Source organism: Albimonas donghaensis (assembly GCF_900106695.1).
Taxonomy (GTDB): Bacteria; Pseudomonadota; Alphaproteobacteria; order Rhodobacterales; family Rhodobacteraceae; genus Albimonas; species Albimonas donghaensis.
The window spans coordinates 222,791-334,880 of record NZ_FNMZ01000003.1 but is presented as its reverse complement, the minus strand read 5'-3'; the positions used below and the strand labels follow the sequence as shown (position 1 = coordinate 334,880).

Below are 112,090 nucleotides of genomic sequence, written 5' to 3'. Positions count from 1 at the left end.
GCGGGCTGCTATGCGGGAGACGCCAGCGCAGGAGCCCGCCCATGCATCCCAATCCCGCCTATCGCAAGGCCGATGACGCCGCCAACCTCGCCTTCGCCGGAGAGCGGGGCTTCGGGGTTCTGACCGTCGCCGGCGCGGTCGATCCGCAGGGCTTTCCGCTGATCTCCCACATCCCCTTCACGCTGGCGGAGGACGGGACCCGGGCGGAGCTGCACCTGGTGCGCTCCAACCCGCTGGCCCGTGCGCTGACCGGGGGGGCGCTGACCGGGGGGACGCTGCCCGCGGCGCTCGCGGTGTCGGGGCCGGACGGCTATGTTTCGCCGGACTGGTACGGGGACCCGCAGCAGGTTCCGACCTGGAACTACGTGGCCGTCCATCTGCGCGGGGCGCTGCGGCTGGAGCCGCCGGAGCGCCTGCGCCCGTATCTCGACCGTCTGTCGGCGCGGTTCGAGGGCGCCATCCCCGGCAAGACCCCGTGGAAGATCGACAAGATGGACGCCGAGGCGCTGGGCAAGATGATGCGCATGATCGTGCCGGTGAGCCTGGAGATCGCGCAGGTCGACGGGACCTGGAAGCTGAACCAGAACAAGCCCGAGGCCGCCCGGCTGGGCGCGGCGGCGGCGGTGGAGACCGGCTCGGGCGCCGAACTGGCGGCGCTGGCCGCGCTGATGCGGAACCCGCCGGCCTGACGCCGCCGCCGCCGCCGCCAGGCGCGGCGTGGGGGCCGGGGCCGGGGGCCGCTCCGCCGCCCCCGCGGCCGTCACGGAAATGACGCCGTCTTCTCACGCCGATGTCACCGGGGTGCGGATGATGGGCTCTCGATACTGGAAATCGGGAGACAGCTTCCATGCCCGCGCCGCTCATCACCGAATTCGTTCCCGACGCCCTGCCGGGGATAGTCCTGGGGCTGACCCTGGCCGCGGCCGCGGCGCTGGCCGGGCTGCTCGGGCGGGCGTTCCTTGACCGGGACTTCGCCTTCTGGCCGGCGCCGGACCGGAAATCCTGGCAGCACCGCGCCGCCTTCGGGCTGTTCCGGGTGTTCTGCGGGGGGACCGTGGTCTTCGCGCTGCTCGACTGGGGGACGATGGGCTGGGATCACTGGTCGCGCATCGCCATCGGCGCGCCGCTGATGATCGGCGCCTTCGCGGTGACGTTGCGCGGCTACGCGTTCCTCGGGCTCGACAACACCTATTGCGCCGCCGACGGGCTGGTGACGGGCGGGATCTACGCCTGCTCCCGCAATCCGCAATATGTGAGCTCGGTGCTGGCGACGGTGGGGCTGGCGGTGTTCGCGGGGTCGTGGATCACGCTGGGGCTCGCGGGGGCGCTGTTCGGGCTCTACCTGCTGTTCGCGCTGAACGAGGAACGCTGGCTGCACGCCTCCTACGGAGAGCGCTTCGCCCGGTATTTCCAGGAGGTTCCGCGGTTCCTCGACGCCCGCAGCCTGCGCCGGGCGCGGGAGGCGCTGGCGGATTGAGGCAGGCTGGAAACCGGCCCTGAAGCCAGATCCCGCCAGACGAAAAACCCCCGCAGGACGGACCTGCGGGGGTTTTTCATGGCGGGTGTCGAGCGTTCCGGAGACCCGTGGGGGTGGACCTGCGAACGGGAAAGCGGCGCCGATCAGGCGGCGGCCTTCGAATCCTCGTCCTCGTCGCGCTCGCCGCGCAGGGCCACGGAAGTCCGGATGCCCTTTTCCACGAAGGCCATCAGGCCCTTGACCGAACGCTCGTTCGGCTCGATGCCGGCGCAGGAGAGAACCTCCCGCCCGTCCTTGGATCGGGCCCAGCGCGCGATATTCTCGGCGCCCGTCCCGGATTTCCGCTGCTCCATCACCGCATCGTCCAGGGCGGCGAGCACGACGGCTGCGAACAGCTTCCGCGCGCGGGCGCCCTGGTCGTTGGTGTAAGAGCTCATGTCGGCTGCGTCGAACATCGCGCCGCGTCCTCCTGGTGAGTCTTAAGGAAAGTTGAGGCGTATGTAGTCTGTCGCAAATCCTTCAAGCTAGGACCTGAAACGCATGGCAGCCATGATCGGAGCGCATAGCGTCTGTGCCGACGCGCACATTTCGCGGGCGGAGGGCGCCGCGAATGGCGGCAAACTCGGTCCGGCGAGGCTCCGGAACCGGCATCGACAGGCGATCCGGTCGCGGCGCGTCGCGCTTGAAGGCGCGGCCGGCAGGACGCATCCTGCCCCGGCGCGCGGAAGCTGATACAGGGGTCCGGCGCGCGCCGCAAGTCGCCCCGCATGACGTTGAGGATGCAAGGACATGGACCCTGACGCGCGCCCCACGCCCCAGGCCGGCGCCGACGCGGCCCGAGGGTCCTCCGGCGCCTTGGCCGACGCCGCCGCCGCGGCGGTTCCAGGAGAGAAACGTTTGAAAAACCGGGGATCGGAAGACCTGCGCCCGGCGCCGGGTCGGGCCGCGCGCTGGGCGTGGATGATGTTCGACTGGGCGGCCCAGCCCTATCACACGCTGGTGATCACTTTCGTGTTCGGTCCCTATTTCGTGTCGGCCGTCGCCACGGATCCGGTGCGGGGGCAGCAGATGTGGGGGCTCGCGGTCGGGCTGGGGGGCATGGCGATCGCGATTCTCGCCCCGCTGATGGGCGCGATGGCCGACGCGACCGGACCGCGAAAGCCCTGGGTGGCGCTCTACTCGCTGATGTATGTGCTCGGCGCGTGGCTCCTGTGGTTCGCGGCGCCGGGGATGGCGGAGCCGGGATGGGTGCTCGCCGCCTTCGTGATCGGGCTGATCGGGGTCGAGTTCGCGACCGTGTTCACCAACGCCATGCTGCCCGACCTGGCCCCGCCGCAGGAGGTCGGGCGGCTGTCGGGCTATGGCTGGGCGCTGGGCTATGTGGGGGGCGTGGTTTCGCTCGCCATCATGCTGACGCTGCTGGCGGAGAACGACGCCGGCGTGACCCTGCTGGGAACCGCGCCGGCGTTCGGGCTGGACGCGGAGGCGCGGGAGGGCACGCGCATGGTCGGGCCGGTGACCGCGCTGTGGTATGCGATCTTCGCGGCGCCGCTGTTCCTGTTCGTGCCCGACGCGGCCCGCAAGGGTCCGTGGCGGGGCGCGGCGGGCCGGGGGCTGCGGGAGCTTCGGGCCTCGGTCGTCGGGCTGCGGGACCGGCCGAGCCTGGCGTGGTTCCTCGGCGCCTCGATGATCTATCGCGATGCGCTGAACGGGTTCTACGCCTTCGGCGGGGTCTATGCGGCGGGCGCGCTGGGCTGGTCGGTGGTGCAGATCGGGATATTCGGGATTCTGGCGGCGGCGGTGGGCGCGGTCGGCGCGTGGCTGGGGGGGCGGGCCGACGCCGCCTTCGGGCCGCGGCCGGTGGTGCGCGCGACGCTGTGGGTGCTGCTGGGGGCGACGCTGGTCGGCGTCTCGGTCAGCCGGGAGGCGGTGCTGTTCGTCGTGCCGGTGGGCGCGGGCTCCGGGCTGCCGGACCTGATCTTCTACATCTCCGGCGCGCTGGTGGGGGCGGCGGGGGGCGCCATGCAGGCGGCCTCGCGCACGCTGCTGGTGCGCCAGGCGGACCCGGCGCGGATGACGGCGGCCTTCGGGCTCTACGCCCTGGCGGGCAAGGCGACGTCCTTCGCGGCGCCGCTGCTGGTGGCGGCGGTGACGGCGCTTTCGGCCTCGCAGCAGGCCGGCGTCGTGCCGGTGGCGCTGATGTTCGCGGCCGGGATCTGGGCGCTGGGCCGGGTGAGCGATGCAACGGGACGGGAGGCGCAGGCATGAAGCTCGTGGCGATGACGGCGGCGGTGGTCCTGACCGTCGCGTGCGGAGCGGCGGAGGCGGCGCCGCTGGCGAAGACCCTGTTCGGCGCGAAGCAGGCGGGGTCGGCCCAGATGCCGGCGCCGATGGGAAGCTACGCCAAGGGCTGTCTCGCGGGCGGCGTCCAGATGCCGGCGAGCGGGCCGGGCTGGCACTTCGTGCGCCTGTCGCGCAACCGCAACTGGGGCCACCCGGAGGCCTTCGCCTTCCTCACGCGGCTGGCGGCGGCGGGACAGGCGGCGGGGGGCTCGACCCTGCTGGTCGGCGATATCAGCCAGCCGCGGGGCGGGCCGATGACCACGGGCCATGCCTCGCACCAGATCGGGCTGGATCTGGACATCTGGTTCCGGCAGGGGCCGGGTTCGGCCATGTCGCACGCCGCGCGCGAAAGCGCCGGGGCGGTGTCGATGGTGGCCGCCGACAAGCGGAGCGTGACGGCGGCGTTCGGCCCGATCCAGCGCGCCCTGCTGCGGGCGGCGGCGGAGGACGGCGCGGTGGCGCGGATCTTCGTCAACGCCGCGATCAAGGCCGAGCTGTGCCGGAGCGAGCCCGCGCCGCGGCCCTGGCTGCGCAAGCTGCGGCCCTGGTGGGGGCATGACGCGCATTTCCATGTGCGGCTGGCCTGCCCGGCGGGGGCGGAGCTGTGCAGGGACCAGGCGCCCCCGCCCGCCGGGGATGGCTGCGACGGGTCGATGGACTGGTGGTTCTCGGACGAGGCGCTGAATCCGCCGCCGCCCAAGACGCCCCCGGTGCGCTCCCGCGATGTGATGACCCTGGCCGATCTGCCCGAGCAATGCCGCGGCGTGCTGGATGCCGACTGAGGCGCGGCGGGCCGCGGGGCTGGCGGCGGGCCTGATCCTCACGCTCGCCGCCGGGAGCTGCGGGCCGGCGACGGGGGAGGAGGGCGCGCGGTTCGAGGCGCCCGGCCGCGCCGTGGCGGTCGAGATGCCGGCGGAGGCGCGGTTGCGGCTGGTCGGGGCGGTGGATCTCGGGCTTCCGGCGCGGGGCTTCGGGGGGCTTTCGGGGCTGGAGGTCTCGGCGGATGGCGCGCGGCTGGTGGCGATCTCGGATCGCGGCGGCTGGCTGGCGGCGGGGATCGCGCGGGGCGGCGGGCCGGACCGGGCGCCGACCGGGCTGAGCGGGGCGCGTTTCGGGCCGATGCTGGCGGCCTCGGCGGACGGGCCTCCCGCCCCGCCGGCCCCGGCCCGGCGCGACGCCGAGGGGTTGGCGATCCCCGATCCCGCCCTGGCGCCGCCCTGGTTCGTGAGCTTCGAGCAGACGCATCGCATGGACCGTTTCGCGGGGCCGGATGCGGCGGCCGAGCCGTTCGTCCGGCTCGACACGCCTACCGCGCATCACGTGGCGCTGACGGGCAATGACGGGTTCGAGGCGCTGGCCGTCGCCGGGGACGGCCGCTTGCTGGCGGCGCGCGAGATCTGGGAGGACCGACCGGAGGACGCGCGCTGGATCGCGCGCGACGGCTCCGAGACGCCCGCCGACCTGCCCCGCGACAGCCGCGCGCCGGCGGTGGGCGCGGACTTCGCGCCGGACGGGACGTTATGGCTGCTGCGTCGGCGATTCGAGTTGTTGGGGGGCTTTTCCTTCGCCATATGGCGCCACGTTCCGCAGGGTGACGGTTTCGGTCCCGGAGAGCGGATGCTGGACCTGCCCTTCGGCGACGCGGCGGACAACGCGGAGGGGCTCGCGGTCTGGGTCACGCCGGCGGGGCGCACGCGCATCATTCTGATCTCGGACGATAATTTCGTGCCGCTTCAGCGCAGCATTCTCTACGAATTCGAACTTCCCGACTGAATCCCGCGTGAATTCCCTTGGGAAGGGCGAGCCTGACGGTTATGTTCGCCTTGGCGACAATGTTTGCGAATGCCTCGCGTTGGCGTCCCGTTCCGGGACACTGGCTCCGGACCTGACGCCGGGTTTCACGCGGGGCGGGCATGCCGGAAACGGCGTTGCGCAGGGATGGCGTCGGGAGGCTTGTGTCCCGCCAGGCTCTCGTCGCCTGGGGGGAGGAGAACGGCGCCACCTTCTTCTCCCCTCTCAACACCGTTCCGGCGACAGGGGGCTCTCAACACGGGCCCCGCGACCCGGATCCCCCGACCCGGATCCCGCCACACGCCGCTCGGACCGCGCCGTTCGGCTCAGCTCTCGGCTTCGGGGGCGGTGAGGGTCAGCACGCTCGGCTCCGCCTCCAGATCCGCCACGCCGAGCGCGATTTTCGGCCGGGCCATGCGGTTGCGGGTGACCCAGACCAGGTTCTCCTCGGCCCGGGTGATCGCGACATAGGCGAGGCGTTTCCACAAAGGCAGCCCGGCCTCGGTCCGCCCGGCGCGCCAGGCGGCGAAGAGGTCCGGGGCGAAGACCTGAACCGACGGCCACTGGCTGCCCTGCGCCTTGTGGATCGTCGCCGCGGCCCCGTGCAGGAAGGCCGCGCCCATGGTGGCGGCGGTGGGGATGAAGGGCTCTTCCTCGCCGGGGCGCTCGATCTGGATGATGGCGGCGACGTTGACCTTGGGGTCCTCGGCGCCGACCACATGCACCCGCGCGAAGCCCGGTTTCCGCCCGGCCCCGAGATAGACGCATTGCGCGCCCTTCACGAGCCCGCGGGCCTCCAGGTCGATGCGCTTGCGGCGGTGCTTGAGCGGAAGCTCGACGCCGTCGCAGATCAGCGGCTCGCCGGGGATCAGCTCGAATTCCGGGGCGTCATGGACCGTGCGGAAGGCGGAGATCAGCCGGATCCGCGTGGCGTTGCGCCAGACCAGCATGGGCGAGCGGGCCATGAGGTCGGGGTCGGCGCGCTCGGCCAGGATCACGCGGGGGTCCTGGGCGGCGGCGGCTTCGACGCGACGCTCGAACTGGTCGAAATCGAGCTCGGGGTCCGACAGCGAATGCGCGAGGTCGAGAATCGGGTTGTCCGCGGCCTGGCGGTGGATGCGCGACAGGGTGATGACCCGCGGGGCGGGGAGCTTGTCGAAGATCATCGCGCCGGACTGGCCGACGGGGGCGAGCTGGGCGGGGTCGCCGAACAGCACGATCAGACGGAACAGGGCCTTGAGATCCTCGAACTGCTTGTCGTCCAGCATCGAGGATTCGTCGACCAGCGCGATGTCGAGATTGTCGTCCCGCCGGGTCCAGCCCTTGATGAAATCCGAGCCGCGCAGCCCCATCGCGGCCAGCGCGCCGGGGATCGAGCCGTGGGACTTGTAGGCGGCCTCGGCGCGGTCGAGCAGGGCGTCGTCGATCTCCTCCAGCTTGGGGCGATCGGCCTCGCCGGCGAGCCACTGGGCGATTCGCTCGTATTCGGGGCTGTAGACCGGGGAGTAGACGATTCGGTGGATGGTGGTCGCCGGCACGCCGAGATTGCGCAGCACGGACGCCGCCTTGTTGGTGGGGGCGAGCACCGCGAAGGTGCGGCGGCCGCGCTTCTTGCGGCCCTCCCAATCCGAGGAGACGGGCTCGACCCCGGCCTCGGTCAGCTCCTTGACCAGGGCGGCGAGCAGGCGGGTCTTGCCGGACCCGGCGCGGCCGAGCACGGCCAGCGCCGCGGCGGGGCGGTCGTCGTCCTCGTCCAGCGGCTCGATCTTCTCCTGCTCGACGTCCACGCCAAGCGCTGTGAGGCTTTCGAGCACGAGGGCGCGCGCGGCCTCCTGGTCCTCGGAGAAGGACCGGGGCGAGATCGTGGGGGTGAGACCGGGCTCGCCCATGGCGTCCTCCGCTGACCGTCGCGGTCCCCGGGCGGGGGCGCAGAGCTACGGTCTAGACCGGATGGCGGGCGGAGGGAATCCGGGAGCGGGCGCGTGGGCCGGGATATGCGCGCGGGGACATGCGGTTCGGGATATGCGGGGCGGGGGCGGGATATCGGGGGGAAGGGGGCGTCGAGCCCCCTCCCCCCCGCGCATCGCGGGCGCGATGCGGGGCCGTCCCCCCCGGGCGCGGCGTTCGGGGCCCGCGTGGCGCGGGCCGCGGGCGGGTTCAGGCGGCGCGGGCGGCGCGGGCCTGCATCGGGACGACGTTGGAGGGGGCGAAGCCCGCCGCCTGCGTCGCATCCCCGGCCGCATCCTGCGCCGCCGCTTCGGCCGCGAGGCCGGCGCGCAGCTTGCCCTCGATCCGGGCGCGGTCGATGTCGCCCCGGGCCTGCGCCAGCGCGCGGCGGCCGGCGAGCGGGGCGGGGACGGGCTCGAGCTCCAGCCCCTCCGGCGCCTTGGCGAGAATGGCGGCGCGGGCGTCCTGAGACACCTCCCACAGGCCGAGGCAGAGCTTGTCGCGGCCCTTCCCGTCCTCCGCCACGATCTCCGGCGCCCAGCCGGTGGAGCGGTAGATGCGGCGCATGGGGGCGTCGAACACCGCCGCGTAATGGGTCAGGCCGAACCGCAGCGCCACTTCGCAGCCCGCCAGCATCAGCGCGGTGGAGATGCGGGCCCCGGCGGCGGCCCCGCCGGCGATCCGGGGCGAGACGCAGAAGCGCGTGCTCTCCCAGATCAGGGGCGAAGTGATCTCGCCGCCCATCAGGTGCGAGAAATGGTCGTTGAGCATGGTGCGCCCGGTGGTCGGCATCAGCCGGCCCGAGCCGCCATGGGTGCCGTCGGGCAGCACGTAGACGCAGTAAAGGGCGTCGGGGCCGTCATACTGGTCGCGTTCCCAGCCGTTGGGATCGACGCGCACATCCCAGTTCAGGCGGGTGCGGAACTGGCCGGCGCGGTCGCGGAACATGGTCTCGGCCAGAAGCGGAGACGTAGTGAGGTCGTTGCCGTAAATGAAACGGATCATTGCAGCGCTCCTTTTGGGGGTGCGCCGAGTATTGCCGCCAAAGTTAAAAAAATTGGTAAACGAGACTCGAAGAAGTCGCGTGTTTCAGTCGGTTTCGACTAAATCTTGATCGACCCGCCCTTCACTGCGATGGCCACCGCGTGGAAGGCGTTGAGCCCGCCGAGCTTGTGACGGGCGCTGTCGAGATACACCCGCAGGGTGCTTTCGGAGATCTTCAGCTTCTCGGCGATCTGGGCGCGGGAACGGCCGGCGGCCATCAGCGCCAGCGCGTCGCGTTCGCGGGGGGAGAGGCTGGGCGGGGCCAGCGGCTCGGCGGCGCCGTTGATCTCCAGCGCGTGGCGATGGACGTGATGGGCGATGAGCAGCAGGTCCTGCGCGCTCTCCGCCAGCAGGGCGCACCAGTCCCCCTCCGGGCACTGCTTGGAGACGGTGAACATGGCGAACTGGCCGCCGGGGCCGTGGATCGGGATGGTGTAGCCGTGATTGCCGACCCGGAATTCGCGGGCCTCGGACAGGAGGCGGCGCACCGGGCGGCCGGTCCAGTCGAGGTCGTTCCAGTTGATCGGCGCGAAGCCCCCGACGGCGGAGAGCACCACCGGGTCGCAGTCGCGGTAGCGGACGTCCTCGTAGCGCTGGTGCCAGGCGTGGTCATAGGTCATCGCGCCGAATTCGCAGCCGGCCTTCGGCCCCCCGAGGGACAGGGCGTAGTAAATGCAGTTGTCCATGTCGTAGAGCGCGCGCACCCGATCGAGAAACAGGCGCAGCGTGCCCGCATCTGTGATCGAGGGCACCGCCTCAACTATGGATTGCAGACGCTCATGCATGCCCCGCTCCCCGCGTCAGCGCGGCGACCGGGAGCTGCGATGGTCCGAGGCGCGCGGCCCGCGGAGGCTCTCCCCAGAGCCGCCCGCGGAAGTCGCGCGTCGTTCATGTCCCGATGGCGCGGCCCTCACGGCCGCCTGACGCTTATCCGTTCAGAGTAGCGGAGGTTAACGGCCATACAACCTGAAATTGATCCCTGCGCCCGGAAACAGCTCCGACCCCCGTCCCGGAGCGGGGCGGGGGCGCGGATCGGCGCACAAGTATTCGTCCCGTCGCGCAAGAATTCGCGACAGGGGACCGGTCGCCCGCCTGGCGTCAGACGGGGCGTGAAATTTTTTCCTCTCCGGGACGGGAAAACACCGCGACGGGGGCGAAAGGCCCGGTCGTGAGACCGAATCCCCGGCGCGAGTCGGCTTCCCGAGCCGAATCAGCAGCGCGCAACTCCGCCGCCGCGACCACGATCGCGTCGTCCAGCTGCTCGGCGAGCCGCATGTGGTAGTTCCGAATCGCGTACTGCCGCAGGTCCGCCAGCACGTCGATGATCCAGTCCTGAGCCATGATCGCCTCCTTCAGTCATGCGTTTCCGCGGGTCGCCGGCCTGACGTTCGGGCGTCGGGCCGATCCGTTGAACACATGCTGCCGAAGTCGGCGGTCGCGCGACATTCGCCACATATTCCTCCCCAGAAATGGCGAGGCGAAGAGGGCAAGTCGTTGAAACGCTTGGATGGGCGATGGGGCTGTCTGGCGGTCCTCCCTGGGCCGTTCCGATTCGCGCGGCCGTTTCGGACGACGTCCCGGACCCGCCTCGGGGGCGGAGGGGGAGGGCGTCCCGCGCGGCTGCGCAGCTCCTGGGGCAGGGGCGCGCGGCCCGCCTGGGGGCCGCCTGCGGCGATCGGAGGGCCGCGCGCCCCGGCGGGCGCTGCGGGGGGCTGGGCGTCGGGCAGGGCGCCCCGCGCGACGCGGGCGCCTGACGGACGCCGCCCTCGGTCCTCCTCCGGCATGCGGGGGCGCCGCATGCGGGCCGCGCCCCGTTCGGGGGGCGCCTCGGATCCCGGCGCGCTTCGCGGCCCGGGGGGGGCGCGGCGGTCGCGGGGGGACCCTGCCCCGACCTCGGTCGGGACCCTGCATCGCCGGTCAGGGCGATGAATATGTTGCGTTAAACTGAACGACGCGCCGGTGGGCGGAGAGGTCCGGCGTCCCGGCCGGCGCCCCCGCAGGGGCGGCCTGGCCGAAGCCCGCATGCGCGGCCCGAAGGGCGCGAATGACACGTGCGGATGGGGAGGCGGGGTCCGCGCCTGATCCCGAGCGGGGGCTCGAGACCAGGCGGACTGTCTCCCGGAAGGCGGAGGGGGTCGGCCCCTCTAAGTCGCCCGTCAGGCGCCGACGACGAACTCCAGGCGGGCGGCCGCCTCGGCGATGTCCTGATGCTCTTCGACCTTGCGGGCCATGTTTTCGCGCACTTCCTCCGTGCAGGGCCACAGGCCGGCGCAGATGGCGCGGCGATCCTCGCCGGAGCGGCCCATCACGTCGGGCGTGAAGTCCAGGCCCTTGTAGACCCGCAGCATCGGCGCATCGAACACGCCCACATAGAACTCCAGGCCGAAGCGCAGCCCGGCGTCGATGCCGGCCAGCAGCAGGGAGGAGGTGATCTTCATCGCCTCGCGCCGCGACGTCGCCGTGGGGGCGATGCACAGGCGGGTGATCTCCCAGATCGTCGGCGACTGGATGACGACGCCGTCGGTCAGGTGCGAGAAGTGCTCGCCGATCATGGTGCGGCCGGTGGTCGGCATCAGCCGGCCCGAACCGCCATGCGTGCCGTCGGCGTTTTCATAGATGATGTAGAGCGGCGCGAGCGTGTCGTACTGATCTCGCTCCCAACCGTTTTCATCGACAGAGACGTCCCACTTCATTCGGTCGCGGAATTGGGCGGTCCGGTCCTTAAACATGCCGTCAACAAGCGAGGGGTACTTGTGCAGTTCGTGAGCGTAGACGTAGCGGATCATGGTTTTTAGCCTCCTGGGGAAAGACAGTAACCATGAGTTCTCACGGTGCAGATGAATGCACCGTGAACGCGAGCGCTCAGTTCTTGCTGGATTCAAATATTGATGATGCCTGTTCGCACTGCGATCGCGACAGCATGAGGCATGTTCAGACCGCCGAGCTTGTTCCTCGCCGAATCTAAATAAACCCTGAGGGTGTTTTCAGATATTTTTAGTTGATCGGCGATCTGAGTTCGGCTCTTGCCCGACGAGATCATCGCGAGGGCGTCTCGTTCCCTCGGAGACAAGGCGACGTATTCCTGCTCGTTCTTCACATCGAAGATCTCAAGGACCTTCTGATGAATGAAGTTGGCGACCAGCAACCAGTCGCTTGCGGTCTCGGCGATATACCGTTCCCAGACGCGATCCGTGCATGTCTTGTTTATGGTGAGGACGGCGAACTGTCCGTTCGGGCCCCTCACGGGGACCGTGTAGCCCTGGTTTCCCACGCCGGCGTCCACTGCTTCGAGGATCAGCTTCCGGCGCTTCTTGGCGCTCCAGTCGAGTCGCTTCCAGTCCAACGGCGTGAAGCTCTGAACCGCTCCGACGACCGTGGGGTCCGCCTCCTTGTAGTTCTCCTCCAGGTAGCGCTGCGACCAGTCAGCCCGATAGGTGATCTCGGCGAACTGATAGTCCCCGAACGTCGCGCCTCCCCCGAAAGAGATCACGACGTACACGACATGGTCGACGTCATAGACGTCCCGCACAAGATCGGCGAAAAGTCGGATATCCTCAACTTTCCGGAACTCGGGAAGGCCTTCGATGATGGATTTTATGCGTTCGGTCATCGTGGGAGGCGCTGCATGTCTGTTCAGGACCCCCGAAACACGGGGTTCAGCAGAGCATAGCCTCCCGTTGCGCCGGAGACCATGTCCGCCGTCGCCGAATGCCGAATTTGACGCCACGGGAGCGAATCACCCTGGCGGAAGGAAGAACAGCCGGAACGCCACCACTTGACCCGAGACTGACGCAGCACGCAGGAGCAACCTGCTGTCTCGGTGGGAACGCAACGCAGGTCGCGTCCCGGCTGAGTATCGTCCGAAAACTTCGCGCCGGCTGGCGACGATACCGTCTGGGGAAAACGGTCGCCGCCGGAGCTGGATGGAAACCCTGGGGGCAGCGGTGGGTAGCCGTCTGCGCCCTATACGCTGGCCTGGGGTGCCTGCGCCCATCTCAATCAGGGAGGGGTGGCCCTGATCGCTCCTTGCCGGTCACGGTTCGCTTGTCGGACCTGGCTCGCTTGTCTTTGTTTCGGTTCGAACCCTTTCGCGTTTTCGCCATGTCCCAAGATTAGACGTTTCCACGCTCCGCGATATTCCCCGAAAATTGTGAGGGCCCATTCTGCAAGTCATTGAAATATATAGAATGGGCTTTCCCGAAAGATTAACGCCCGGCGAGTCGGGAGATTCGCCGGGCGTTCAGAATGTGTTTTGAATCGAGACTGTCGACGCAGCGTCATCAAGGTCTTGGAACGCAACCGGGCCCGCAGAGCCTGCCGATGACGACAGGTTGCGGGCCCGGAGCGCGTTCAGGCCTGAGATCAGCCCGGAGGGATCACCCCGAGGGGATCAGCCCCGGGAGGCCTCCAGCGCGTCCTCGAAGGTGCGCAGGCCGGTGGTCTTGGCCGAAACCAGGACCGCCATGTTCCCCGGCTTGTGCTCGTTACGCAGCATCTTCATGTGCGCCTCGGGGATATCGCCCCAGGAGAACACCTCGGACATGCAGGGGTCGAGCCGCCGCTCCACCATCAGCTTGTTGGCCGCGGAGGCCTGCTTGAGGTTGGCGAAGTGCGAGCCCTGCACGCGCTTCTGGTGCATCCACAGGTAACGGGCGTCCATGGTGAGGTTGTAGCCGGTGGTGCCGGCGCAGATCACCACCATGCCGCCGCGCTTCACCACGAAGACCGAGGAGGCGATGGTCGACTCGCCCGGATGCTCGAACACCATGTCGACGTTGTTGCCCTTGCCGGTGATGTCCCAGATGGCCGCGCCGAACTTGCGGACTTCCTTGAACCAGGCGGCGTATTCCGGGCTGTTGACGATCGGCATCTGGCCCCAGCAGTTGAAGTCCTTGCGGTTCAGAACGCCCTTGGCGCCCAGATCCAGCACGAACTGCCGCTTGCTCTCATCCGAGATCACCCCGATGGCGTTGGCGCCCGCGGTGTTGATCAGCTGGATGGCGTAGGAGCCCAGACCGCCCGAGGCGCCCCAGACCAGCACGTTGTCGCCGGGCTTGAGGATGTGCGGGCGGTGGCCGAACAGCATCCGGTAGGCGGTGGCGAGGGTCAGCGTGTAGCAGGCGGATTCCTCCCAGCTCAGGTGCTGGGGCCGATGCATGAGCTGCTGCGACTGCACGCGGGTGAACTGGGCGAAGGACCCGTCCGGCGTCTCGTAGCCCCAGATGCGCTGGGTCGGCGAGAACATGGGATCGCCGCCGTTGCACTCCTCGTCGTCGCCGTCGTCCTGGTTGCAGTGGATCACGACCTGGTCGCCGACCTTCCAGCGCTTCACCTTGTCGCCCACCGCCCAGACGATGCCCGAGGCGTCGGAACCCGCGACGTGGAAATCCGCCTTGTGGACGTCGAAGGGCGAGATCGGCGTGCCGAGCGAGGCCCAGACGCCGTTGTAGTTCACGCCCGCGGCCATCACGAAGACCAGCACCTCGTTCGAATCGAGGGTCGGGGTCGGGACGACCTCCTCCAGCATGCCGGTGGTGGGCTCGCCGTGCCGTTCGCGCCGGATCGCCCAGGCGTACATGCTCTTCGGCACATGGCCGAGCGGCGGGATCTCACCGACTTCATAGAGGTCTTTCACCGGCGCGTCGTAGGCGACGATGGTTTCGGGGGCGTCGAGCGGGGCCATGGCGGTCTCCTTCTGCCGAACGAGCGGGGCGCAAATGAGCGCGCAACATTATTGCGGATTTCGGCCGGCCGGATGCATGACATTGCTCGCCGGTCGGCGCAAGCCCTTTGTGCACCGCGGCATTGTCGCTCAGATTTCCGAGGCTGGCGATGGTTTTCGGTGGGTAAGCCGTGGTTGGCCGCGGTCATTCGTTCACTTTTGCAACATAAACGACGACATTGCAGTGCAGCAGAGCCGCCTCGCAATTAACTGAGGATCAAATGCCCTCTTGCGCAATATCATGTCGCATGACATTTGCGCCGCAGCGCAGCACAATGTTGCGAATCCCGCCGCGCGAAGGAGGCCCGAGATGAGCACCGAGACCCCTGTCTCCAAGGATCGCCCCTGGATCTTCCGCACCTATGCGGGGCACTCCACGGCGGCGGCGTCCAACGCCCTCTACCGTTCGAACCTGTCCAAGGGGCAGACGGGCCTGTCCGTGGCCTTCGATCTGCCGACCCAGACCGGCTATGACAGCGACGACGTGCTGGCGCGCGGCGAGGTCGGGAAAGTGGGCGTGCCCGTGTCCCATATCGGGGACATGCGGGCGCTGTTCGCGGACATTCCGCTTGAGCAGATGAACACCTCGATGACCATCAACGCGACGGCGGCCTGGCTGCTGGCGCTCTATATCGCCGTGGCGGAGGAGCAAGGGGCGGATACCGCCAAGCTCCAGGGCACGGTGCAGAACGACATCATCAAGGAATATCTGAGCCGCGGGACCTACGTGTTCCCGCCGGCGCCCAGCCTGCGGCTGATCGGCGACATCGCCGCCTACACCTACAAGGAGGTTCCCAAGTGGAACCCCATGAACGTGTGCAGCTATCACCTGCAGGAAGCCGGCGCGACGCCGGCGCAGGAGCTGGCCTATGCGCTGGCCACCGGCATCGCGGTGCTGGACACGGTGAAGGCGCAGGGCGCGGTTTCCGACGAGGATTTCCCCAAGGTCGTGGGCCGGATCAGCTTCTTCGTGAACGCCGGCATCCGCTTCGTCACCGAGATCTGCAAGATGCGCGCCTTCGGCGAGCTGTGGGACGAGATCTGCAGGGATCGCTACGGGGTGGAGGAGGAGAAGTATCGCCGCTTCCGCTACGGCGTGCAGGTGAACTCGCTGGGCCTGACCGAGCAGCAGCCGGAGAACAACCCCTACCGCATCCTGCTCGAGATGCTGGCCGTCACCATGTCCAAGAACGCCCGCGCCCGCGCGGTGCAGCTTCCGGCGTGGAACGAGGCGCTGGGTCTGCCCCGGCCCTTCGACCAGCAGTGGTCGCTGCGCATGCAGCAGATCCTGGCCTATGAGACCGACCTGCTGGAATACGGCGACCTGTTCGACGGCAACCCGGCGGTGCAGGCCAAGGTGGACGCGCTGAAGGGCCAGGCGCGGGATGAGCTCGCGCGCATCGACGAGATGGGCGGCGCGGTGCAGGCCATCGACTACATGAAGGCGCAGCTTGTGGAGTCCAACTCCTCCCGCCTGCGCGCCATCGAGTCCGGGGACACGGTGGTGGTCGGCGTCAACAAGTGGACGGAAACCGAGCCCTCGCCCCTGACCGCCGGCGACGGCGGCATCCTCGTGGTGGACAAGGATGTGGAGGCCGGCCAGGTCGCAGCCCTGAACACGTGGCGCGAGAGCCGCGACGCGGCGGCGGTGGAGGCCGCGCTGGCCGCGTTGAAGGAGGCCGCCCGGTCGGGCGCCAACATCATGCCCCCCTCCATCGCCTGCGCGAAGGCGGGGGTGACGACGGGCGAATGGGGCGCGGCCATGCGCGAGGTGTTCGGGGAATACCGGGCGCCCACCGGCGTGGCCAAGTCCGCGCCGGACAACCTGACCGGGCTCGAGGACGTGCGCGCCTCGGTGGAGGCGGTGTCGAGCCGCATGGGCCGCCGCCTGAAATTCCTGGTCGGCAAGCCGGGGCTCGACGGCCATTCCAACGGCGCCGAGCAGATCGCCGTGCGCGCCCGCGATTGCGGGATGGAAGTGGTCTATGAGGGCATCCGCCTGACCCCGGCCCAGATCGTCAACGCGGCGATGGAGGAATCGGTCCATGTGGTGGGGCTGTCGATCCTGTCGGGCTCGCATCTGCCGCTGGTGAAAGAGGTGGTGGACCGGATGAAGTCGGCGGGGCTGGACGACGTGCCGCTGGTCGTCGGCGGGATCATCCCCGAGAGCGACGCGGCCGAGCTGCGCGCCTACGGGGTGTCGCGGGTCTACACGCCCAAGGACTTCGAGCTGAACAAGATCATGTCCGACATCGTGGAGATCGTCTCCGAGGAGAGCGCCGAGGCCGCCTGAGCCCGGGCCCGGCCTCTCGCCCCGGCGCGACGGCGGCCCGCCGTCGCGCCGTCCCGCCGGGGCGGCTCGCGGGTCTCCGCATGTTCCGCCATCCGCGCTCAGGCCCGGCGGCGAAGGGGTTTCCTCTTCCGATCCGCCTCGGCGCCGCGCCCGCGCCGACCTCATGCCTCGGCGCGAGCCGGCGCCTGCCGAAGCGGCAGGTCAACCTCGGATTCCTCAAGAACGGCCCGGCCTTGTTCGGCGCGCGGGGGTCCGCGGCGTCGCTGCGGCGGAGTCCTTTCAACGATATCGCGAACAGCGAGCCCCGGCGCGCCTGAAAAGGGGCGCGGGTTCACTAGAGATTCGCCGTGGACGTGTTTCCGGCGGCGCGCCCTATGCTTTCGATAGAATTCACAATCTATTAATCTAAACAATATGAACTCGATTCAGGGTCTCTTATGACATTTTAAAAATGAACTCTAATTTTATGGACTAAAGCTTGGCGGCGACTAACAATTCGGCTGGGGAATCGCCTGAATTACGCCAAGGAACTCGTCATGAACTGGAAGACCTGCGTCGCCATGCTGGCCGCCGCCGGCTGCGTCATGCTCTCGCAACCGGCCTCGGCCACGCTGGTTTCGGTGACCTCCTGCACCCAAGCCTGCACCATCACGGACACGCCGCCGAACCCGGTGGTGCCCAACCCCAATGACGGCCTGACCCTGTGGAACGAGCGTCAGAACGTGACGCTCTCCGAGGCGCTGGCGGTCGATCGGGTCTTCGATCCGTCCGCAAGCTTCGTGTCCGGCTCGGACGGGGATTTCATGTTGGCGGCGGGGACCGTGGTCAGCTCTCACTACGTGCAGTTCGATCCGGAGGGCGGGGCCTTCAGAATCAATGCGACGATCACCGCGGACAGCCAGATCTTCGCCTTCATCACCGAGGATCAGAAGCTGTTCGATTCCGATGCGGTGCTGGGACTTCCGGGACTGGACTACAATGACTTCTTCATGCGGGGACTGGAGGTGTCCGACAACACCGATTTCAATGGGGCTTCGGTGGACATCTTCTGGAACGCGGCGAATCCGGGCGACTGGGCCCGGCTGATCACCGCCCATTCGCCCACGGCCGCGTCGGTTCCGGCGCCCGCCGCCCTGCCCCTGCTGGCCGCGGGGCTCGCCGCCATGGGCCTGACGGCGCGAGCGCGGGCGCGCCGGGGCCGGGCTCAGGCCGGGGTCTGATCGGGCTTCGCATCCCGCGAGAACAGGATGTAGAGCGCCAGCGCGGCGCCGAGCGTGCAGATGTACCACAGGAAGACCCGGTGATAGGCCGTCGCCGGGTTTCCCGCCTCCAGCGCCGGGGCCGCGAGGCCGGCGGTGACGAACTGGCCGAAGCTGGTGCCGATCATGCCGAAGACGTTGATCAGCGTGACCCCGCGCCCGATCAGCCGCGCCGGCACGAAGCTGCGGAAATGCGCCATCAGCACCGCGTAGGTGGCCCCGAACAGCCCCAGCGCCACGATCAGCGCCACCGCCGCGTCGGGGCCGGGTCCGGCGAAGGCCAGCCCCGCCACGCAGAGGCAACCCAGACCGTTCAGCCCGGCCACCATCCATTTGCGCGTGCCCAGCACCTGGTCCATCGGTCCGTAGATGAAATTGCCGAAGGTCATCGCCACGGCCATCCACAGCATCGCGGTCCCGATCGCCACAGGGGAAAGCCCCTGCACCTCGGCGAGATAGGCCCCGCCCCACAGCCCGCGCATGCCGCCCGAGACCGAGTAGTTCATGAAGGCCAGCGGCAGGATCGCCAGCAGGACGGGCATTTTCAGCAATTCCCAGAACCCGCCGAAGCCGAGCGCGCGAAGGCCGTGGCCGGCGGGCGCCTCCAGCGTCGGGGGATCGCGGACCAGGGCGGCGAGCAGCAGCCCGAGCGCCACCGCGACCACCGCCAGCGCGGTCATCACCGGGCGCCAGCCGACGGCCTCCACCGCCCAGGTCAGCGGCGCGGCGCCGAGGATGTTGCCGAAGCCGCCGATGCCCATCATGACCCCGGTCAGGGTGGCGAAGCGGCGCGGCTCGAACCGGCGGGCGAAGAGGAACATGCCCGACATCAGGATCGGCGCGCAGCCCGCCCCGATCAGCGCCATGGCCGCGTAGAGCATCCAGGCCGACTGCGCCGAGGCGAAGACCAGCGCCCCGCCCCCCGCGCCCACGGCCAGCGCCACCGAGACCACCCGGCGCGGCCCGATCCGGTCCAGCGCCAGCCCGGTGGGGATCTGGCAGATCGCGAAGAGCAGATACCAGGCGCCCACGGCGGAGGACAGCTCGGAGGCCGTGACGCCCAGATCCTCGACCAGGTAGGGCGACATCACCGCGAGGAAATTGCGGTAGAACAGGCTGAGAACGTAGGAGATCATCAGGGCCGGGATGTCCATGGACCCGGGGCCTCCTCGGGGGCTTTTCGACGACGGTCAGGCGGGGCGGGCTATCCGCTCACGGCTTCGCGTCTTGCGAGAACAGGTAGATCGCCAGCGCCCCGGCGAGCGCGACGGCGTAGAGCAGGAACAGGTGTCCGTAGGCCGCGACGGCGCCCGAGGCGTGGCGGCCGGCCTCGATGACCTCTCCGGTCAGGCCCTGGAACAGGCCGACGCCGAGCATGACGAAGAAGTTCATCAGGGTGACGGCGCGGCCCACCAGCCGCAGCGGGGCGAGCGCGCGGGCATGGGCCATGACCACGGTATAGGTCGCGGCCAGCGCGCCGATGGCCATGATCAGCAGGACCGAGACCTGGAAGGACACGTCGGGCAGGACCCCGATCAGGGCGCAGGCCCCGACCGCCAGCGTGTTGCCGACCAGGATCACCCATTTGCGGGTGCCGAAGATCCGGTCCAGCGGCCCGTAGATGAAGGCGCCGATCGACATGGCGATGGCCATCCACAGGGTGGCGCGGCCCACCGCGGCGGCGTCGGCGCCGAAGACCTCGACCAGGTAGGGCCCGGCCCAGAGCCCGCGGATCCCCGCCGCCGGCGCGTAGTTGATCATCGCCAGCGGGATGATCGGCCAGTAGACCCGCATCTTCATCAGTTCGAGATATTCGAGGAAGCCGCGGTCGGCGCGCTCTCCGGCCTGCGTCTCGACCCGGGGCGGGTCCTGCACCAGGACCAGCGCCGCCGCCGAGATCGCGGCGGAGATCAGGGCGAAGGCCACCATCGACTCGCGCCAGCCCATCGCCTCGACCAGCATGGCGAAAGGGGCGGTGCCGGCGATGTTGCCCAGCGTGCCGAGCCCGACGGTGATCGAGCTGAGGGTGGCGAAGCGGGCCATCGAGAAGTTGCGCGCGAAGATGTAGAACATCGACATCAGCGCCGGGGCGCAGCCCGCGCCCATCAGCGCCATGGCGATGGTCACGCCCACCGGACCGTCGGCGATGGCGAAGACCGCCGCGCCGCCGGCGCCGCCGACCCCGAACAGCACGCCCCCCGTCAGCCGCGGCCCGATCCGGTCGAGCCCGACGCCCACCGGCAGCTGCATCACCGCGAAGACCAGGAACCAGGCGCCCGAGGCCATCCCCAGATCCGCGGCGTTCAGGCCGAGGTCGTCCGTCATGTAGGGCGCCAGCACCGCGAGGCAGGAGCGGTAGAACTGGCTGAACACGTAGGACAGCCCCAGCGCGATGATGCCGGGCATGCAGGTCGCCTTTCGCAAAAAAAGCGCGGCCGGAAAATCGGCCGCGTTGTGACGGTTTCGGAACCTTATCTTTTGCCCGATGCGGCGTCCACGGGCGGCAGGTCGCAGGCCGTGACCCGCCGGGCGGGCGGAGCGGCTATTCCGCGGCGGGGCGGCCGATGACGGGGCGCTTCTCGGCGATCTCCTCGAAGCCCTTCACGGCGGCGTCGTATTTGGGATCGAGCGTGCCCATCACCCGGTCCCAGAAGGAGAAGAAGTTGGCGTAGTTGTAGCGGAACCGGGAATGGTGCTGGTCGTGGAAGGTCACGCAGACCATCGGCCAGGGCGCGCGGGCCGAGGGATTGGCGTAGAACTCGAACCCGGAATGCCCGATGGTGCCGTTGAAATGGTCGTAAAGCCGGTGCGCCACCAGGACAAGGCCCGGTATCGGCAGGATCAGCGGCGCCCAGAGATAATAGCACTGCATGACGAAGGCATCGACGAAGTCGTCGTTATAGGTGCTCCACACCGTGGGGGCGACCGACTTGTGATGCTCGGCATGGAAGCGATACATCAGCTTCGTGTGCATGAAGCGGTGCATCCAGTAGAACCATGCGTCGAACGCCACGATCGACACGACCGCCATCAGCGGGATCGACCACCAGGACAGCTCCAGCGGCGCCCAGAGCGTCCAGCCCTTGTGCTGGGCGAAGAGCCCGCCGGCCAGGCAGCCGCCGGTCACGAGCAGCGACAGGACGGACTGCTTCTGTTCCTTCGCGCGCCGCTTCTCGCCGCGGCGGTTGGGCTGGATGCGCCGCTCGGGCCAACGGTTCTGGAAGGCGATCAGCGCCCAGCCGGTGAGGAAATAGAGCGCGACGTTGACGCCGTAGACCGCGGCGAACCACGGCAGGAACTCGATCAGCAGGTCCAGGGCCTGGGAGAGCATGGGTCGGTCCTCGCATTCGATCAGGGCGCGCGCAGGGGTCGGCTGGCCGGATCCGGGCGGGCAGGCATCCGAGCGGGCTGGGGCGCGACCGCATGGTGACCGCAGGCTGCGACAGGATCAACCCGGCCGGTCGCCGCGCCCGACCCGCCCGCCGGCCTCCCCCGGCATCCATTGACGGGCCGAGGCGCGCGGGCGTAGCGAAGGGGATCCCCTCTCGCCGGAGACCGACCATGAACGCGCCGCTCACCAATATGCAGACACGGGACGTGGAGGCGCTGCTCCACCCCTATACCAACGCGGCCCAGCATCGTCAGGTCGGCGCCCACATCATCGCCGAGGGCAAGGGCATCCACGTCTACGACGAGCGGGGCCGCGAGTTCATCGAGGGCATGTCCGGCCTGTGGTGCGCCGGCCTCGGCTTCGGCGACGAGGAGCTGGCCGACGCGGCCGCCGCCCAGCTGCGCAAGCTGCCCTATTATCACCTCTTCGCCGGCCGCTCCCACGAGCCGGCCATCGAACTGGCCGAGATGATCAAGGACCTCGCCCCCGGCATGGCGCGGGTGATCTTCCAGTCCTCGGGCTCGGAGGCCAATGACAGCCAGGTCAAGCTCGCCTGGTTCTACAACAACGCCCGCGGCCGGCCGGAGAAGAAGAAGATCATCTCCCGGCGCAAGGGCTATCACGGGGTGACGGTGGCGGCGGCCTCGATGACCGGGCTGCCCTACAACCACCTCGACTGGGACCTGCCCATCGACCGCTTTCTGCACGCCGGCACGCCGCATCACTGGCGCGAGGCCGAGGCGGGCGAGAGCGAGGCCGACTTCTCCGCCCGCCTGGCGCATGAGCTGGAGGAGATGATCGAGCGCGAGGGCCCCGAGACCGTCGCCGCCTTCATCGCCGAGCCGATCATGGGCGCCGGCGGGGTGATCGTCCCGCCCGAGGGCTATTTCGAGGCGATCCGCCCGGTGCTGGACAAGCACGACGTGCTGATGATCGCCGACGAGGTCATCACCGGCTTCGCCCGCACCGGGGAATGGTTCGGCTCGGACCGGTTCAACGTGCGGCCGACGTCGATGTCGATGGCCAAGCAGCTTACCGGGGGCTACGCGCCGCTGTCGGCGGTGGCCATCAATCAGGACATGGCCGAGGTGATCGAGGCCCATACCGGCGAAATCGGCACGCTGGGCCACGGTTTCACCTATGGCGGCCACCCGGTCGGCTGCGCCACCGGCGTGGCGGCGCTGCGCATCTACAAGGAGCGCCGGATTCTCGACCATGTCCGGTCGGTGGAAGGGGTGTTCCAGGCGAAGCTGCGGTCCTATCTCGACCATCCGCTGGTCGGCGAGGCGCGGGGCGTCGGGCTGATCGGGGCGCTGGAACTGGCCCCGGACGCTTCGGGTCAGACGGCGTTCGAGCCGGGGGGGAAGGTCGGCGCGAAGCTCTCGGCCGAACTGGCGGAGCGGGGCGTGATCCTGCGCAATGTCGGGGACAGCCTGGCCTTCTGCCCGCCGATGATCATCACCGAAGCCGAGATCGAGGCGCTGTTCGCCCCGCTGGAGGACGCGCTGAACGTCACCGAATCCTGGGCGAAGGCCGAGGACCTGCTCTGAGCGCGAAACGGCGCGCGCGAAGGCTCGCCGATGATTTCGAGGGGAGGATCGATCCGTTTTCGCCGAGGCGATCGGCGGATCGGCCGAGGAGGGGAAGGGGGTGGCCGTCGGCGGCTACAGAGGCCACCCCCGGTCACTTACCCAAAGAACGCTACGCGAGTCATAGTCGCCACCTGATACGCCTACTCCGAAACCCACCCGGTTTCGGTTACCTTATAAATGAACCCCGAGGTGGGCTGGAAGTCAACTGAATGATTAATAACAGGTTAACAGAAACTCTGATCTTCAAGGCCCTGCGTCCGGCGGAATGCGCCGAGCTGGTGCAAGCTGTTGAATTCAAAGGATCTGAAGTGGACCTCAAGGACGGGTTCATTCATTTCTCCACCTATGAACAGCTTCCTGAAACCCTGGCCAGACACTTCAGGAATGAGGCGCCGCTCTGGCTCGCGGCGGTCGATTCTTCGACGCTCGGAGAATCGTTGCGCTGGGAAATATCCCGGGGCGGCGACTCGTTTCCGCATCTTCACGGAGCCCTCAGACCCGAGCGGATCGCGTGGATGATCCCGCTGGAGCTCGGGCCTGACGGTCGCCACCTGATCCCGGAGCCGGCATGAGCGCGCCGCGCCCCGCCGCCGGGCTCTCCGACGCGGCCGAGCGGGCCGGGCTGGCGCTGATGCGCCGCGCCGATCCGGAAACGGCCCATGGCCTCGCCCTGCGCGCGCTGAACCTGCGCCACGCCGCCGGCCTGTCGCCGGAGCGCGGGCCGGTGACCGGGCCGGGACTGGCGCGGCGGGTGTTCGGGCTGGAGTTTCCCAACCCGGTGGGCATCGCCCCGGGCTTCGACAAGAACGCCGTGGCGATGGAGGCGGCGCTGGCCGCGGGCCCCGGTTTCATGGAGATCGGCGGCGTCACCCCGCGCCCGCAGGCGGGCAATCCGCGCCCGCGCCTGTTCCGGCTGACCGAGGATCGGGGCGTCATCAACCGCTTCGGCTTCAACAATGACGGGATGGAGGCGATCGCACGCCGATTCGCCGCCTGGCGCGACAGCGGCGCGCCGAACGCCGCCGGGATCGTCGGCGTGAACATCGGGGCCAACAAGGACAGCGAGGACCGGGCGGCGGACTATGCCGCGGTGCTGACCCGCTTCGCCGGTCTGGCGAGCTTCTTCACGATCAACGTCTCGTCCCCCAACACCGAGCGGCTGCGCGATCTTCAGGGCCGCGCCGCGCTGGACGCGCTGCTGGCCGGGGCGCTGGAGGCGCGGGACCGCGCCGCGCCGGGCGTGCCGGTGCTGGTGAAGATCGCGCCGGACCTCGATGCGCAGGGGCTGGCGGACGTGGCCGAAGTGGCCATGGCGCGCAAGCTGGACGGGATCGTGGCGACCAACACCACGCTCGCCCGCGACGGGCTGCGCAGCGCGCAGGCGGGGGAAGCGGGGGGCCTGTCGGGGCAGCCGCTCTTCGCCCGCTCGACCGAAGTGCTGGCGGAGCTGTCACGGCTCACGGGCGGGAGCCTTCCGCTGGTGGGGGTGGGCGGCGTCGCCTCGGTCGACCAGGCGCGGGCCAAGCTGGAGGCCGGGGCCAGTCTCGTGCAGCTCTACAGCGGACTGGTCTATGGGGGCGTCGGGCTCGCCGCCCGCATCGCGCGCGGGCTGTCGACCGGTTGACGGTTGGGCCGCGTGACGGTTGGGCGGGTGTCGGGCGGGAAGTCTCCGGGGCCGGGCATCGTCTCCGCCTCGGGGACGATGCCCGGCCCCGGCCCATTTTCCGGTGCGGTTTCAACCCTATTTCAACCGAATCTCGTCCCGCCCCGCCGAAAGGCCCGCGGCAGGGCGACGCTGCCTGCGCGCGGGGGCGGCGACGTGCGCCGGAAATGCCTTGGGTTGCAGCGACTTGCGACACAATCGCAGACAGCTCTCGCAATATTGCGCGCCCCATGCCCCTGTGTTAGCAACCTCGCGGTTCACGAGGGGTGCGAGCGGCGACATGCCAAAGGTCGCCCCGTGCCGGGTTTTCGCATGTCCGGCCAATCGGAAGGGGTCCCGTGGCAGCATCAGCTTCGATATCCGCCGGCATCGCAGGACGGTATGCTACCGCGCTGTTCGAGCTCGCCGCCGAGTACAATGCTCAGGAGGTCGTTGAGACCGACCTGATCTCGGTGAAGCAGGCTCTGGCAGGTAGCGCCGATCTGCGGCAGGCGGTTTCGTCGCCGCTTTACAAGCGCGACGAACAGGTTTCGGCGATCATCGCCCTGGCCAACGCGATGGGGCTACAGCCCCTGACCCGCAACACGCTGGCTCTCATGGCCGAGAAGCGTCGACTGTTCGCCCTGGGCGAGCTGTGCGACGCCTTCCTGGCGATGATGGCCGAGAGGCGCGGCGAGATCTCTGCCGAGGTCTCCGTCGCGGCGCCGCTGACCGACGCGCAGTCCGCGTCGCTGGCCAGCGAGCTCAAGGCGGCCATGGGCCGCGAAGTAAATCTGGACGTTTCCGTCGATGAGACTCTCATCGGCGGCCTCGTCGTCAAGGTCGGGTCGAAGCTGATCGACACCTCGATCCGCTCCAAGCTCGCCGCACTGCAGAACGCCATGAGAGAGGTCGGGTGATGAGCATCCAAGCCGCAGAGATTTCCGCGATCCTCAAGGACCAGATCAAGAATTTCGGTCAGGAAGCGGAAGTGGCCGAGGTCGGCCGCGTGCTGTCGGTGGGCGACGGCATCGCCCGCGTCTACGGCCTGGACAACGTGCAGGCCGGTGAGCTGGTCGAGTTTCCGGGCGGCCTGATGGGCATGGCGCTGAACCTCGAGGTCGACTCGGTCGGCATCGTGATCTTCGGCGACGACCGGGGCATCAAGGAAGGCGACACCGTCAAGCGCACCGGCTCGATCGTGGACGTCCCGACCGGCAAGGGCCTGCTGGGTCGCGTCGTCGACGCGCTGGGCAACCCGCTCGACGGCAAGGGCGCGCTCGACGTCGCCGAGCGCCGCCGCGCCGACGTGAAGGCCCCGGGCATCATCCCCCGGAAATCGGTGCATGAGCCGATGGCGACCGGCCTCAAGGCGATCGACGCCCTGATCCCCGTCGGCCGCGGCCAGCGCGAGCTGATCATCGGCGACCGTCAGACCGGCAAGACCGCCGTGGCGCTCGACGCGATCCTCAACCAGAAGAACTACAACGACGTCGCCGGCGATGACGAGCACAAGAAGCTCTACTGCATCTACTGCGCCGTCGGGCAGAAGCGCTCCACCGTCGCCCAGCTGGTGAAGAAGCTGGAAGAGACCGGGGCCATCGACTACACCGTGGTCGTCGCCGCCACCGCCTCCGACCCGGCGCCGATGCAGTTCCTGGCGCCCTACGCCGCCTGCGCCATCGCCGAGTACTTCCGCGACAACGGCATGCACGCGCTGATCATCTATGATGACCTGTCCAAGCAGGCCGTCGCCTACCGTCAGATGTCGCTGCTGCTGCGTCGTCCCCCGGGGCGCGAGGCCTATCCGGGCGACGTGTTCTACCTGCACTCCCGTCTGCTGGAGCGCGCCGCCAAGCTGAACGAGGACTTCGGTTCGGGCTCCATGACCGCCCTGCCGATCATCGAGACGCAGGCCGGCGACGTGTCCGCCTACATCCCGACCAACGTGATCTCGATCACCGACGGGCAGATCTTCCTGGAGACCGAGCTGTTCTTCCAGGGCATCCGTCCCGCCGTGAACGTCGGTCTGTCGGTGTCGCGCGTCGGGTCCTCGGCCCAGACCAAGGCGATGAAGTCGGTCGCCGGCTCGATCAAGCTGGAGCTGGCCCAGTATCGCGAGATGGCGGCGTTCGCCCAGTTCGGGTCGGACCTCGACGCCTCCACCCAGAAGCTGCTCAATCGCGGCGCCCGTCTGACCGAGCTGCTCAAGCAGCCCCAGTATGCGCCGCTGACCAACGCCGAGCAGGTCTGCGTGATCTTCGCGGGCACCAACGGCTACCTGGACACCGTGCCCGTGGGCGACGTGACCAAGTTCGAGCGCGGTCTGCTGGCCCATCTGCGGTCCAAGTATTCCGAGCTGCTGGACGAGATCGGGTCGAACGATCAGAAGATCGCCGGCGCCATCGCGGACAAGATCAAGGCCGCCATCGAGGATTTCGCGAAGGGCTTCGCGTAAGCCTGGGCCGGACGGGATAGAGGGACGTCATGCCCAGCCTTAAGGACCTTAAGAACCGGATCGAGTCGGTCAAATCGACCCGCAAGATCACGAAGGCCATGCAGATGGTCGCCGCGGCGAAGCTTCGCCGCGCGCAGGAGGCCGCCGAAGCCGCGCGTCCCTATGCGGACCGCATGAACGGCGTGATGGCCAAACTGGCGGCCGGGGCGAGCGCCGATACGGCGCCCCGGCTGATGGCGGGGACCGGCGACGACAAGGTGCATCTCCTTGTCGTGGCCACCGCCGAGCGCGGCCTGTGCGGCGGGTTCAACAGCTCGATCGTGCGCCTGACCCGCCTGCGGATCCGCGAGCTGCTCGCGGAAGGCAAGACGGTGAAGATCCTGACCGTGGGCCGCAAGGGCCGCGACCAGCTTCGCCGCGACCACGCCGACAAGTTCGTCGGTCATGTCGACCTGTCCGGCATCAAGCGGATGGACTACGCTTCGGCGCAGAAGATCGCGCTGGATGTGATGACCCGGTTCGACGCCGGCGAGTTCGACGTGGCGACCTTGTTCTTCAACAAGTTCCAGTCGGTGATCTCCCAGATCCCGACCGCCAAGCAGCTGATCCCGGCCAACTTCGACGATGTCGCGGCCGAGTCGGAGGAGGACGGCAACGCCGCCCTCTACGAATACGAGCCGGAGGAGGAGGCGATCCTCGCCGATCTTCTGCCGCGCGCGCTGGCCATGCATGTCTTCACGGGCCTGCTGGAGAACGCGGCCTCGGAACAGGGCGCGCGCATGTCCGCCATGGACAATGCGACGCGCAACGCGGGCGACCTGATCGACCGTCTGACGCTGGAGTACAACCGCTCCCGTCAGGCTGCGATCACCAAGGAGCTCATCGAAATCATCTCGGGCGCGGAAGCGCTCTAAGGGACGGAGAGTCACATGCCGACCGGCAAGATCACCCAGGTCATCGGCGCCGTCGTCGACGTGCAGTTCGACGGCCACCTGCCCGCCATCCTCAACGCGCTCGAGACCGACAACAACGGCCAGCGTCTCGTGCTCGAGGTCGCCCAGCATCTGGGCGAGAACTCCGTGCGCACGATCGCCATGGACAGCTCCGAGGGTCTGACCCGCGGCCAGCCGGTGACCGACACCGGTTCGCCGATCTCGGTGCCGGTGGGCGACGGCACGCTGGGCCGCATCCTCAACGTCATCGGCGAGCCGATCGATGAGCGCGGCCCCGTCGACTACACCGAGACCCGCGAAATCCACCGCTCGGCCCCGACCTTCGCCGAGCAGTCGACGGAGTCGGAGATCCTGGTCACCGGCATCAAGGTCATCGACCTGCTGGCCCCGTATTCGAAGGGCGGCAAGATCGGCCTGTTCGGCGGCGCGGGCGTGGGCAAGACCGTGCTCATCCAGGAGCTGATCAACAACATCGCGAAGGTGCACTCGGGTTACTCCGTGTTCGCCGGCGTGGGCGAGCGGACCCGTGAGGGCAACGACCTCTATCACGAGTTCATCGAGTCCGGCGTCATCAACATGGACGACCTGACCAAGTCCAAGGTGGCTCTGGTCTACGGCCAGATGAACGAGCCGCCGGGCGCCCGCGCCCGCGTCGCGCTGACCGGCCTGACCATCGCCGAGCAGTTCCGCGACCAGTCCGGCACCGACGTGCTGTTCTTCGTGGACAACATCTTCCGCTTCACGCAGGCGGGTTCCGAAGTGTCGGCGCTTCTGGGCCGCATCCCCTCGGCGGTGGGCTACCAGCCGACGCTGGCCACCGACATGGGTCAGCTGCAGGAGCGGATCACCTCGACCCGCAACGGCTCGATCACCTCGGTGCAGGCGATCTACGTGCCCGCGGACGACCTCACCGACCCCGCGCCGGCCACGTCCTTCGCCCACCTCGACGCCACCACCGTGCTGTCGCGCGCCATCTCCGAGCTGGGCATCTACCCGGCCGTGGACCCGCTCGACTCCACCTCGCGCATCCTCGACCCGGGCGTCGTGGGCGAGGAGCACTACCTGGTGGCCCGTCAGGTGCAGGAGACCCTGCAGCGCTACAAGGCCCTCCAGGACATCATCGCCATCCTCGGGATGGACGAGCTGTCGGAAGAGGACAAGGTGACGGTGCAGCGGGCGCGCAAGCTGCAGCGCTTCCTGTCCCAGCCCTTCGACGTGGCCGAGATCTTCACCGGCTCGCCGGGCGTGCAGGTGCCGATCGAGAAGACCATCGACTCGTTCAAGCGCGTCTGCGCCGGCGAGTTCGACCACCTTCCCGAGGCCGCCTTCTACATGGTCGGCGACATCGACGAAGTGGTGGCCAAGGCCCAGAAGCTCGCCGCCGCCGCGGCCTGAACCTGATCGGACGGGAGCCCATCTATGGCGAAGCTCGCCTATGACCTGGTTTCGCCGGAGCGCAAGGTCGCTTCCGGGGAAGCCGACGCCATCCAGATCCCGGGCGCCGAGGGCGACCTGACGGCGATGCCGGAGCATTCGCCCTTCCTGACCTCGCTGCGCCCCGGCGTGGTGACGGTCAAGGACGGCGGCGCCTCCACCGGCTACGTGGTGACGGGCGGCTTCGCCGAGATCTCTCCGGCCGGCGCCTCGGTGCTGGCCGAGGAGGCGATCCCGGCGGCCGAGGCTTCGGCCGAATGGTTCGACGCCAAGATCGCGCTCGCCGAAAAGGCGCACGAGATCGCGGCCGGGGACGCGAAGATCATCGCCGCGCAGGTGGTGAGCGATTTTCGCTTTCTCAAGCAGACCCTGGGCTTCTGAACAGAATAACGAGGGACGGAAGACCCTGACGCCCCGCGCGAACCCTCGCGCGGGGCGTCCTCGTTGAAGCGGGGCGGAAACGGCCCGCGCAGGACCACGGACGGGACGGGACCATGACCGCGCCGGTGACGCTGCACGGCTACCATCGCAGCATCTACGCCTGGGCGGCGCTGCTGGCGCTGGCCGAGAAGGGCGTCGAGGCCAGTTGGGTGGAGTCCGATCCGTTCGCGCCCGGCGGGGCCGAGGCCCTGCACCCGTTCGGCCGCGTCCCCGTGCTGGTCCACGGCGCCGCGGTGATCTACGAAACCGCGGCCATCTGCCAATATGTGGACGAAGGCTTCTCCGGCCCGCCCTTGCAGCCCGCCGATCCGCTGGATCGCGCCCGGATGCGCCAGATCATCTCCGTGGCCGACGCCTACGCCTATTGGCCGATGGTGCGGCAGGTCTATGCGGAGAAGGTCTTCGCCCGCCATGAGGGCCGCGCCCCGGACGCGGCGCTGGTGCGCGAGGGCCTGCGCGCCTCGCGCAGGGCGCTGGACGCGCTGGAGGCGCTGGCGGGGCCCGGCCTGTATCTGCTGGGCGGCGCGCCGGGGCTGGCGGACGCGCATCTCGCCCCGATGGTCGCCGCCTTCGCGCGGGCGCCGGAGGGGGCGGCGCTGCTCGCCGGTCGCCCGCGGCTCCACGCCTGGTCGAAGCGCATGGCGGCGCGTGAGAGCTTCCGCGCCACCTCCGTGCTCGTCTGAGGGGCCCGCCCCCCGGAGCCCCGAGATCCGTCAGGCCACGCCCAGGGACGCGCCCGCATGGGGTGCGAGGACCGCCCGGCCGCGGGCGCCCTGCCGCTCGCCGACGGAACCGCGGCGGACCGGATCAGCACGCGCCGGATGCCGCGGGTCCGAGCGCGGCGCCTGACGCGGCCCTTCCCAACCCCGCCGACCGGCGCCATCCTCGCCCGCATCTAACCTTCCTGCAGGAGCCGGCCATGAAACACGTCCAGTCCCCCGAGGCCGAACCCGACTATTCGGCCGGCGCCGCCTATGTTTCCGGCCGCTACGTGCCGGCGGCGGAGGCCACGGTCTCGGCGCTCGACTGGGGATTCACCCGCTCGGACGTCACCTATGACGTGGTGCATGTGAAGGACGGCGCTTTCTTCCGGCTGGACCGGCACCTGGCGCGGTTCCAGGCCTCGATGGCCGGGCTGCGCATGAAGATCGACCTCGATGCGGAGGGCATCGCCGAGGTGCTGCACCGCTGCGTGGCGCTGGCCGGGTTGCGGGACGCCTATGTGGCGATGGTCTGCACCCGCGGCGTGCCGGCCCCCGGCATGCCGCGCAAGCCCAGCCTGATCGAAAACCGGTTCATGGCCTACGCCCTGCCCTGGATCGATGTGTTCACGCCGGAGCAGCAGGCCCGCGGCGCCCATCTGATCGTTGCCAAGACCCCGCGGATTCCGGCGGACTCCGTCGATCCGACCATCAAGAACTACCACTGGGGCGACATGGTCCGCGCGTTGCAGGAGGCGGAGGACGCCGGCGCGGAGTCCGCCGTGCTGCTCGATCGGGACGGGTTCGTGACCGAGGGGCCGGGCTGGAACATCTTCATGATCAAGGACGGCGCGCTGGTCGCTCCGGACCGCGGCGCGCTGGAGGGGATCACCCGGGGCGCGGTCTTCGATCTCTGCGCCGAGCTGGGGATCCCTGCGCGGGAAGGCCGGATCACCGAAGCCGAGCTGCGCGAGGCCGACGAGATCCTCACCTGCACCACCGCCGGGGGGGTGATGCCGGTCAGCCGGCTGGACGGGCGGATCTACGGAAACGACCGCCCGGGCCCGATCTCCGCCCGGCTGCGAGAGCTGTATTGGGCGAAGCACGCCGAGGGCTGGGACGCGACCCCGGTGCGCTACGACGCCTGAGCCCTTTCGGACACGGCGCTGAGCGGGGGTCAGCACGGGGGCCGGCGAGGGCCGGCCCTTACGGCCAGAGGTGGTCGAACTCCGCCAGCACCTTGCGATAGGTGGCGCGCTTGAACGGCACGATCCGGTCCAGCACCTTGTCGCGCGGGGACCATTCCCAGCGGCTGAACTCGGGATGCTCGGTGGCGATGTTCACGTCGGCGTCCGGCCCGTGGAAGCGGAAGGCGAACCAGCGCTGGTTCTGGCCCCGGTACTTCCCCTTCCACAGTTTCGGCACCAGGTTCGCGGGCAGGTCGTAGGGGATCCAGTCCCGGCCCTCGGCCAGCAGGGTGACCTTGTCGCGGGTGATCCCGGTCTCTTCCCACAATTCGCGAAGCGCCGCCTCCAGCGGCGCCTCGCCCTTGTCGATGCCGCCCTGGGGCATCTGCCAGGCGTCCGAGCGGAAATCCAGCCGCTGACCCACGAAGATCGCGCTCTCCCGGTTCAGGATCATCAGCCCCACGCAGGGCCGATAGGGAAGCGCCGCGATCTCCTCGGGCGTGGGCTCGGGCCGTCCGCTCATGCGCCTGGCCCCCTCAGCGATCCGCGCCGTAGACCGACAGGCCGGTCAGCACGTCCAGCGCATAGGCGAGCTGAAGGTCCTGGCGGCGAAGCTCGGCGGTCGCCTCGTGGCGGGCCCGCTCGTCCTCCAGGTGCTTGCGCTCGTCGTCGGTCAGCGCGTTCTCCAGGCTGCCCCGCAGGTCGGCCTCGGACCGGGTGCGCGGCGGCGGGCCGTTCTCGTCGTCCTCGGGCGCCAGGGCGCGCTGCTCGATCAGGATGTCGGGCTCGATGCCCAGCGCCTGGATGGAGCGGCCGGACGGCGTGTAGTAGCGCGCCGTGGTCAGCCGGATCGCGCCCTTGCCCGACAGCGGCATGATCGTCTGGACCGAGCCCTTGCCGAAGGACTTGGAGCCCAGGATGATCGCCCGGCGATGGTCCTGCAGGGCGCCCGCCACGATCTCGGAGGCCGAGGCGGAGCCGCCGTTGATCAGCACCACCATCGGCTTGCCGCCGGTCAGGTCGCCGGCCTCGGCCTGGTAGCGATCCATGTCCTGCGGGTCGCGGCCGCGGGTGGAGACGATCTCGCCCGACTCGAGGAAGGCGTCGGAGACCGCCACCGCCTGGTTGAGCAGCCCGCCCGGATTGTTGCGCAGGTCGAGCACGTAGCCCTTCACGTTGTCCGCGCCGCCCATTTCCTCCTGCACCTTCAGGATGCTCTCCTGCAGGTTCTCGAAGGTCTGCTGGGTGAACTGGGTCACGCGCAGCACGCCCACATCGCCCTCGACCCGGCCCTTGGCCGCGGCGATCTTGATGTTGGCGCGGGTGATCACGACGTCGAAGGGCTCGTCGGCGCCTTCGCGCACGATGGTGATGGTGATGTCCGAGCCGACCGGCCCGCGCATCTTGTCCACCGCGTCCGCGAGGGTCAGGCCCAGCACGCTCTCGCCGTCGATATGGGTGATGAAGTCGTTGGACTCGACCCCGGCCTCGGCCGCGGGGGTGTCGTCGATCGGCGACACCACCTTGATGAAGCCGTTCTCCATGGTGACCTCGATCCCGAGGCCCCCGAACTCGCCCTTGGTCTGCACCTTCATGTCGTCGAAGGCGCTGGGGGGCAGATAGGACGAATGCGGGTCCAGCGACGCGAGCATGCCGTTGATGGCGCTCTCGATCAGGGCCTTCTCGTCCGCCTTCTCCACATACGAGGCGCGCACGCGCTCGAAAATGTCGCCGAACAGGTCGAGATATTCGTAGGTGGTGCGGGCGTCGCTTTCCTGGGCGCTCAGCGGGACGGCGAACGGAGCGGTGATGACCGCTCCGGCGAGCGCGCCCCCGAGGGCTGCGACGACGAGTTTCTTCATGGCGTTCCGGCCCTTCCTTGGGGGAGTGCGAACCAGTTGGCGGGCGGGACGGGCGCGCCGTCCTCCCGCACTTCGACATAGAGCATTGCGCGGGACAGTGCGCCCCCCTCCGCGGGGGCTTCAACCAGAAATTCCTCGCCCACGGCGTCGATGACGGCCAATTGACCGACCGGCTGGCCCGCGCGGACCACCTCTCCGGCCTCGACCGTGATGGCGGCGAGGCCGGCGAGAATCAGCAGCCGGCCCGGCGCGGGCTCCAGCGCCACGCCCAGGCGGCGGCCGCCGATGGGCCCGGCATAGCGGACCGAGGCGAGGAACGGGCTGCGCGGGCGGGCCCATTCGGGGGCGCCGATCTCCAGCCCCTCGTTGCGCTGGCCGAAGGCGTCGAATTCCCCGTAACGGGCGAGGATCCGGCCGGGGGCGGGCAGCGGCAGGGCGCCGGGGACGAAGCCGCGGGGCGGGGGCGCGGAGGGGGCCGGATCGGGGCCCGCGGCGGCGGCGCGGGCGGCGGCCTCGGCGAAGGCTTCGAGGGCGGCGCGGGCCTCGCGCAGGCGCGGCGGGGCGAAGGTGAGGGCCACGTCGGGATTGCGCCGGGCGGCGGCGGCGATGGGGCGGCGCGCGTCGTCGAGATCCTCGCGGGCGGCGCGCATCCGCGCCCAGGCTCTGCGGGCCTGGCCTTCGGCCCGACGCGCGTCGTCGGCGGCGGCGGCGAGATCGCCGGCCTGCGCCGCGCGGCCGGGGCCGAGCGCCGCGGTCAGCCAGGCCCCGCGGGCGGCGGCGAGCGGTCCGGCCGGTTGCGCGGCCTGCGCTGCGAGCGGCGCCCGGGCGCGGGCGGCGAGCAGGGCGAGCGCCAGCTGCGAGCCGTCCCGCGCGGCCTCCGCGCCTTCCGAGAGCTGCGCCTCACGCGACGCGGCCTCCCGCAGGCCGGCCCGCATGGCGGCGAGCGCCTGCTCCGCGGCCGTCTTGGCGCGGTCCAGCGCCGCCAGCCGCCGTTCCGCATCGCCCCCGGCCGAGGCCGCAAGCCCGCGGTCCGCCTGCGCCAGCGCCGCGTCGGCCTTGGCGATCAGGGCTGCGGCGGTTTCCGCAGCGATAGGAGCGGCCACGGCCAGACCCAAGGACATCCCCAGCCAGAAACCTCGTAGCCAGCCGCCCCGCCCCACTCCGGCCGCAGGCCGGTTCCCGAGCGAAGCGAGGCTCCCCTCCCCTCCGGCCGCAGGCCGAAACCCGAGCGAAGCGAGGCTCGCGCCCAACCTTTTTGAAATCCGCCCCTTCAAGGGGCGCGCCGTTGGTCGGTCGAGGCCCGGCATCGGGGCTCCCTGCGCTTGCGCGGTCAACCTCGGCCCCGCTCGCTTGCGCCGGGCCGGGATCATTCCGCGTTGGCGCGGATCAGGAGGGAGGCGCCGGTCATCTCCTCGGGCTGGGGCAGGCGCATCAGCTCCAGCAGCGTGGGCGCGAGATCCCCCAGCACGCCGCCGTCGCGCAGCCGCGCGCCCTCGGGCCCGCCGACCAGGATCACCGGCACCGGGTTGAGCGTGTGGGCGGTGTGGGGCCCGCCGCTCTCGGGGTCGATCATCGTTTCGCAATTGCCGTGGTCGGCGGTGACGATCATCGCCCCCCCCGCGGCCTCCAGCGCACGCACCGCCTTGCCGAGCCCCGCGTCCACCGCCTCGCAGGCCGCGATCGCCGCGCCGAGGTCGCCGGTATGGCCCACCATGTCCGGGTTGGCGAAGTTGCACACGATCAGGTCATGCTTGCCGCCGCGGATCGCCTCGACCAGGCGATGGGTCACCTCGGGCTCCGCCATTTCGGGCTGAAGGTCGTAGGTGCGGATATGGGGGGAGGGCGCGACGTGGCGGTCCTCGCCCTTGTCCGGCGTCTCCTCCCCGCCGTTCAGGAAGAAGGTGACGTGCGGGTATTTCTCCGTCTCCGCCAGCCGCATCTGGCGCTTGTCATGGGAGGAGACCCAGGCGCCGAGCGTGTTGACGATTTCTTCCGAGGGGAACAGCACGTCCATGTAGGCGTTGTGCTTGTCGGAATACTCGACCATCCCCGCCACCGCCGCGAAATCGGGCCGGGCGGAGGCGTCGAAGGCGTCGAAATCCGGATCGGCGAGGGCGGCGAGGATCTCCCGCGCCCGGTCGGCCCGGAAGTTCAGGAACAGCAGCCCGTCGCCGTCGGTCATCCCGGCATAGCCGTTGATGGCGCAGGGCGGCACGAATTCGTCGGTGTCGCCGGCCTCATGCGCCGCGGCGATGGCGTCGGCGGCGGAGGGCGCGGTCTCGCCCTCGCCGGCGGTCATCACGGCGAAGGCGCGGCTGACCCGGTCCCAGCGGTTGTCCCGGTCCATGGCGTAGAACCGGCCCGAGACGCTGGCCACGGCGATGTCCCCGGCCCCGGCCACCGCGTCCTCCAGCCAGGCGAGGTCGCTGGGCGCGGATTTGGGCGGCGTGTCGCGGCCGTCGGTGAAGGCGTGGATGCGCACCGGCACCCCGGCGGCGGCGACGATCTTCGCGGTCTCGGCCACGTGGCGCTGATGCGAATGCACCCCGCCCGGCGACACCAGCCCCGCCAGATGCGCCGTCCCGCCCGAGGCCTTGAGCTTGTCGATGAAGCCCTTGAGCGTGGCGTTGGCGGCGAAGGCGCCGTCCTCCAGCGCCCGGTCGATCTTGGGCAGGTCCATCCACACGATGCGCCCGGCGCCGATATTGGTGTGGCCGACCTCGGAATTGCCCATCTGCCCCTCGGGCAGGCCCACGGCGTTCCCGCAGGCGGTGAGGGTGGAATTCGGGGCCCCCGCCATCAGCGCGTCGAAGGTCGGGGTATGCGCCTGGGCGACGGCGTTGCCCTCGGTCTCCGGGCGCAGGCCCCATCCGTCGAGGATCACCAGCACCACGGGTTTCGGGATGGCGGAAGCGGGGGCGTCGGTCATCGGGTGTCTCCTGAAGCTGGGCGGAGACTAGGGCGCCCCCGGGGGAGACGAAAGGCGGCGCCGGCGCGCGGGTCGGGGGGCGTTAACGTGGCTCCATGGCGCATGATCATCCTCACCGCGGACCCGCCCGTCCCCATGGGCATTCGCATTCGCACGGGCATGCCCACGCCCATGCCGGCGACGGGCGCATCGGCTGGGCGGTGGCGGTGAACCTCGCGCTCACGGTCGCGCAGATCGTCGGCGGCATCCTGTCGGGCAGCCTCATGCTGATCGCCGACGCGCTGCACAACCTGTCCGACGCCATGGCGCTGCTGGTCGCCTTCGCGGCGCGGCGCATCTCCCGCCGTCCGGCGGACGACGTGATGACCTTCGGCTACGCCCGCGCCGAGGTCGTGGCCGCGCTCATCAACCTCACCACGCTGATCGTGATCTCGCTGTTCCTGGTTTGGGAGGCGGCCGGCCGCCTGATCGACCCGCAGCCGGTGGATGGCTGGGTGGTGGTCTGGATCGCCGCGCTGGCGCTGGTCATCGACATCGGCACCGCCCTGCTGATCCGGGCGCAGGCGAAGGACAGTCTCAACCTGCGCGCCGCCTTCCTGCACAACCTCGCCGACGCCGGGGCTTCGGCCGCGGTGATCGTGGGGGGCGTGGCGGTGGCGACGCTCGGCTGGATGCGGGTGGACGGGCTGCTGACCCTGCTGATCTCGGTCTGGATCATCCGCCATTGCTGGGGCGACCTGAAGGAGAGCATCCGCATCCTGATGAACGCCGCTCCCGACGCCCCGGCCCGCGAGGACGTGCGCGCGGCGATGGAGGCGGTGGAGGGCGTGGCCTCGGTCCACCATGTCCACCTGTGGCGGATCGATGAGCGGCGGCTGTCGCTGGAGGCGCATCTGGTCAGCGAGAGCGCGGGCGCCGAGGCGGTCTCCGCCGTCCGGATCCGGGTGCGCGAGACGCTGGGCGCCCGGTTCGGCATCGGCCATGTCACGCTGGAGATCGAGTTTCCCGGAGAGCCCTGCGGCGCCGCCGTCGCCGCCGTCGATGCGCCTTCCGCCGGAGGCTGACGCCGCCGGGGACGGTCTGCGCGCCGCGGCGGCGCCCGTGCGAAACGTCGCGTTCGCGGGGTTGCGCTTGTCGTGGCGGCGGTCTGGCAATATATGCTCGCCTTAGTATCATGCGGCGCAACAACAGCGCGTCGCTTCCGCCCGAGCAGGATGTCCGCATGACTTTCCACCCTGATCCCGCCGCCTGCGAGGCGTCGCCCCGCACCCCGGCCATCGCGCTGGCCGCGCTGGGCGCGGCCTATTTCCTGATCGGCGTCGCCTCGCTGGGCGCGGTCGGCATGGTGGTGGAGATGAGCGCGGCGCTGGACGTCGCGCCCTCGGCCATCGCCGGGCTGGTGACGGTGTTCGCGCTGCTCTACGCGGTGGCCGCGCCGGCGGCGCAGACGCTGATCGGGCATGTGGCGCGCCGCGACGTGATCGCGGGCGGGCTGCTCTGCGTCGCGGCGGGCTGCGCCCTGTCGGCGGTGGCGCAGGACTATGAAACCGTGGTGGCCTCGCGCCTGATCATGGCGGTCGGCGCGGCGGCGACGGGGCCGACGCTGACCGCGGCGGCGGCGTCGATGGTCCCGCCGGAGGACCGGGCGCGCGCGCTCGCCATCGTGTTCGGCGGCATGTCCATCGCCTCGGTCGCGGGCATCCCGCTGGCCAGCCAGCTGGCGCAGAGCTTCGGCTGGCGCTGGGCGTGGGGCGCGCTGGCGGTCGCGGCGGTGCTGGCGGCGCCGGTGATCCGGGGCATGCTGCCGGCGGCGAACCGGGGCGCGCGGGCCTCGCTGGCCGCGCTGGGCGAGGTGCTGGGCGATCGGGCGGCGGCGATGACCATCGCGGTCACCGGGCTGGCGATCACCGCGCAGTTCTCCACCTACGCGCTCGTCGCCATCTGGCTGGTCGAGGCCGCGGACCAGCCGGTCGGTCTGATCCCCCCGGCGCTGCTGGCCTGCGGGCTGGGCGGGGTGATCGGCAATGTCGGCGGCGCGATGTCGAGCCGGGCCTTCGGCGAATCCGTCACCTGCATGATCTGCCTGCTGGGCAGCCTGGCCTGCATGATCTCGATGCCCGTCGCGGCGGGCCATCCCGCGGCGGCGCTGACGGTGCTGGCTTTGTGGTCGGGCCTGTCGATGGGCTACATGGCGCCGGTGCAGAGCCTGCTGGTGGCCCAGACCGGGGACCGCGCGCCGCTGGCGCTGGCGCTGAACGGCTCGGCGGTCTATCTCGGCATGGCGGGCGGCTCCGTGGTCGCGGCGGTGGGATACGAGGCGCTGGGCGCGGCGCCGCTGCCGCTGGTCTCGGCGACGGTGATGCTGGCGCCGGTGGCGCTGTATATACTCGCGGCGCGGTCCCGGCGCAGGGCGGCCTGAGCCGGTCCGGCCCGACCCGGCGCCCGGACGCGGCCCCGCTCCCAGACCACCCCGGACCCAGGCTGACCCCCGGACCCAGACACGACCCTGCACCCAGACACGGAGCGCGTCCGCATGCATCCCCGTTTCGCCCCGATCCTGTTCGGCCTGCTGCTGTCGGGGCTGATGAGCCTCATCGTCTCCGGCGTGGCGATCTTCCGCGCGCTGGGGGTGAACGCCGAGGCCGCCGTCATCTGGCTGGCCGAGACTTGGCCCACCTCCTGGGCGGTGGCCTTCCCCACGGTGCTGGTGGTGGCCCCTGTGGTGCGCCGCATGGTGGCGAAGCTGGTGCGGGCGCCCGCGTCCGGCGAGGGGCCGCAGGCATGAGCGCCTCCGGACACGCTCCCCGCCTGGTCTGCGACCTGGACGGCACCCTGGCCGACAGCGCGCCGAGCCTCTGCGCCGCGGGCAACCGGGTGCTGGCCGGTCTCGGCCGGCCGCCGGTGGATGTGGAGACCTACAAGACCTTCGTCGGCCGCGGCCAGCGGGTGCAGGTGGAGCGCCTGCTGACCCATACCGGCGGCGTGCCGGGCGGCGACGTCACCCCTTTCCTCGAAGCGTTCCGCGCCGGCTACGACCCGCTGGAGGCCTCGACCGCCTATCCGGGCGCGGCGGCGGCGCTGGCGGCGCTGGCCGCCGAGGGCTGGCGGATCGCCGTGTGCACACAGAAGACCGAGGCCAAGGCCCGGCGCCTGCTGGCGGGGCTGGGCTTCGAGGTGGCGCATGTGGTGGGCGGCGACAGCGTGCGGGGCGAGGGCGGGACGGAAGTGCTCAAGCCCGATCCGAGGGTGATCGGCGCGGCGCTGGCCCCGCTGGGCGAGGGGCCCGCGGCCTATGTGGGCGACAGCGAAACCGACGCCGAGACCGCGGCCGCCGCCGGTCTGCCCTTCCTGCTGCACCTGGAGGGCTACCGGAAATCCACGCCCGAGGCGCTGGCCCCCTTCGCGAGTTTCTCGGCGTTTTCGGAGCTGCCCGCGCTGGCGCGAAAGGCCGTGGGGCTCGCCTGATCGCAAGGCCGGGAGCCGCGCGTCGGCTGTGGCGAGAGCCCCCTGGGCCCGCCCGCGCGGCGCGGAGACAGGGGCGCCCGGCCGAGCGGTTTCCCCGCCCGGGCGCTTCGCAGGATCAGCGGCGGCCGATCAGGCCCACGGCCTCGTAGGTCTCGGCCATCACCGGGGCGGCGATGGCGGCGGCGCGCTCGGCGCCCTTTTCCAGCACCGCGTCGATCTCGGGGATGTCGGCCAGAAGCTCCCGCATCCGGCCCGCGATGGGGGCGAGCATGGCCACCGACAGATCCGCCAGCGCCGGCTTGAACTCCGAGAACGGCTTGCCGCCCCATTCGGCGAGCACCCCCGCAGGCGTCAGGTCGGCCAGCGCCGCGTAGATGCCCACGAGGTTCTTCGCCTCCGGCCGCTCGGCCAGGCCCTCGATGCTCTCGGGCAGGGGCTCGGGGTCGGTGCGGGCCTTGCGGATCTTCTGGGCGATGGCGTCGGCGTCGTCGGTCAGGTTGATCCGCGACATGTCCGAGGCGTCGGACTTCGACATCTTCTTGGAGCCGTCGCGCAGGGACATGACCCGGGTCGCGGCGCCTTCGATAAGCGGCTCGACCTCCGGGAAATGGTTGGGGCGGCCGTAGTCGTTGTTGAACTTGATGGCGATGTCGCGGGTCAGCTCAAGGTGCTGCTTCTGGTCCTCGCCCACCGGCACATGGGTGGCGCGGTAGGCCAGGATGTCGGCGGCCATCAGCACCGGATAGGCGTAGAGCCCCACCGAGGCGGCCTCCCGGTTCTTGCCGGCCTTCTCCTTGAACTGGGTCATCCGGTTCACCCAGCCGACGCGGGCGACGCAGTTGAACACCCAAGCGAGCTCGGCATGGGCGGAGACGCGGCTCTGGTTGAACAGCATCGACTTGGCGGGATCGAGCCCGCAGGCGATGAAGGCGGCGGCGAGCTCTCGCGTGGCGCGGGTCAGCTCGGCCGGGTCGGGATTGATGGTCAGCGCGTGCAGGTCGACCATGCAGTAGAGCTTTTCGCAGTCCCACTCCTCCTGCATCTGGACGAAGCGCTTCACCGCGCCCAGATAGTTGCCCAGGTGCAGGTTGCCGGTGGGCTGCACGCCCGAGAACACCCGGCGGGGATGGACGGCCTGCGCGGCGGCGCCTTCTTGCGCTTCGCTCATTCTCCTGTTCCTCCTGTGGCGCGGGTTCGGGATGCGGTTTCCCCCGGAACGGCCCTGCGCCGGTGGCGGCGCGGCCCCGGAAACGGGTCGCGCGCGGCCGCGTTATGAGGCGCGGGAGGCGGAGGGGTCAAGGCGCCGCCGACGGCGCCCCCCGCTGCGCGATCGACACGCGCCGCCGGCCCGCCGGGGCCGCACCGAATCCAGGCGGCGGCCCTTCCGGTCGCCAGAGCACGAGGCCCGATGTTCCAGTTTCCCCCGCTGCCCCCCGTCCTGTCCGCGCATCGGCAGGTGGCGTTCGCCTTCGCGACGGTGTTCATCGTTCTGGAACTGGCGTTCCAGATATCGGATTTCGGACTGGCCTGGCCGGGGCTGCGCTGGGACGCATACCGGGAGTTCGCCTTTCTCGACCCGTGGTGGGAGCGGCTGGTGGCCGGCGAGCGCGCGCCGGTGCAGGTGTGGTGGTCGCTGCTCAGCTATTCCTTCCTGCATGGCGGGCTGACCCACCTGGCGCTGAACTGCGCGGCCTTCCTGGGCCTGTCGCTGGTGGTGCTGCGGATCTTCGGGATCCGGCTCTACCTGCTGTTCTACCTGGTCACGGCGGTGGGCGGCGCGGTCACCTACGGACTGCTGGCCGAGTCCGACGGGCCGATGGTCGGGGTCTCGGGCGTGGTGTTCGGGCTGATGGGCGTGCTGAAATACGCCGAGTTCGCCTTCATCACCCGGCGCCGGGGCGAGGGGTCGATGCGCAAGTTCGCATCCTCGCTCTTCGCGCTGTTCATGGTGAACGTGGTGATCTCGGTGGCGCTGTCGGGAATGCTGGCCTGGCAGACCCATCTGGGCGGCTTCGTCGCCGGGTGGGTCGCCGCCTGGGCGGTGGTGCCGAAGGCCTGAGGCGGGGGGGCCGCGCGGCCCCCCCAGGTCAGCCCTTTCCGCGGCGCATGGCGGCGCGCAGATCCGCGGGGCGCAGGCCGCCCAGTCCCACCAGCGCGACGCCGTAGACCGCCGCCGAGCCCAGCACCAGGCCGGCCAGCGCCGCGTAGCGCCAGCCCGACAGCGCCAGGGCGGGGGCCAGCAGCGCCTCCAGCCCCCAGGCGGCGACGCCCATGACGAGGCTGGCCGCGAGGATGCGGGGCGCGCGGTGGATCATGCGGGCGTCCGGCCGGGCCGAGGGGCCGTAGCGCCGCGCTCCGCGCCACAGCAGGAACAGGTTCGCCCAGGCCGCCAGCGTGGTGGCCAGCGCGGCGGAGGCGAAGCCCAGAACCGGCGTCAGCCCGACCGCCGCCACGACGTTGATCCCCATGCCCCAGAGCGCGTAGCGGAAGGGATCGGTCGTGTTCTCCCGCGCGAAGAACACCGGCTGGGCGATCTTCTGGAGCACGAAGGCGGGCAGGCCGGCCCCGTAGATGGCGACGGCGAGCGCGGTGGCGGCGATGTCCCCGGCCTCGAACGCGCCCCGGCCGAACAGGACCGCGATCAGCGGGCCCGGGATCACGATCAGCGCCACGGTGGAGGGCAGGGTGAGGGCCAGCGCGAATTCGGCCGAACGGCTCAGCGCCTCGCGTCCGCCGGCCTCGTCCGCCGCCGCCAGCCGGCGCGACAGTTCGGGCAGCAGCACCACGCCGATGGCGATGCCGATGACGCCCAGCGGCAACTGGTAGAGCCGGTCGGCGTAATAGAGCCAGGCCACCGCGCCCTCGTAGAACGACGCCACCTGCCGGCCGACCACGAGGTTGATCTGCATGACCCCCGCGGCCAGCGCGGCGGGGAAGAACACCACCGCCAGCCGCTTCATCTCCGGCGTCAGGCGGGGCAGGCGGGGGCGGATCGGCACGCCGGCCTTCGCCGCCGCCCGCCAGACCAGCGCCATCTGCGCCAAGCCCGCCAGCAGCGCGCCCCAGGACAGGAATAGGCCGGGGACGTAGCCCTCGGCCGCGCCCTCGGGCGCCAGTCCGTCGAAGAGCCCGGTGGCCGCGAGCCCTATGGCCCCGATCAGGATGACGTTGAGCAGCACCGGCGCCGCCGCCGCCGCCGCGAAGCGCCCCAGCGCGTTCAGCGCCCCCGACAGCAGCGCGGCGAGCGAGATGAACAGGATGTAGGGAAACGCGATCCGGGCGTATTCGGTCGCCAGCGGCAGCCGTTCGTCCCCCGCGAAGCCCGAGGCCAGCGCCAGCACCAGCCACGGCATCCCCAGCTGCGCCAGAAGGGTCAGGACCAGCAGCACGCTCAGCAGCAGCGACATGGCCTGGTCGGCGAAGGCGCGGGCGGCGTCGGGGCCGTCGGTCTCCAGCCGGCGGGAGAACATGGGGATGAAGGCGGTGTTGAACGCCCCCTCCGCGAAGAAGCGGCGGAACAGGTTGGGCAGGGTGAAGGCGGCCACGAAGGCCTCCGCCGCCGGGCCCGCGCCGAGCGCCGCGGCCACGAGGATGTCGCGGATCAGCCCGCCGACGCGGCTGGCCATGGTCCAGCCGCCGACGGTGGCGAAGCTGCGCATCAGGCGGGCCGGTCGCGGGGTCATCTCCGCCGCCGGCTTGCGGGGCGTTCCGCCCGGATCGCCGCCGGCCACGGTCTTCGCCGGGCCGGCGTCCGGCGCCGGCCCGTGCTCGTTCCCCTCGGTCATCCGCCTATCCCTCGTCCGAGTCCGGCGCCGCGGCCTCGACCGCGTCGCGCAGGCGGCTCTCGATCTGCTTCATCTTGTTGGCGGCGGTGATCTTCAGCCCGAACAGGTCCTTCACGTAGAAGACGTCCACCGCCTGCTCCCCGTAGGTGGCGATGATCGCCGAGGCGATGGTGACGTTGCACCCCGCCAGCGCCCGCGTGAGGTCATAGAGCAGCCCGACCCGGTCGCGGGTGTCGACCTCGACCACGGTGTAGAGCTCGGACGAGGCGTTATCGAACAGCACCCGCGTCGGCACGTTGAACTTGCTCTCGCGCTTCTTGACCTTGCGCTTGGGCTTGAGCGCCTCGCGCGCCACGACCTCGCCCTTCAGGGCCCGGTCCACGGCCTTGCGCAGCCGGTCGAGCCGGGCGGATTCGTAGGCGTTCCCCTCGCTGTCCTGGATCCAGAACACCGAACACGACACCCCGTCCGACGTGGTCACCGTGCGCGCGTCCAGCACGTTCGCCCCGGCCAGCGCCAGCGCGCCGGACAGGCGCGCGAACAGGCCCGGATGGTCCGACATGTAGAAGCAGGCCCGCGTCGCGTCGCGGCTTTCCTCCGGCGTGATGTCGGAAAGCACCTGCTCCGGCCGCGCGCCCTGGCCGAGCCGGGCGAAGACCAGCTGCGTCTCCAGCGGCAGGCCGAGGAAGAAGGGGCGGTAATAGCGGTTGACCTCCGCCTCCACCGCCTCCGGGCTCCAGTCCGAAAGCCCGGCGCGGAACTCGTCCTGCGCCTCGGCGAGCCGCGTGGTGCGGCTCTGGCTGTCGGACCCGCCGGTCAGCACCTCGCGCGTGCGGCGATGCAGGGAGCGGAGAAGCTGCGCCTTCCAGTTGTTCCACACGTCCGGGCCGACGGCCATGATATCGCAGGCGGTCAGCACCAGCAGCAGGTTCAGCCGCGAGGGCGTGCGCACCTCCGCCGCGAAGGCCCGCACCGTGGTCGGGTCGGAGATGTCGCGTTTCTGCGCCACGTCCGACATCAGCAGGTGGTTGCGCACCAGCCAGCACACGGTGTCGGTCTGCGCGTCGTCCAGCCCCAGCCGGGGGCAGACCACGCGGGCGATCTCCTCGCCCACTTCGGAATGGTCGCGCTCCATCCCCTTGCCGATGTCGTGCAGGAACATCGCGACGTAGAGCGGCACCCGGTCCACCCCCTGGGCGAGGATGGCGGAGGCGACCGGCAGGTCCTCCTTCAGCCGCCCGCGCTCGATCCGCGCGAGGATCGAGACGGCCATGATCGAATGCTCGTCCACCGTGTAGTGGTGGTACATGTTGAACTGCATCATCGCGTGGATGCGGCCCCATTCGGGGATGAAGGCCCCCAGAACGCCGGTCTCGTTCATCCGGCGCAGGGCGCGCTCGGGGTCGCCGCAGTCGACCAGCAGGTGCAGGAAGATGCGGTTGGCCACCGGGTTGGCGCGCAGGTCGTCGTCGATCAGGTCCAGGTTGGCCGCGATCACCCGCATCGCGGATGGGTGGACCAGCGTGCCGGTGCGCAGCGCCTCGTCGAAGATCCGCAGGATGTTGAGCGGGTCGTCGAGGATCGTCGCCTCGTCCGGGAAATCAAGGCGCCCGTCGCGAATCCGGAACGGCCCGGTCAGGTTGCGCGAAGCGCCGCCGAAGCCGAGATTCCGCACCACCGTGCCCAGCGTCGGCCGCTTCTTCACATGCGCGGCCTCCAGCGCCGCGAGGAAGATGCGGGTCAGCTCTCCCACCGCCTTGGCGTGCTGGAAATAGCGCTGCATGAAACGCTCGACCCCGCGCTGGCCGCCATTGTCCTCGAAGCCGAGGCGGCGGGCGACGTCGACCTGCATGTCGAAGCTCAGCTGTTCGTTGGCGCGGCCCGAGAGGTAGTGGAGGTGGCAGCGCACCGTCCACAGGAATTCCTCGGCCTCGGAGAACACCGCGACCTCGTCCTCGGTGAACACGCCCTTCTCCGCCAGGTCGCGGGGGGAGCCGGCGTGGTAGAGATACTTGGCGATCCACCACAGGGTCTGCAGGTCGCGCAGGCCGCCCTTGGATTCCTTGACGTTGGGTTCCAGCAGGTAACGGGTGCCGCCCTGGCGCTGGTGGCGCTGGCCGCGCTCGTCCAGCTTGGCCTCGACGAATTCCGGCCCGGTCCTGGAGAACAGGCCGGTCCACAGCCGGGTTTCGAGATCCTCCACCAGCCTTGTGTCGCCGGAGATGCAGCGATGCTCCAGCAGGGCGGTGCGGATGGTGATGTCGCTGCCCGCGAGCCGGACGCAATCGTCGACGGTGCGGGTGGAGTGGCCGACCTTCAGCCGCAGGTCCCACAGCAGGTAGAGCACGGATTCCACCAGGCTCTCGACCCAGGGGGTGCGCTTCCAGTGGGTGAGGAACAACAGGTCCACGTCGGAATAGGGCGCCATCTCGAAGCGGCCGTAGCCGCCGACCGCGAGCACCGCGACCCGTTCGCCCTCGGTCGGGTTGGCCGAGGGATGCAGCCAGCGCAGGCCGACTTCCAGCGACAGGCGCACCACCTCGTCGGTCAGCCAGGCGATGGAGCGGGCCACGGCGCCGCCGGCCCACGGGCGGGCCTCCAGGCCCTCGCGGATGGCGGCATGGCCGCTCTCCAGCGCCTCGCGCAATACCACGGCGGCGGCGGTGCGGACCCCGTCGCGGCCCTCGCCCGCCGCGGTCTCGGCGGCGACGGCGAGCCGGGCGAGCGTGGTCTCGGCCTCCAGGATCTCCCGGGCCGGGCGGATCAGCGGGGTGTCGGTGGCGAGGCCGGAGGTGGGGGCGTCCTCCACGCCCGGCGCCGGGCCTTCGCCCTGGGGCGGCCGGGCGCGGGATTGGCGCCGGCGCTCCTCTCCCTCTGGTTCGGAGGCGCCGGCGTCGGCGCCGTCGGCGAAGGCGGGCCGTGTCGACGCGTCCGCCTTCACGGGCGCGTCGGGGGCGGGTGCGTCGGAAGCGGGCGGGTCGCCGGCGCGGCTCCGGGCCATGCGGCTCAGGTTCCCGACAGGGCGGCGAGCGCGGCGGCGGCGGCGGGCAGGGCGCCGCCCGGCGTCGTCTCCAGCAGGGTCGGCCCGTCGGAGGTGGCGCGCATCACCGCCAGCTGACGGGTGTTGAGCCCGTCGCGCGTGAAGACGACCGAGCCGCTGATCCCGGTGAAGCCGTCCGGGTCGGTGATGTCGTCCAGCCCGAAGGGCCGGTCGTCGCCCTCGGCGCGGGCCTCGCTGACCATCGCCGCGGCGATGGTCACGGCGTCGTAGCCCAGCCACGCGATCTCTCCCGGCGCGCGGCCGTAGGCGGATTGGAAGCGGGCGGCGAACTCGGCCATGCGGGTCGGGTCCGGGGCGGCGAAGCGGCCGCCATCCATCGCGGTTTCGCGGGCCAGCGCCGGGTCGGCCCAGCCGCCGAGGCCGAGGAAGTATTCCTGCCCCACGCCCACCGAGTTGTAGCGCAGGAACGACGCCGCGGCCTGCAGGCCCTGGCCCTTGTCGGGCAGCAGCGCCGCCTGGGCGCCGGAGGCCTTGTGCGACTGGGCGTAGGTTCCGGCGCTGTCCTGGATGCCTTCGAAGCTGCGCGGATAGGCCATGATCGGGTCGACGGTGACGCCGAGGGTCGCGGCGGCCTCGGTCACCGCCCGGCGGGAGACCTGGCCCAGCGCGTTGTCGGGATAGTAGAGGCCCACATGCCGGATCCCCTGGGACACGGCGTATTCGAGGATTCGCTCGGCTTCCGAATCGGCCAGCAGGCCGGAGATCCAGACATTGGCCCCGCCCGCGGAGGGCGTGTTGGAGAAGGAGATCACGTTCAGCCCGCCGGGCGCGACCGCCTGCCCCACCGGGGCGGCGAAGGCGCCGAAGAGCGGGCCGAGCACCAGCGCGTCGCCGGCCTGCATGGCGGCCGTGGCCTCGGAAACCGCCGTGGCCTGGGCCCCGCGGGTGTCGCGGATGTCGAGCCGGACCAGCCCGCCGGCGTCGGTCTCGGCCAGCCGGGCGGCGTCGGCGAGATCGCGCGCCGCCGTCGCGGCCCCGCGATCCCCTGCGGAAAGCGGCAGCAGAAGCGCCACCTTCGCGGCCTCGCCCACCGCGACGCGGCCGCCTTCTCCGGGCTTCGGGAGGGCGGGTTCGGCCTTGGCCGGGGCCGCGGGCGCCTGGGCCACCGGGCCGGTGCGGGTGGTGGTCCCGCCGCAGGCGGAAAGCGCCGCCGCCGCGGCCAGCGCGGCCAGGGTCATGCCGCTCCGTCGCAGGCTTCGCGCGTCGCCGGGCCGCCTGCCGTTGTGATCCACCGTCGTCGCGCCCATGATGCCTGCTCCGTCACTATCACCCCAGGGGGCCGGTCCGCATCCGCCGTCCGACCCCGATCGACGAGGGACTATGAGCGCAAACCGCGGCGCAAGAAAGACGACCCGTCCGCCCATCGGCGCCGATGAGGCTTCCCGGTCACGCCCCGGAGACGGAGGCCCGGTCGGAAGCGTGGTCGATGAGCAACCCGAGGTCGATGCGCGCTCAGAGGATACTTCGGACGAAAACGGGGGCGAGAACCCCGACGCCGACATCGACCAGGGGGCGGAGGAGGACGCGGACGAGGACATGGAAACGGACGGGAACGAGGACCTCCCTGATTTCCCCGCCCGTGGTTTCCGCGCCCCGGCCGGCCCGCTGCCGGCGGGGCTGCACCTTGTGGCGACGCCGATCGGAAACGCCGGCGACATCACCCTGCGCGGGCTCGACGCGCTGGCCCGCGCCGACCTGCTGGCGGCGGAGGACACCCGCTCCCTGCGCCGGCTGATGGGGATGCACGGGGTGCCGCTGGCCGGGCGCCGGATCGTAGCCTATCACGACCGCAACGGCGAAACCGCCCGGCCCGAGATCCTCGCCCGCCTGCGCGAGGGGGCGAGCGTGGCGCTGGTGTCGGACGCCGGCACGCCGATGATCGCCGATCCGGGCTTCAAGCTGGTGCGCGCGGCGGCGGCCGAGGGCCTGCCCGTGACCGCCGCGCCGGGGGCGAGCTCGGTGCTCGCCGCGCTGTGCCTGTCGGGTCTGCCGACGGACCGCTTCCTGTTCGCGGGCTTCCTGCCACCGAAATCCGCGGCCCGGCGCGCCGCCCTGGCCGAGATCGCCGGGCTGCGGGCGACGCTGGTGTTCCTGGAAAGCCCGCGCCGCAGCGCGGCCGCGCTGGCCGACATGGCGGCGGTGCTGGGCGCGGGCCGGGAGGCCGCGCTCTGCCGCGAGCTGACCAAGCGGTTCGAGCAGATCCGCCGCGCGCCCCTGGCGGAACTGGCCGAGACGCTGGCCGCCGAGGATCCCCCCCGCGGCGAAGTGGTGCTGGTCATCGGCCCGCCGCCCGAGGGCCCCGCGACGGATGCCGAGACGCTCGACGCCGCGTTGACCGACGCTCTGTCCCGGCTCAGCCTCAAGGACGCGGTGCGCGAGGCGCAGGCCGCCACGGGCTTGCCTCGCAAGATGGTTTACGCCCGCGCCCTGGCGCTATCCGAAACCCTTGATTAACCCTTCCCCCTCACACTGCAGGGCGACCGAAGGAACCCGCCCATGCAGCTCGCTCTCGATTTCTCGGCCCCCCGTCCGGCTTCCCGTCCGGCTTCCCGTCCGACCCCGCCGCCCGCGCCCCTGCAGGCTTCGCTTCCGACCGGGATGGATCGACGTCGCCTGGTCGGCCGTCGTTCGCTTCACCGCGGCGCCGCGGCCGAAACGCAGGCGCTGCGCCGCTATCTCGCCCGCGGCTGGCGGCTGGAGGCGCGGAACTGGCGGGCCGAACGTGTCCACGGCGGCGGCGAACTGGATCTGATCCTGTGGCGGGACGGCTGGTACGCTTTCGTCGAAGTGAAAGCGCGGCGCAGTCTCGACGAAGCGGCCGGGGCGGTGACGCCGGCGCAGTTCCGCCGCCTGGACCTGGCCTCGCAGCGGTTCCTGAACCTGCGCGGCGCGGATTTCGCCGACCGCCGTTTCGATCTCGCCATTTGCGACCAGTGGGGCCGGATGGAGATCCTGGAAAACGCCTTCGCCTGACCTCGCTCCGGCGCGGGATCCGCTCACGAAGCCCGGCGCGGGACGCCGGGTCGGCTTGACGCGCCCGCGGCGCGTCGCGACTGTCCCTCCGACCGCGCGGCCCCGACCGCGCGCCGGCTGGGAGACCCGCGCATGAGCCTTTCCATCGCCATCCAGATGGACCCGATCCAGAGCGTCGACATTGACGCCGACACCACGTTCCGCATGGCGGAGGAAGCGCAGGCCCGCGGCCATTCGCTGTTCTACTACCGTCCGGAGAACCTGTCGCTCGACGAGGGGACCCTCCACGCCCGCGGCCAGGCCCTGACCGTCCGGCGGGAAAAGGGAAACCACTTCTCGCTGGGCGAGGAGACCCGCGTCGACCTGTCGACCATGGATGTGGTCCTGCTCCGCCAGGACCCGCCCTTCGACATGTCCTACGTCACCAACACCCACATGCTCGAGCGCATCCACCCCAAGACCCTCGTGGTCAACGACCCGTTCTGGGTGCGCAATTTCCCCGAGAAGATCCTGGTCCTCGACTTCCCCGACCTCTCGCCGCCCACCATGGTCGCCCGCTCCCTCGCCGACCTCCGGGCCTTCAAGGAGAAGCATGGCGAGATGATCCTCAAGCCGCTTTACGGCAACGGCGGCGCCGGGGTGTTCCGCCTGGCGCATTCCGATCGCAACCTCGCCTCGCTGCACGAACTCTTCGCCGGCATCAACCGCGAGCCCCTGATCGCGCAGGCCTTCCTCCCCGCGGTGGAGAAAGGCGACAAGCGCGTCATCCTGATCGAGGGCGAGCCCGTCGGCGCCATCAACCGCGTCCCTCAGAAGGGCGAGACCCGGTCCAACATGCATGTCGGCGGCCGCCCGGAGAAGATCGCGCTGGACGATGCGGACCGTGCCATCTGCGCCCGAATCGGGCCGCTTCTGCGCGAAAAGGGCCAGATCTTCGTGGGCATCGACGTGATCGGCGGCAAGCTCACCGAGATCAACGTCACCTCGCCCACCGGGATGCAGGAGCTTGAGCGCTTCGATGGCGTCAACATCGCCGGGATGTTCTGGAAGGCGGTCGAGGCCCGCATCGCCGCCCGCTGACGCTCCTGGCGGGGCCGCCGCCGCTCGCGGCGGTTCCACCCGGCGCCGCCCCCCGAGGCGCGCCGCGGGCGCCCGGCCTCGACCCGCGCGACCTCGACGCGGCGCCTGCTCTCCGCGGCCAGAGCGAAAACCTTTCGGCGCCTCGGCTCGGATTAACCTCCGATTAACCAAAACATCGTCCTCTCCTCTCCCGGCCCGCGGAGAAGGAGGGACGTCACATGGTCGCCAGATGCAGCAGCGTCGCCTTCGAAGGCATCGAGGCGCGCGAGGTCGACGTCCAGTGCCAGCTCTCCGCCGGCACGCCCGGCTTCCAGATCGTCGGCCTGCCGGACAAGGCCGTGGCCGAATCCCGCGAACGCGTGCGCGCCGCCCTGACCTCCATGGGCGTGACCATGCCGCCCAAGCGCGTGGTGATAAACCTCGCCCCGGCCGACATGCCCAAGGAGGGCGCGCATTTCGACCTGCCCATCGCGCTGGCCCTGCTCGCGGCGATGGAGGTCGTGCCTCCCGACGCCGCCGCAGGCGCCCTTGCGATGGGTGAACTCGGGCTCGACGGCCGCATCGCGCCCTGCGCCGGCGTGCTGCCCGCCGCGGTGACGGCCGCGGCGCTCGACCGCATGCTGGTCTGCCCCTTCGGAAACGGCCCGGAAGCCGCGATCGTCGCCGCCGCCGACGTCGCCGCGCCCGAAAGCCTCGTGGCCCTGATCAACCATCTCACCGGCCGCCAGGCCCTGCCCCGCCCCGATCCCGTGGGCGCCGAGCAAGACGAGACCTATCCCGACCTCGCCGATGTCCGCGGCCAGCTCAAGGCGCGCCGGGCGCTGGAGATCGCGGCCGCTGGCGGCCATAATCTCCTGATGATCGGCCCGCCCGGCGTCGGCAAATCCATGCTCGCCTCGCGCCTGCCCGGCATCCTGCCCCCGCTCAGCCCGCAGGAGGCGCTGGAGCTCAGCATGGTGCGCTCCGTCGACGGCACGCTCGCCGCGCGGGCGATGTCGCGGCTGCGGCCCTTCATCCGCCCGCATCATTCCGCTTCGATGCCCGCTCTGGTCGGGGGCGGACGGCGGGCGGGGCCGGGCCAGATCAGCCTCGCCCATCACGGGGTGCTGTTCATGGATGAGCTCGCCGAATTCGCCCGCGCCGCGCTCGACGGTCTGCGCGAGCCGCTGGAGACCGGCGAGATCCACGTCGCCCGGGCCAATGCCAGCGTGCGCTATCCCAGCCGCATCCAGCTGGTCGCCGCGATGAACCCTTGCCGCTGCGGATATCTCGCGCAGCCGGGGCGGGCGTGCTCGCGGGCGCCGCGATGCGGTTCGGACTATCAGCAGCGGCTGTCCGGTCCGCTGCTCGACCGTATCGACCTGGTGGTGGAGACGCCGGAGATCCCGGGTTCGGAACTGGCGCGTCTGCCGGCGGGGGAGGCCTCGGCCCCGGTCGCCGCCCGCGTCGCCGACGCCCGCGCCCGGCAGGCGGAGCGGTTCGCCGGGATGGGGCTCGCGATCCGCCTGAATTCCCAGGCCGAGGGGGAGGCGCTGGAGGACGCCGCCGCGATGGACGAGGACGCGCGCGAGCTGCTCGGCCGCGCCGCCGAGCGGTTGGGCCTTTCCGCGCGCGGCATGTCCCGCGCGCTGCGTCTGGCGCGGACGCTGGCCGACCTGGAGGGCGCGGCGGATGTGCGTCGCGGCCACGTGGCCGAGGCGGTGAGCTACCGTCAGGCGCGCGTGGCGGCCTGAGCGAAACGGACGCCCGGTCAGGCTCGGGCGTCCGCAGGTTGACGGGATCGGCCGGGGGCGGCCGGTCGCGTCGCGCCTTTCCGGCGCCGCCTTGGGGCAGGTGGCGACGGGGGGCGTGAAGGGCGGAGGGGGTCGCGAGGGGTTGCGGTCGCCTCCGCCCACGGCGATGCGGCCCGGCCGGGTTCCTGGTCGCCGGCCGGGCCGCATCGCCGCGATGATCCGGGCCGGAGCGCGTTGCGCTCAGGCGGGGCCCCCGATTGCGAGCCGTAGCCAACGCTCCGGCTTCACGCATCGCAACACCTGTCGGGAGGCGGATGACACGGCGCCTCCCTCCAGCCCGGCGCGCCGGAACCGGCCCCGACCGACGCGCGCGCCCCCCGCATCCCCCCCGCATCGCCCCGACCGATCCGCCCCGCGTCCCCGCCGCGCGCCGGGGAGGGCGGGCGGGAGGCGTGCGGCGGGGACGCGCGGGCCGCAGGCCCGCCCGCTCAGCCCCCCCCACGGGGCGCCGCGGCCTCTTCCGCCCCGGCCCCGGCCCGTGCTATCCGCGCGTCATGGCCAGACACGCGCAGGATCCCGCAGCCGCCCCCCAAGCCGACCCGGCGCCCGCCGCCGCGGCGCCCGCGGACACCGGCGCCGTGACGCCGATGATGGCCCAGTATCTCGAGATCAAGGGCCGCTACCCGGACGCGCTCCTGTTCTACCGGATGGGCGATTTCTACGAGCTGTTCTTCGACGACGCCGTATCCGCCGCCGCCGCCCTCGACATCGCCCTGACCAAACGCGGCAAACATCTGGGCCAGGACATCGCCATGTGCGGCGTCCCCGTGCACAGCCACGAAAACTACTTGCTGCAACTGATCCGCAAGGGCTTCCGCGTCGCGGTGTGCGAGCAGCTCGAGGACCCGGCCGAGGCCCGCAAGCGCGGCTCCAAATCCGTGGTCAAGCGCGACGTCACCCGCCTCGTCACGCCCGGCACGCTGACCGAGGACGCGTTGCTCGACGCGCGCCGCCACAACTACCTCGCCGCCTGGGCCGAAATCCGGGGCGAGGGCGCGCTGGCCTGGCTGGACCTCTCGACCGGGGATTTCCACGTCGCCGACTGCCCGCGCGCCGGGCTCGGGCCGCTGCTGGCCCGGCTTGCGCCCTCCGAAGTGCTGGTCTCCGAGGCCGCCGAGGACCCCGCGCTCACCGAACTGATCGAGGAGGCGGGCGCCGCCGCCACCCCGCTCGCCCGCGCCGCCTGGGACAGCGAGGGCGCCCGCCTGCGCCTGGAAACCCTGTTCGCGGTCAAGGCGTTGGATGCGTTCGGCGGCTTCTCCCGCGCCCAGGTCGCGGCCATGGGCGGGGCCATCGCCTATGTCGAACTGACCCAGCGCGGCCGCCTGCCGCTGGTCCGTCCGCCCATGGCCGAGGCCCCGGGCGGGACCATGCGCATCGACGCGGCCACGAGGCGCAACCTCGAGCTGACCCGCTCCATGTCCGGCGGGCGCGACGGCTCGCTGCTCGCGGCCGTGGACCGCTCCGTCACCGCCGCCGGCGCCCGGCTGCTGGAGGCGCGGCTCGCCTCGCCCTCCACCGACCGGGCCGAGATCGCCGACCGGCTCGACGCCGTCGCGGCGCTGATCGCCGACCGCAGGCTGGCGGAGGACATCCGGGCCGCCCTGCGACGCGCGCCGGAGATGGAGCGGGCGCTGTCCCGCCTCGGGCTGGGCCGCGGGGGGCCGCGCGACCTCGCCGCCATTCGCGACGGGCTGGCCCAGGGCGCGAGCCTCGCCGACCGGCTGGGGGCGGAGGACCTGCCGCCGCGGCTCACCGGCGTCGCTTCGGCGCTGGAGGGGCATGACGCGCTGACCGAGCGGCTGGAAACCGCGCTGGTCGCCGAGCCGCCCCTGCTGATCCGCGACGGTGGCGCGGTCGCCGCCGGGCTGGACCCGGAACTGGACGAGGCGCGGGAGCTGCGCGACCACGGCCGCGGGGTGATCGCCGGCCTGCAATCCGGCTATGCCGAGACCGCCGGGGTCAACGCGCTGAAGATAAAGCACAACAACGTGCTGGGGTATTTCATCGAGACCTCGGCCCTTCATGCCGAGCGGATGCTCAAGCCGCCGCTCTCCGAGACGTTCATCCACCGCCAGACGCTGGCCAACGCGGTGCGCTTCACCACGGTCGAACTGTCGGACCTGGAAGCCCGGATCCTCAATGCCGGGGCCCGTGCGCTGGAGGCGGAGAAAAAAATTTTCGAGGCCCTGTGCGCCGAGGTGCTGGAGGCCGCGCCCGCCGTGGCGCGGGCCGCGAAGGCGCTGGCCGAGCTGGACCTGGCGGCGGGGCTGGCGCAGCTCGCGGTCGAGCAGGACTGGACCCGCCCGGTGCTGGAGGCCGGCCGCGCCTTCGTCATCGAGGGGGGGCGTCACCCGGTGGTCGAACAGGCGCTGCGGCGGCAGGGCGGCCAGGCCTTCGTGCCCAATGATTGCGACCTCTCGGCGGAACCCGGGGAGGGGGCCGGAGAGGCCGGCGAGCCCCCGCGTCCGGTCTGGCTGCTGACCGGTCCGAACATGGCCGGCAAGTCGACCTTCCTGCGCCAGAACGCGCTGATCGCGGTGCTGGCGCAGATGGGCGCCTATGTCCCCGCGGCCTCGGCGCGGATCGGCGTGGTGGACCAGCTCTTCTCCCGCGTGGGCGCGGCGGACGACCTGGCGCGGGGCCGCTCGACCTTCATGGTGGAGATGGTCGAGACCGCCGCGATCCTCAATCAGGCGGGGCCGGGCGCGCTGGTGATCCTCGACGAAATCGGCCGTGGAACAGCGACTTACGATGGTCTTTCCATCGCCTGGGCGACGCTGGAGCACCTGCACGAGTCCAATCGCTGCCGGGCCCTGTTCGCCACCCATTACCACGAGCTGACCGCGCTGGCCGATCGCCTGCCCGGGCTGCGCAACGCCACCATGGCGGTGCGGGAATGGGAGGGCGACGTGGTCTTCCTGCACGAGGTGCGGGCCGGCGCCGCCGACCGTTCCTACGGCGTTCAGGTGGCGCGGCTGGCGGGGCTGCCGGTCTCGGTGGTGGAGCGGGCGCGCACGGTGCTGGAGGCGCTGGAGGAAGGCGACCGGCAGGGCGCGGGCGGCGGCGGGGCGCGGGCCAAGGCGCTGATCGACGACCTGCCGTTGTTCGCCGCCGTGCCGGCTCCCGCCCCGCGTGCGCCGGCGGAGGCCGCGCCCTCGAAGCTGGAAGCTCGGCTGCGCGAGGCGGCGCCGGACGAGCTGACGCCGCGGGCCGCGCTCGATCTCGTTTACGAACTGCGGGCGATGCTCGGAGGCGACTGACGCCCCGTCCGCATGGCTCCGCAGGCGGAATTGCGGGCTTCGGCGGCTTGACATCCGGTGGCGCAACGGTGTTGTGGGGCTCCGGAACCCGAACAGGAACGAGAACAGCGGAGGGCGTTTCGTGAAGAAAGATGAACTGGTGACCGCGCTGGCGGAAGCGAGCGGCGAGACCAAGGCGAGCGTGACCGCCGTGCTGGGCGCGATGGCCGGCGTGAGCGAAAGCGCGCTGAAGGACGGCAAGGCGGTGACCCTGCCGGGCATCGGCAAGATCGAAGCCTCGGAGCGCGCCGCGCGCGAGGTTCGGAACCCCCAGACCGGCGAGAAGAAGATGGCGGAGGCGCACACCGCGCCGAAGTTCAAGTTCTCGACCACCTTCAAGGCGGCCATCAAGGGCTGATGCGACACGGGCCGCGGGGGGAGACCTCCGGGCCCGTTCGCATGTCGGCCGGGTCTCCGGGTCCCGATGGCGCGAGCCGGGGCGGGAACGGAGACGGGGCCGCGATGACGCGCCGGCGTCCGGGGCCCTCAGGGCGCGTCCGGGCGTGGGGCGGGGGAGGCGCGGCGGGATCCGTCCGCGCCTCTCGCTCTGCGCGGCGGGGCTCAGCGCTCCGTTGCGGGCGGGGCGGCGGAGACGCCGGCGGCCGGGATCGGCGCCGGTTCGGGGCGCGTCCATACGAAGATCGCGGCGCCGCCGAGCGCGGTGACCTGGAGGGCGAGCGCCCACCATGGCGCGCCGGCCGCGAGCGCCACCGAAAAAGCCGCCAGCATCATTCCTGAAGAGATCCACTTGATCCGCCGCCGGATCGAGCCCGAGGCCTGCCAGTCGCGGATCGGCGGGCCGAGCCTGGCGTGGTCCACCAGCCAGCGATGCGCCCGTTCGGAGGAGCGAGAGAACGCGAAGGCGGCGAGCAACAGGAACGGCACGGTCGGCAGGCCGGGCAGGGCGATGCCCAGAACGCCCAGCGCGACGGAGGTCCAGCCGAGTGCCATCCACAGATACCGCATGACCGGCAATCTAGCGGCGAAATCCTAAGAAACGAGTCCCGATGCGGCGCCGGCCCCGCGACATCGGCGCGGCGCCTCCCCCGCGCCGCCCGGCCCCGCGCGGCCCGCCCGCCCACCCCCGACGCGGGCCCGACCGGCGCGGGGGAGGGGGTGAGGGGAAAGGGGTGAGGGTGAGGCGGGCGCGGATGCGCAGCGCGGAAAGCCGGGCGCCGACGCCGTAGGGCGGGTGCGAACCCGCCGCGCCGCCGCCCGCGCCCGCCCGCCCGCCCGCCTGCCGCCGTCAGACCAGCAGCGCCCGCAGCACCCCGTTCAGCAGCGCCCGACCCCGCTCGGTGGCGATCAGGCGGCCCTGTCCGCGGATCACCAGCCCCTCGTCCTCGAGATCGACGATGCGGGCTTCTTCCAGCGGCGCCCCGGCCAGCCGCGCGTAGCGGTCGAGCCGCGCGCCCTCGGCCAGGCGCAGGGACATCATCAGGTATTCGACGGCGCGATCCTCGTCGGAGATCGGCTCCACCGAAAACCCCTCGGCCCCTCGCCCGGCGCTTTCCAGCCAGGCGGCGGGGGCGCGGGGGGTCTCGGTCGCCAGCCGCACGCCCCCCGCCGTCACCCGGCCATGGGCGCCGGCGCCCACGCCCGCATAATCGCCGCCGCGCCAGTAGACGAGGTTGTGGCGGCTCTCGGCCCCCGGACGGGCGTGGTTGGAGATCTCGTAGGCCGGCATCCCGGCGGCCTCGCACAGGCTCTGCGTGATCGCATACATGTCCGCCGCCCGGTCGTCGTCGGGCAGGCCGCGCAGTTTGCCGATGTCATGCAGTTCGCCGAAGCGGGTCCCCGGCTCGACCGTCAATTGATACAGCGACAGGTGGTCGATGGCCATGCCGAGGGCTTCGCCAAGCTCGGCCTCCCAGGCCTCGGGCGTCTGGTCCTGGCGGGCGTAGATCAGGTCGAAGCTGACCCGCGCGAAGGCCGCGCGCGCGATGTCGAAGGCCGCCCGCGCCTCCGCCGCCGTGTGCATCCGCCCCAGCCGCTTCAGGTCCGCGTCGTTGAGCGCCTGCGCGCCCATCGACACCCGGTTGACCCCGCCCGCGGCGTAGCCCGCGAAGCGCCCGGCCTCGATGGAGGTCGGGTTGGCCTCCAGCGTGATCTCGGCGTCGGAGGAGAAGCCCCAGAGGCGGTCGGCCTCCTCGATCACCGCCGCGGCGGTTTCGGGGGGCATAAGCGAGGGCGTGCCGCCGCCGAAGAACAACGAGCCCGCAACCCGCGGTCCGGTCATCTCGCGCGCCGCGCGCAGCTGGGCGAGCAGGCCGGCGCGCATGGCCTCCTGGTCGACCACGCGGGCGACATGGGAGTTGAAGTCGCAATAGGGGCACTTGGCGAGGCAGTAGGGCCAGTGGACATAGATCCCGAAGCCCCCGGCCCGCCAGTCCTCGTCCTTCGGCGACGCCTGGGTCATGAGGTTATGCGGGCCGCGGGCCCAGCACCTGCGACGCCAGCTTCGCGAAGGCGTCGGCGCGGTGGGACAGGCCGTTCTTCTCCGCCCCCGACATCTCGGCGAAGGTGCGGCCATCGCCGTCGTCGGGCTGGAAGCAGGGGTCGTAGCCGTGGCCGGCCTCGCCCCGCGGCGGCCAGATCACCTGGCCCTCGGCGGTTCCGCGCACGGTGGCGACTTCGCCGTCCGGCCAGACCACGCTGAGCACGCAGACGAAGCGGGCGGTCCAGGGCGGAGAGGCGCCGGCCTCCAGCACCGCGGCATGGGTGCGCGACATGGCGCGGGCGAAGTCGCGGCCCTGGGGGGTCTCGGCCCAGTCGGCGGTGTAGACGCCGGGGGCGCCGCCCAGCGCGTCGACCTCGATCCCGCTGTCATCCGCCAGCGCCGGCAGGCCGGACGCCTCGCAGGCCGCGCGGGCCTTGAGGGCGCAATTGCCCTCGAAGGTGGTCTCGGTCTCCTCCGGCACGGGCAGGCCCAGCTCTCCGGCCGAGACGGTCTCGATCCCCCAGGGCGCCAGCAGGGCGCGGATTTCCTCCACCTTGCCTTCGTTATGGGTGGCGACGACGATCTTGCGGTCGGAGAGCCTGCGGGTCATCGGGAGATCGCTTCCTTCTGCGCGGCCACCAGCTGGGCGATGCCGGCGGAGGCGAGGTCGAGCAGGGCGTTCAGCTCATCGCGGGAGAAGGTCGCGCCCTCGGCGGAGCCCTGAACCTCCACCATGCCGCCGGAGCCGGTCATGACCACGTTGGCGTCGGTGCCGGCCTCCGAATCCTCGGCATAGTCGAGGTCGAGGACCGTCTGGCCCGCATAGACCCCGCAGGACACGGCGGCGACATGCTCGGAGATCGGGTTCTCCTTCAGCTCGCCCGCATCGACCAGCTTCTGCGCGGCCAGCCACAGGGCCACCCAGCCGCCGGTGATCGAGGCGCAGCGGGTGCCGCCATCGGCCTGCAGCACGTCGCAGTCGACGGTGATCTGGCGCTCGCCCATCGCCACGCGGTCGGTCCCGGCGCGCAGGGAGCGTCCGATCAGGCGCTGGATCTCCTGCGTGCGGCCGGTGATCTTGCCCGCGGAGGCCTCGCGCCGGTTGCGGGTATGGGTGGCGCGGGGGAGCATGCCGTATTCGGCGGTCACCCAGCCCAGCCCGGAATTGCGCATCCAGGGAGGGGTGCGGCCCTCGACGGAGGCGGTGCACAGCACATGGGTGTCGCCCATGCGGATCAGGCAGGAGCCCTCGGCGTGCTTGGTGGCCCCGGTTTCGATGGAGATGGGGCGAAGGGCGTCGCGGGCGCGGCCGGAGGGGCGCATGTCAGGACCTCGGGATCAGTTGCGGCAAGTCCGCGCCCTCTTAGACCCGCGGGCGGCTTCGGGCAACGGGGGGCGGTGCGCTCCGGCGCTCGGCCGAAGGGGGGCCGAAGGGGGGGCGGAGGGCCTCGGGCGAATTGACCTTGGCGCAGCCGCGCCATAGGTCTGGACCCTGACCCGGAGAGCCTGACACCGCCATGACCGCACAGCTCGGCGACCTCAACGATCGAAGCCGCGACATCTTCCGCCAGTTGGTGGAGACGTATCTGGAAACCGGAGAGCCCGTCGGCTCCCGCACCCTGTCGCGCGCGCTCGCCACGCCGCTGTCCCCCGCTTCGGTCCGCAACGTCATGCAGGACCTGGAGGAGCTGGGGCTGCTCGGCTCGCCCCATGTCTCGGCCGGACGCATCCCGACCCAGTCCGGCCTGCGCATGTTCGTGGACGGCCTGCTGCAGATCGGCGACGTGCCCGGCGAGGAGCGCGTCCGGATCGAGCGGGGGATGGAGAACGACAGCAACGACGTCGCCGGCATGGTGGCCCGCGCCGGGTCGATGCTGTCGGGGCTGACCCAGACCGCCTCGCTGGTGCTGGCGCCCAAGGCCGAGGCGCCGATCAAGCACCTGGAATTCGTCTCCCTGCCCGACGGCGCCGCGCTGGTGGTGCTGGTGACGGAGGACGGCGGGGTCGAGAACCGGGTGATCACGCCGCCGCCCGGCGTCACCCCCTCGGCGATGCGGGAGGCCGCCAATTTCCTCAACGCCATGCTGCGCGGCCGGACCCTGTCCGACGCGGCGCGGGCGGTGGAGCGCGAGATCGCGGCGCGGCGGCAGGAGCTCGACGCGCTGGCCGCCAGCCTGGTGGACCAGGGGCTGGCGGTGTGGACCGGCGACGCGGCGTCCCGCGCGCCGGACCGGCTGGTGGTGCGCGGACGCTCGAACCTTCTGGACTCGCTGGAGGGCGAGGCCGAGATGGACCGGATGCGCCAGCTCTTCGACGACCTGGAGCGCAAGAAGGACCTGCTGGACCTTCTGGAACTGGCCGAAACCGGCGAGGGCGTGCGGATTTTCATCGGCTCCGAGAACAAGCTCTTCTCGCTTTCGGGTAGCTCTCTGGTCATCGCTCCTTATATGGACGCGGAACGCAGGATCATCGGCGCGCTCGGAGTCATCGGCCCGACGCGTCTCAACTATGGCCGCGTGGTGCCGATCGTCGACTACACCGCCCGCCTGATGGGCAGGCTGGTGACCGACCGGCGCCGCGGCTGAACCGAATGACGGAGCAGGCATGACCGACGGCAAGATCAAGGACGACGAAGAGGCCCGCGCCGAGGACCGGGGCGAAAGCGCCGCCGAGGCCGCGATGCGCGAAGGCGCGGACGACCTGTCGGAAATCGCGGCGGAGGATGCGGCGATGCATATCTCCGAAGCCGACGAGGCCGGGGTGGTCGACGAGGAGCCGGTCGACGACATGGAAGCCGCGCTGACCACCGCGCTGGCCGAGCGCGACGAGCTGCGCGAGCGGCTGATGCGCGCCCTGGCCGAGACCGAGAACGTCCGCAAGCGCGCCGAGCGCGACGTGAAGGACGCCCAGGCCTATGCCGGAACCAAGCTGGCCCGCGATCTTCTGGGAGTGGTCGACAACCTCTCGCGCGCGCTGGAGGCGGCGGATGACGGCGCCCGCGCCGCGGCGGGTCCGGTGATCGAGGGCGTGGAGCTGACCCAGCGCGAGCTGCTCTCGGCCTTCGCCAAGCACAAGATCGAGGCGGTCAGCCCGGCCATCGGCGACAAGTTCGACGCCAAGCTGCACCAGGCCATGTTCGAGGCCCCGGTGGAAGGCGCGGAGCCGGGCACGGTGATCCAGGTCATGGCCTCGGGCTTCACCATTTCGGGCCGCCTGCTGCGCCCGGCCATGGTCGGCGTCGCCGCCGCGGGCTGACGCGTCCGGTGCGAGCCGGGGGGATGGGCCGGGGACGGGACTCGCGCCCCTTGCGGGGCGCCTCGCCCGCCCGCCGGCCCTCCTGTCCGGCGCCGCCTGCCGTCTGGCGCGCGCGTGGCGTCGGGGATAGGCTTCGGGGCACGCGCCCTGTCTCGCCCGCGCCCCGGAGGCCCCCCATGATCGAAGACGTCGACGCCCTTCGCGCCATCTACGGCCCGCCCATGGAGCGTGCCGTGAAGAAGCAGCATGACCGGCTGGACCGGCACTGCCTGCGCTTTCTCGAACTCAGCCCGATGGTGATGATCGCCACCTGCGACGGCGAGCGCGTGGACGTTTCGCCCAAGGGCGACGGGCCGGGCTTCGTGAAGGCCGACGGGGACCATGCGGTGCTGATCCCCGACTGGCCGGGCAACAACCGGCTGGACGGCTACGAGAACATCCTGCGCAACCCGCAGGCGGGGCTGCTGTTCCTGATCCCCGGCCTGCGCGAGACCCTGCGGGTCAACGGCCGCGCCTCGATCCACGCCGACGAGGCGCTGCGGGCCCGGTTCGAGACCCGCGGCAGGCTGCCGATCACCGTCCTGCGGGTGGAGGCCGAGGAGGTCTACCTGCACTGCGCCAAGGCCTTCCTGCGCTCCAGGCTGTGGGATCCCGCGAGCTGGACGGAGAAAGCCGAGCTGCCCAGGCCCGGTCAGATGTTCAAGGACCAGATCGGCCTGGAAGGCCCGGTGGAGGAGGCGGAAGCCATGCATGCCCGTTACGAGAAGACCCTCTATTGACCGCCCCGGCTGAAGGGCCGAAGGGCCTGCTCGCGCTCCAGACGCTGGCGATGCCGGCGGACACCAACGCCAACGGCGACATCTTCGGCGGCTGGCTGATGGGGCAGATGGACCTCGGGGCCTCGGTGCCGGCGCGGGAACGCGCGCAGGGCCGGGTCGCCACCGTGCAGGTGGAGGCGATGACCTTTCACCGCGCGGTGCATGTGGGCGATGTGGTGACGATCTATGCGGATCTGCAGCGCGAGGGGCGGTCCTCGATGCGCTACGGGGTCGAGGCCTGGATCACCCGGATGCCGGACGGCGAGCGGGCGAAGGTGACGGAGGCCGTCTTCATCTACGTCGCCATCGACGAGGCCGGGAAGTCGCGCCCCCTGCCCTGAGGGCGGGGCGGGCGCCCCCTTGGCCGCTCACGCCGGGGCCGGGGCGCCTTCGAACCCGAAGGCCGGCGCTCGGCGTCCCGGTCGTAGGGCGGGTGCGAACCCGCCGCCCCCCTCCGCCGCTCAGGCTGCGGCCGGGGACCTTCGAACCCGAAGGCCGGCGCTCGGCGTCGAGGCCGTAGGGCGGGTGCGAACCCGCCGCCCCCCTCCACCGCTCACGCTGGCGCCGGGGGACCTTCGAACCCGAAGACCCGGGCGCTCGGCCCCTCGGCGTCCAGCAGCGCCAGCCGGTCCATGGCCTCCCGCGCCGTGGGCCATGCGCCCGGCGCGATGGGCCAGAAGGCGAGATGCGGGCGCGGGGCCAGCGGCTCGAACCACTCGGCCCGGCGGCCGAGAAACCGCGCGTGGACGGTGCGATGGGCGAAGGCGCGGACGGCCTCCACGCTTTCCCAGGCCGAGACGGTGACGGTCATCCGCGGGTCGCCCAGGGCGAAGAGCCGGTCGGCCGAGCCGTCGGTCATCCGCCAGAGGAAACCCGGAAACCGCTCCGCCAGCGCATTCATCCGCGCGATATTGTCCACGAAGCCGGCCATGCGCGGGTCGGAGGCGTCCCAGCGCATGCGGGCGATGTTGACCTGGGCGATGGCGGCGGGAGCGGAGGGCATGGGGCGCGACGCCTCGGGCGGATACGGCAACGCCCCCATCCTGCCATCCGCCGCGCCGGATTGGGAAGGCCGGGGGCGCCCCCCGGCCCGCCGGATCAGAGGGCGCCGGCCTTGCGCAGCGCCTCGATCGCGGCCTCGTCCTTGCCCAGCACCTCGCGCAGCACCTCGTCGGTGTGCTCGCCCAGCAGGGGGGCGGAGCGGCGGTATTCCATCACCGCCTCCGAGAACTTGATCGGGTTCGCCACCCCCGGCGCGGTGCCCGACAGCGGATGCGGCGCCTCGATCTTCATGCCGCGGGCGATCACCTGCGGCTCCTCGAACACCTTGTCGATGGTGTTGAGGCCCGAGCAGGGAACGCCGGCCTTGGGCAGCTCGGTCAGCCAGTGCTCGCGCGGCTTCTTGCGCATCTGCTCGGCGATGATCCCGGCCAGCTCGATCCGGTGCTTGTTGCGGTCCGGCACGGTGCAGAAGCGCGGATCGTCGGCGTAGTCGGGGATGCCCAGCTCCCGCGTCAGGATGCGGAACTGGCGGTCGTTGCCGCAGGCCACGATCACCTCGCCATCCTCGCAGGGGAAGGGCTGATAGGGCGCGAGATTGGGGTGCCACGGCCCGGTGCGCTGGGGCACCTGCCCGCCGATGAACCAGTTCAGCGCCTGGTTGCCCAGCCAGCCCACGGTGACGTCGAGCAGGGCCATGTCGATATACTGGCCGCGCCCGGTCCGCTCGCGCATCTGCAGCGCGGCGAGGGTGGCGATGGTCGAATACATGCCCGTGGTCAGGTCCGACACCGCGATGCCGACCCGCTGCGGCCCGCCGCCGGGCACGTCGTCGGGATTGCCGGTGATCGACATGATCCCGCCCAGCCCCTGGATCAGGTAGTCATAGCCCGGCTCCGGCGCCTTGGGCCCGGTCTGCCCGAAGCCGGTGATCGAAACGTAGATCAGCCGCGGGTTCAGGGCGCGCAGGTCAGCCTCGCCCAGCCCCAGCTTGGCCAGGCCGCCGACCTTGAAGTTCTCCACCACCACATCCGCGGTCCTGGCGAGCTCCCGGATGATCTCCTTGCCCTCTTCCGAGCGCATGTTGACCGTCACCGACCGCTTGTTGCGGTTGGCCGAGAGGTAATAGGCGGCTTCCTTGGTGTCGTTGCCGTCCTTGTCCTTCAGGAACGGAGGCCCCCAGGAGCGGGTGTCGTCGCCGCCGTCGGGGTTCTCGATCTTGATCACGTCGGCGCCGAAATCGGCGAGCATCTGGGTGCACCAGGGGCCGGCGAGGATGCGGGTGAGGTCGAGGACGCGCAGGCCGTCGAGGGGGGCGGACATGTGAGGCGGATCTCCGGTTCGGGGTCGCGCGGGCGGCCCGGACTGCGGGCGCGCGCGGCGCGGGAATGGCGTGGGCGGGGGGCGGCGGCCTGCCGCGCGCGGGTCGCGCGTGGGCGGGGCCGTCCCGCCCTGCGAAACTGGCGCCTGACCGCGCCGGTGGCAAGGCATGGGCGCTTCGGATTCCTTAGCAATACGCCCCTGCGCCCGCGGCGCGTCGACGCCGTGGCGTCATCGCAGGGCGCCGGGGTGTGTCTGCGGCCAAACGCATTCCCTTCCGCGCCGGCGCCGGACTAGGATCGGCCCCATGTTGCAGCGCGGCGAGTGAGGGAGCGGACCCATGAAGATCTGCGTTTACGGAGCGGGGGCCGTCGGCGGCTACCTCGGGGCGAAACTGGCGATGGCCGGCGCGGACGTCTCGCTGATCGCGCGCGGCGCGCATCTGGAGGCGATGAAGCGCGACGGGCTCAGGCTGGTGTCGGGCGGCGAGACGACGACGATCCCGGTGCGCGCCACGGACGACCCGGCCGAGCTCGGCCCCCAGGATCATGTGATCGTGACCATGAAGGCGCATTCGGCGCCGCCGGTCGCGGCCTCCATGGCCCCGCTGCTGGCCGGCGGCGGCGCCGTGACCATGGCGGTCAACGGCGTGCCCTGGTGGTATTTCCACGGCATCGGCGGCCCGCTGGAGGGCCGGCGCATCGCCGCCGTCGACCCGGGCGACGCGCAATGGACCCATATCGGTCCGCGGAACACCCTCGGCTGCGTGGTCTATGTCGCCGCCGACACGCCCGCGCCGGGCGTGATCGGCCATGGCGGCGGAAACCGCTTCCTGCTGGGCGAGCCCGCGGGCGGAACCTCGCCGCGGATCGAGGCGCTGTCGGCGGCGCTGACGGCGGCCGGGCTCGACGCGCCGGTGCGCCCCGACATCCGCCAGGACGTGTGGACCAAGCTCTGGGGGAACCTGTCCTTCAACCCGGTCTCGGCGCTGACCGGGGCGACCCTGGCGCAGCTTGGCGCCCATGACGGGGCCCGGGCCGTGATCCGCGCCATGATGATCGAGGCCCAGGCCATCGGCGAGAAGCTGGGCGTCGCCTTCCCGGTCAGCGTGGACGAGCGGCTGGCCGGCGGCGCCAAGGTGGGGGCGCACAAGTCCTCGATGCTGCAGGACTTCGAGAAGGGCCGCCCGATGGAGATCGGCGCCATCCTGACCGCGGTGCAGGAGCTGGGCCGCGCCACGGAGACGCCGACCCCGGTCATCGACATGGTGCAGGGGCTGGTGGACCTGCGCGACCTGACCAATACCGGCCGGATCTGAGGGCCGGATCTGAGGGCCGGTTCCGAGGGACGGCGCGCGGGGGCGTCGCGCGGGGGAGGCGGGTTGAAACCCGCCCTACGGCGCGGCGCCCGGATACGGGAACGGCCGCCCGGGGGTGTCCCCGGACGGCCGCGAATCGGGACCCGCGGGCCGGATCAGGCCAGCAGGATCTCGTCGATCTGGAGGATCGGCGCGGTCGGGTCGGCGGCGTCGAACACGGTCTCGTAGCCCATGTCCTCCAGCGCCGCGACCGAGGTGGCCGACATGTAGTTGTCGCCGCCCAGATAGCCGGTCATCAGCTCGTCGAAGAAGGTCATCTCGTCCCAGTGGACATCCGCGGTGCCGGCGCCGCCGTCCATCTCCACCGGCACGCCCTGGCCCGAATAGGCGTCGTTGGCGGCGACGGCGGCGAATTCCGACTCCCACGCGGCGATGGCGTTGTCGCCGGTGAAGCGGGTGGTCCCGCCGGCCGAGCCGAGCAGCCCCATCGCGTCCCAGCGCACCCCGAAGCCCATGGCGTGCAGCATCTCGTGCACGGCCAGATCGTCGAGCCGGCCCTGGTTGGACCAGGTCTGGATGTCGGCCGTGTCGAACTGCACGAGGCCCTGATAGGCGGTGCCGTCGGCGCGGAAGCCGGTGGCGGCGCCGCGGGCGGCGGTCCCGTTGGTCCCGTCGATGCTGACCAGTCCGATGTTGATGGCGACGTCGTCGATGGGCCCCAGATCGGCGAGGTCGCCGGTCACGAGGGCGCTGACATATTCCGCCGCGCGAAGGATGTCGGACTGCAGATCGGCGGTCCAGCCGGCGCCGAAGGACAGCGCGACGTTGAAGTCCGAGACGAAGCCCGCGTCGCCGATGCCGGAGGTGTAGCTGGCGTAGACCCCGGCGCTGTCGGGGGTGTTGCCGACCGGATCGGGGTCCGGCTCAGGCTCGGGGTCCGGATCCGGCTCAGGCTCGGGATCGGGGTCCGGTTCGGGCTCGGGGTCCGGCTTGGTGGGTTTGCCCTTGCCGCCGCCCTTGCCGCCTTTGGCCGAGCCGCCGTCGGTCGGGGCGTCGTCAGTCGGGGCGTCTTCTTCCGGGGCGTCGCCATCGCTGGAGCCGCCGCCCTTCTTGCCGCCCTTGGCGGCGGCGAAGTCGGCCTCGGCGTCCGAGCCGTCTTCCTCTTCGACCAGCGCCTCGCGGAACGCACGCAGGGCGCGTCGCGGGGACAGGTCGAGTCCATCCGAAAATTCCTGGAAGTCCGTGAAGCTGATCCCGCTTCCCAGATCTTCCGGCAAGCCCGCCTTGAAGGCACGCCAAACGCCGCGATTCATCACACTACTCCGACTACGCTGACAGCACGCTGTTCACGCGGCTGAACGAACCACTCGCGCGTCGTCGGGTCAACATGAACCTGCGCTGAGCCGGCCCGAAAACATGGAAAATACTACCAAAACAAGTTGCGACTTGTTGTAATACAATTGGCGCCGCCCAAGCGTCGGGCGCGCCTCCTTCCGCAGCGCCTGCGAGACGCTTCAGATCAACCGGAATACACCCGCCGGCGGGTGGCGCGAATCGCGCTCGCCCTCCCGACAGCGGGTCGGAGGCCGCTCAGGCGCGGCCGAGCCGCGCTTCCCGCGCCGCCCTGAGTCGGGCGAAATCGTCGCCGGCATGGTAGCTCGACCGGGTCAGCGGCGTGGCGGAGACCATCAGAAAGCCCTTGCCCTGCGCCGCCCGCTCATAGGCCGCGAATTCGTCGGGCTCCACGAACCGGGCCACGGCATGATGCTTGGGCGTCGGTTGCAGATACTGGCCGATGGTCAGGAAATCCACGTCGGCGGCGCGCATGTCGTCCATCACCTGGTGCACGGCCTGCTTGTCCTCGCCCAGCCCGACCATGATGCCGGACTTGGTGAAGATCGAGGGGTCGAGTTCCTTCACCCGCTGCAGAAGCCGCAGGGAGTGGAAGTAGCGCGCGCCGGGCCGGACCTCGGGGTAGAGGCCGGGGACCGTTTCCAGATTGTGGTTGAACACGTCGGGCCTGGACTCGACCACCATTTCCAGCGCCGAGGGGGCGCATTTCAGGAAATCGGGGGTCAGGATCTCGATCGTCGTGCCGGGGGCCTTGCGGCGGATGGCGCGGACGGTGCGGGCGGTGTGCTCGGCGCCGCCGTCCTCCAGGTCGTCGCGGTCGACCGAGGTGATGACCACATGCGCCAGACCCAGCTTGGCCACGGCGTCGGCGACCTTGGCGGGCTCGAACACGTCGAGCGCCTCGGGCCGGCCGGTGGCGACGTTGCAGAAGGTGCAGCCGCGGGTGCAGATGTCGCCCATGATCATCATGGTGGCGTGGCCCTGCGACCAGCATTCGCCCACATTCGGGCAGCCGGCCTCCTCGCACACGGTGACGAGGCCGTTTTCCTTCATGATCTTGCGGGTGCGCTCATAGCCCTCGCCGCCGGGCGCCTTGACCCGGATCCACTTGGGTTTGCGCAGGATCGGCGCGTCGGCGCGTTTCTGCTTTTCGGGATGGCGCTGGGCGCGGTCGCGCAGGTCGCGGGGCGCGCGCGCGGCTCCCGGCGCGGCCTTTTCGGGCGCGGCGGTGTCGGCGGCGGTGGTCTCGACCGGAATCAGGTCGGCAGGCATGGCGGGCCTCCTTCGCTGAACGCCACTTAAGTCCGTTTCCGTCCGCATGCAAACCTTCCCCGCGCGCCCGGCCCGCCCCTGCGGCGCCGAAGGCACGCGCCGGGCGCCGGCGCAAGCGGGGCCCGGTATCGGACGGATAGCGTCCGGAAGAGATGCCGGCGCGGAGCCGGCGCAGGCAGGGAGACGCGCCATGGACGCGGCGGATCACCAGGACATCGAGGTTCGGGTCGAGGACGGGATCATGATCGTGACCCTGAACCGGCCGGACAAGCTGAACGCCTACACCACGCGGATGGGGCATGAGCTGGCGGCGGCCTTCCGCGCGGCGGATGCCGACGACGCGGTGCGCGCGGTGGTGGTCACCGGGGCGGGGCGCGGGTTCTGCGCGGGGGCGGACGTGTCGGGCGGGACCGCGGCCTTCGACACCACCGGCGGCGGCTCGGCCATGTTCGACACCGACCCGGAGGCGCGGCCGGGGGGCGGTTTCATCGAGGCGATCTTCACCTGCCGCAAGCCCTCGATCGCCGCGATCAACGGGGCGGCGGTCGGGGTGGGGATCACCCTGACCCTGCCGATGGATGTCCGCATCGCCGCCGAGGGCGCGAAGATCGGCTTCATCTTCGCCCGCCGCGGCCTGGTGCCGGAGGCGGGCTCGGCCTGGTTCCTGCCGCGCATCGTGGGCCTGCCGCAGGCGCTGCGCTGGTCGCTGTCGGGCCGGGTGTTCGACGCGGCCGAGGCCCTGCGCGGCGGGTTGGTGTCCGAGACCGCCACGCCCGAGACGCTGCTGGCGCGGGCGCTGGAGATCGCGCACGAGATGACCGACGCCTCGGCCCCGGTCTCGGTCGCGCTGACCCGGCAGATGCTGTGGCGCTTCGCGGGAGAGCCGAGCCCGGCCGGCGCCTTGGCGGTGGATCGCCCGATCTCGATGGAGCGGGGGGCGCATCCGGACGTGCAGGAGGGCGTGGCCTCGTTCCTCGAAAAACGCGCCCCGGCGTTTCCCGGCAAGGTCTCCGAGGACATGCCGAGCCAGTATCCCTGGTGGTCCGGGACCTATTGAGAGGGGGGCGTGATCGAGGGGGGCGGGGACGGAGGGGCGTCGAGCCCCCCCGCCCCCGCGCAGGCTGTCGCCTGCGGGCGCCCATCCGGCGAGGTCAGAGCCCCTTGGCGGGGGTGATCAGGTATTTCACGCCGGTGGCCTTGCGCTGGTAGGTCTCGACCGTGGCGGGGTCCAGCGCCTCGGCCAGCGACAGCTCGCCCGCGTAATGGCTGGCGAAGGTGGTGGTCAGCTCGGCCGCCACCCGGTTGCGCATCCGGTCCCGGACCTCCGGGCTCGCCGCGGCGAGGAAGTTGGTCAGCAGGTAGCCCCCGGTCGCCCAGCTCAGCCCGAAGGAGCGGTCGATGATCGTCGGGCCGAGGTCCAGCGAGCCGTAGATATAGACCTGCTTGCGCACCGAGGAGCCGTAGCGGCTGTATTCCATGCCCTTGGACAGCGCCGTCTCCATCGCCGCCAGGATCTGCCCGGCCAGCTTGCCGCCGCCGATGGCGTCGAAGGCGATGGTGGCGCCGGTGGCCTCGATCGCGTCGGCCAGCTTCGCCTCGAAATCCGGGTCGGAGCTGTCGCAGATGTATTCGGCGCCGATGCCGCGCAGGATCTCGGCCTGCTCGGGCTTGCGCACGATGTTGACCAGCTTCACCCCGTCCGCGAGGCAGATGCGGTTGAGCATCTGGCCGAGATTGGAGGCCGCGGCGGTGTGGATCAGGGCCTTGTGACCCTCGGCGCGCATGGTCTCGACCATCGACAGCGCGGTCAGCGGGTTGACGAAGGCGGAGGCGCCCTCGGCCGCGGTGGCGCCGTCGGGCAGGGGCAGGCAGGCCGCGGCGGGCAGGGTGCGGTACTGGGCGTACATCGACCCGCCGAGCATGGCGACGCGCTTGCCCATCAGGCCCTCGGCGCCCTCGCCGGCGGCGATCACCGTGCCGGCGCCCTCATTGCCCACCGGCATCGACTGGTCCAGCCGGGCGGCGACGTGCTTCAGCCGGCCCTCGGGCACGGGGGCGGTCAGCACGGGGCGGTCGGCCGTGCCCGACGCCTTCATCCCCGACAGATCCGCCGGCCCCAGCAGCAGGCCGAGATCGGAGGGGTTCAGCGGCGAGGCCTCGATCCGCACGACCACCTTGCCGGGGCCGGGATCGGGGACGGCGACTTCCTCCAGCGACAGGGTCAGTTCGCCGGCGGAGGTGATGAGCGAGCGAAGCTCGAGTCCGGTGCGGTCGGTCATGGTGTCTCTCCCGATATCGTTGCGGGGGCGTCCCCCGAAATTCGGGCGGAGCCTCGCGCGTCCTGACCTGCGCGGCAAGGGGCGCCGCGGGGAGAGGCGGGGAGAGGCGGGGCGCCGCGGAACGGGACGGGGCGCCGCGGGACGGGGCGAAACGGAAAAGGGCGCGCCCGGAGGCGCGCCCTTTCCTGTCCCGCGATGCGCGGAGGCTCAGTTCACCTGGGCCAGCAGCGCGTCGACCGAGGCCTTGGCGTCGCCGTAGAACATCCGCGTGTTCTCCTTGAAGAACAGCGGGTTCTCGATGCCCGAATAGCCGGTGCCCGCGCCGCGCTTGGACACGAACACCTGCTTGGCCTTCCACACTTCCAGCACCGGCATCCCGGCGATGGGGGAATTGGGATCCTCCTGCGCCGCCGGGTTCACGATGTCGTTCGCGCCGATGATGATGACCACGTCGGTGTCGGGGAAATCCTCGTTGATCTCGTCCATCTCCAGCACGAAGTCGTAGGGCACCTTGGCCTCGGCCAGCAGCACGTTCATGTGCCCCGGCAGACGGCCCGCGACGGGGTGGATGGCGAAGCGCACCTCCTTGCCCTTGGCGCGCAGCCGGCGGGTCAGCTCCGACACCGAGGCCTGCGCCTGCGCCACCGCCATGCCGTAGCCCGGCACGATGATGACCGAGTCGGCCTCGTCCAGCGCCGCGCCCACGCCATCGGCGTCGATGGCGATCATCTCGCCGTCGATCTCCATGGCCGGGCCCGACGATCCGCCGAACCCGCCCAGGATCACCGAGACGAAGTGACGGTTCATGGCCTTGCACATGATGTAGCTGAGGATCGCGCCCGAGGAGCCGACCAGCGCGCCGACCACGATCAGCAGATCGTTGCCCAGCGAGAAGCCGATCGCCGCCGCCGCCCAGCCCGAATAGGAGTTGAGCATGGAGACGACCACCGGCATGTCGGCGCCGCCGATGCCCATGATCAGGTGATAGCCGATGAACAGCGCCATCAGCGTCATCAGGATCAGCGGCAGCACCCCGCCGGAGCTGGCGTACCAGATCAGCGACAGCACCGAGATCGCCGCCGCCGTGGCGTTGAGCATGTGCCCGCCCGGCAGCTTGGTCGCCGCCGAGGTCAGCTTGCCCGCCAGCTTGCCGTAAGCCACCACCGAGCCGGTGAAGGTCACCGCGCCGATGAACACGCCGAGGAACAGCTCGACCCGCAGGATCGAGATCTCCACCGCGTCCTTCTTGGCGAGCAGGGCCGCGAAGCCCTGCAGGCCGGCGCGGGCCGCCTCGTCCATCGGCAGCACGCGGCCGAGCTCGATATGGGCGTTGTAGCCCACGAACACGGCGGCGAGGCCGACCAGCGAGTGCATGGCCGCGACCAGCTGGGGCATTTCGGTCATCTGCACGCGCTTGGCGACGATGAAGCCGATGATGCCGCCGCCGGCGATCAGCGCCACCGACATCAGCCACAGGCCGGAGCCCGGGCCGATCAGCGTGGCGGCGACGGCCAGCGCCATGCCGGCGATGCCGTACCACACCGCGCGCTTGGCGCTTTCCTGGTTCGACAGCCCGCCGAGCGACAGGATGAAGAGCACCGCCGCGACCACATAGGCCGCGGTCGAGAATCCGTAGTCCATGTCCTCGCCTCCCTTACGATTTCTGGAACATGGCGAGCATGCGCCGGGTGACGAGGAAGCCGCCGAAGATGTTGATGCCGGCCATGAAGATCGACAGCGCCGACAGCAGGATCACCAGCCACGAGCCCGAGCCGATCTGCATCAGCGCCCCGAGAATGATGATCGAGGAGATGGCGTTGGTCACCGCCATCAGCGGCGTGTGCAGCGAATGCGCCACGCCCCAGATCACCTGGAAGCCGACGAAGACCGACAGCACGAAGACGATGAAGTGCTGCATGAAGCTGGCCGGGGCGACGAGCCCCACGCCCAGCAGCAGCGCCGCGCCCACGGCCAGAAGCGTGACCTGGCTTTTGGTCTGCTTCTTGAAGGCGGCGGTCTCGGCGGCGCGCTTCTCCTCGGCGGTCGGCTCCTTCACCTTCTCCTTCGGAGCGGCGGCGGCGATGGCCTTCACCTTGGGCGGCGGCGGCGGGAAGGTGATCTCGCCGCCATGAACCACGGTGGCGCCGCGGATCACGTCGTCCTCCATGTCGACGTTCGGCTGACCGTCCTTCTCGGGCGTCAGGTCGAACAGCATGTGGGCGATGTTGGTGCCGTAGAGGTTCGACGACTGCGTGGCCATCCGGCTGGGGAAGTCGGTGTAGCCGATCACGGTCACGCCGTTCTCGGACACGATCTTCTCGTCGGGGACGGTCAGGTCGCAGTTGCCGCCGCGCTCGGCCGCCAGGTCGACGACCACCGAGCCGGGCTTCATCATCGCCACCATGTCCTCCAGCCACAGCTTGGGGGCCGGGCGTCCGGGGATCAGGGCGGTGGTGATGACGATGTCGACTTCGGGGGCCTGGGCGCGGAACAGCTCCAGCTGCTTTTCGCGGAATTCCGGGCTGGAGGGGGCGGCGTAGCCCCCGGTCCCGGCGCCGTCCTGGCTGTCCTCGAAATCGAGGAACAGGAACTCGGCGCCCATGGACTCGATCTGCTCGGCCACTTCGGGGCGCACGTCGAAGGCGCGCACGACCGCGCCGAGCGCCTGGGCCGCGCCGATGGCCGCGAGGCCCGCGACGCCCGCGCCGATCACCATCACCTTGGCGGGCGGCACCTTGCCCGCGGCGGTGATCTGGCCGGTGAAGAAGCGGCCGAAGTTGTTGGCGGCCTCCACCACGGCGCGGTAGCCGCCGATATTGGCCATGGACGACAGGGCGTCCATCTTCTGCGCGCGGCTGATCCGGGGCACCATGTCCATGGCGATCACGGTCAGCTTCTTGGCGTTCAGCTTGTCCAGAAGCTCGGGGTTCTGGGCCGGCCAGATGAAGGAGATCAGCAGCTTGCCCTCGGGCGCCGCCTCGACCTCGCTTTCCTCGGGGCCGCGGACCTTGACGATGATGTCCGCCTGGTCCCACAGCTCCGCCGCCGAGCCCACCACCGTCACCCCCGCGTCGCGGTAGGCCTCGTCGGTCAGGCTCGCGGCTTCGCCGGCGCCGGCTTCGACCAGGCATTCATAGCCCAGCTTCTGCAGCCGCTTGGCGCTTTCGGGGGTGAGCGCGACGCGCTTCTCCCCCGCGAATATCTCTTTTGGGGCGCCGATTTTCATCCAGCCCTCCTCCTCGTTCTCCTCCAGGACGCGGTGCCGGGTCCCGGCGCGAAGAAGACCGCCCGGGCCGCGATCTGTCCACCGGGCATTTCGCGCGCGCGGCGGAAATAGGCAAGGCGTCTGGGGGTGGTTTCGCGCAATAATCTTGCGCATGGGTCGTCGCGCCGCGCTTTTCGGGCGATGGACGGCGCGGTTTCGCCCGCCAACCGCAGCCCGCCGCCGCCAGGAGCGGCGTGAGACGGCGCGAAGCACAATTCCCCGCTGTGGTTCGTATGCGAATGATTCGCTCGCGCGTGATTTTCGCCGGCCGCGGGTCTTGCCCGGCCATCTTCGCCCGGCGGGAGGCGGGTTGCAAATCCGCAGACGCGGGCATATGCACGCAATAAGCTCTCCCCCGATCGCCCCCCTTCGAAGCGCCCCGACGCAAGGAGCCGCCCGACCATGATCTCCGAGACTCTCGCCCGCGCCCTTGCGCGTCGCGGCGTGCATTACGGTTGGGTGGCCGCCGGCGTCACCTTCCTGACCATGCTGGCCACCGCCGGGGCGCTGGGCTCGGCCGGGGTGTTGCTGCTGCCCCTGCAGGAGGAGTTCGGCTGGACCAACGCCGAGATCTCCACGGCGCTGGCCATCCGGCTGATGCTGTTCGGCCTGCTGGGGCCGTTCGCGGCGGCCTTCATGAACCGCTTCGGGGTGCGGCAGGTCACGGCGACGGCGCTGGCGATGATCGCCGGCGGGATCGTCGCGTCCTTCTTCATGACCGAGGTCCGGCAGATGGTCCTGCTCTGGGGCGTGGTCATCGGCGTCGGCACCGGGATGACGGCGCTGGTGCTGGGGGCTACGGTGGCGACGCGCTGGTTCAGCCATCGCCGCGGGCTGGTGATGGGGCTGATGACCGCCTCCAACGCCACCGGGCAGCTTGTCTTCCTGCCCATGGTCGCCGCCCTGACCGAGGCCCATGGCTGGCGCCTCGCCCTGTCGGTGACCGTGGTCGGGCTGGGGCTGGCCTTCGCGCTGGTGCTGGCGCTGATGCGCGACCGGCCCGCGGATCTGGGCCTCGCCCCCCATGGGGAAACCGCGCTCCAGCCCGCGCCGCCGCCGACCACCGGCCTGCGCCCGCTGCTGGTCATGCCGATCGCCGTGCTGGTGGAGATCGCGGCGACGCGGACCTTCTGGATCCTCTTCGTCACCTTCTTCATCTGCGGCTTCTCCACCAACGGGCTGATCCAGACCCACTGGATCGCGCTGTGCGGCGACTTCGGCGTGCTGCCGGTGGCGGCGGCGGGGATGCTGGCGATGATCGGGGTGTTCGACCTGGCCGGGACCATCGGCTCCGGCTGGCTGTCGGACCGCTTCGACAATCGCCGCCTGCTGGCCTGGTATTACGGGCTGCGCGGACTGTCGCTGCTGTATCTGCCGTTCTCGGATTTCTCGGTGAACCAGCTGGCGATCTTCGCGGTGTTCTACGGGCTGGACTGGGTGGCGACGGTGCCGCCGACCGTGCGCCTGGCCGCAGAGCGTTTCGGGGGCGAGCGCGGGCCGCTGGTCTTCGGCTGGGTCTTCGCCGGCCACCAGATCGGCGCGGCCTGCGCGGCGTGGATGGCGGGGACGACGCGGACCGAGTTCGGCAGCTACATGCCCGCGCTTTACGCGGCCGGGGCGCTGTGCATTCTGGCGGCCATGCTGATCCTGGGCCTGTCGCGCGCCGCCCCGCGCGGAGGCGCGCAGGGCGTCCCCGCGTGATCGCGCAGGGGCGGGAGAGCGAGACGCGGGAGACCCCGATGCGCCAGCGCACCGACTGCTATTGCAACGAGCTTCGCAAGGCCGGCCGCCGCCTGTCCGCCCGCTACGACGCGGCTCTGGCGCCGGCGGGGGTCAATGTCGGCCAGTTCTCGATGCTGCGCCAGGTCGACCACGCGGGCGAGATTTCGTTGACCGAGCTCGGGCGGCGGGCGGAGCTCGACCGCTCCACCGTGGGGCGCAACGCGCGGGTGCTGGTCCGCGGCGGGCTGCTGGACAGCGCGCCGGGCGCCGACCGCCGCGAGGCGACGCTGCGGCTGACCCCGCAGGGGCGCGAGACGCTGGCGGCGGCCTTCCCCCTCTGGACGCAGGCCCAGGCGGAGATCGAGGCCGCGCTGGGGCGGGATGCGGCCAAGGCCCTGCGCCGGGTGCTGAACGGGATCTGAGCCCGAATCGCCGCCCCTCCTGTTGAGGCGCGGTCGCCGCCGGGCCGTGTCGGCGCAGGCATCGCCGATGCGGACTCGACGCGGACCCCGGGCTCGCGCTATGATGGCGGAAAGATGGCGACCCGCCGCCCTGTTCCTCCGGACCTTTTTCTCCGGGGTCGGGTGTTGCGAGGCCGTCACATCCCTGTCGCGCGCCGCGGGCATTCTTCTCCGACGCGCCGACCTTCGACCGGACCCATCGCCGCGAGCCCGTCGCCAGCGCCGCACGCCCCCCCCGACCGGGAGGACGCCTTGCAGGCGCGGCGCGGTTCTCGCCCTACGAAAGGACGCCCCGATGACGCTTCAGGCCGTGATCTTCGACGTGGACGGCACGCTCGCCGAAACCGAGGAACTGCACCGCGCCGCCTTCAACGCCGCCTTCGCCGAGGCCGGGCTCGACTGGGTGTGGGAGCGGGAGCTGTATTACGAATTGCTGGCCGTGGAAGGCGGGCTCGCCCGCATCCGCCACTATGCGGAGGCCTGGCGCCCCCGCGACCTCGCGATGATGGAACATGCCGGCGCCATCGAGGCGCTGCACGCCGCCAAGACCGCGCATTTCCTGGCCTCGATGGAAGAGGGCGCCGCGCTGCGCCCCGGCGTCGGGCGGCTGCTGTCGGACCTGCGCGGCTCGGGCGTGCGGATCGCGGCCTGCACCACCTCGACCCGGGAGGCGTTCGAAGGCCTGATCCTCAACGCCTTCGGCTTCGAGGCGCTGGACTGGTTCGCCGCCGTCGTGACGCGTGAGGACGTGCAGGCGCCCAAGCCCGACCCGGCCCCCTACCGGCTGGTGCTGGAGCGGCTGGGCCTGCGCCCGGAATGCGCGCTGGCGATCGAGGACAGCGCCCGCGGCGTGGCCTCCGCCCGCGGCGCGGGGCTCGACGTGGTGGCGGCGCCGGGGATCTACACCCGCGGCGAGGATTTCTCGCAGGCGCTGGTGGTGCTGAGCGACCTGGGCGAGCCGCATGTGCCCTTCGAGGTGCTGGCCGGCGATCCCGGCCCGTTCTCCTGGGTCGATCCGGATGCGCTGCGCTGGTGGCACGCCCAGGTCGGCGCCGGCCGGGGCGCCGCCGCCTGAGCGGGCGTCGCTCCCTCCCCCACACACCCCCCACACACACTCATTGACCCGAAGGGCCGGCGCCGAGATGCGCCGGCCCTTGTCGCGTCCGACAAAGTAACGACTCCATACTATATTCGCGCTGCACTGCGAAGGCGCGCGGCCAACGCAGGGGAAAGGCGCGACCTACTTGAAAGTATGTGCCCGATGCGCCCGGAAACCGCCCGCGCCGGGTTGATTTCGTCCCGAAAAGGTCATTTACCGCGTCCGCCGCGGGGCCTACGCTCCCGGTCCGGTTTCTCGCGCATTCGGAAACCATCAGGGAGGACATGACATGCGCTTTTTCAAACTCGCCGCCGTTTCGGCGGTGGCTCTCGGCGTCGCGACCGGCGCCCAGGCGGCCTGCGACGACGGCGAAGTCGTCATCAAGTTCAGCCACGTCACCAACACCGACAAGCATCCCAAGGGCATCGCCGCGTCGCTCCTGCAGGAGCGGGTGAACGAGGAGATGAACGGCAAGGCCTGCATGGAGGTCTACGGCAACTCCTCGCTCTACAACGACGATCAGGTGCTGGAGGCGATGCTGAACGGCGACGTCCAGCTGGCCGCGCCGTCGCTGTCGAAGTTCGAGACCTTCACCAAGAAGTACCGGATCTTCGACCTGCCCTTCATGTTCAAGAACATCGATGCGGTGGACGAGTTCCAGACCTCCGAGGTCGGCCAGGCCATGAAGGAGTCGATGACCCGTCGCGGCCTGCTGGGGCTCGAATTCTGGCATAACGGCATGAAGCAGATCTCGGCCAGCAAGCCGCTGCTGGAGCCGTCGGACGCCGCGGGGCTTAAGTTCCGCGTGCAGACCTCCGAGGTGCTCAAGGCGCAGTTCGCCGCGCTCGACGCCAACCCGCAGGCGATGGCCTTCTCCGAGGTCTACGGCGCCCTGCAGACCGGCGTCGTCGACGGGCAGGAGAACACCTGGTCCAACATCTACGGCCAGAAGTTCTTCGAGGTTCAGGACGGCACCACCGAGACCAACCACGGCATCATCGACTACATGGTGGTGACGTCGGTGGACTGGTGGGACGGGCTCGACGCCGACGTGCGCGACCAGCTCTCGACCATCCTCCGGGAAGTGACCGAGACCCGCAACAGCGAGTCCTTCAAGGTCAACGAGGAGGCCAAGCAGGCGATCATCGACGCCGGCGGCGAAGTGCGCCAGCTGACCGCCGAGCAGCGCCAGGCCTGGGTCGACGTGATGAAGCCCGTCTGGGGCCAGTTCGAAGGCGACGTGGGGGCCGAGAACATCGCGGCCGCCCAGGAGATCAACGCCAAGCACTGATCCCGACCCAAAACGACCCGACCCGGGCCAGGCCCGGACCGGGACAGGTCGGCCGGGGCGCGCCTCCCGGCCGGCCCGACGAGCCCCGGCGTTCCGTCCGCCGCGCCTGCGCCGACCGCCCGGCTTTGGGAGGAGCCGGAACGTCGGCGCCGGCGACGCCCGACGCGCGGACCGCGATCCCTTCGCCCCGCCCCGGTTCCGACCGGGGCGGGGCGTCCACCATCGTGACCCCGAAGCGCCGCGGCCCCGCCCCGCCGCCCCGGGGTCGGTCACTCCGGGGGGGAGGCCCCATGCATTACAAAGCCCGTTCGCCGTCAGGCCGCGCGATCAACGCCATCGAAGAGACGCTGATCGCCGCCATTCTCGGCGCAATGACGCTGGTGACCTTCGCCAATGTCGTCGCCCGCTATGTCTTCAATTCCAACATCCTGTGGGCGCTGGAAGTCACGTCCTTCCTGTTCGCCTGGCTGGTCCTGCTGGGGGCGAGCTACTGCGTGAAGACCACCTCCCACCTGGGCGTGGATGCGGTCATCAACATCGCCTCGCCCGCGGTGCGCCGCGTGCTGGGGCTGATCGCGGCGGCGGTCTGCCTGGTCTTCGCGCTGCTGCTGCTGAAAGGCGCCTGGGACTTCTGGGCCCCCTATGGCGAGCTGCAGCCGACCACCGGCCGCTGGTTCCCCACCGGCTTCGGCAATTCCCGCGGGCAGGGCTGGTACGAGCTCAACGACGTGCCGATGCCCGCGATCCTCAACGGCTTCTTCGCCGACATCTTCAACATGGGCGAGCGCTACGAGAAGATGCCCCGCCTGATCCCCTATGTGGTGATGCCGCTGTCGATGCTGCTGCTGGTGCTGCGCTTCGCCGAGGCCGGCTGGGAGATGATCCGCGGGACCCGGTCCTCGCTGATCGCCAGCCACGAAGTCGAAGAGGCGGTGGAGGAAGCCGCCCGCGCCCACCGCGAGCCCGCTGACGCCGCCGGCGCCGCCCCCAAGGGAGGGAACTGAGACCATGGAAGTCGTCATTCTCTTCGGCATGGTCATCACCCTGCTGCTGATCGGCGTCCCGATCGCGGTGGCGCTGGGCTTCTCGTCGACGGTGTTCCTGCTGGTGCTGTCGGACAGCTCGCTCGGCTCCATCGCCCAGACGCTCTACAACGCCATGGCGGGGCACTACACGCTGCTGGCGATCCCGTTCTTCGTGCTCGCCTCCACCTTCATGTCCACGGGCGGGGTGGCGAGCCGGATCATCCGCTTCTCCATCGCCTGCGTGGGGCATCTGCGCGGCGGTCTGGCGATCGCGGGCGTGTTCGCCTGCATGCTGTTCGCGGCGCTGTCGGGCTCGTCTCCGGCCACGGTGGTCGCCATCGGCGGCATCGTCATCGCGGGGATGCAGCAGGTCGGCTACACCAAGTCCTTCGCGGCCGGCGTGATCTGCAACGCCGGCACGCTGGGCATCCTGATCCCGCCCTCCATCGTCATGGTGGTCTATGCGGCGGCGACCGACGTGTCGGTCGGGCGCATGTTCCTGGCGGGCGTGATCCCCGGCATCCTGGCGGGCGTGATGCTGATGATCGGCATCTACGTGGCGGCGCGGGTGCAGAACCTGCCCAAGGGCGACTGGGCCGGCTTCGGCGAGATCATCGCCTCGGGCCGCGAAGCCGGCTGGGGCCTGTTCCTGATCGTCATCATCCTGGGCGGCATCTACGGCGGCGTGTTCACGCCCACCGAGGCCGCGGCGGTGGCGGCGGTCTACGCCTTCCTGATCGCCAATTTCATCTACCGGGACATGGGGCCGCTGCGGGGGCCGGACGGGCCGATTTCGTTCTGGCGCAAGCCCTGGACCGTGGTCACGGCCTGGGTGCATCCCGACACCCGCGACGCGCTGTTCGACGGCGGCAAGCTGACCGTGACGCTGCTTTTCATCATCGCCAACGCGCTGATCCTGAAGCACGTTCTGACCGATGAGCAGATCCCCCAGTCCATCGCCAACTCGATGCTGGACGCGGGGTTCGGCCCGATCATGTTCCTGATCATCGTGAACCTGATCCTGCTGATCGGCGGTCAGTTCATGGAGCCGTCGGGGCTGATCATCATCGTCGCCCCGCTGGTCTTCCCCATCGCCATCAGCCTGGGGATCGACCCGATCCACCTGGGCATCATCATGGTGGTGAACATGGAGATCGGCATGATCACGCCGCCCGTGGGGCTGAACCTCTTCGTCACGTCCGGCGTGGCGGGGATGCCCATGTGGGACGTGGTGAAGGCGGCGCTGCCCTGGCTGGGCATCCTCTTCGTGTTCCTGATCATGGTCACCTACATCCCGGCGTTGTCGACCTTCCTGCCCACCTACTTCATGGGGCCGGAGATCATCACCCGGTGAGGCCGGGGGGGCGTCATGCCCCCCGCTCCCCCGGACGGGGGAGGGAGACGAGCGCGGCGCCGGCGGGGAGACCCCTCGCCGGCGCCGCTGCGTTTCAGGGAAGGCGCCGGGTCAGCGGGTCAGAGGAACTTGACCCATTCGTCCAGCGGCGCGCGCTCCGAATACATCGTGTTGACCGGGTGAGTGCGGTCGATCTTGCCGATGGCGAGGCCGCAGAACACCATCGTCTCCTCCGACGCGCCGGTGAAGGCGTCGATGGTTTCGTGCAGGCGGGCCCAGGCCTCCTGCGCGCAGGTGTCGTAGCCCTCCTCCTGGAAGAGCAGCATCACCGTCTGCAGGAACATGCCCAGATCCGACCATTGCGGAGCGTTCATGCGCCGGTCGACATGGATGAAGAACGCCGCCGGGGCCCCGAAGAAGCGGTAGTTGTTGGCGAACCAGGCGAGGCGGCCGGCCTTGTCGGCGCGCTCGATCCCCAGCTTGGCGTACATCATCTCGCCCACGCCGAAGCGGCGGGTGCGGTAGGGCTCGTGCAGGTTGTCGGGATAGACCTTGTATTCGAACCCCTCGCCCTGGCCGTCGGTCTCGGCCAGCCGCTGGGCGGCGATGGCGCGGAACTCGTCCAGTTTCGGGCCGTTGAGCACCGACACGATCCAGGGCTGAAGATTGCCGCCCGACGGGGCGCGGGAGGCCCGCTCCAGCACCCGCCGGATCACCTCGTCGGGCACCGGGTCGGGCAGGAACGCCCGTGCGGAAATGCGCGCGGCGACCGCTTCGCTGACCTTCATGCTCGTCTCCTCCAAGCTGTGTCGTCTTTGGCCGAATGCATCGCGCGTTTCGCAGGGCGGCACAAGCGCATGCCTTTTTTCGGACTCGCCGGACGGCTACACTGCGCCCGAGCCGGCGCGCCGGCCGCGCCCGGTTCCGGGGTCGCGGCCGACGCGCGCCGATCGAGCCAACGGAGGCGGAATGTCCCGACCATCACCCCGTCACGCCCGCCTGGGCGCGATCCTGATCGCCGCGACCGCGGCCGGCTGCGCCTCGGCCGAGGCCCCGCCGCCCGCGCGCGGAACCCCCCCCGCCGTCGAGGCCCCGCCGCCCGAGAGCCAGACCTTCGGCGAATGGCGGATGAGCTTCCGCGGCCGGGCGCTGGCCGCCGGCATCCGCGCGGACGTCTTCGACGCGGCCTTCGCCGGGGTCACCGTGAACGAGCGGGTGCTGGAGCTGGACAACTACCAGCCCGAATTCTCCCGTCCGATCTGGGAATACCTGGACAGCGCGGTCTCCGACACGCGGGTGTCGAAGGGGCGCGAACTGGCCGCCTCCAAGCGCGCGCTGCTCGATGAGATCGAGGCCCGCCACGGCGTCGACCGGGAGGCGGTGCTGGCGATCTGGGGGATGGAGAGCGCCTTCGGGGCGAATTACGGCGACATCCCCGTGGTGCAGAGCCTGGCGACGCTGGCCTGGCAGGGACGCCGCAAGGATTTCGCGGAGGAGCAGCTGATCTCCGCCCTGCGCATCATCCAGGCGGGCGACGTGACGCCCTCGCGGATGGTCGGGTCCTGGGCGGGCGCGATGGGGCACACCCAGTTCATCCCGACCAGCCTGGAGGCCTATGCGGTCGATCATAACGGCGACGGGCGGCGCGACCTGTGGTCGGCGGACGCGGCGGACGCGCTGGCCTCGACGGCGAATTATCTGGGCCGCTTCGGCTGGACCCTGGGCGCGCCGGCGGCGGTGGAGGTGCGGCTGCCGGCGGGCTTCGACTACGCCATGGCCGACGCCGACATCCGGCGAACCGCGGCCGAGTGGTCGGCGCTGGGGATCCGGGGCGTGAACGGGGCCGGGCTGACGCCTTCGGACGGGGTGGCGATCATCGCGCCGGCCGGGGCGCGCGGGCCGGCCTTCGCGGCCTATCCGAATTTCCGGGTCATCATGCGCTACAACAACGCCACGTCCTACGCGCTGGCGGTGTCGCTGCTGGCCGACCGGATCGCGGGCAAGCCCGGGGTGCAGGGCGAGTGGCCGCGCTCGGACCGGCCGCTGTCGCGCTCCGAGCGGGTGGAGATGCAGGAGCGGCTGACCGCCCTGGGCTACGACACCCAGGGCGCCGACGGCATCATCGGGCCGAATTCCCGCAAGGCGATCCGGGGCTTCCAGGCCGCGCGCGGCCTGGTTCCCGACGGCTATGCCGGGGCCGAGCTGCTGGCCGCGCTGCGCCAGGCCGGGGGCTAGGCGCCGGGGGGCTAGGTGTGGAATCTCATCAGGTTGTTCAGTGCGACGACGGGCGTTCGGCTGCCGATGGCTGAATGTGAGCGCTTGTGGTTGTACCAGTCAATCCAGCGCGGCAGATCCCGCGCCCTGGCGTCGGATGACGGGTACGGGATCGCATAGGCCCACTCGCGCAGAAGGGTCTGGATAAAGCGCTCCGCCTTGCCGTTGGTCCTGGGCGTATAGGGTCGGGTGCGGATGTGGCGCAGCCCCAGCAGACGGATCGCCTTCGCGAACAGCTTCGAGACATAGGCCGAGCCGTTGTCGGTCATGATCCTCTCGGCGCGCACGCCGCGGGCGCGGAACCAGCGCAGCGCCCGGACCAGGAAGCCGGTCGCCGTGCCGCGGCGCTCGTCGGGCAGAACCTCGACATAGGCGAGCCGGGTGGCGTCATCGATGGCGACGTGGACGAAGTCCCAGCCTGCGCCGCGGTTGCGCCCCGCGCGTCTGTCGCCCGTACTGCGATGGCCGGCGCGCGCGAAACGCCCCAGCTTCTTGATGTCGAGGTGGATCAGCTCGCCCGGTCGGTCGCGCTGATACCGGCGCGGCGGCTCTTTGGGCTCCAGCGAAGACAGGCGGCCCAACCCGGCCTGGCGCAACCACCGCGCGACGGTGGAACGCGGCAGGTGCAGCTTCGCCGCGATCTCCGCCGCGGTGAGGCGGAAGTCGCGGCGCAGGCGGCAGGCGATGTCGATCCACGGCCGGGCGGCGTCCGGCGCGCTCGATGCGCTGGAGCGGCTTTCAAGCGCCGCCGCCCCGCCCGTCCGATGACGGCGCAGCCACTTCCAGACCGTTCGGGCGGAGACGCCGAGCTCCTCGGCGATCCGCGGGACGGGAGGACCTTCGGTGTGGCGGGCGACCATGAGGGCTCGACCATGCACGGTGGTCCGGGCATTCTTGTGCGGGCTGTTCATGCGAGGCGGTCCCGGCTGGAGGTTTGGCGATCACAGCCTAAACCCGCAGCGCGTGAACAACCTTCCGAGATTCCACAGCTAGGCGCCGACGTCGGGCTGAGGGGGCGCGGCCCGCAGCGCCCTTTCGGGCGCTCGGCGAAGGCTGCGCCTCCGCCCCCCCGCGCTTGCGCGCGGGCGCGGGCCGCTGGCGCCCGGGGCCCGACCGGCGGCGCGGGCGGAAAGGCCGGAAGGGCTTGCCGCGACCCGCCGCGCGTGTCTTCGCTGGCCGGACGCGATGGAGCGAGGGCGGGGAGAGACGTCGATATGGATCTCGGATTGTGGCTGAGCTTCGCGGCGGCCTCCGCCGTGCTGGTGGCGATTCCCGGGCCGACGGTGATGCTGGTGGTGGGCTTCGCGCTGGGCGAGGGCCGGCGCTCCGTCGCCGCCACCGCGCCCGGCGTGGCGCTGGGCGACCTGATCGCCACCGCCTGTTCGCTGCTGGGGCTGGGGGCGCTGATGGCGGCCTCGGGCGCCGTCTTCGCCGTGGTGAAGTTCGCGGGCGCGGCGTATCTGGTCTGGCTGGGCGCCCGGATGCTCTGGGGCGCGCGTCATGGGTCGGGCGCGCCCCGGGCGCAGGCTCTGCGCGCCTCCGCCAGTCGGGCGAAGATGTTCCGGCAGGCGTTTCTCGTGACCCTGCTGAACCCCAAGGCGCTGGTGTTCTTCGTGGCCTTCGCCCCGCAATTCATCGACCCGACCGCCGCCTATCCGCCGCAAGCCGCCATCCTGGTCGCGACCTTCACGGCGCTGGGCGCGGTCAACGCGGTGCTCTGGGGCCTGGCGGCGGGGGAGATGCGCGCCCGCTTCGCCCGTCCCGGCGCCATGGCCCTGGCCGAGCGGATCGGCGGCGCCAGCCTGATCGGGGCCGGGGCGCTCACCGCGCTGACCTCGCGCGCCTGAGAGCCGTGAGGGCGTGATCCCCGGTTGAGCGCGGGCCCGATCCGTGCAGGGATCGGGGGGTGAACACGCCCGCGCATCTCATCTTCGCCGCCGCCGCTTTCGCGCGCCCGGGCCAGCGGAAACGCAACCTCGCGGCGCTGGCCGGCGGGCTCGCGCCCGACCTCGCGCTGTTCCTGCTGATCGGCTGGGCGAGCTTCGTCGAGGGCCGCAGTCCCCCCCAGATATTCCGCGAGGACTATGTCTCCCCGCTCTGGCAGGGGATCTTCCGGGTGGACAACTCGATCCCGCTCTGGGGGGCGCTGCTGGGAGGCGCGCTGGCGGCGCGGGGGCCGCTGCTGGCGGTGTTCGCCGGGGCGGCGCTGCTACATCTCGCCTTCGACCTGCCGCTGCACAATTCCGACGCGCGCCCGCATTTCTGGCCGCTGAGCGACTGGGTGTTCCGCTCTCCGCTCAGCTACTGGAACCCGGCCCGCCACGGGGACCTGGTCGGCGCGGTGGAGATCGCGGCCTGCGTCGCGCTCTGCGCCCTGCTCTGGCGGAGGTTCGAGACCTGGCCCGCCCGCGCGCTGATCGGCGCGGGGCTGCTGGCCGAACTGGCGCCGGGGCTGATCTGGCCGCTGATCCTCGGGTGACCCCCGGTTCAGTGCGGCGAGGTGTCGGAGAACAGTTGCAGCACCACCACGCCCGCCACGATCAACCCGATCCCGGCGATGGCGGCGAGGTCCAGCTTCTGGCTGAAGATCACCCAGCCGATCAGGGTGATGAGCACGGTGCCCACCCCCGACCACATGGCGTAGGCGACGCCCACCGGCATGTGCCGCAGGGTGAGGGAGAGGAAGAAGAAGGCCACCGCGTAGCCCCCGACGACGACGACCGAGGGGCCGAGGCGCGTGAACCCCTCCGAGGATTTGAGCGCCGTGGTGCCGATGACTTCGCCGACGACGGCGACGATCAGATAGATCCAGACGATCATCCCAGGCTCTCCTCGAATCCGGCGGCTGCGGGGGGTGTCCGCGCGGGCTGGGTCGCCCGTCCGGCGGTCCGAGGCAATAGGCGACGCGGCGCCCCTGGTCAGAGCCGCGCGCGCATGGCGTCGGCCAGCGCGCGCGAGGTGCGGCGGATGCGGGCGAGCTCGGCCGTGTCCTGATGCAGCACCAGCCAATAGGCGCGGGTGATCCGGGTGACCTCGGGCAGCACCGGGCGCAGGATCGGGTGGCGGGCGGCCATGAAGTCGGGCAGCACGCCGAGCCCGCCGCACGCCAGCACCAGCTCCAGCTGCACCAGAAGCGAGGTCGAGGACAGCGCCGGCGCGCCGGTCGCCCCGATCTCGGCCAGGTAGTCCAGCCCCTTGTCGAAGATCAGGTCGGGGACATAGCCGACCAAGCGATGATCCTTGAGGTCCTCGGTCCCGCGCAGCTCCCGCCCCTTGAGGTAGTCCGGGTGGCCGTAGAGGCGCAGGCTGTAGTCGGTGATCTTGCGGATCTTCAGCCGACCCGCCGCCGGAGGTGTGATCACAACCGCAAAATCCGCCTCCCGCTGGCTGAGCGAGAAGGTGCGGGGCAGGGCCACGATCTGCAGTTCCAGCCGCGGATGCTCGACGCAGAGCGCCGCCGCGGCCTCGGTCACCAGGTGCGAGGCCGCGCCCTCCGGCATCCCCACCCGCACCGCGCCGGTCAGGTCATGGTGGCGCCCGCCCACCTCCATCGCGGCGGCCATGGTCACGCTTTCCATCGCCTCGGCGGCGGGCATCAGCAGGCGTCCGGCCTCGGTCAGGGCGTAGCCGCGGGGGGATCGGTCGAAGAGGCGCGTGGACAGCGCCTCCTCCAGCGCCGCCACACGGCGGGACACGGTGGCGTGGTCCACGCTCAGCGCGCGGGCGGCCGAAGTCAGTCGTCCGCTGCGCGCGACGTGCAGGAAAAAACGCATGTCATCCCAGTTCATGGGACCCGTTGTGCACCAATGCACAACCGTTTTGAACAGAATCCCATTGCCTCGCGCGGGATTTCGTGGAGGCTTCGCGCTCGAAAACGATCCCCCTGGAGGACCCCACGATGACCACCGAACTCACCCACTGGATCGACGGCCAGCATGTCAAAGGGACCTCGGGTCGTTTCGCCGACGTCTACAACCCCGCGACGGGCGAAGTGCAGGCCAAGTGCCCGCTGGCCTCGGACGAGGAGATGCACGCCGCGGTGATGTCCGCCAAGGCGGCGCAGCCGGCCTGGGCCGCGGTCAACCCGCAGCGCCGCGCCCGCGTCCTGATGGCCTTCGTGCAGCTGCTGCACCGGGACATGGACAAGCTGGCCGAGGCCCTGAGCCGCGAGCATGGCAAGACCATCCCCGACGCCAAGGGCGACGTGATCCGCGGCCTGGAAGTGGCCGAGTTCTGCATCGGCGCGCCGCACCTGCTGAAGGGCGAATACACCGACGGCGCCGGCCCGGGCATCGACATCTATTCCATGCGCCAGCCGATCGGCGTGGCCGCGGGCATCACGCCCTTCAACTTCCCCGCCATGATCCCGATGTGGAAGTTCTGCCCGGCCATCGTCGCCGGCAACGCCTTCATCCTGAAGCCGTCCGAGCGCGACCCCTCGGTTCCGCTGATGCTGGCCGAGCTGATGAAGGAAGCGGGCCTGCCCGACGGCATCCTTCAGGTGGTCAACGGCGACAAGGGCGCGGTCGACGCGATCCTCGACCATGAGGAGATCGGGGCCGTGGGCTTCGTCGGCTCCACCCCCATCGCGCATTACGTCTATTCCCGCGGCACGGCGGCCGGAAAGCGCGTTCAGTGTTTCGGCGGCGCCAAGAACCACATGATCATCATGCCGGACGCCGATCTCGACCAGGCCGCCGACGCGCTGGTCGGCGCGGGCTACGGCGCGGCCGGCGAGCGCTGCATGGCGATCTCCGTCGCCGTGCCGGTGGGCGAGGCCACCGCCGACGCGCTGATCGAGAAGCTGATCCCCAAGATCGAGGCGCTCAAGGTCGGCCCCTACACCGCCGGCAATGACGTGGATTACGGCCCCGTGGTCACCGCGGCGGCGCGGGAGAAGATCCTCGGGCTGGTCGATCAGGGCGTGAAGGAAGGCGCGACGCTGGCCGTCGACGGCCGTGACTTCAAGATGCAGGGCTACGAGAACGGCTATTTCATCGGTCCGTGCCTGTTCGACAACGTCACCAAGGACATGGAGATCTACAAGCAGGAGATCTTCGGCCCGGTGCTGTCGACCGTGCGCGCCAAGACCTACGAGGAGGCCCTGAGCCTCGCCATGGATCACGAGATGGGCAACGGCGTCGCCATGTTCACCCGTGACGGCGACGCGGCGCGGGATTTCGTGAGCCGGATCAATGTCGGCATGGTCGGCGTCAACGTGCCGATCCCGGTGCCGCTGGCCTACCACACCTTCGGCGGCTGGAAGAAGTCGGTGTTCGGCGACCTGAACCAGCACGGCCCCGACGCCTTCCGCTTCTACACCCGCACCAAGACGGTCACCTCGCGCTGGCCGTCGGGCGTGAAGGAAGGGGCGGAGTTCGTCATTCCGACCATGGCGTGATGCGGCGGCGGGAGGTCGCGGCCTCCGACGCGCCGCAGAGCAAGGGCGGCTTCGCGCCGGCGGTGGAAACCGTCGGCGCGTCGCGCACGCTCTGGGTCTCGGGCCAGATCCCCGTGACCGCCTCGGGCGAGGTTCCCGAGGGGTTCGAGGCGCAGGCCCGCGTCGCCTGGGCCAATGTCGAGGCGCAGCTGCGCGCCGGCGGCATGGGATTGTCGGACATTGTCAAGGTGACCACCTTCCTCTCGGATCGCCGATATGCGATGCCCAACCGGGAGGTTCGCGCCGAGGTTCTGGGCGAGCTGCGCCCGGCGCTGACCGTGATCGTGTGCGATATCTTCGACGAGGCCTGGCTGCTGGAGATCGAGGCGGTGGCCCAGGCCTGACCGCGCGACCCCGGCCGACGCCCCCCCCTCGCCCCGGCGCGACCGGCGCGACCAGAATCAACGCCGACAAGGCGACCGAGACCGGAGGAGACCCGAGATGGATTTCGCGCTGAGCGAGGAGCAGCAGGCGCTGTTCGACATGGCCCGCGACTTCGGCGCCGAGAAGATCGCCCCCTTCGCCGCCGAGTGGGAGCGCGAGGGCGCCTTCCCCCGCGCGATCCTGGAGGAGGCCGGGGCGCTGGGCCTCGGCACCATCTACGTGTCCGAAGAAGCGGGCGGGGCCGGGCTGACCCGGCTCGACGCCACGCTGATCTTCGAGGCGCTGTCGATGGCCTGTCCCTCGGTCGCGGCCTTCATCTCGATCCACAACATGTGCGCGCGGATGCTGGACATGTACGGCTCGGCGGAGCTCAAGGCCAAGTGGATGCCCAGGCTCGCCAGCTTCGAGACCGTGGCCTCCTACTGCCTGACCGAGCCGGGCTCCGGCTCCGACGCCTCCGCCCTGCGCACCCGCGCCGTGCGCACCAACGAGGGGTGGGAGCTGACCGGCTCCAAGGCCTTCATCTCGGGCGGCGGGTTCTCGGACCTCTATTTCGTCATGTGCCGAACGGGGGAGGACGGGCCGCGCGGCATCTCCTGCTTGCTGGTCGAGGACGGGGCAGAGGGCCTGTCCTTCGGCGCCAATGAACGCAAGATGGGCTGGAAGGCCCAGCCCACGGCGCAGGTGCAGTTCGACAGCGCCAAGGCCGGCCCCGACGCGCTGCTGGGCGAGGAAGGGCGCGGCTTCGTCTACGCCATGACCGGGCTCGACGGCGGGCGTCTGAACATCTCGGCCTCGGCGCTGGGCGGGGCGCAGACGGCGCTGACCGCGGCCTCGACCTATATGGGGCAGCGCCAGGCCTTCGGGAAAACGCTCGACCAGTTCCAGGCGCTCCAGTTCAAGCTGGCGGATATGGAGATCGAGCTTCAGGCCGCCCGCATCTTCCTGCGCCAGGCCGCGTGGAAGCTGGACCGGAAGTCGCCGGACGCCACCAAGTTCTGCGCCATGGCCAAGCGCTTCGTCACCGACACCGCCTTCAAGGTGGCCAACGACGCCTTGCAGCTGCATGGCGGCTACGGCTACCTCGAGGATTACGGCATCGAGAAGATCGTGCGTGACCTGCGCGTGCACCAGATCCTCGAAGGCACCAACGAGATCATGCGCCTGATCACGGCGCGCGCGCTGCTGGCAGAGCGCGGCTGAACAGGCGGAAGGGGAGAGACATGGCTGAACTCATCGTCGCGAAGACCGGCAAGGCCGGGCGTCTGACGCTCAACCGGCCGGATCAGCTCAACGCGCTGACCCACGGCATGGCGCTGGGCATCGAGGCCGCGCTGCTGGAATGGAAGGACGACCCGGAGGTGGCGCTGGTGGTGATCGACGCCGCCCCCGGCCGCGCCTTCGGCGCCGGCGGCGACATCAAGGCGATGTGGGCCCATGGCTCGAAGGGCGATTTCGCGTTCTCGCGGGGGTTCTGGACCGACGAGTACAGAATGAACTCGGTGATCTCGAACTATCCCAAGCCCGTCGTGACCGTGGTCGACGGCATCGTCATGGGCGGCGGCGTGGGGGTGGCGAGCCACGCCTCGCACCGCGTCGCGTCGGAGAAGACCCTGCTGGCCATGCCCGAGACCGGCATCGGCCTGCTGCCCGACGTGGGCGGCACCTGGATCCTGGCCAACGCCCCGGGCCGCTTCGGCGAGTATCTGGGCCTGACCGGAACCCGGATCGGGGTGGCGGACGCCATCCTCACCGGCTTCACCGACAGCTACGTGCCCTCCGCCGATCTCGCCGCCCTGATCGCGACGCTGGAGGAGACGGGCGACGTCTCCGCCGTGGCCAAGGCGGCGAAGGACCCGAAAACCGCCGTTGAGCCCGCGGTGGCGCCCTTCCTGGAAAGCATCCGGGCGGAGATCGAGTCGATCTTCGACTGCACCACCCCCATGGCCATCCTCGAGGACCTCAAGGCCAGCGACTCGGCCTGGGCGCAGGACGCGGCCAAGGCCATCGCGCGGGCCTGCCCCCTGTCCGTCGCCTGCACCCTGATCGGCGTGCGCGACACCCGCGACATGGACAGCCTGGAGGAGGCGCTGGCCCATGAGCTGCGCTTCACCTGGCGCAGCCAGGAGATCGGGGAGCTGAACGAGGGCGTGCGCGCCCAGCTGATCGACAAGGACCGCGACCCCAAGTGGAAATGGCCGCGGCTCGAAGATGTGTGGCCCGACCGGGCGATGGCGATGTTCGCCCCGCTCGGCGACAACGAGTTGAAGCTATGAGCGGATTGATCCTGACCGGCCTCTACGATTCGCCCTTCGTGCGGCGGGCGGCGCTGGCTCTGACCTTCCACGGCATCGAATTCGAACACCGCGCCCTGTCGGTGTTCGGGGACTTCGACGAGGTGCTGAAGGTCAACCCGCTGGGCCGCGCCCCGGCGCTGGAGATGGAGGACGGCCGCGTCCTGGTGGACAGCCGCGCCATCATCGAGTGGGTCGAGGCCTGGGCCGACCCCGAGCGCCGCCGCCTGACCCCGCGGGAGCAGGAGGACCTTCTGGTCACGCTCAAGATCGAGTCGGTGGCCATCGGGCTGGCCGAGCTGGCCGTGTCGCGGTCGCTGGAGGCCCGGCGCGAGCCGCAATACCAGGACCCGGCCCGCTTCGCGCGGCTCGACCGCCAGATCGGCTCGGCGCTGAGCTGGCTGGAGGAGCGCGCGCGGGTGATCCGGACCCAGGGCATGCCGGCGCACGGCCTGTCGCGCGCCGGCATCGCCTCGGTCTGCGCGGTGACCTATCTGCGCCACCGCTGGCCGGACCTGCTGGACGCGGCGGGCTGCGAGAACCTGGTCGCGCTGACCGCCGAGCTGGAGCAGACCGAGCCCTTCACGCTCGTCCCCTTCCCGGCGGGCTGAGCGGCGGGCACGCGAGCCGCGCCCGCCATTCGCGGGGGGCGCGGCCAAGACGACCAAGACCACGACAACGGGCATCGGGAGGAACGGGCATGAAGATCGGGTTCATCGGTCTGGGCAACATGGGCGCGCCGATGGCGGCCAATCTGGCGAAGGCGGGGCACGAGGTGACCGGCTTCGACGTGGCGGGGATCGTGGCGGAGGGCTGCGCCTCGGCCGCCTCCGCCCCCGAGGCCGCGGCGGGGCGCGATGCGGTCATCACCATGCTCCCCAACGGGGAGATCCTGACCCGCGTGACGGCCGAGATCGTGCCGGCGATGACGCCGGGCGCGGTGTTCGTCGATTGCTCCACGGTGGATGTGGACAGCGCCCGCGCAGCGCATGAGTCCGCGTCGCGGGCCGGGCTGCTGTCCGTGGACGCGCCGGTTTCGGGCGGCGTCGGCGGCGCGGCGGCGGGCTCGCTGACCTTCATGGCCGGCGGCTCGGACGAGAGCTTCGCGGCCGCGGCGCCGCTGTTCGAGATCATGGGCGCCAAGGCGGTGCATTGCGGCGCGCCGGGCGCCGGGCAGGCGGCCAAGATCTGCAACAACATGGTGCTGGGCATCTCGATGATCGGGGTGTGCGAGGCGTTCAACCTGGCCGACAAGCTGGGGCTGGACCGCCAGGCGATGTTCGACGTGGTGAGCACGTCGTCGGGCCAGTGCTGGTCGATCAACACCTATTGCCCGGCGCCGGGCGTGGGGCCGACCAGCCCGGCGGACAACGGCTACAAGCCCGGTTTCGCGGCGGAGCTGATGCTCAAGGACCTGCGGCTGAGCCAGCAGGCGGCCGATGCGGTGGGCGCGCCCACCCCGATGGGCGGCAAGGCCATGGAGCTCTACGACGCCTTCGTGGGCGAGGACGGCAAGGGCCTGGATTTCTCGGCGATGCTGCCCCGTCTGGCGAAGATGAACCGATAAGGCGCGGGGCGGGCGCCGCGGAGGTCCGCACGCCCGTCCACGCCGGCTTCGCCCCGACCGGTCCGAACGACGCCACGCCGCCCCTCGGGGCGGCGTTTTCCTTTCCGCGAAAGGAAACGGATGCGCGCGGCCGGGACCAAGTGGAAAAGATGCGCCGCGTCAGCGCGTGCGCAGGCGGATCACCACGTCGACCTTGGAGATCTCGGTCCCCTCGGGGGCCTCGGGCAGACGCTCGATCTTCACCGAGTCGCGCGGGGCGTCGGTGAGGCGGCCGTCATCCTCCCAGTAGAAATGGGGATGATCCTCGATCCGCGTGTCGTAGTAGCTGCGCGCCCCGTCCACCGTGATCTCGGCCAGCAGGCCGGCTTCGGTGAAGCTGCGCAGGGTGTTGTAGACGGTGGCGAGGCTCACCGGCTCTCCCAGCCCCTGGGCGGCGTCATGCAGCGTCTCGGCGGTCACGTGGCGGTTGCGGCCGTCGCCGGCCAGCAGCAGCGCCAGCGCCCGCCGCTGGCGGGTCGGACGCAGGCCGGCCCGCGACAGCCAGCGGCCGGCGCGCGTCTGGGCATCGGGCCCCATCGCAGTCGAAAGTTGATCCATGAGGCATGAATACGGTGCGAAACCCCCGCGCTTCAAGAGATTCATTGCGATTCCGCACATCCCATCCGCCGCAGCGCCGCTTGCGCCGCGTTCCCCCCGGGTGCTAGGGACACCGGGACTTACACGCAACGGCAGGGACGCGCGGAACCGGCATGAGCAGCGAGCGGGCGAGCAGCTACGACTACGAGGGCCTGATGGCCTGCGCCAGGGGCGAGCTTTTCGGGCCGGGCAACGCCCAGCTGCCCGCGCCGCCCATGCTGATGGTGTCGCGCATCACCTCAATCACCGAAACCGGCGGGGAGCACGACAAGGGCGAGATCGTCGCCGAGTTCGACGTGACCCCCGACCTGTGGTTCTTCCAGTGCCATTTCCTCGGCGACCCGGTGATGCCGGGCTGCCTGGGGCTGGACGCGCTGTGGCAGCTCACCGGCTTCTTCCTGGGCTGGAAGGGCATGCAGGGCCGCGGCCGGGCGCTGAGCGTCGGCGAAGTGAAGCTGACCAAGATGGTGACGCCCGAGGTGAAACGCCTTCGCTTCCACGTCTCGATGAAGCGCATCATCGACCGGAAACTGAAAATGGGCATCGCCGACGGGTTGGTCGAAGCCGATGGAGAACCCACCTACGCCGTGAAGGACATGCGCGTAGGCCTGTTTCAGGACGCCTGAAGCGCGCCGGCGACCCCCGCCGGACGCCGGAGCGGGCCGCGCCTTGCGCGAAATTTCTGCCGGTCCCTGCGCAGCGCGCGGGCGGCAAGACCCAAGGGAGGCCCGTATGCGGCGCGTCGTCATCACCGGACTGGGGATCGTCTCCTCCATCGGCAACTCCGCCCAGGAGGTGCTCGGCAGCCTGAGAGAGGGCAAGTCCGGCATCTCCGCCGCCCCCGACTACGCTGAGCACGGTTTCCGCTGCCAGGTGCACGGGGCCCCGCAGATCGACCTCGCCGAGGCCGTGGACAAGCGCAACCTGCGCTTCATGGGCGAGGGCGCGGCCTACAACTTCGTGGCGATGGAGCAGGCGATCGCCGATGCGGGCCTGGAGGAGAGCGAGATCTCCCATCCCCGCACCGGCCTGATCATGGGCTCGGGCGGTCCGTCCACCAAGAACCTGTTCCAGGCCCACAAGATCGTCATCGAGAAGGGCTCCCCCAAGCGGATGGGGCCGTTCATGGTGACCCGGGGCATGTCCTCGACCAACTCGGCCTGCCTGGCGACGCCCTTCAAGATCAAGGGCGTGAACTACTCGATCACATCGGCCTGCTCGACCTCCGCCCATTGCATCGGCAGCGGGGTGGAGCAGATCCAGTTCGGCAAGCAGGACGTGGTCTTCGCCGGCGGCGGCGAGGAACTGGACTGGACCCTGTCCTGCCTGTTCGACGCCATGGGCGCGATGTCGTCCAAGTACAACGACACGCCGACCACCGCGTCGCGCGCCTTCGACAAGACCCGCGACGGCTTCGTCATCGCCGGCGGCGCCGGGGTCGTGGTGCTGGAGGAGCTGGAGCACGCCAGGGCCCGCGGCGCCAAGATCTACGCGGAAGTCACCGGCTACGGCGCGACCTCCGACGGCTATGACATGGTCGCGCCCTCGGGCGAGGGGGCGGAGCGCTGCATGCAGCTGGCGCTGGACACGCTCGGCGACCGCAAGGTGCAGTATATCAACGCCCACGGCACCTCGACGCCCGCCGGCGACGTGACCGAGGTCAAGGCCGTGCGCCGGGTCTTCGGCGACGACCAGCCGGTGATCTCGTCGACCAAGTCGCTGACCGGGCATTCGCTGGGCGCGACCGGGGTGCAGGAGGCGATCTACTGCCTGCTGATGCTCCAGAACGACTTCGTGACGGCCTCGGCCAACGTGACCGAGCTCGATCCCGAGCTACATCCCGATGAGATCGCCACGACGCGGGTCGACAACGCCGGTCTCGATACCGTGCTGTCGAATTCCTTCGGCTTCGGCGGAACCAACGCGACGCTGGCGCTCAGCCGGTACCACGGCTGATAACGAGGGAATGGGCGAGATGGACAAGGGTCTTATGGCCGGCAAGCGCGGGCTTGTCATGGGCGTCGCCAACGATCACTCCATCGCCTGGGGCGTGGCCAAGGTGCTCGCGGAACATGGCGCGGAGCTGGCTTTCACCTATCAGGGTGAGAATTTCGGCAAGCGGGTGAAGCCGCTGGCGGATTCGCTGGGGGTGAAGCACCTGATGCCGGCGGACGTGCAGGACGAGGCCTCGCTCGACGCGGTGCGCGATGAGCTGGCCGACGCCTGGGGCCATGTGGATTTCCTGATCCACGCCATCGCCTTTTCCGACAAGAACGAGCTTCAGGGCCGCTTCGCCGACACCACGCGGACGAACTTCCTGAAGTCGCTCGACATCTCCTGCTATTCGCTGGTGGACATGTCCCGGCGGATGCTGCCGCTGATGCAGGGGGGCGGCTCGATCGTCACCATGTCCTATCTCGGCGCGCAGCGGATCATGCCGAACTACAACGTCATGGGCGTCGCCAAGGCGGCGCTGGAGGCGTCGGTGCGCTATCTCGCCAACGACCTGGGGCCCGAGGGCATCCGGGTCAACGCGCTGTCTCCGGGGCCGATGCGGACCCTTGCGGGCTCGGCCGTGGGCGGGGCGCGCCGGGTCTACAAGAACGTGGCGGACAACTCCCCGATGCGGGCCAACGCGACGCTGGACCATATCGGCGGCGCGGCGATGTATCTGTGCTCGGACTACGGCGCGTCGACCACCGGCGAGGTGATCTTCGTCGACGGCGGCTACCACGCCATCGGCATGGCGCAGCTGGAGAACCTGGCCCCGGTCCAGAGCTGAGCGGCGGTCGGGCGTCCGACGGGCTGAAACGCGAACGGGGGCCCCGGGGCCCCCGTTTCCCGTTCCGGCGCCGGGCGCGGCGGCTCAGACCATCTTCTTCTTGATCGCCTCGCGCCACACGGTGAACAGCCCCGCCGCGATCACCAGCGCCGCGCCGATGATGACCGGACCCTCCAGCACCTCGCCGAACAGGAACACGCCGGTCATCGCGCCCAGCATGGTCTGCACGTATTGGACGGGCTGGATGACCACGGCGTCGGTGCTCTCCAGCGCCTTGATGAAGAAGAAATGCCCGGTGGCGCCGGTGCAGCACAGGATCGCCAGCCAGCCCCAGTCGGCGAGGCTCAGGCTGGTCCAGTAGAACGGGCCGATGAAGGTCATCACCACCATGCCGCCGACGCCGGTGTAGAAGAAGGTGGTGGTCGCGCTGTCCGTCCGGCTGACCAGCCGCGTCATCACCCCGTAGGTGGCGATGCCCGCGACCGCCAGCATGGCGATCCAGATGTCCCCGTCGAACATCGCCGGGCCGGGGCGCAGGATGATCAGCACCCCGATGCAGCCCACTCCGATCGCCGACCAGCGCCGCCAGCCCACCGGCTCCTTCAGCACCGGCACCGACAGGGCGGCGACCAGCAGCGGCGCGGCGGCGAACAGGGCCATGGTCTCGGCCAGGCCGACCTTGGCGAAGGCGGTGATCGCCACCACCACCTGCAGCGCCAGCAGGGCGCCGCGGATCATCTGAAGGGTCACGCTGCCCGCGTTGGCCGCCGCCCGGATTCCGCCGGGCGCCCGCGCCGCGACGAACAGCACGAACAGGCCGAAGGTCCAGTAGCGGACCGCGACGATGAAGAACGGCGGGTAGTTCTCGGCCAGGTGCTTGGAGATGCCGTCCTGCGCCGCGAAGATGCAGACGGCGAGCAGCATGAAGCCGAGGCCCCGACGGGCGCTTTGGGGAACCATGTGTTTTCCGGGCGGTGGATGAGCGCAGGGAGACGGGCTTGGGGCGTGAACCATAAGCAATGCTGAACACTCTCAACCGTCTCGCCGGGCGCACGTCAAGCGTTTCGAGCGCAATGCCGGCGCCCGGCGCGCGCATGTCGCGCCATTTCCGGGCGCCGAAGGGGGAGGCGCCGACGTGTTGGGCGCCTCCACCCCGCCGCTTCAGCCCGCCGCCTCAGCTTTCGGTCTGCAGTTCCGGCGGCACGAAGGTCCGGTTCCAGGTCGGCGAGATCAGGATCTCGTTCACGCAGACATGCGCCGGGCTCTCGGCCACGAAGCGCACGGCGCGTCCCAGGTCCTCGGCCTGCAGCATCCGCGCCCGCACGGCGGCGGAGGGCGGAACCGGGCGCTTCTCCATGATCGGGGTGTTAACCTCGCCCGGCATGATCACGCAGGAGCGGATGCCGTTATGCCCCTCCTCCATGTTGATCGAGTGGCTCAGCGCCACCACCCCGTGCTTGGAGGCGTTGTAGGCCGGCCCGGTGACCTTGGAGGCGTGCCGCCCCGCCCAGGACGAGACCATGACGATCAGCCCGCCTCCGGTCCCGCGCATGGCGTCCATGACCGGAATGGCGCAGTTCATGACCCCGGTGAGGTTGATGTCGACCACCTGCCGGAACTTCTCGGCGCTGATCTGGTGGGCGGCGCGGTCGGGCACGTTGATGCCGGCATTCGCCACCAGGATCTCGATTTTCCCGAGCCGCGCGGCGATGTCCGCGGCGGCGGCCGCGACCGCCTCGGCGTCGGCCACATCCAGCGTCAGCGCCTCCGCCTTGCCTCCCGCGGCGGCGATGTCGGCGGCGACCCGCCCGATCTCCTCGGCCCGGCGGCCCGACAGCACCACCGTCGCGCCGGCCTCGGCCAGGGCGCGGGCCGAGGCCTCGCCGATGCCGCCCCCCGCGCCCGTGACCCAGGCGACCTTCCCGTTCAATGCGGTCATGACTTCTCCTCCCTGTGCGTCCCGCCGTGCCGGCGGGTTCCGCGGCAGGTTAGGGCCGGCGCGGGGGGAGACGCCAGCCCGGGCGGAGGCGGGCCGACCGGATCGCCCCATGGCCAGCCCCTGACCCGATCGTCCACGGCCTCGCGGTCCCGACCCGGCGCCCGCGAGGCCGCCCCGAGCTAAGCGCGAGCCGCCGTGGCCTCCGCGGCGCGGCGCCGACAGGGCGCCTCGGCCGCCGACAGGCTTTCGGCCAGCGTGTCGGCTGCGAAATCGATGAAGGCGCGCATGGCGGGCAGCAGGCCTCGGCGCGAGGGGTAGACCAGGTGCATGATCCCGGCCTCGCTCGACCAGTCGCGGCACACATGCTCCAGCCGACCCGTCTCCAGCGCGTCCACGCATTCCGAGATGGGCAGCAGGCACAGGCCCAGCCCCGCCTCCGCCGCCCGCCGCAGGGCCGCGAAATCCCCGGTGGAGAGGCGCGGCTCCCCGGTCAGGCGCACGGTCTCGCCATCCGGTCCGCGCAGGGGCCAGGACACGCGGCGCGGCCGCTCCGCCCGGTCGAGCAAGGGCTGGCCGGCCAGCGCGTCGGGCCGGTCCGGCCGGCCGGCGGCGTCCAGGAGGTCGGGCGAGGCCACCAGCACGGCGTGGGAGGGGCCGATGATCCGGGCGTGGAAATCCGCCTCCCCTTCCACCTTCGGGCGCACACGGATGGCGACGTCGATGCCCTCCTCGATCAGGTCGACGCGCCGGTTGGTCAGCATCAGGTGAACCCGCATCCGGGGATGGGCGTTGAGAAAGCCGGGCAGCGCGTCGGCCAGCGGCCGCTCGGCCCCTACCGGGCAGGAGGCGCGGATCAGGCCCTGCGGCTCGGCGTGGCGCCGGGCGGCGAGGGCGGAGATCGCCTCGGTCTGGGCCAGGGCCGCGCGGGCATGGGCCAGCACCTCCTCCCCCGCCGGGGTGATGGAGACGCGCCGGGTCGAGCGTTCCAGCAGCCGCAGGTCCAGCCGCGTCTCCAGCCCCGCCAGACGGCGGCTGACCCGCGACTTGGGAATGCCGAGCGCCCGCGCGGCGGCGGAAAAGCCGCCCTGGTCGGCGACGGAGACGAACAGCGCGAGGTCATCGAGATCGGTCAGCATCGGTGTTCCATCCATGGAACGGAGAGTCCCGAGATCGGCGTCTTATCCTCCGATCGTTCCAGAAGCATGTAGGGCGCAGCACGTTCAAACACCAGAAGGATGCACGTCCGATGAAAGCGCTTCATATCGATTCCAGCATCACCGGCGAGGCCTCCGTGTCGCGCCGCCTGTCCGCCGCTGTCGTCGGCCGTCTGGCCGAGCAGGGCGCCGACGTGACCCGGCTGGACCTGGCCGCGACGCCGTTCCCGCACCTGGAGGGGGCCGAGATGGCGATGGCCCGCGCCGGCGCCGAGGCCATCGACGACGCCACCGCCGCGCTCGCCGCCCGGTCCCGCGCCGCGCTGGACGACTTCCTGGCCGCCGACGTGGTGGTGATCGGGGCGCCGATGTACAATTTCGCCATCCCCAGCCAGCTCAAGGCCTGGATCGACCGGCTGGCCGTCCCCGGCGCCACATTCCGATACACCGAGGCCGGCCCCGAGGGCCTGGCCGGCGGCAAGACGGTGATCGTCGCCGCTTCGCGCGCGGGCGTCTATTCGACGGGCCCGGCGGCGGGGATGGACTTCCAGGAGCCCTACCTGCGCGGCCTGTTCGGCTTCATGGGCATCACCGACGTCCGCTTCGTGCGCGCCGAGGGGCTGGCGATGGGCCCGGAGGCGGCCGCGAAGGCCATCGACGCCGCGCTGGCGGGCGTCGAGGCCGCCGTGGCCCCGGCCGAGAAGGCCGCCGCCTGATCCCCCCGCATCCGGGGCGGGGGGGGCTTCGCGCCCTTACTCCGCCCCGCCCGCGCAAACAAAAAGGGCCCCGGAAACGGGGCCCTTTTCGCGTTCGGTTCGGCTTGGGCCGGTGGGGATCAGGCGTCGGCCGCGATCTCCTCGCCGGTCTCCTGGTTCACGACCTTCATCGACAGGCGGGTCTTGCCGCGGTCGTCGAAGCCCATCAGCTTCACGCGGACTTCCTGACCTTCCTTGACCAGTTCCTTCGGGTTGGCCCCGCGCTCGTTGGTCATCTGGGAGACGTGGACCAGCCCGTCGCGCTTGCCGAAGTAGTTCACGAAGGCGCCGAAATCCATGATCTTGACGACCTTGCCCTTGTAGATCCTGCCGACCTCGGGCTCCGCCACGATGGAGTTGATCAGCTCGCGCGCCTTCTCGATGCAATCCGCATCGGGGGAGGCGAGCTTGATCAGGCCCTCGTCGTTGATGTCGACCTTGGCGCCCGACTCCTCGACGATGGAGCGGATGACCTTGCCGCCCGAGCCGATCACTTCGCGGATCTTGTCGGGGTTGATCTGCATGGTCTCGATGCGCGGAGCGTGGACCGAGAACTCCTGACGACCCGAGGACAGCGCCTTCGACATCTCGCCCAGGATGTGCATCCGGCCGTCCTTGGCCTGCGCCAGGGCCTGCTTCATGATCGCGGGCGTGATGCCGGCGACCTTGATGTCCATCTGCAGCGAGGTGATGCCGCCTTCGGTGCCGGCCACCTTGAAGTCCATGTCGCCGAGGTGATCCTCGTCGCCCAGGATGTCGGTGAGCACGGCGAACTGGCCGTCATCTTCCAGGATCAGACCCATCGCCACGCCGGCCACGGGGGCCTTCAGCGGCACGCCCGCGTCCATCATCGCCAGCGAACCGCCGCAGACCGAGGCCATGGAGGACGAGCCGTTGGATTCGGTGATCTCCGACACGATGCGGATCGTGTAGGGGAACTCCGTCGCCGCGGGCAGGACCGCCTGCAGGGCGCGCCAGGCCAGCTTGCCGTGACCGATCTCGCGACGGCCGGGGCCGCCCATGCGGCCGGTCTCGCCGACCGAGTAGGGCGGGAAGTTGTAGTGCAGCAGGAACCGCTCGCGCCAGTCGCCTTCCAGCGCGTCGATGATCTGCTCGTTGTCGCCGGTGCCCAGCGTGGTGACGACCAGCGCCTGGGTCTCGCCGCGGGTGAACAGCGACGAGCCGTGGGTCCGGGGCAGGACCGAGGTCTCGGCCAGGATCGGGCGCACGGTGGTCAGGTTGCGGCCGTCGATCCGGGTGCCGGTGGCGATCACGTCGCCGCGCAGCACCGCGGATTCCAGCTTCTTGAAGCAGTCCTTCAGCGCGGTCGAGTCGGCCATGTCCTCTTCGGACAGGCCGGCCTTCACGGTGTCGCGGGCCGCGGAGATGGCGGTGGTCCGCTCCTGCTTGTCGCGGATGGCGAAAGCGGCGCGCATCGCGGTCTCGCCCAGGTCCTTGACCTTGGCGTAGAGCGCCGAGCGGTCCGGGGGCGTGAAGTCGAAGGGCTCCTTCGCGGCGCTCTCGGCCATGTCGATGATCAGGTCGATCACCGGCTGCATGGCGTCGTGGCCGAAGGTGACGGCGCCGAGCATCTGCTCCTCGGACAGCTCATAGGCCTCCGATTCCACCATCATCACGGCGTCCTTGGTGCCGGCGACGACGAGGTTCAGGCGCTGATCGGGCTTTTCGTTCAGCTTCTGCATGTCCTCGACCCGGGGGTTCAGGACATACTGGCCGTCGACATAGCCGACCCGGCAGGCGCCGATCGGACCCATGAAGGGCACGCCCGACAGGGTCAGCGCGGCGGAGGCCGCGATCATCGCCAGCATGTCGGGGTCGTTTTCGAGGTCATGGCTCAGAACGGTGCAGACCACCTGGGTCTCGTTCTTGAAGCCGGGGACGAAGAGCGGGCGGATCGGGCGGTCGATGAGACGCGAGGTCAGCGTCTCCTTCTCCGTCGGCCGGGCCTCGCGCTTGAAGAAGCCGCCGGGGATCTTGCCGGCCGCGTAATACTTTTCCTGATAGTGGACGGTCAGCGGGAAGAAATCCAGGCCTTCCTTGGGCTTCTTGTCGAAGGTGACCGCGGCGTGGACCGTGGTCTCGCCCAGCGTCGCCAGGACCGAACCGTCGGCCTGGCGCGCGACGCGGCCGGTCTCCAGGGTCAGGGTCTCGCCGGCCCACTCGATCGACTTCTTGGTGATCTCGAACATCTCGTTTCCTTCCAGCGGACGGACGCCCCTGCGTCCTCCGCGCGTCGACTCCGCCCAGCGGAGCGGGCCCCGGTTATCGCAACGCTTCGACCCGGGGCCATGGGGCGGAAACGAACGGACATTGGGGGCGCGCCCCCGGGATAGGGTCCGGAGGTCGCCCCCCGGATATGCGGCGACCGCCCCCGACCGTCAGGCCATGCGGGGGCGGTTGAAACCTGTCCAGAGGGCGCCGCGGCCCCGTGGAAATGCAGTCAAGGCGCGCCGAGGTCGGCGCGCCTTGCGAAGTCCGTCAGCGGCGGATGCCGAGGCGGGTGATGATGGTCTTGTAGCGCTCCACGTCCTTGCCCTTCACGTAGTCGAGCAGCTTGCGGCGCTGGGCGACCATCTTGAGAAGACCACGGCGGGAGTGGTTGTCTTTCTTGTGCGACTTGAAGTGCTCGGTCAGGTTGGTGATCCGCTCGGTGAGGATCGCCACCTGGACCTCGGGCGAACCGGTGTCGCCTTCCTTGGTCGCGTATTCCTTGATCAGTTCTTCTTTCCGATCGACGGTGATCGACATCGGGGCCTCCATGGGCTTGAGGGTTCGGGACCGCGCGTTGGGCGCGATCTTCGCGCGCGGCCGGCGCCGGGATGTCGTCCAGCACGGTCGTTCGCGAAGGCGTCCCTATGCAACGGATCGCCCCCGATGAAAAGAGGGATTCCGCGCGCGATGGCCGGGAAACCGCGCTCGGTTGCGGGATTCGGCGCGACAGGGGCGTTGCGGGCGGCCGCGACGGGGGCGCCGGCAGGGGGAGGGGATCAGGCGGGGGGGTATCAGGCGGGGGCGTCGACCTCGGGCGGCAGGATCACCCGCGTCGGTTGCAGCCGCCCGCCCTGCCAGACGCCGATGGCCACCGCCTCGCCGCCGCAGGACGCCCAGGCCGCATCGCCCCATTGCAGGTCCGCGGGCGCCAGATGGGCCGCGCCCTCCCGCCCCATGCGCAGATCGGCGGCGGCGGTCGGGGTCACCCGCACTTCCGGCAAGTCCCGCAAGCCGGCCGAGACGGGCAGCAGCGGCAGCGCCTCCGGCCGGTCGCGGTAGCTCTCCAGCGTGTCGTAGGGCACGGCGGCTTCGGCGACGTCGAAGGGCCCGGCGGCGGTCCGGCGCAGGGCGACGACATGCGCGCCGCAGCCCAGGGCCTCGCCCAGGTCGCGGGCGATGGCGCGCACATAGCCGCCCTTGCCGCAGACCATCTCGAAATCCGCGTGGTCGGCGTCGGGCATCGCCACCAGCGCCAGCCGCGCCATGTGCAGGGGGCGCAGCGCCAGCTCCATCGCCTCGCCGTCGCGGGCCAGGTCATAGGCGCGCTCGCCATCCACCTTCACCGCGGAGAATTGCGGCGGCGCCTGCATGATATCGCCCCGGAAGGCCGGCAGCGCGGCCTCGATCGCGTCGCGGTCCGGGCGCAGGTCGGAGGTGGCGATGGGCGCGGTCTCGAGATCGTCCGACGCGGTGCGGACGCCCCAGCGAACCGTGAAACGGTAGGTCTTCAGCCCGTCGGAGGCGATGGGCACGGTCTTGGTCGCCTCGCCGAAGGCCACCGCCAGCAGGCCGGTCGCCAGCGGGTCGAGCGTGCCGGCATGGCCCGCCTTGCGCGCGTTCAGCGACCAGCGGGCGCGGGACACCACGTCGGTCGAGCCGACGCCCAGCGGCTTGTCGACGATCAGCCAGCCGTCGACCGGCCGGCCCTTCTTGCGCCGTCCCATGGGCTCAACGGTCCCCGTTTTCGTCCGCGTCGCCGTCCGCTTCCTCGTCGAGGTCCCGGCGCACGCGGGGCTCGTCCAGCAGGCGGCGGGTCTCGTCCATCTGGTCGAAGGACCGGTCTTCGTGGAAGCGCAGGGCGGGGGAGTATTTCAGCTTGATCTCGCGGGTCACCGCGCGCCGCAGCTCGTGGCTGTTGCGCGCGAGCAGGACCAGCACCTCCTCCACCCCGACGCCGCCCAGCGGCATCACGTAGATGTCCGCATGGCGCAGGTCCGGGGACACGCGCGCCTCGGACACGGTGATCGAGAATCGTTCGAGCTCGGGGTCGTGCAGGTCGCCGCGCATCAGCACGTCGGCGATCGTGCGACGCACGAGCTCACCGACTTTCAACTGGCGCTGGGACGGGCCGCGGCCTGCGCCGTGCCTTGGATTGGACATGTCAGGCTCCTCCGGAGGCCGGGGTCATAGCGCCAACGCCGCCGCGGCGCAACGGTAGCGCACGGGGCGGGGGCGTGGACAGGGCCGTCGCGCCCCGCCTAGGCTGGCCGCCGCGGTCGTCAGGCGCCGCGCAGGAGGGGCGGAGAATGCAACACGCGCGGGAGATTTCGCCGGCCGCTGGGACCTATCGCGGCGCGATGACCACGCCCGAGCGCTGGCCCACCTGGACCCCGCGGCGCGGCGACGTGCTGGTCTGCACGCCGCCCAAATGCGGGACCACCTGGACCCAGACCATGGTCGCCATGCTGCTGGCCGGGCGGGCCGGGATCGCCGACCGCATCGGCGCGATCAGCCCCTGGGTCGACTCGCGGCTGGGGGAGGCGGAGGCCACCGCCGCCGCGCTCGCCGCCCAGTCCGGGCGGCGGGCGGTCAAGACCCACACCCCCGCCGACGGCTTCCCGGTATGGGAGGGCGTGACGGTCATCGCCGTCTACCGTCACCCGCTGGACGTCTTCGCCTCGCTGCTCAGCCATGTCCGCAACCGCGTCGACCGGGACGGGCACAAGATGATGGGGCCGGTGGAGCAGGTGCTGGCCGACTACCTGGACGCCCCGCTGGACATGGACCGCTTCGACGACGATTCGCTCGCCACCGTCACCCGCCATTACGCCCAGACGGCGCTCTCCGACCGGCTCCCCGACCGGCTAGTCCTGCACTACGCCGACATGATCCGCGACCATCGGGGCGCGCTGCGCCGGATGGCGGCGGCGCTGGGGGCGGCGGCCGATCCCGCCCTGGTTGAGGCCATCGCCCAGGCGACGGGGATCGAGACCATGCGCGCCCAGGCCGACCGCTATGTCCCCGCGCCGGGCGAGGGCTTCTGGCGCGACGATGCGGGCTTCTTCGCCAGGGGCGGGGTCGAGCGCTGGCGCGAGGTGGTCCCGCCGGAGATGCTGCCCCGCTACCGCGCGCGGCTGGCGGCGTTGATCCCGGACCCCGCCGCCCGCGCCTGGCTGGAGCAGGGCGACGGCGCCTGAGGCGCCCGCGCCGCAGCCCCCGAACGCGAAACGGCCGGGGCGTCGCCGCCCCGGCCGTTCCGATTTCCTTGATCCGCGAGGCCCTTAGAGGGTCCGCGCCACCTCTTCGGTGGTGAAGATCTCGATGACGTCGCCTTCGCGAATGTCCTCGTAGTTCTCGAAGGCCATGCCGCACTCGGTGCCCGAGCGAACTTCCGGCACCTCGTCCTTGAAGCGCTTCAGCGTCTTCAGCTTGCCCTCGTGGATGACCACGTCGTCGCGCAGCAGGCGGACGCCCGCCGAACGGCGCGCCACACCCTCGGTGACCTCGCAACCCGCGACCTTGCCGACGTTGGAGACCCGGAAGACCTCCTTGATCTTGGCGTAGCCGATGAAGGTCTCGCGGACCTCGGGCTTCAGCAGGCCCTGGGCCGCCAGCTTCACGTCATCCACAAGGTCGTAGATGATCGAGTAGTAGCGGATCTCCACGCCCTTCTGGTTGGCGGCTTCGCGGGCCGGTGCGTTGGCGCGGACGTTGAACCCGATCAGCGGAGCGTTGGAGGCCTCGGCGAGGCCCACATCGGTCTCGGTGATCGCGCCGACGCCGGAATGCAGCACCCGGACGCGCACGTCGTCGTTGCCGATCTTCTCCAGCGCCTGAACGATCGCCTCGGTCGAGCCCTGAACGTCGGCCTTCACCAGAACCGGCAGCTCGGCCACGTTCTCGTCCGCCTTGGCCTGGGCCAGAAGCTGGTCGAGCGAGGCGCGCGGCCCCGAAGCGGCCAGCTTGTCGCGGGCGGCGCGCTGACGGTAGTCGGAGATCTCGCGGGCCTTGGCCTCGGATTCCACCACGTTCAGCACATCGCCGGCATGCGGCGTGCCCTGCAGACCCAGAACCTCGACCGGCACGGACGGACCGGCCTCGTCGACGCGGGCGCCCTGGTCGTTGATCAGGGCGCGCACGCGGCCCCACTGCTCGCCGACCACGAAGATGTCGCCGCGCTTCAGGGTGCCGCGCTGGATCAGCACGGTGGCGACGGGGCCGCGGCCGGTGTCCAGCTTGGCCTCGATCACCGCGCCTTCGGCGTCGCGCTCGGGGTTGGCCCGAAGCTCGAGGATCTCGGCCTGGAGCGCCACGGCCTCGAGCAGGGTGTCGAGCCCGGCGCCGGTCTTGGCGGAGACCTCGACGTCCTGCACATCGCCCGACATGGCCTCGACGACCACCTCGTGACGCAGCAGGTCCTGGCGGACCTTGTTCGAATCCGCGCCCGGCTTGTCCACCTTGTTGATCGCGATGATCATCGGGACCTCGGCGGCCTTGGCGTGGTGGATGGCCTCGATGGTCTGGGGCATCACCGCGTCGTCGGCCGCGACCACCAGGATCACAATATCCGTCACCTGCGCGCCACGGGCGCGCATGGAGGTGAAGGCGGCGTGGCCCGGGGTGTCGAGGAAGGTGATCGGCGCGCCGGAGTCGGTCTTGATCTGGTAGGCGCCGATATGCTGCGTGATGCCGCCGGCCTCGCCCGAGACCACGTTGGTCTTGCGGATCGCGTCCAGCAGCGAGGTCTTGCCGTGGTCGACATGGCCCATGATCGTCACGATCGGGGCGCGCGGCTGGAGGTTCTCCTCCGCGTCCTCGACGGTGTCGATGGCCTGCTCCACGTCCGAATCCGACACGCGGACCACGGTATGCCCGAACTCCTCGACCACCAGGGTGGCGGTGTCGGCGTCCAGCGTATCGTTGATGGTGACCATCATGCCGGACTTGAACAGCATCTTGACCACTTCGGCCGCCCGCTCGGTCATGCGGTTGGCAAGCTCCTGCACCGTGATCGCGTCAGGCACGTTCACGTTGCGCATCACCTTTTCGCGCGGCTCGCCGCCGCCGCGACCCTGGCGCTTCTGACGCTCCTGCTTGCGGCGCATGGCGGCGAGCGAGCGCGTGCGCCCGCCGTCGTCGCCCGCGGTCGCGTGCGTGATCGTCAGCTTGCCCGAGCGGCGACGCTCGTCGCCGCCGCGGCCGCGGCCGGGCTTCTTGTCGTCCGCCGGGGCCGGACCCACGGTGCGCTTGGGCAGGGCCCGCATGGTGCGGTCCTTGCCTTCGCCGTCCGCGGGGGGCGGGCCGGTGGTGATGTCGCTCTGCGGCGCGCCGGGAGCGGACTGGGCGGCGCGAGCGCGCTCCCGATCCCGCTTCTCGGCCTCGGCCTTGCGCTTGGCCTCCTGCTCGGCGGCGAGGCGCTCGGCCTCCTCGCGTTCGCGGCGGATCTGCTCCTCGGCCTCGCGACGCTCGCGCTCCTCCTTCTCGGCGAGAAGGCGGTGGCGTTCGGCTTCGCGTTCCTTGGCCTCGGCCTCTTCCTTGGCGCGGCGCGCGCCTTCATTGGCCTTGGCGGCCTCGAGCGCCTTCTTGCGGCGCTCGTATTCTTCGGGGGAGAGGCTCTTGAGCACCGCGCCGCGGCCGGGCCGGCGGGTGGGCTTGGAGCCTTCGCCGGAAACCGGCGCGGTGGCGCGGGCGGCGGCGGCCGAAGGCGCGCCGGCGCCGCGGGGCGGGTCGGTCGGGCGCGCGGCCGGGGTCGGCGCGCGGCCGGTCGGCGCGGCGGGCGCGCCGGAGGCCGGAGCCCCGCCTTCGGTCGGCTTCACGACCCGCTTGCGGGCCTTGGTCTCGACCACGACCGACTTGGACCGTCCATGGCTGAAGCTCTGCTTCACGCGGCCTTCGCCGCCACGCGGCGCGGGGCCGCGAGTTCTCAGAGTGCCGCCGGTCTTGTCGTTGCCGTCCATGCTGTCGTCCATCAACGTCCTGTTCGCGTCCGCTGCCCCGGGGGCCTTGTGCGACGCCCCGCGGGGCGTCTGGAAACGGGCGGCTCCCCCCTGGCGAATCGGCCTGGGAGAGGCGTCCGGCTTCGCGGTCCCGGGCGGGGCCGCCGTGTTCGCCCCGGTCGGGGGCCTTGCGGGCGCGCCGGCCCCGAACGGGCGGGCGCGTCTTCGTCGTCTGGCCTTCCATCCGGGAAGGGTCGTCTGCGTCCCTCCGTCAGGAAAGTCCCCCGCTCGGGAGGTCCCTTCTTCGGGAAGTCCCCCCGTTCGGAACGGCCCCCGTTGAAGGAGGTCCCCCGGTCCGGAGGGCGAGGGACGCGGTCGTCGTCAGGCGACGGCCGGCCCCAAACGTTTCAGGGGTCCGACCGTGCGGCCGAACCCTCGGTGTCGCCCCGGTCATCCGCCGGCGCGTCGAGCGCGGGGCCGACCGGCGCCTGGTCGCCGGAGGGCCCGTCGAGGGGCAGGGTCCGGGGCCGGAAGCCGGAAAGTCGGGCCGCTTCCCGCAGAACGCGGTCGGTGGCTCCGTCCGCATCCAGCGCGGCGTGTATCACATAGTCCCGTCCGAAGGCCAATCCCAACTCTTCGCTGGTAAGCACGTCGATCAGCGTCGCGTCGCCCGAAAGCGGCGTCAGCTTGCCGAGACCCTGGTCCGAACCGTCGCGCGCATGAAGCAGAGCGCCGACCGAACCCTTCTTGAGCCGGGCTTTTACCTTCTCGAACCCCGTGACCGCAAGCCCCGCCTTGCGCGCCAGGGCCACCGAATCGGCCGCGCGCCGCGCGAGAAGCGATTCGAGCCGTTCGGCGAAGTCCTCCGGCACGATCACCGGCGCTCGCGCCGCGCGGGAAAAGGCGCGCTTGCGGATCGCCTGATTCAGCACCTCGGCGGTCGAGGTCAGCCACATGCCGCGGCCGGGAAGCCGTTCCGCGAGATCGGGAACCAGGTCGCCGTCGGGGCCGATCACGAAGCGGATCAACCCTTCGGTCAGGCCGCTTTCGCCCAGCACGATGCAGCGCCGTTCCGGGCCTTCCTCGCGATTCCTGCGCTTTCCGCCTCGGGTCACGCCTCGCCTCGCATGGTTGGGGGGCAGATGGGGCCCGGCCGCCGCGACCGCAAGGGCGGCGGCGCGGCCGGGACGGAAAAGCGCGCCCGGCCACGGGGCCGGGCGCGCGGGATCGTCTCGCGGGGAAGGAGGCTCAGGCCCCCTGCGCCTCGCCCTCGGCGGCCTCGGCCTCCGCGGCGGCGGCTTCGGCCGCGGCGGCGTCGGCGGCGATCTCCTCCTCGGTCACCCAGCCCAGCATCAGCCGGGCGCGCATGACCAGGGCCTGGGCTTCCTCGATCGACACGTCGAAGGGCTCCAGCACGCCGTCGTCCTTGGACCGCTTGCCGTCGACCACGGTCCAGCCGCCGGCCAGCTCCCAGTCGGCGCAGGTGGCGAAGTCCTCGAGAGACTTCACCCCGTCCTCGGCCAGGGCGAGAATCATCTGCGGGGTCAGGCCCTCGAAGCCGAACAGGTCCTCCTGCACGCCCAGCTCGGCGGCCTTCTCCAGCGCCTGCTGGTTCAGCTCCTCAAGCGACTCGCGGGCGCGGGCCTGCAGTTCCTCGGCGGTGTTCTCGTCCACGCCGTCGAGGGTCAGCAGCTCCTCCATCTCCACATAGGCGACCTCTTCGAGCGAGGTGAAGCCTTCGGAGACCAGCAGCTGGGCCACGAATTCGTCGACGTTCATGGTCTCCATGAACAGCTTGGTGCGCTCGGCGAACTCGGCCTGGCGGCGGGAGGATTCCTCCTCCTCGGTCAGGATGTCGATGTCCCAGCCGGTGAGCTGGCTGGCGAGCCGCACGTTCTGCCCGCGACGCCCGATGGCGAGCGAGAGCTGCTCGTCCGGCACCACCACCTCGATGCGGCGCGCGTCCTCGTCGAGCACGACCTTGGCGACCTCGGCGGGCTGCAGGGCGTTGACGATGAAGGTCGCCGGATCCTCGGACCACGGAATGATGTCGATCTTCTCGCCCGAAAGCTCGGAGACCACGGCCTGCACGCGGGAGCCGCGCATACCCACGCAGGCGCCCACGGGGTCGATGGACGAATCGCGGGAGATCACGCCGATCTTGGCGCGGGAGCCCGGATCGCGGGCCACCGCCTTCACCTCGATCACGCCGTCATAGATTTCCGGAACCTCCATCTTGAAGAGTTCCGACATGAATTCCGGCGCGGTCCGGCTCAGGAAGATCTGCGGGCCGCGGACCTCCGAGCGCACGTCGCGGATGAAGGCGCGGATGCGGTCGCCGTTGCGATACATCTCCCGCGGGATCAGCTGGTCGCGACGGATCACGCCCTCGCCCCGGCCGAGATCCACTATCACGTTGCCGTATTCGACCCGCTTCACCACGCCGTTGATGATGGTGCCGACGCGGTCCTTGAATTCCTCGTACTGACGCTCGCGCTCGGCCTCGCGCACCTTCTGCACGATGACCTGCTTGGCGGTCTGCGCGGCGATGCGGCCGAATTCGAGGGTCGGCAGGGGCTCGGAGATGAAGTCGCCTTCCTCCGCCTCGGGGTTCATGGCCCGGGCTTCCGACAGCGCGATCTCGGTGAAGTGGTTCTCCACGACCTCCACGACCTCGCGGGCGCGGGACATGCGCAGCTCGCCGGTCTTGCGGTCGATCTCGGCGCGGATGTCGTATTCGGCCCCGTAGCGGGAGCGGGCGGCCTTGGCGAGGCTGTCCTCCATCGCCTCGATCACGAGGCCGGGGTCGATCAGCTTCTCACGCGCGACGGCGTCGGCGATCTGCAGCAGTTCAAGCCTGTTTGCGCTGACCATTGGTCTTCTCCTGATCGTCGCCGCCGTCATCGGGGCCGTCATCGTCCCCTTCGGAAGCGTCATCCTCGATGTCGTCGTAGCGGGTTTCGTCCATGTCGTCGGTCGCAAGCCCGGCCGCCTTGCGGGCGCGGAGCGAGTCGGCGATCAGCTCGTCGGTCAGCACCAGCTTGGCGTCGACCAGCCATTCGAATTTCAGGCCGATGGTCCCCTCGGGGATCTCCAGCAGCACCTCGTCGTCCTCGACGCCCGCGAGCCGGCCCTTGAACCGCTTGCGGCCGTCGATCAGCTCCGAGGTTTCGAGCTTGGTTTCCCAGCCCTCGAACCGCTCGAAATCCTTGAACCGGGTCAGCGGGCGGTCGATGCCGGGGGAGGAGACCTCCAGCGCATACTGGCCCTCGACCGGGTCCTCGACGTCCAGAACCGCCGAGACGGCGCGCGAAAGGTCGGCGCAGTCCTCGACCTCCATGGTGCCGTCGGCCTTCTCGGCCATGATCTGGAGGGTCGAGCGCCGGGCGCCGGACATGTAGCGCAGGCGCACGAGCTCGAAGCCCATGCCCTCCACCGTCGGCAGGATGATCTCCGCCAGGCGGCGGTCGATCGCGGCTTTCGCCACAAGTTCGGTCGTCA

100 protein-coding genes (1 of these 100 only partly in view) are annotated in these 112,090 nt (G+C 70.7%); 54 read left to right on the top strand and 46 right to left on the bottom strand.

Annotation, left to right across the window (positions count from 1 at the left end; all coding sequences use genetic code 11):
* The first annotated feature begins 41 nt into the window (after window positions 1-41).
* Complete coding sequence (locus BLV24_RS11015; protein ID WP_092681617.1) at window positions 42-689, top strand: FMN-binding negative transcriptional regulator; 648 nt, start codon at window positions 42-44, stop codon at window positions 687-689.
* 158 nt (window positions 690-847) lie between these two features.
* The gene (locus tag BLV24_RS11010; RefSeq protein WP_092681615.1) at window positions 848-1,477 is read left to right on the top strand and encodes a methyltransferase family protein; all 630 of its coding nucleotides are present in this window, start codon (window positions 848-850) and stop codon (window positions 1,475-1,477) included.
* Between the two features lie 143 nt (window positions 1,478-1,620).
* On the opposite strand, the gene BLV24_RS11005 is transcribed toward BLV24_RS11010, so the two are convergent.
* Window positions 1,621-1,932 carry a DUF6280 family protein gene (locus BLV24_RS11005; protein ID WP_092681613.1) on the bottom strand — a complete coding sequence of 104 codons (312 nt, stop codon included), beginning with the start codon at window positions 1,930-1,932 and terminating at the stop codon, window positions 1,621-1,623.
* 442 nt (window positions 1,933-2,374) lie between these two features.
* Here BLV24_RS11005 and BLV24_RS11000 point away from each other — a divergent pair, with 442 nt between their 5' ends.
* From BLV24_RS11000 to BLV24_RS10990, 3 genes are read left to right on the top strand one after another with little or no spacing between them, the layout of a single operon-like run.
* Window positions 2,375-3,745 carry an MFS transporter gene (locus BLV24_RS11000; protein WP_245710509.1) on the top strand — a complete coding sequence of 457 codons (1,371 nt, stop codon included), beginning with the start codon at window positions 2,375-2,377 and terminating at the stop codon, window positions 3,743-3,745.
* A complete protein-coding gene (gene mepA / locus BLV24_RS10995) occupies window positions 3,742-4,602 on the top strand; it encodes a penicillin-insensitive murein endopeptidase (RefSeq protein ID WP_092681611.1) in 861 nt (286 codons plus the stop codon). Before BLV24_RS11000 ends, mepA begins: the two co-directional genes overlap by 4 nt.
* Window positions 4,592-5,593, top strand: a complete 1,002-nt coding sequence (locus tag BLV24_RS10990; RefSeq protein WP_092681609.1) for an esterase-like activity of phytase family protein — start codon at window positions 4,592-4,594, stop codon at window positions 5,591-5,593. The genes mepA and BLV24_RS10990 overlap by 11 nt, the downstream gene beginning before the upstream one ends.
* A 344-nt stretch (window positions 5,594-5,937) precedes the next feature.
* On the opposite strand, the gene BLV24_RS10985 is transcribed toward BLV24_RS10990, so the two are convergent.
* From BLV24_RS10985 to ccrA, 7 genes are all read right to left on the bottom strand, one after another.
* Window positions 5,938-7,500, bottom strand: coding sequence for an ATP-dependent DNA helicase (locus BLV24_RS10985; RefSeq protein WP_092681607.1), 1,563 nt, complete (start codon window positions 7,498-7,500; stop codon window positions 5,938-5,940).
* A 268-nt stretch (window positions 7,501-7,768) separates the two neighbouring features.
* Entirely contained in the window at window positions 7,769-8,563 is a 795-nt protein-coding gene (locus tag BLV24_RS10980) for an acyl-homoserine-lactone synthase (RefSeq protein ID WP_092681605.1), read from the bottom strand.
* 98 nt (window positions 8,564-8,661) lie between these two features.
* The gene (locus BLV24_RS10975) at window positions 8,662-9,387 is read right to left on the bottom strand and encodes a helix-turn-helix transcriptional regulator (RefSeq protein WP_092681603.1); all 726 of its coding nucleotides are present in this window, start codon (window positions 9,385-9,387) and stop codon (window positions 8,662-8,664) included.
* Window positions 9,388-9,700: 313 nt separating this feature from the next.
* The gene (locus BLV24_RS10970; protein ID WP_092681601.1) at window positions 9,701-9,943 is read right to left on the bottom strand and encodes a hypothetical protein; all 243 of its coding nucleotides are present in this window, start codon (window positions 9,941-9,943) and stop codon (window positions 9,701-9,703) included.
* 815 nt (window positions 9,944-10,758) lie between these two features.
* Window positions 10,759-11,388: an acyl-homoserine-lactone synthase gene (locus tag BLV24_RS10960; protein WP_092681597.1), complete on the bottom strand. Its 630-nt coding sequence runs from the start codon at window positions 11,386-11,388 to the stop codon at window positions 10,759-10,761.
* 92 nt (window positions 11,389-11,480) lie between these two features.
* The gene (locus BLV24_RS10955; RefSeq protein WP_092681595.1) at window positions 11,481-12,212 is read right to left on the bottom strand and encodes a helix-turn-helix transcriptional regulator; all 732 of its coding nucleotides are present in this window, start codon (window positions 12,210-12,212) and stop codon (window positions 11,481-11,483) included.
* Window positions 12,213-12,992: 780 nt separating this feature from the next.
* Window positions 12,993-14,285 (bottom strand): crotonyl-CoA carboxylase/reductase, encoded by a 1,293-nt coding sequence (gene ccrA, locus BLV24_RS10950; protein WP_092681593.1) that lies wholly within the window; start codon window positions 14,283-14,285, stop codon window positions 12,993-12,995.
* Between the two features lie 349 nt (window positions 14,286-14,634).
* Here ccrA and BLV24_RS10945 point away from each other — a divergent pair, with 349 nt between their 5' ends.
* Together BLV24_RS10945 and BLV24_RS10935 are read left to right on the top strand one after the other, a co-directional pair.
* On the top strand, window positions 14,635-16,617 hold the full coding sequence (locus BLV24_RS10945; protein WP_092681591.1) for an ethylmalonyl-CoA mutase: 1,983 nt from the start codon (window positions 14,635-14,637) through the stop codon (window positions 16,615-16,617).
* A 536-nt stretch (window positions 16,618-17,153) separates the two neighbouring features.
* On the top strand, window positions 17,154-17,837 hold the full coding sequence (locus tag BLV24_RS10935; RefSeq protein ID WP_092681587.1) for a hypothetical protein: 684 nt from the start codon (window positions 17,154-17,156) through the stop codon (window positions 17,835-17,837).
* Here the strand turns inward: BLV24_RS10935 and BLV24_RS10930 are convergent.
* From BLV24_RS10930 to BLV24_RS10920, 3 genes are all read right to left on the bottom strand, one after another.
* Complete coding sequence (locus BLV24_RS10930) at window positions 17,822-19,030, bottom strand: MFS transporter (protein WP_092681585.1); 1,209 nt, start codon at window positions 19,028-19,030, stop codon at window positions 17,822-17,824. The genes BLV24_RS10935 and BLV24_RS10930 overlap by 16 nt on opposite strands.
* Before the next feature lie 58 nt (window positions 19,031-19,088).
* On the bottom strand, window positions 19,089-20,282 hold the full coding sequence (locus BLV24_RS10925; RefSeq protein WP_092681583.1) for an MFS transporter: 1,194 nt from the start codon (window positions 20,280-20,282) through the stop codon (window positions 19,089-19,091).
* 136 nt (window positions 20,283-20,418) lie between these two features.
* The gene (locus tag BLV24_RS10920; protein WP_092681581.1) at window positions 20,419-21,207 is read right to left on the bottom strand and encodes a sterol desaturase family protein; all 789 of its coding nucleotides are present in this window, start codon (window positions 21,205-21,207) and stop codon (window positions 20,419-20,421) included.
* Window positions 21,208-21,437: 230 nt separating this feature from the next.
* On the opposite strand from BLV24_RS10920, the gene BLV24_RS10915 reads away from it, so the two are divergent.
* The 10 genes from BLV24_RS10915 to BLV24_RS10870 all read left to right on the top strand — a co-directional run bounded on the left by BLV24_RS10915 (window position 21,438) and on the right by BLV24_RS10870 (window position 31,636).
* On the top strand, window positions 21,438-22,817 hold the full coding sequence (locus tag BLV24_RS10915; protein WP_092681579.1) for an aminotransferase: 1,380 nt from the start codon (window positions 21,438-21,440) through the stop codon (window positions 22,815-22,817).
* Between the two features lie 251 nt (window positions 22,818-23,068).
* On the top strand, window positions 23,069-23,431 hold the full coding sequence (locus BLV24_RS10910) for a DUF952 domain-containing protein (protein WP_092681577.1): 363 nt from the start codon (window positions 23,069-23,071) through the stop codon (window positions 23,429-23,431).
* Window positions 23,428-24,483, top strand: coding sequence for a quinone-dependent dihydroorotate dehydrogenase (locus tag BLV24_RS10905; protein WP_092681575.1), 1,056 nt, complete (start codon window positions 23,428-23,430; stop codon window positions 24,481-24,483). Before BLV24_RS10910 ends, BLV24_RS10905 begins: the two co-directional genes overlap by 4 nt.
* Before the next feature lie 377 nt (window positions 24,484-24,860).
* On the top strand, window positions 24,861-25,421 hold the full coding sequence (locus tag BLV24_RS10900) for a F0F1 ATP synthase subunit delta (protein WP_092681573.1): 561 nt from the start codon (window positions 24,861-24,863) through the stop codon (window positions 25,419-25,421).
* Window positions 25,421-26,959 (top strand): F0F1 ATP synthase subunit alpha, encoded by a 1,539-nt coding sequence (atpA, locus tag BLV24_RS10895; RefSeq protein WP_092681571.1) that lies wholly within the window; start codon window positions 25,421-25,423, stop codon window positions 26,957-26,959. The genes BLV24_RS10900 and atpA overlap by 1 nt, the downstream gene beginning before the upstream one ends.
* Window positions 26,960-26,988: 29 nt before the next feature.
* Window positions 26,989-27,873, top strand: coding sequence for a F0F1 ATP synthase subunit gamma (locus BLV24_RS10890; protein ID WP_092681569.1), 885 nt, complete (start codon window positions 26,989-26,991; stop codon window positions 27,871-27,873).
* A gap of 15 nt (window positions 27,874-27,888) precedes the next feature.
* Window positions 27,889-29,307, top strand: coding sequence for a F0F1 ATP synthase subunit beta (atpD, locus tag BLV24_RS10885; RefSeq protein ID WP_092681567.1), 1,419 nt, complete (start codon window positions 27,889-27,891; stop codon window positions 29,305-29,307).
* Window positions 29,308-29,331: 24 nt separating this feature from the next.
* Window positions 29,332-29,727, top strand: a complete 396-nt coding sequence (atpC, locus tag BLV24_RS10880; protein ID WP_092681565.1) for an ATP synthase F1 subunit epsilon — start codon at window positions 29,332-29,334, stop codon at window positions 29,725-29,727.
* 113 nt (window positions 29,728-29,840) lie between these two features.
* Complete coding sequence (locus BLV24_RS10875; RefSeq protein WP_092681563.1) at window positions 29,841-30,470, top strand: glutathione S-transferase family protein; 630 nt, start codon at window positions 29,841-29,843, stop codon at window positions 30,468-30,470.
* A 236-nt stretch (window positions 30,471-30,706) separates the two neighbouring features.
* The gene (locus tag BLV24_RS10870; protein ID WP_092681561.1) at window positions 30,707-31,636 is read left to right on the top strand and encodes an aminotransferase class IV; all 930 of its coding nucleotides are present in this window, start codon (window positions 30,707-30,709) and stop codon (window positions 31,634-31,636) included.
* Between the two features lie 58 nt (window positions 31,637-31,694).
* On the opposite strand, the gene BLV24_RS10865 is transcribed toward BLV24_RS10870, so the two are convergent.
* From BLV24_RS10865 to gpmI, 4 genes are all read right to left on the bottom strand, one after another.
* A complete protein-coding gene (locus tag BLV24_RS10865; RefSeq protein ID WP_092681559.1) occupies window positions 31,695-32,198 on the bottom strand; it encodes an RNA pyrophosphohydrolase in 504 nt (167 codons plus the stop codon).
* A gap of 13 nt (window positions 32,199-32,211) precedes the next feature.
* Window positions 32,212-33,537, bottom strand: coding sequence for a S41 family peptidase (locus tag BLV24_RS10860; protein WP_092681557.1), 1,326 nt, complete (start codon window positions 33,535-33,537; stop codon window positions 32,212-32,214).
* Window positions 33,534-34,640: a murein hydrolase activator EnvC family protein gene (locus BLV24_RS10855; protein WP_143040292.1), complete on the bottom strand. Its 1,107-nt coding sequence runs from the start codon at window positions 34,638-34,640 to the stop codon at window positions 33,534-33,536. The genes BLV24_RS10860 and BLV24_RS10855 overlap by 4 nt, the downstream gene beginning before the upstream one ends.
* Window positions 34,641-34,903: 263 nt before the next feature.
* Window positions 34,904-36,466 carry a 2,3-bisphosphoglycerate-independent phosphoglycerate mutase gene (gpmI, locus tag BLV24_RS10850; protein ID WP_092681553.1) on the bottom strand — a complete coding sequence of 521 codons (1,563 nt, stop codon included), beginning with the start codon at window positions 36,464-36,466 and terminating at the stop codon, window positions 34,904-34,906.
* Window positions 36,467-36,561: 95 nt separating this feature from the next.
* Here gpmI and BLV24_RS10845 point away from each other — a divergent pair, with 95 nt between their 5' ends.
* The 4 genes from BLV24_RS10845 (at window position 36,562) to BLV24_RS10830 (ending at window position 39,931) form a co-directional block, all read left to right on the top strand.
* Entirely contained in the window at window positions 36,562-37,530 is a 969-nt protein-coding gene (locus BLV24_RS10845; protein WP_092681551.1) for a cation diffusion facilitator family transporter, read from the top strand.
* 158 nt (window positions 37,531-37,688) lie between these two features.
* On the top strand, window positions 37,689-38,885 hold the full coding sequence (locus BLV24_RS10840) for an MFS transporter (protein ID WP_176954708.1): 1,197 nt from the start codon (window positions 37,689-37,691) through the stop codon (window positions 38,883-38,885).
* A gap of 114 nt (window positions 38,886-38,999) precedes the next feature.
* Window positions 39,000-39,251: a DUF2798 domain-containing protein gene (locus tag BLV24_RS10835; protein ID WP_092681547.1), complete on the top strand. Its 252-nt coding sequence runs from the start codon at window positions 39,000-39,002 to the stop codon at window positions 39,249-39,251.
* Window positions 39,248-39,931: an HAD family hydrolase gene (locus BLV24_RS10830; RefSeq protein WP_092681545.1), complete on the top strand. Its 684-nt coding sequence runs from the start codon at window positions 39,248-39,250 to the stop codon at window positions 39,929-39,931. The genes BLV24_RS10835 and BLV24_RS10830 overlap by 4 nt, the downstream gene beginning before the upstream one ends.
* A gap of 115 nt (window positions 39,932-40,046) precedes the next feature.
* On the opposite strand, the gene trpS is transcribed toward BLV24_RS10830, so the two are convergent.
* On the bottom strand, window positions 40,047-41,099 hold the full coding sequence (gene trpS / locus BLV24_RS10825) for a tryptophan--tRNA ligase (RefSeq protein ID WP_092681543.1): 1,053 nt from the start codon (window positions 41,097-41,099) through the stop codon (window positions 40,047-40,049).
* A gap of 240 nt (window positions 41,100-41,339) precedes the next feature.
* Here trpS and BLV24_RS10820 point away from each other — a divergent pair, with 240 nt between their 5' ends.
* Complete coding sequence (locus BLV24_RS10820; protein ID WP_092681541.1) at window positions 41,340-41,990, top strand: rhomboid family intramembrane serine protease; 651 nt, start codon at window positions 41,340-41,342, stop codon at window positions 41,988-41,990.
* A gap of 28 nt (window positions 41,991-42,018) precedes the next feature.
* Here the strand turns inward: BLV24_RS10820 and murJ are convergent, their stop codons facing one another.
* From murJ to BLV24_RS10805, 3 genes are all read right to left on the bottom strand, one after another.
* Window positions 42,019-43,614 (bottom strand): murein biosynthesis integral membrane protein MurJ, encoded by a 1,596-nt coding sequence (gene murJ / locus BLV24_RS10815; RefSeq protein WP_092682059.1) that lies wholly within the window; start codon window positions 43,612-43,614, stop codon window positions 42,019-42,021.
* A 106-nt stretch (window positions 43,615-43,720) separates the two neighbouring features.
* A complete protein-coding gene (locus tag BLV24_RS10810) occupies window positions 43,721-46,525 on the bottom strand; it encodes a [protein-PII] uridylyltransferase (RefSeq protein ID WP_092682057.1) in 2,805 nt (934 codons plus the stop codon).
* 197 nt (window positions 46,526-46,722) lie between these two features.
* Window positions 46,723-47,955 carry a penicillin-binding protein activator gene (locus BLV24_RS10805; RefSeq protein WP_143040291.1) on the bottom strand — a complete coding sequence of 411 codons (1,233 nt, stop codon included), beginning with the start codon at window positions 47,953-47,955 and terminating at the stop codon, window positions 46,723-46,725.
* Between the two features lie 358 nt (window positions 47,956-48,313).
* Here BLV24_RS10805 and rsmI point away from each other — a divergent pair, with 358 nt between their 5' ends.
* From rsmI to BLV24_RS10775, 6 genes are all read left to right on the top strand, one after another.
* Window positions 48,314-49,231 (top strand): 16S rRNA (cytidine(1402)-2'-O)-methyltransferase, encoded by a 918-nt coding sequence (rsmI, locus tag BLV24_RS10800; protein WP_092682055.1) that lies wholly within the window; start codon window positions 48,314-48,316, stop codon window positions 49,229-49,231.
* A 42-nt stretch (window positions 49,232-49,273) separates the two neighbouring features.
* A complete protein-coding gene (locus BLV24_RS10795; protein ID WP_092681537.1) occupies window positions 49,274-49,750 on the top strand; it encodes a YraN family protein in 477 nt (158 codons plus the stop codon).
* A 132-nt stretch (window positions 49,751-49,882) separates the two neighbouring features.
* Window positions 49,883-50,830 carry a glutathione synthase gene (gene gshB / locus BLV24_RS10790; RefSeq protein ID WP_092681535.1) on the top strand — a complete coding sequence of 316 codons (948 nt, stop codon included), beginning with the start codon at window positions 49,883-49,885 and terminating at the stop codon, window positions 50,828-50,830.
* Window positions 50,831-51,048: 218 nt separating this feature from the next.
* On the top strand, window positions 51,049-52,563 hold the full coding sequence (locus tag BLV24_RS10785) for a YifB family Mg chelatase-like AAA ATPase (RefSeq protein WP_092681533.1): 1,515 nt from the start codon (window positions 51,049-51,051) through the stop codon (window positions 52,561-52,563).
* Window positions 52,564-53,210: 647 nt separating this feature from the next.
* Window positions 53,211-55,886, top strand: coding sequence for a DNA mismatch repair protein MutS (mutS, locus tag BLV24_RS10780; RefSeq protein WP_092682053.1), 2,676 nt, complete (start codon window positions 53,211-53,213; stop codon window positions 55,884-55,886).
* A gap of 121 nt (window positions 55,887-56,007) precedes the next feature.
* Window positions 56,008-56,283, top strand: coding sequence for an HU family DNA-binding protein (locus BLV24_RS10775; RefSeq protein WP_092681531.1), 276 nt, complete (start codon window positions 56,008-56,010; stop codon window positions 56,281-56,283).
* Between the two features lie 203 nt (window positions 56,284-56,486).
* Here BLV24_RS10775 and BLV24_RS10770 read toward each other — a convergent pair whose 3' ends face one another.
* From BLV24_RS10770 to rph, 4 genes are all read right to left on the bottom strand, one after another.
* Entirely contained in the window at window positions 56,487-56,891 is a 405-nt protein-coding gene (locus tag BLV24_RS10770; RefSeq protein WP_092681529.1) for a YbaN family protein, read from the bottom strand.
* Between the two features lie 280 nt (window positions 56,892-57,171).
* Window positions 57,172-58,344, bottom strand: a complete 1,173-nt coding sequence (gene hemW / locus BLV24_RS10765) for a radical SAM family heme chaperone HemW (RefSeq protein WP_092681527.1) — start codon at window positions 58,342-58,344, stop codon at window positions 57,172-57,174.
* A gap of 4 nt (window positions 58,345-58,348) precedes the next feature.
* Window positions 58,349-58,975, bottom strand: a complete 627-nt coding sequence (rdgB, locus tag BLV24_RS10760) for an RdgB/HAM1 family non-canonical purine NTP pyrophosphatase (protein WP_092681525.1) — start codon at window positions 58,973-58,975, stop codon at window positions 58,349-58,351.
* On the bottom strand, window positions 58,972-59,688 hold the full coding sequence (gene rph, locus BLV24_RS10755) for a ribonuclease PH (protein ID WP_092681523.1): 717 nt from the start codon (window positions 59,686-59,688) through the stop codon (window positions 58,972-58,974). Before rph ends, rdgB begins: the two co-directional genes overlap by 4 nt.
* Window positions 59,689-59,882: 194 nt before the next feature.
* Between rph and hrcA the strand changes: the two genes are divergently transcribed.
* The 4 genes from hrcA (at window position 59,883) to BLV24_RS10735 (ending at window position 62,779) form a co-directional block, all read left to right on the top strand.
* Window positions 59,883-60,950: a heat-inducible transcriptional repressor HrcA gene (hrcA, locus tag BLV24_RS10750; protein ID WP_092681521.1), complete on the top strand. Its 1,068-nt coding sequence runs from the start codon at window positions 59,883-59,885 to the stop codon at window positions 60,948-60,950.
* A 94-nt stretch (window positions 60,951-61,044) separates the two neighbouring features.
* A complete protein-coding gene (locus tag BLV24_RS10745) occupies window positions 61,045-61,620 on the top strand; it encodes a nucleotide exchange factor GrpE (RefSeq protein ID WP_092682051.1) in 576 nt (191 codons plus the stop codon).
* 176 nt (window positions 61,621-61,796) lie between these two features.
* Entirely contained in the window at window positions 61,797-62,399 is a 603-nt protein-coding gene (locus BLV24_RS10740) for a pyridoxamine 5'-phosphate oxidase family protein (protein WP_092681519.1), read from the top strand.
* The gene (locus BLV24_RS10735; RefSeq protein ID WP_245710507.1) at window positions 62,396-62,779 is read left to right on the top strand and encodes an acyl-CoA thioesterase; all 384 of its coding nucleotides are present in this window, start codon (window positions 62,396-62,398) and stop codon (window positions 62,777-62,779) included. The genes BLV24_RS10740 and BLV24_RS10735 overlap by 4 nt, the downstream gene beginning before the upstream one ends.
* A 212-nt stretch (window positions 62,780-62,991) precedes the next feature.
* On the opposite strand, the gene BLV24_RS10730 is transcribed toward BLV24_RS10735, so the two are convergent.
* Window positions 62,992-63,441, bottom strand: a complete 450-nt coding sequence (locus tag BLV24_RS10730; protein ID WP_176954707.1) for a DUF3291 domain-containing protein — start codon at window positions 63,439-63,441, stop codon at window positions 62,992-62,994.
* A gap of 95 nt (window positions 63,442-63,536) precedes the next feature.
* Window positions 63,537-64,760 (bottom strand): CaiB/BaiF CoA transferase family protein, encoded by a 1,224-nt coding sequence (locus BLV24_RS10725; protein WP_092681515.1) that lies wholly within the window; start codon window positions 64,758-64,760, stop codon window positions 63,537-63,539.
* Window positions 64,761-65,097: 337 nt separating this feature from the next.
* Here BLV24_RS10725 and BLV24_RS10720 point away from each other — a divergent pair, with 337 nt between their 5' ends.
* On the top strand, window positions 65,098-66,075 hold the full coding sequence (locus tag BLV24_RS10720; protein ID WP_092681513.1) for a 2-dehydropantoate 2-reductase: 978 nt from the start codon (window positions 65,098-65,100) through the stop codon (window positions 66,073-66,075).
* 155 nt (window positions 66,076-66,230) lie between these two features.
* Here BLV24_RS10720 and BLV24_RS21560 read toward each other — a convergent pair whose 3' ends face one another.
* A complete protein-coding gene (locus BLV24_RS21560) occupies window positions 66,231-67,388 on the bottom strand; it encodes a leishmanolysin-related zinc metalloendopeptidase (protein ID WP_143040290.1) in 1,158 nt (385 codons plus the stop codon).
* Between the two features lie 277 nt (window positions 67,389-67,665).
* Window positions 67,666-68,700: a lipoyl synthase gene (gene lipA, locus BLV24_RS10705; RefSeq protein ID WP_092681507.1), complete on the bottom strand. Its 1,035-nt coding sequence runs from the start codon at window positions 68,698-68,700 to the stop codon at window positions 67,666-67,668.
* Between the two features lie 190 nt (window positions 68,701-68,890).
* Between lipA and BLV24_RS10700 the strand changes: the two genes are divergently transcribed.
* The gene (locus BLV24_RS10700) at window positions 68,891-69,757 is read left to right on the top strand and encodes an enoyl-CoA hydratase-related protein (RefSeq protein WP_092681505.1); all 867 of its coding nucleotides are present in this window, start codon (window positions 68,891-68,893) and stop codon (window positions 69,755-69,757) included.
* 94 nt (window positions 69,758-69,851) lie between these two features.
* On the opposite strand, the gene BLV24_RS10695 is transcribed toward BLV24_RS10700, so the two are convergent.
* From BLV24_RS10695 to BLV24_RS10685, 3 genes are all read right to left on the bottom strand, one after another.
* Complete coding sequence (locus BLV24_RS10695) at window positions 69,852-70,979, bottom strand: zinc-binding dehydrogenase (protein ID WP_092681503.1); 1,128 nt, start codon at window positions 70,977-70,979, stop codon at window positions 69,852-69,854.
* 207 nt (window positions 70,980-71,186) lie between these two features.
* Window positions 71,187-72,620, bottom strand: coding sequence for an NAD(P)(+) transhydrogenase (Re/Si-specific) subunit beta (locus BLV24_RS10690; RefSeq protein ID WP_092681501.1), 1,434 nt, complete (start codon window positions 72,618-72,620; stop codon window positions 71,187-71,189).
* A gap of 13 nt (window positions 72,621-72,633) precedes the next feature.
* Window positions 72,634-74,205 carry a Re/Si-specific NAD(P)(+) transhydrogenase subunit alpha gene (locus tag BLV24_RS10685; RefSeq protein ID WP_092681499.1) on the bottom strand — a complete coding sequence of 524 codons (1,572 nt, stop codon included), beginning with the start codon at window positions 74,203-74,205 and terminating at the stop codon, window positions 72,634-72,636.
* Between the two features lie 441 nt (window positions 74,206-74,646).
* Here BLV24_RS10685 and BLV24_RS10680 point away from each other — a divergent pair, with 441 nt between their 5' ends.
* The 6 genes from BLV24_RS10680 to BLV24_RS10655 all read left to right on the top strand — a co-directional run bounded on the left by BLV24_RS10680 (window position 74,647) and on the right by BLV24_RS10655 (window position 81,196).
* Window positions 74,647-75,945 (top strand): MFS transporter, encoded by a 1,299-nt coding sequence (locus BLV24_RS10680; RefSeq protein WP_092681497.1) that lies wholly within the window; start codon window positions 74,647-74,649, stop codon window positions 75,943-75,945.
* A 38-nt stretch (window positions 75,946-75,983) separates the two neighbouring features.
* Window positions 75,984-76,388, top strand: a complete 405-nt coding sequence (locus BLV24_RS10675; protein WP_092682047.1) for a MarR family winged helix-turn-helix transcriptional regulator — start codon at window positions 75,984-75,986, stop codon at window positions 76,386-76,388.
* 334 nt (window positions 76,389-76,722) lie between these two features.
* Window positions 76,723-77,502 carry an HAD-IA family hydrolase gene (locus BLV24_RS10670; RefSeq protein ID WP_092681495.1) on the top strand — a complete coding sequence of 260 codons (780 nt, stop codon included), beginning with the start codon at window positions 76,723-76,725 and terminating at the stop codon, window positions 77,500-77,502.
* Between the two features lie 313 nt (window positions 77,503-77,815).
* Window positions 77,816-78,817: a DctP family TRAP transporter solute-binding subunit gene (locus tag BLV24_RS10665; protein WP_092681493.1), complete on the top strand. Its 1,002-nt coding sequence runs from the start codon at window positions 77,816-77,818 to the stop codon at window positions 78,815-78,817.
* A gap of 290 nt (window positions 78,818-79,107) precedes the next feature.
* Window positions 79,108-79,821, top strand: a complete 714-nt coding sequence (locus tag BLV24_RS10660; RefSeq protein WP_092681491.1) for a TRAP transporter small permease — start codon at window positions 79,108-79,110, stop codon at window positions 79,819-79,821.
* A gap of 4 nt (window positions 79,822-79,825) precedes the next feature.
* Window positions 79,826-81,196: a TRAP transporter large permease gene (locus tag BLV24_RS10655; RefSeq protein ID WP_092681489.1), complete on the top strand. Its 1,371-nt coding sequence runs from the start codon at window positions 79,826-79,828 to the stop codon at window positions 81,194-81,196.
* A 119-nt stretch (window positions 81,197-81,315) separates the two neighbouring features.
* On the opposite strand, the gene BLV24_RS10650 is transcribed toward BLV24_RS10655, so the two are convergent.
* On the bottom strand, window positions 81,316-81,984 hold the full coding sequence (locus BLV24_RS10650) for a nitroreductase (RefSeq protein WP_092681487.1): 669 nt from the start codon (window positions 81,982-81,984) through the stop codon (window positions 81,316-81,318).
* Between the two features lie 181 nt (window positions 81,985-82,165).
* Here BLV24_RS10650 and BLV24_RS10645 point away from each other — a divergent pair, with 181 nt between their 5' ends.
* On the top strand, window positions 82,166-83,431 hold the full coding sequence (locus tag BLV24_RS10645) for a lytic murein transglycosylase (RefSeq protein WP_092681485.1): 1,266 nt from the start codon (window positions 82,166-82,168) through the stop codon (window positions 83,429-83,431).
* Window positions 83,432-83,442: 11 nt separating this feature from the next.
* On the opposite strand, the gene BLV24_RS10640 is transcribed toward BLV24_RS10645, so the two are convergent.
* Window positions 83,443-84,381: an IS481 family transposase gene (locus tag BLV24_RS10640; RefSeq protein ID WP_092681483.1), complete on the bottom strand. Its 939-nt coding sequence runs from the start codon at window positions 84,379-84,381 to the stop codon at window positions 83,443-83,445.
* A gap of 303 nt (window positions 84,382-84,684) precedes the next feature.
* Here BLV24_RS10640 and BLV24_RS10635 point away from each other — a divergent pair, with 303 nt between their 5' ends.
* Both BLV24_RS10635 and BLV24_RS10630 read left to right on the top strand, forming a co-directional pair.
* Window positions 84,685-85,317 (top strand): LysE family translocator, encoded by a 633-nt coding sequence (locus tag BLV24_RS10635; protein ID WP_092681481.1) that lies wholly within the window; start codon window positions 84,685-84,687, stop codon window positions 85,315-85,317.
* Window positions 85,318-85,376: 59 nt separating this feature from the next.
* Window positions 85,377-85,949 carry a cobalamin biosynthesis protein CobQ gene (locus BLV24_RS10630; RefSeq protein ID WP_092681479.1) on the top strand — a complete coding sequence of 191 codons (573 nt, stop codon included), beginning with the start codon at window positions 85,377-85,379 and terminating at the stop codon, window positions 85,947-85,949.
* 8 nt (window positions 85,950-85,957) lie between these two features.
* On the opposite strand, the gene BLV24_RS10625 is transcribed toward BLV24_RS10630, so the two are convergent.
* Both BLV24_RS10625 and BLV24_RS10620 read right to left on the bottom strand, forming a co-directional pair.
* Entirely contained in the window at window positions 85,958-86,290 is a 333-nt protein-coding gene (locus tag BLV24_RS10625) for a DMT family transporter (RefSeq protein ID WP_092681477.1), read from the bottom strand.
* 98 nt (window positions 86,291-86,388) lie between these two features.
* Window positions 86,389-87,243 carry a LysR family transcriptional regulator gene (locus BLV24_RS10620; RefSeq protein WP_245710506.1) on the bottom strand — a complete coding sequence of 285 codons (855 nt, stop codon included), beginning with the start codon at window positions 87,241-87,243 and terminating at the stop codon, window positions 86,389-86,391.
* Between the two features lie 125 nt (window positions 87,244-87,368).
* Between BLV24_RS10620 and BLV24_RS10615 the strand changes: the two genes are divergently transcribed.
* From BLV24_RS10615 to mmsB, 6 genes are all read left to right on the top strand, one after another.
* A complete protein-coding gene (locus tag BLV24_RS10615; RefSeq protein ID WP_092681473.1) occupies window positions 87,369-88,871 on the top strand; it encodes a CoA-acylating methylmalonate-semialdehyde dehydrogenase in 1,503 nt (500 codons plus the stop codon).
* The gene (locus tag BLV24_RS10610) at window positions 88,871-89,254 is read left to right on the top strand and encodes a RidA family protein (protein ID WP_092681471.1); all 384 of its coding nucleotides are present in this window, start codon (window positions 88,871-88,873) and stop codon (window positions 89,252-89,254) included. Before BLV24_RS10615 ends, BLV24_RS10610 begins: the two co-directional genes overlap by 1 nt.
* Before the next feature lie 97 nt (window positions 89,255-89,351).
* A complete protein-coding gene (locus BLV24_RS10605; RefSeq protein ID WP_092681469.1) occupies window positions 89,352-90,497 on the top strand; it encodes an acyl-CoA dehydrogenase family protein in 1,146 nt (381 codons plus the stop codon).
* Window positions 90,498-90,517: 20 nt separating this feature from the next.
* Window positions 90,518-91,570 (top strand): enoyl-CoA hydratase/isomerase family protein, encoded by a 1,053-nt coding sequence (locus BLV24_RS10600; protein ID WP_092681467.1) that lies wholly within the window; start codon window positions 90,518-90,520, stop codon window positions 91,568-91,570.
* Window positions 91,567-92,199, top strand: coding sequence for a glutathione S-transferase N-terminal domain-containing protein (locus BLV24_RS10595; protein WP_176954706.1), 633 nt, complete (start codon window positions 91,567-91,569; stop codon window positions 92,197-92,199). The genes BLV24_RS10600 and BLV24_RS10595 overlap by 4 nt, the downstream gene beginning before the upstream one ends.
* Before the next feature lie 89 nt (window positions 92,200-92,288).
* Window positions 92,289-93,155, top strand: a complete 867-nt coding sequence (mmsB, locus tag BLV24_RS10590; protein ID WP_092681463.1) for a 3-hydroxyisobutyrate dehydrogenase — start codon at window positions 92,289-92,291, stop codon at window positions 93,153-93,155.
* Window positions 93,156-93,314: 159 nt separating this feature from the next.
* Here mmsB and irr read toward each other — a convergent pair whose 3' ends face one another.
* Window positions 93,315-93,752, bottom strand: a complete 438-nt coding sequence (gene irr / locus BLV24_RS10585) for a Fur family transcriptional regulator Irr (RefSeq protein WP_281242909.1) — start codon at window positions 93,750-93,752, stop codon at window positions 93,315-93,317.
* Window positions 93,753-93,904: 152 nt separating this feature from the next.
* Between irr and fabA the strand changes: the two genes are divergently transcribed.
* The 3 genes from fabA to BLV24_RS10570 all read left to right on the top strand — a co-directional run bounded on the left by fabA (window position 93,905) and on the right by BLV24_RS10570 (window position 96,573).
* Window positions 93,905-94,417 carry a bifunctional 3-hydroxydecanoyl-ACP dehydratase/trans-2-decenoyl-ACP isomerase gene (fabA, locus tag BLV24_RS10580; RefSeq protein ID WP_092681459.1) on the top strand — a complete coding sequence of 171 codons (513 nt, stop codon included), beginning with the start codon at window positions 93,905-93,907 and terminating at the stop codon, window positions 94,415-94,417.
* A gap of 106 nt (window positions 94,418-94,523) precedes the next feature.
* The gene (gene fabB / locus BLV24_RS10575) at window positions 94,524-95,747 is read left to right on the top strand and encodes a beta-ketoacyl-ACP synthase I (protein ID WP_092681457.1); all 1,224 of its coding nucleotides are present in this window, start codon (window positions 94,524-94,526) and stop codon (window positions 95,745-95,747) included.
* A 10-nt stretch (window positions 95,748-95,757) separates the two neighbouring features.
* The gene (locus tag BLV24_RS10570; protein WP_092681455.1) at window positions 95,758-96,573 is read left to right on the top strand and encodes an enoyl-ACP reductase FabI; all 816 of its coding nucleotides are present in this window, start codon (window positions 95,758-95,760) and stop codon (window positions 96,571-96,573) included.
* Window positions 96,574-96,657: 84 nt separating this feature from the next.
* Here BLV24_RS10570 and BLV24_RS10565 read toward each other — a convergent pair whose 3' ends face one another.
* The 3 genes from BLV24_RS10565 to BLV24_RS10555 form a co-directional block, all read right to left on the bottom strand.
* The gene (locus BLV24_RS10565) at window positions 96,658-97,533 is read right to left on the bottom strand and encodes a DMT family transporter (protein WP_092681453.1); all 876 of its coding nucleotides are present in this window, start codon (window positions 97,531-97,533) and stop codon (window positions 96,658-96,660) included.
* A gap of 214 nt (window positions 97,534-97,747) precedes the next feature.
* Window positions 97,748-98,512: an SDR family oxidoreductase gene (locus BLV24_RS10560; protein ID WP_092681451.1), complete on the bottom strand. Its 765-nt coding sequence runs from the start codon at window positions 98,510-98,512 to the stop codon at window positions 97,748-97,750.
* A 179-nt stretch (window positions 98,513-98,691) separates the two neighbouring features.
* The gene (locus BLV24_RS10555; RefSeq protein WP_092681449.1) at window positions 98,692-99,663 is read right to left on the bottom strand and encodes a LysR family transcriptional regulator; all 972 of its coding nucleotides are present in this window, start codon (window positions 99,661-99,663) and stop codon (window positions 98,692-98,694) included.
* Window positions 99,664-99,758: 95 nt separating this feature from the next.
* On the opposite strand from BLV24_RS10555, the gene BLV24_RS10550 reads away from it, so the two are divergent.
* Window positions 99,759-100,382 (top strand): FMN-dependent NADH-azoreductase, encoded by a 624-nt coding sequence (locus tag BLV24_RS10550; RefSeq protein ID WP_092681447.1) that lies wholly within the window; start codon window positions 99,759-99,761, stop codon window positions 100,380-100,382.
* 119 nt (window positions 100,383-100,501) lie between these two features.
* On the opposite strand, the gene pnp is transcribed toward BLV24_RS10550, so the two are convergent.
* From pnp to rbfA, 4 genes are all read right to left on the bottom strand, one after another.
* The gene (pnp, locus tag BLV24_RS10545; protein WP_092681445.1) at window positions 100,502-102,631 is read right to left on the bottom strand and encodes a polyribonucleotide nucleotidyltransferase; all 2,130 of its coding nucleotides are present in this window, start codon (window positions 102,629-102,631) and stop codon (window positions 100,502-100,504) included.
* A gap of 289 nt (window positions 102,632-102,920) precedes the next feature.
* Entirely contained in the window at window positions 102,921-103,190 is a 270-nt protein-coding gene (rpsO, locus tag BLV24_RS10540; RefSeq protein ID WP_092682045.1) for a 30S ribosomal protein S15, read from the bottom strand.
* Window positions 103,191-103,444: 254 nt separating this feature from the next.
* On the bottom strand, window positions 103,445-104,377 hold the full coding sequence (gene truB / locus BLV24_RS10535) for a tRNA pseudouridine(55) synthase TruB (RefSeq protein ID WP_092681443.1): 933 nt from the start codon (window positions 104,375-104,377) through the stop codon (window positions 103,445-103,447).
* Between the two features lie 4 nt (window positions 104,378-104,381).
* On the bottom strand, window positions 104,382-104,813 hold the full coding sequence (gene rbfA / locus BLV24_RS10530) for a 30S ribosome-binding factor RbfA (protein WP_092681441.1): 432 nt from the start codon (window positions 104,811-104,813) through the stop codon (window positions 104,382-104,384).
* Window positions 104,814-104,959: 146 nt separating this feature from the next.
* Between rbfA and BLV24_RS10525 the strand changes: the two genes are divergently transcribed.
* Window positions 104,960-105,850, top strand: coding sequence for a sulfotransferase domain-containing protein (locus BLV24_RS10525; protein ID WP_092681439.1), 891 nt, complete (start codon window positions 104,960-104,962; stop codon window positions 105,848-105,850).
* 84 nt (window positions 105,851-105,934) lie between these two features.
* Here the strand turns inward: BLV24_RS10525 and infB are convergent, their stop codons facing one another.
* The 4 genes from infB to rimP all read right to left on the bottom strand — a co-directional run.
* The gene (infB, locus tag BLV24_RS10520; protein ID WP_092681437.1) at window positions 105,935-108,622 is read right to left on the bottom strand and encodes a translation initiation factor IF-2; all 2,688 of its coding nucleotides are present in this window, start codon (window positions 108,620-108,622) and stop codon (window positions 105,935-105,937) included.
* Between the two features lie 374 nt (window positions 108,623-108,996).
* A complete protein-coding gene (locus BLV24_RS10515; protein ID WP_092681435.1) occupies window positions 108,997-109,704 on the bottom strand; it encodes an RNA-binding protein in 708 nt (235 codons plus the stop codon).
* A 133-nt stretch (window positions 109,705-109,837) separates the two neighbouring features.
* On the bottom strand, window positions 109,838-111,463 hold the full coding sequence (gene nusA / locus BLV24_RS10510; RefSeq protein WP_092681433.1) for a transcription termination factor NusA: 1,626 nt from the start codon (window positions 111,461-111,463) through the stop codon (window positions 109,838-109,840).
* A protein-coding gene (gene rimP, locus BLV24_RS10505; RefSeq protein ID WP_092681431.1) for a ribosome maturation factor RimP crosses the window boundary here: on the bottom strand, window positions 111,441-112,090 show its 3' portion. Its footprint extends 1 nt past the window's final position; only the last 650 of its 651 coding nucleotides appear in the window; its start codon straddles the right edge of the window (only 2 of its three bases are visible, at window positions 112,089-112,090); the stop codon is at window positions 111,441-111,443. The genes nusA and rimP overlap by 23 nt, the downstream gene beginning before the upstream one ends.

Bases quoted from the DNA above. Each gene is read 5' to 3' on its own strand.
- BLV24_RS11015 (WP_092681617.1), top strand. From the start codon at position 42: ATGCATCCCAATCCCGCCTATCGCAAGGCCGATGACGCCGCCAACCTC.
- BLV24_RS11010 (WP_092681615.1), top strand. From the start codon at position 848: ATGCCCGCGCCGCTCATCACCGAATTCGTTCCCGACGCCCTGCCGGGG.
- BLV24_RS11005 (WP_092681613.1), bottom strand. From the start codon at position 1,932: ATGTTCGACGCAGCCGACATGAGCTCTTACACCAACGACCAGGGCGCC.
- mepA (WP_092681611.1), top strand. From the start codon at position 3,742: ATGAAGCTCGTGGCGATGACGGCGGCGGTGGTCCTGACCGTCGCGTGC.
- BLV24_RS10990 (WP_092681609.1), top strand. From the start codon at position 4,592: ATGCCGACTGAGGCGCGGCGGGCCGCGGGGCTGGCGGCGGGCCTGATC.
- BLV24_RS10985 (WP_092681607.1), bottom strand. From the start codon at position 7,500: ATGGGCGAGCCCGGTCTCACCCCCACGATCTCGCCCCGGTCCTTCTCC.
- BLV24_RS10980 (WP_092681605.1), bottom strand. From the start codon at position 8,563: ATGATCCGTTTCATTTACGGCAACGACCTCACTACGTCTCCGCTTCTG.
- BLV24_RS10975 (WP_092681603.1), bottom strand. From the start codon at position 9,387: ATGCATGAGCGTCTGCAATCCATAGTTGAGGCGGTGCCCTCGATCACA.
- BLV24_RS10970 (WP_092681601.1), bottom strand. From the start codon at position 9,943: ATGGCTCAGGACTGGATCATCGACGTGCTGGCGGACCTGCGGCAGTAC.
- BLV24_RS10960 (WP_092681597.1), bottom strand. From the start codon at position 11,388: ATGATCCGCTACGTCTACGCTCACGAACTGCACAAGTACCCCTCGCTT.
- BLV24_RS10955 (WP_092681595.1), bottom strand. From the start codon at position 12,212: ATGACCGAACGCATAAAATCCATCATCGAAGGCCTTCCCGAGTTCCGG.
- ccrA (WP_092681593.1), bottom strand. From the start codon at position 14,285: ATGGCCCCGCTCGACGCCCCCGAAACCATCGTCGCCTACGACGCGCCG.
- BLV24_RS10945 (WP_092681591.1), top strand. From the start codon at position 14,635: ATGAGCACCGAGACCCCTGTCTCCAAGGATCGCCCCTGGATCTTCCGC.
- BLV24_RS10935 (WP_092681587.1), top strand. From the start codon at position 17,154: ATGAACTGGAAGACCTGCGTCGCCATGCTGGCCGCCGCCGGCTGCGTC.
- BLV24_RS10930 (WP_092681585.1), bottom strand. From the start codon at position 19,030: ATGGACATCCCGGCCCTGATGATCTCCTACGTTCTCAGCCTGTTCTAC.
- BLV24_RS10925 (WP_092681583.1), bottom strand. From the start codon at position 20,282: ATGCCCGGCATCATCGCGCTGGGGCTGTCCTACGTGTTCAGCCAGTTC.
- BLV24_RS10920 (WP_092681581.1), bottom strand. From the start codon at position 21,207: ATGCTCTCCCAGGCCCTGGACCTGCTGATCGAGTTCCTGCCGTGGTTC.
- BLV24_RS10915 (WP_092681579.1), top strand. From the start codon at position 21,438: ATGAACGCGCCGCTCACCAATATGCAGACACGGGACGTGGAGGCGCTG.
- BLV24_RS10910 (WP_092681577.1), top strand. From the start codon at position 23,069: ATGATTAATAACAGGTTAACAGAAACTCTGATCTTCAAGGCCCTGCGT.
- BLV24_RS10905 (WP_092681575.1), top strand. From the start codon at position 23,428: ATGAGCGCGCCGCGCCCCGCCGCCGGGCTCTCCGACGCGGCCGAGCGG.
- atpA (WP_092681571.1), top strand. From the start codon at position 25,421: ATGAGCATCCAAGCCGCAGAGATTTCCGCGATCCTCAAGGACCAGATC.
- BLV24_RS10890 (WP_092681569.1), top strand. From the start codon at position 26,989: ATGCCCAGCCTTAAGGACCTTAAGAACCGGATCGAGTCGGTCAAATCG.
- atpD (WP_092681567.1), top strand. From the start codon at position 27,889: ATGCCGACCGGCAAGATCACCCAGGTCATCGGCGCCGTCGTCGACGTG.
- atpC (WP_092681565.1), top strand. From the start codon at position 29,332: ATGGCGAAGCTCGCCTATGACCTGGTTTCGCCGGAGCGCAAGGTCGCT.
- BLV24_RS10875 (WP_092681563.1), top strand. From the start codon at position 29,841: ATGACCGCGCCGGTGACGCTGCACGGCTACCATCGCAGCATCTACGCC.
- BLV24_RS10870 (WP_092681561.1), top strand. From the start codon at position 30,707: ATGAAACACGTCCAGTCCCCCGAGGCCGAACCCGACTATTCGGCCGGC.
- BLV24_RS10865 (WP_092681559.1), bottom strand. From the start codon at position 32,198: ATGAGCGGACGGCCCGAGCCCACGCCCGAGGAGATCGCGGCGCTTCCC.
- BLV24_RS10860 (WP_092681557.1), bottom strand. From the start codon at position 33,537: ATGAAGAAACTCGTCGTCGCAGCCCTCGGGGGCGCGCTCGCCGGAGCG.
- gpmI (WP_092681553.1), bottom strand. From the start codon at position 36,466: ATGACCGACGCCCCCGCTTCCGCCATCCCGAAACCCGTGGTGCTGGTG.
- BLV24_RS10845 (WP_092681551.1), top strand. From the start codon at position 36,562: ATGGCGCATGATCATCCTCACCGCGGACCCGCCCGTCCCCATGGGCAT.
- BLV24_RS10840 (WP_176954708.1), top strand. From the start codon at position 37,689: ATGACTTTCCACCCTGATCCCGCCGCCTGCGAGGCGTCGCCCCGCACC.
- BLV24_RS10835 (WP_092681547.1), top strand. From the start codon at position 39,000: ATGCATCCCCGTTTCGCCCCGATCCTGTTCGGCCTGCTGCTGTCGGGG.
- BLV24_RS10830 (WP_092681545.1), top strand. From the start codon at position 39,248: ATGAGCGCCTCCGGACACGCTCCCCGCCTGGTCTGCGACCTGGACGGC.
- trpS (WP_092681543.1), bottom strand. From the start codon at position 41,099: ATGAGCGAAGCGCAAGAAGGCGCCGCCGCGCAGGCCGTCCATCCCCGC.
- BLV24_RS10820 (WP_092681541.1), top strand. From the start codon at position 41,340: ATGTTCCAGTTTCCCCCGCTGCCCCCCGTCCTGTCCGCGCATCGGCAG.
- murJ (WP_092682059.1), bottom strand. From the start codon at position 43,614: ATGACCCCGCGACCGGCCCGCCTGATGCGCAGCTTCGCCACCGTCGGC.
- BLV24_RS10805 (WP_143040291.1), bottom strand. From the start codon at position 47,955: ATGACCCTGGCCGCGCTGGCCGCGGCGGCGGCGCTTTCCGCCTGCGGC.
- rsmI (WP_092682055.1), top strand. From the start codon at position 48,314: ATGGAAACGGACGGGAACGAGGACCTCCCTGATTTCCCCGCCCGTGGT.
- BLV24_RS10795 (WP_092681537.1), top strand. From the start codon at position 49,274: ATGCAGCTCGCTCTCGATTTCTCGGCCCCCCGTCCGGCTTCCCGTCCG.
- gshB (WP_092681535.1), top strand. From the start codon at position 49,883: ATGAGCCTTTCCATCGCCATCCAGATGGACCCGATCCAGAGCGTCGAC.
- BLV24_RS10785 (WP_092681533.1), top strand. From the start codon at position 51,049: ATGGTCGCCAGATGCAGCAGCGTCGCCTTCGAAGGCATCGAGGCGCGC.
- mutS (WP_092682053.1), top strand. From the start codon at position 53,211: ATGATGGCCCAGTATCTCGAGATCAAGGGCCGCTACCCGGACGCGCTC.
- BLV24_RS10770 (WP_092681529.1), bottom strand. From the start codon at position 56,891: ATGCGGTATCTGTGGATGGCACTCGGCTGGACCTCCGTCGCGCTGGGC.
- hemW (WP_092681527.1), bottom strand. From the start codon at position 58,344: ATGACCCAGGCGTCGCCGAAGGACGAGGACTGGCGGGCCGGGGGCTTC.
- rdgB (WP_092681525.1), bottom strand. From the start codon at position 58,975: ATGACCCGCAGGCTCTCCGACCGCAAGATCGTCGTCGCCACCCATAAC.
- rph (WP_092681523.1), bottom strand. From the start codon at position 59,688: ATGCGCCCCTCCGGCCGCGCCCGCGACGCCCTTCGCCCCATCTCCATC.
- hrcA (WP_092681521.1), top strand. From the start codon at position 59,883: ATGACCGCACAGCTCGGCGACCTCAACGATCGAAGCCGCGACATCTTC.
- BLV24_RS10745 (WP_092682051.1), top strand. From the start codon at position 61,045: ATGCGCGAAGGCGCGGACGACCTGTCGGAAATCGCGGCGGAGGATGCG.
- BLV24_RS10740 (WP_092681519.1), top strand. From the start codon at position 61,797: ATGATCGAAGACGTCGACGCCCTTCGCGCCATCTACGGCCCGCCCATG.
- BLV24_RS10730 (WP_176954707.1), bottom strand. From the start codon at position 63,441: ATGCCCTCCGCTCCCGCCGCCATCGCCCAGGTCAACATCGCCCGCATG.
- BLV24_RS10725 (WP_092681515.1), bottom strand. From the start codon at position 64,760: ATGTCCGCCCCCCTCGACGGCCTGCGCGTCCTCGACCTCACCCGCATC.
- BLV24_RS10720 (WP_092681513.1), top strand. From the start codon at position 65,098: ATGAAGATCTGCGTTTACGGAGCGGGGGCCGTCGGCGGCTACCTCGGG.
- BLV24_RS21560 (WP_143040290.1), bottom strand. From the start codon at position 67,388: ATGAATCGCGGCGTTTGGCGTGCCTTCAAGGCGGGCTTGCCGGAAGAT.
- lipA (WP_092681507.1), bottom strand. From the start codon at position 68,700: ATGCCTGCCGACCTGATTCCGGTCGAGACCACCGCCGCCGACACCGCC.
- BLV24_RS10700 (WP_092681505.1), top strand. From the start codon at position 68,891: ATGGACGCGGCGGATCACCAGGACATCGAGGTTCGGGTCGAGGACGGG.
- BLV24_RS10695 (WP_092681503.1), bottom strand. From the start codon at position 70,979: ATGACCGACCGCACCGGACTCGAGCTTCGCTCGCTCATCACCTCCGCC.
- BLV24_RS10690 (WP_092681501.1), bottom strand. From the start codon at position 72,620: ATGGACTACGGATTCTCGACCGCGGCCTATGTGGTCGCGGCGGTGCTC.
- BLV24_RS10685 (WP_092681499.1), bottom strand. From the start codon at position 74,205: ATGAAAATCGGCGCCCCAAAAGAGATATTCGCGGGGGAGAAGCGCGTC.
- BLV24_RS10680 (WP_092681497.1), top strand. From the start codon at position 74,647: ATGATCTCCGAGACTCTCGCCCGCGCCCTTGCGCGTCGCGGCGTGCAT.
- BLV24_RS10675 (WP_092682047.1), top strand. From the start codon at position 75,984: ATGCGCCAGCGCACCGACTGCTATTGCAACGAGCTTCGCAAGGCCGGC.
- BLV24_RS10670 (WP_092681495.1), top strand. From the start codon at position 76,723: ATGACGCTTCAGGCCGTGATCTTCGACGTGGACGGCACGCTCGCCGAA.
- BLV24_RS10665 (WP_092681493.1), top strand. From the start codon at position 77,816: ATGCGCTTTTTCAAACTCGCCGCCGTTTCGGCGGTGGCTCTCGGCGTC.
- BLV24_RS10660 (WP_092681491.1), top strand. From the start codon at position 79,108: ATGCATTACAAAGCCCGTTCGCCGTCAGGCCGCGCGATCAACGCCATC.
- BLV24_RS10655 (WP_092681489.1), top strand. From the start codon at position 79,826: ATGGAAGTCGTCATTCTCTTCGGCATGGTCATCACCCTGCTGCTGATC.
- BLV24_RS10650 (WP_092681487.1), bottom strand. From the start codon at position 81,984: ATGAAGGTCAGCGAAGCGGTCGCCGCGCGCATTTCCGCACGGGCGTTC.
- BLV24_RS10645 (WP_092681485.1), top strand. From the start codon at position 82,166: ATGTCCCGACCATCACCCCGTCACGCCCGCCTGGGCGCGATCCTGATC.
- BLV24_RS10640 (WP_092681483.1), bottom strand. From the start codon at position 84,381: ATGAACAGCCCGCACAAGAATGCCCGGACCACCGTGCATGGTCGAGCC.
- BLV24_RS10635 (WP_092681481.1), top strand. From the start codon at position 84,685: ATGGATCTCGGATTGTGGCTGAGCTTCGCGGCGGCCTCCGCCGTGCTG.
- BLV24_RS10625 (WP_092681477.1), bottom strand. From the start codon at position 86,290: ATGATCGTCTGGATCTATCTGATCGTCGCCGTCGTCGGCGAAGTCATC.
- BLV24_RS10620 (WP_245710506.1), bottom strand. From the start codon at position 87,243: ATGCGTTTTTTCCTGCACGTCGCGCGCAGCGGACGACTGACTTCGGCC.
- BLV24_RS10615 (WP_092681473.1), top strand. From the start codon at position 87,369: ATGACCACCGAACTCACCCACTGGATCGACGGCCAGCATGTCAAAGGG.
- BLV24_RS10610 (WP_092681471.1), top strand. From the start codon at position 88,871: ATGCGGCGGCGGGAGGTCGCGGCCTCCGACGCGCCGCAGAGCAAGGGC.
- BLV24_RS10605 (WP_092681469.1), top strand. From the start codon at position 89,352: ATGGATTTCGCGCTGAGCGAGGAGCAGCAGGCGCTGTTCGACATGGCC.
- BLV24_RS10600 (WP_092681467.1), top strand. From the start codon at position 90,518: ATGGCTGAACTCATCGTCGCGAAGACCGGCAAGGCCGGGCGTCTGACG.
- BLV24_RS10595 (WP_176954706.1), top strand. From the start codon at position 91,567: ATGAGCGGATTGATCCTGACCGGCCTCTACGATTCGCCCTTCGTGCGG.
- mmsB (WP_092681463.1), top strand. From the start codon at position 92,289: ATGAAGATCGGGTTCATCGGTCTGGGCAACATGGGCGCGCCGATGGCG.
- irr (WP_281242909.1), bottom strand. From the start codon at position 93,752: ATGGATCAACTTTCGACTGCGATGGGGCCCGATGCCCAGACGCGCGCC.
- fabA (WP_092681459.1), top strand. From the start codon at position 93,905: ATGAGCAGCGAGCGGGCGAGCAGCTACGACTACGAGGGCCTGATGGCC.
- fabB (WP_092681457.1), top strand. From the start codon at position 94,524: ATGCGGCGCGTCGTCATCACCGGACTGGGGATCGTCTCCTCCATCGGC.
- BLV24_RS10570 (WP_092681455.1), top strand. From the start codon at position 95,758: ATGGGCGAGATGGACAAGGGTCTTATGGCCGGCAAGCGCGGGCTTGTC.
- BLV24_RS10565 (WP_092681453.1), bottom strand. From the start codon at position 97,533: ATGGTTCCCCAAAGCGCCCGTCGGGGCCTCGGCTTCATGCTGCTCGCC.
- BLV24_RS10560 (WP_092681451.1), bottom strand. From the start codon at position 98,512: ATGACCGCATTGAACGGGAAGGTCGCCTGGGTCACGGGCGCGGGGGGC.
- BLV24_RS10555 (WP_092681449.1), bottom strand. From the start codon at position 99,663: ATGGATGGAACACCGATGCTGACCGATCTCGATGACCTCGCGCTGTTC.
- BLV24_RS10550 (WP_092681447.1), top strand. From the start codon at position 99,759: ATGAAAGCGCTTCATATCGATTCCAGCATCACCGGCGAGGCCTCCGTG.
- pnp (WP_092681445.1), bottom strand. From the start codon at position 102,631: ATGTTCGAGATCACCAAGAAGTCGATCGAGTGGGCCGGCGAGACCCTG.
- rpsO (WP_092682045.1), bottom strand. From the start codon at position 103,190: ATGTCGATCACCGTCGATCGGAAAGAAGAACTGATCAAGGAATACGCG.
- truB (WP_092681443.1), bottom strand. From the start codon at position 104,377: ATGGGACGGCGCAAGAAGGGCCGGCCGGTCGACGGCTGGCTGATCGTC.
- rbfA (WP_092681441.1), bottom strand. From the start codon at position 104,813: ATGTCCAATCCAAGGCACGGCGCAGGCCGCGGCCCGTCCCAGCGCCAG.
- BLV24_RS10525 (WP_092681439.1), top strand. From the start codon at position 104,960: ATGCAACACGCGCGGGAGATTTCGCCGGCCGCTGGGACCTATCGCGGC.
- infB (WP_092681437.1), bottom strand. From the start codon at position 108,622: ATGGACGACAGCATGGACGGCAACGACAAGACCGGCGGCACTCTGAGA.
- nusA (WP_092681433.1), bottom strand. From the start codon at position 111,463: ATGGTCAGCGCAAACAGGCTTGAACTGCTGCAGATCGCCGACGCCGTC.